Below are 107447 nucleotides of genomic sequence, written 5' to 3'. Positions count from 1 at the left end.
CTCGAGTCAGGGGCACCATCCCGGTCGTCGCCCTCGTCACGAGTCACCCGAAGGCCGCGCTCTTCCATGTCATCAAGCAGGTTCCTTAACTCGGAGCGGACAAAGTCACGGGTTGCCGAGTCACGCATCGCAATCCGCAGCGAGGCCACTTCACGGGTCAGGAACTCTGTCTCAGCCAACGCCCGCTCATCCCGGGAGCGGTCCTGCTCGATCATTACCTTGTCTCGGTCGGCCTGGCGGTTCTGCGCTAACAGGATCAACGGAGCGGCATAGGAGGCCTGCAGGCTCAACATCAAGGTCAAAAAGATGAAGGCATAGGGGTCAAATCGCAGGCCGTTGGGCGCGGCAACGTTCCAGATCAGCCAAATGGCGACGAAGGCCGACATGTAAGCCAAGAACCGAGCGGTGCCCATGAAGCGAGCAAACCCCTCAGCGAACCGGCCGAACGTGTCGGGGTCCATGTTGGGACGCCACAGCCGACGACGCTTTGCATTGCCATCGGCTGATCCAAGCGGCTCTCGCGTGCTGAAGTAGTCGTCTTGGCCGACTTGCTTGACTTGGCTCGGCTGTTGCGGGCGGGGGTCGGCTCAGACATGGGTCACGTCCTCAGGCAAATCGTCGCGCTGGCGCCAGTCGTCGGGCAGCAAGTGGTCGAGCACGTCGTCCACGCTGATGCCGCCCAACAGTCGGCCGTCGGAGTCGGTCACGGGCAGAGCCACCAAGTTGTAGGCGGCGAGTTGGCGGGTCACGAACGCCAAGCTGGCACTGTCGGAGACAGAGTCGATGGCCTTGTCCAAGATGCCGCCGATGGGCTCGTGTGGCGGTTCACGCAGCAGTCGCTGAATATGCACGACACCGAGCAGTTTGCCGGTTGGCGTGTCATGCGGCGGGCGGGTGACAAAGATCAGTGAAGCCAACGCGGGCGACAGTTCTTGGCGGCGCACGACGGCTAGCGCCTCGGCAACGCTCGCATCAGGGCCAAGAATGACTGGCTCGCTGGTCATCAGACCGCCAGCAGTGTTCTCTTCATAGGTCAGCAATCGGCGCAAGGAGCGGCCTCGTCCGGCTCCATTCGCTGCAGCAGCTGCTCGGCCTTGGCTTCGGGCAACTCCGACAACAAGTCGGTCGCGTCATCGGGTTGCATTGCCTCAAGGATGTCTGCGGCCCGGTCCAACGACAGGTTGATCAAGATCTCGACCCGGTCGTCGTCTGGCAACTCCTCCAGCACATCGGCGAGGCGCTCATCGTCGAGGGCATCGGCGACTTCGCCGCGTCGCTTGCTGGAGAGATCGTGAATCGCCTCCGCCAGGTCGGTGGTCTTGAGGTCCTCGTAGGCCTCGAGCAGGGCGTCAACCGCTTGTGCCGGGCCGCTGCGGGCCAGACCGTCGACGGACTCGATGTCGACGAGCAGCGTCTCGCCGGTGCGTCGCCGTAGCCGCAAGCCACGCTGTCGTTGCTCCGGCTCACCCTTGCGGACAAAGACCTTGGTGATGCGCCAATCGCGATTGCGCTCAAGGTCGATGGCGAGGTCTTCGACGGTGGCTGCGAAGGTGTCGCCATCGTTGCGAACCGTCACCCGGCGATCCAAGAGCTCGGCCAGGATGAGGGTTTCGCCCCGACGCTGCTCGAAACGATGCATGTTGGGCTGACTGGTGGTGATGACTTGGCCGGAGTCGATACTTGTCACCGAGTCAGCGGCAGGAAAATGCGCCGCCGCCCGGGGACCTCTACCACGAGGCCAACGGCAAGCGGGGTGTTGCTGCCGCCCCTGGGCGCCAAGGTGGTGACGACGTCACGAACGCGACCCACCTCGTCTCCGAGGGGATCGAAAACACTAAGACCATTGAGACGAGCAACGAAGACGCGGGAACTACTCACGACGTCAGGATACCTACTGGCGCAGGGGTGACTGGGATCACCAGCCGTCAATGGAATGATCAACTACGTCTGGGTGTAGAACTAGATAGACCACAGAAAAACCCCCTTGAACCCCGAAAGGCCGAAGTTCTCCATGGCTATCCCCGCTGGGATTACGTACATCTCCTCCGCTCGCCGCGCATTCATGCCAAATGATGCGTATGACGTCTCGCGTCGCCCCGTGAAGCCTCGCCGTAAGACTCGTCGCGCCTGAGCATTGAACTGAAAACCCCCGCCCACTGGAGTGGTCGGGGGTTTGTCATGCATTTGCCGTGAAAGTGAGAAACTAGGAGAGTGACGACACCGATGCAGCCCTCTGAAGGATCCCGAGGCACTGGCCTTTCGCTGAACTACCCCATGTCTTTGGGCCTCTTTGAGCGATACGAAGACGCCCAGGCAGCCGTGGACTACCTCTCAGATGAAGAGTTCCCGGTGGAAAACTGCCTCATCGTGGGCACTGACCTTCGCCAGGTAGAGCGAGTCACAGGCCGACTGACGACCGGACGAGTCATCTTGGGCGGTGCCCTTTCGGGTGCCTGGATGGGCCTCTTCGTTGGGCTGGTGTTTACTCTCTTCACCACGCCTGGCGACACGCTGACGACCATCGTGGGTGCCATCGGATTCGGCGCCATCTTTGGCCTGGTCTGGGCCATGCTCGGCTACGGGATGACCCGTGGCCGCCGCGACTTCACCTCGGTGTCCAAGGTGGTCGCGACGCGCTACGAGTTGCTCACTGAGCACAAGTCTGCCCAGCAGGCCCGAGACCTGCTGGAGCAAATGCCCGTCAAGCGCAGTTAACGCGCACCGGTCTGCACCCAGCGTTCCACTGCTTCAGCTTCGCGGGGAGCGCGCCAGACAGGTTGCGGTTGCCGTCATCGGTGATGACGAGGTCGTCCTCGATGCGCACGCCAATGCCACGCAGCTGCTCTGGGACCAACTCGTCGTCGCTCTTGAAGTAGAGACCTGGCTCGACCGTGAGGACCATCCCGGGCTTGAGTTCCCCGTCGAGGTAGTCCGCGCGGAGCGCTGGCGCACAGTCGTGAACGTCCAGTCCAAGGTGGTGGCTGGTGCCATGGACCATCCAGCGCCGGTGGAATTGGCCGTCAACCGGGTCGAGCGTGGCCTCGACATCTACCCCGTCCGGGAGCATGCCCCACTCGTGCAGCTTGGTGGCAATGACCCTGATTGAGGCGGAATGAATGTCGCTGAACTTGTTGCCGGGGCGAGCGGCGGCAATGCCGGCATCGGCGGCCTCCAACACCGCGTCGTACACCTGACGCTGGTTGGGGGTGAAGGTGCCATCTACCGGCAAAGTGCGAGTGACATCAGCGGTATACAGCGAATCGGTCTCAACACCTGCGTCAATCAACACGAGATCTCCCGGGGAGACATCGCCGGTGTTGCGGATCCAGTGCAAGGTGTTGGCGTGGTCGCCAGCAGCACAGATCGAGTCATAGCCGACTCCGTTGCCGGTATGGCGAGCGTGCAGGCCAAGGTTCCCTCAATCCATCGCTCGCCACGGCCCTTCTCCACCGCCTGCGGCAATGCCGCAACAACCGCGTCAAACGCAGTCGCGGTTGAGTCGACGGCAAGCTGCATCTGCTCAACTTCCCAGGCGTCCTTCACCGCGCGTACGGTCGACAAGTGGCGGCCCAACTCGGCGTCGGCAGCCGCCGCGTCCTGCAACTGCTGCTCGGTTTGCTCACTTGCTGTGGCACGCACCTCCAGCACGGCATCAGTGACATCCTGATCGGCATCGGCCACGACCCGGACGCTCACCGATCCGACATCCTTGCCCAAAGCAGTGGTGAACTCATCCAGATGAGCCGTCTTCAGGCCAAGTTCTTGCGCGGCGCTCTCCAGCGTCGGGCGGGCACCGACCAAAACTCGCCGACGCGAGAGTCGGCGAAGAACTCATCGGTTTCCCGGCCAGCCAGCGGTCGGAAATACAGCGTCGACTCATGCCCTCCCTCAGACAGCGGCTCCAGCACGAGGACTGCGTCTGGCTCACGGTCTGAGCCGAGGCCAGTGAGGTATGCAAAAGCAGTGTGCGGACGGAAGACGTAATCAGTGTCGTTGCTGCGTACCTTGAAGCCGCCAGCGGGGATAACAAGACGTTCTCCGAGGAATTCTTCACTCAGCGCGGCGCGTCGGTGCGCGGCTGACGCGGCCCCATCGGTCAGATCGGGCAGGTCCGCGGCCCGCGGAGCCCAGCCCTCCTGCATAAAAGTCTTAAAGGCTTCCCCCGTTGGGCGGCTGCGATGGTCTGCTTGCGGCTGCTTCTCACTCATACCCACATCGTGACACGTCGGGCATTGAGGGGAATGTCAGGGTGAATGCCTACCCTGGGAGTGTGCAGGAGCAGAACCTAAGCGAAGAGCCAATTGTGGGTGCCACGGAGATCACCGGACCCCAATTGCGGCCAGCCCCATCCATCGGGAAGGCCTGGCGAGACCGTGCCAGTTGGGCCGTCCGCGGCCTTGGGCCGCCCACGGTCCCGATCGGGGTGCCGAGCACCAGCGATGACATTTCACAGCAGCATGCCCGATTGGTGATTGACCTCGCCTTACGGGTGGGCGAAGCATTGCTCTCGACGGGGGCTTCTGCCGCAGACGTGGTGACGACGGTGCTGCGATTGACGGCTGCGTATGGCATTCATTCCACTCACGTAGACATCACCTTCACCTCGATCTCGGTTTCGATCCAGCGTGGTGCCAACGAAGACCCGCTTTCGGTGATGCGCGTGGTGAAGGTGCGCTCGGCCGACTACTCTCGCCTCGAAGAGTTGTACAACCTCGTCGAAGAGATTGCCTTTGCCCGCGAAAACGGCAACGAGGTCATCGACGTTGAGGACGCCCGGCAGCAGTTGAGCGACATTCTGGTCCGGCCCCACCCACACCGTCGCTGGGTTGCGACGGCTGGCCTATCCTGTATCGCCGTTGGTGTGACCTGGATTTTGGTGCCGGCCCAGTGATGTGGATCGTGGCTGCAATCAGCGCAGCCCTTGTCGATCAAACTCAACGGTTCTGCCAGAAGGTTGGCCTCGCTGGGTTCTTTGCCAATGCCCTCAGCGCTTCGATCCCAACATTTATTGCGGCCGGACTGACCGCGTTGGCTGGCGCCATGGGCGGGATACCTGGGCTCAACTCTCCGTCGGTCGTCGTCGTCTCCGGCATCATCGTCTTGCTCGCTGGGCTCTCGGTATTGGGCGCAGCACAAGACGCGATTGACGGCTACTACCTGACTTCGGCGGCACGTGGCATTGAAGTGCTGATGATGACGCTAGGTATTGGTATTGGAACGGCCCTGGCCCTGCAGATCTCCACAGCGCTGGGCGTCGGGATGTCGATTTCGCCCTATGTCACGCTTGGCGGCTCGCCACTGTTTGGCACGTTGGGAGCCATGCTGGTGGCACCTGGCTTCTGCTTAGCGACCTACACGGGCACTCGAGCCACGATGCTGGGGATCGCCCTGTCTGGCGCGGCGTGGATCATCTTTGAGTTGGTCAGCCTTTTCCAGTTCAGCATCGGTCCAACAGTGGCTATCCCTGCCGTCGTGATCGGCTTCGCTGGCTACTACTTGCACCGCCAACTGCGAGTGCCTGAGCTTGCCATCACCACCGCAGCCATCATCAGCCTCTTGCCCGGTCTAGCCGTCTACAAGGGCCTTTTCCTCTTGATGGAGGACTCTGAGGCCGGTGCCTACGTCACCGCGATCTATGTGCAGTTCAGCGTCGTGATTGGCACCGGTATCGGGCTGGCTGCAGGCCTCTCGATTGGCGCCTACCTCGCCAGGAAGCAGATAGGCACCGACCGCTCGGCTATTCGTGCGCGTCGCCGAGGAGTCGGTGCCTACTAGGCAACCTTGGTTGCTAGGTGCTTGGGCTACTCCCACTTCCAGGAATCGAGGATGTCGGCAAAGTCGGACTCGGCTGCGTCGGCACCCTCAGGAGTTGAAGACAGCACGATGACAAACAGCGAGTCGTCGTGTTCAACCCAGCGTTGCACCTGAACGAGTTCGACATCGCTCTGAGTGCGCTCGACGCGCAGGCCGATCGCTTCCTTGCCATCAACCTCGATGGCGTCCAGCACGTCCGAAGTGCCATCGCTGCCAGCCAGTTCTTCGCCGGTGTCTGCGATGGCCTGCTCCAAGTCATCAAGGGGCTCGTCCTTGACCACGACGACGTTGTTGAAGAAGTCACTGATCGGTTCATCGGAGCGGGTTGCCAGGACGGCCGTTGATCCGGCAGCCTCGCCGGCGTCTGACCAATCGGCTGGCATCTCGATGGTGAAGGTTTCGTCGGATGCGCTCAGGGCTTCGACGTCAACTGTCGGCTCTGCCGTAGCCGCGGCAGTGTCCGCCGCCGCGTCCGGGGTCGCAGTCTCAGAGGTCGCGGTGGCTGCATCCGCGGGCGCGCTCGTAGCCGCGACATCGTCGGAGGCTGTGCTGGTGGCCGCATCATCGACATCACCGGAATCGCTGCTGCAGCCCGAAATGACCAGGGTGGCAGCCAATGCCGAACCGGCCCAGAAATAGCGACGTCGTGTCATTGAACTCTCCTCAATTGGTGACCTAGATCCTGCAGTCAGCATAGGTGCCCCTCCTTCAGTATGCCTGTGAGTGGTTTACCGTGAGCAAATGGCATCAGCTCCCGTGATTGACCTCCATACCCACTCCAACCACAGTGACGGCACGCAGAGCCCGGGCGATGTCGTCAGGTCGGCGTCTCAGGCGGGACTGGATGTCGTGGCACTCACGGACCATGACGTCGCCTCCGGCTGGGCTGAGGCAGATGCGGTGGCTAGCGAGGTCGGACTGCTATTGGTGCCAGGTATCGAGGTCTCTTGCAAGACCACGCTGGGTATTTCGGTCCACATGCTGGCCTATCGACCGGATCCGCTTTCAGCCGCTTTCCTGGGCTCCATGGAGCAAGTCCGAGAGTTTCGCGCAGATCGACTGCGTCGCCAAGTTGACCTGCTGCGCAAAGACGGATTTCGCGTCGAGTTAGGGGAGATGCTGGCGCACGCTCAACCGGGCGCCACGCTGGGGCGGCCACACCTCGCGGACGCGCTGGTGCGAGCGGGGCACTTCGCCAACCGCGACGAGGCCTTTGCTCAGATTCTCGGGGCCGGAAAGCCGTACTATCTGCCAGTGGACGCGCCCGATCCAGTTGATGTGGTCCAGATGATTAGGGCCGCTGGGGAGTGCCCGTGATGGCCCACCCGTTTGCTTCAATGCGCGGTCGGGTAGTCAGTGACGCAGTCATTCACGAACTCACCGAGGCTGGCTTGGCCGGCCTAGAGGTTGACCACCGCGATCACGATGAGGCTGCTCGTGAACACGGCCGCGAGTTGGCTGCCACGCTGGGCTTGATGGTCACCGGATCAAGCGATTATCACGGCACCGGCAAGCTCAATGCGCTTGCTGAGAACACCACCAGCCTTGAGGTGCTCGACGCCCTCATGCAGCAAGGCACCGGCTCCCCTCTCATGGGAACCGGTGCCTTGCCGACACGCGCCTAGACGCCGGGTTGATTAGCTCTCGGCGGCCGTCTTGCCAGAATTCGCTGCTCCACCCCGGCGGCGACGGCGGCGAACCTTGCCATCGGTGGTCGTTGTGCGCTCGGTTCGCGGCTTTGCGGCCCGGGGCGCACCTTCACCCTTGTTGGCCCCACCTGAGGCGGGACGGTTGCCCGTCTTGCGCTGACCACGACCGCCCTGGCCACCCTGAGGGCGACCCGCGGGCTTTCCTTCAATATCCTCGACGTGCTCGGCGCCGAGGCCGGCACGAGTCCGCGAAGACCTTGGCAGAGAGCCGGTCGTGCCCTCGGGGATGTCCAACTGGCTGAACAGGTGCGGTGACGAGGAGTAGGTCTCCTCCGGGTCGGGGATTCCCAGATCGAGTGCCTTGTTGATCTGAACCCAGCGGTGCAGGTCATCCCAGTCCACGAACGTGACGGCGACACCGGTCGCCCCGGCGCGGCCCGTGCGGCCGATGCGGTGCAGGTAGGTCTTTTCGTCTTCGGGGCACTGGAAGTTGACCACGTGGGTCACTGCCTCGACGTCGATCCCTCGGGCAGCGACGTCGGTCGCTACCAGGATGTCGACCTTGCCATTCCGGAATGCGCGAAGAGCCTGCTCGCGAGCGCCCTGTCCGAGGTCCCCGTGAATAGCTGCGGCCGCAAAGCCGCGATCGGCCAGCTCATCGGCCACTTTGGCTGCGGTCCGCTTGGTGCGAGTGAAGACAATGCTCAGTCCACGCCCGCGAGCCTGCATGATGCGGGCCAACATCTCGACTTTGTCCATGGCGTGCGCGCGGAAGACGAACTGCTCCACAGCGGCAACGGTTTGACCCGAGTCGTCTTCGCTAATCGCCCGAATGTGGGTGGGCTGGGTCATGTAGCTGCGGGCGAGCGCCACCACGGCGCCGGGCATGGTCGCGCTGAACAGCATGGTCTGGCGACCGGCAGGGGTCATGTTGAGCAATTTTTCGACATCCGGCAAGAAGCCGAGGTCAAGCATTTCGTCTGCTTCGTCCAAGACCGCGATGCGGCAGTGAGCAAGTGACAGGTGTCCCTTCTCGGCCAGGTCAATCAAGCGGCCGGGGGTGCCGACGACGACTTCGATGCCAGCATTCAAAGCATCGATTTGCGGCTCGTATGCACGACCGCCATAAACCGTCAGAATGCGAATGCCACGGCCAGCGGCCGCACGTGTGAGGTCCTGGGCGACCTGGACAGCCAACTCGCGGGTGGGGGCGACGGCCAGTGCCTGCGGCTTGCCGGCACCCTCAAGGGTTGCGAACCCTTCATCGGTTGGCGAGGTCACGCGCTGCAGGATCGGAATGCCAAAGCCGAGAGTTTTACCCGTTCCGGTCTTGGCTTGTCCGATGATGTCGTGTCCATCCAAAGCGACCGGCAAGGTCATTGCCTGGATCGGGAAAGGATGAGTGATCTTGTGCGCCTCGAGGGCGGCAACGATGTCGGCATGAATGCCGAAATCGGCAAAGGTGCGGGTTTCTTCCATGAATCCTCAAATCGGTGAGCGCATCGCTGGGACGCGCGTAGGTCGGGCCGATCGGGGTTTTTCTGCTTTTGGCTGCACTTAGCAGCCCCTCTGTCGTGCCGACCGGGCACCGTGTCACTACTGAGTGTATGCCGCAGTAGCGTAGAGGTATGAATCACGACCAAGTGGGCGACCCGACATACACCCAGGCAGTTGAGGAATTGCTCGGTGCCTTGGCCTATGCGGAGCTCAGCGGTTACTTGCGGGTGGCGGCAGATGCACAGAGTGCGCCAACGCTTTCGCTACAGATCACACTCGGATCAATTAGTGCTCGAGCGTGGCAAAACTTTGACAACCTAAATGCGCATATTTCGCAGGCCGGTGCTGACATTGATGCGCTGATGCAGCCTTTCGTGAGGGCCGTTGATCAGTTTCACGAGCGCACGCCCAGCAAAGACTGGCTTGAGGGTTTGGTCAAGGCCTATGTGGGAGACGAAATCGCTCGGGACTTCTATCGAGAGGTAGCCAGGCGAGTGGATCCGGCCACGCGAGCCGTCGTAGATGCGGTTTTGGATGACCGTGGTCAAAGCCAGGCCCTGGCTGATTTATTGCGCCGCGCTATAGAGGAAAACCCCACGTCAGCGGGTCGACTGGCCCTGTGGGGTAGGCGCCTTGTGGGCGAGGCGATTGCTCAAACCCAGCACGTCGCAGCCGATCACGACGCCCTTGCTGCCTTGCTGATTGGTGCATGGGAGCAAGAGGATGAGCAGGCTGACCTCGTGGAGTTGGGCCGGATGCTCACGCGTCTCACCGAGGCGCACACTGCTCGGATGCGCAGGGTCGGCCTCGCTAGTTAAGAACTAGACGCTAGGGCGGCCAGAGATCGGCGCGAAGATCGCACAAGCGACAACAGCAGCCGCGGCGCCAGCACCGATAGCTGCGATGTCAAAGCCTGAGCGCTCGGTAGCAAGCGCCAAAGACAGCGTTGCGACGGCTGCGCTGGTCGAGCCCAAAATAATGCTGGAGAACGTGTTGACCTCCCCCTTCGTGGGAATGACCGCCGGGACCAGCCCGCCAATCAAAAGGCCCACGAAGAGGGCGATCAGCACAGTGATCAACATGTCTCTAGCGGCCGAAGCCGACGGTGCCCTTCTCAGGTGCGCCGATTTCGACATAGCCCAAAGCCTGAACAGGCACGACGACGACGCGGCCCTTCTCGTCCTCGAGCTTCAAGGTGGATGACGATGAGGCCAGTGCCTCATCTACCAGAGCAGCAACTTCGTTGGGCGTCTGAGCGGACTCGAAGGAGACCTCGCGGGCGACGTTGCGCACACCGATACGTACTTCCACTGCATACCTCCAGATTGATCCCGACGTTGTCGGGAGGGACGTCCTGTCACTCAAAACCGTGACACAAGTACAACGCCTGGCTAGGTTAATCGCTTCCCAAGGCGTGGACTTCATCGCGGGTGAGTGGCAGCGAGGTCAACCCACGCCAACCGAGGCTAGTCACAAGGGCCGCGGCCCGGTCGCGGGGCACGGCACGGCCCAGAGCAACCCAGCGGGCAGCGCACGCTTGAGCGGACCCGGCCAAGCAGACACCGATCAGGAATGCTTCGTCTTTGTCCAACCCGGTGTCTTCGGAAACAACTTCACCAATTGCGCTCGCGCACAGGTCGGTCACCGACTCGACTCTGTTCTTGACGTCTGGCTCAGCCACGAAGTCAGATTCGAAAACCAGTCGATAGGCGCCCTCTGGCGTGTCGACAAATTCGAAGTAGGCCTCAACTGTTGCGGCAAGGCGCTGCTCATTGTCGTCAGTAGATCGAAGGGCGCTGTGAATCAGCGTCACCAGGGTTTCGACCTGCTGATCCAGCAGGGCCAAGTAAAGTTCAATCTTGCTAGTGAAGTGCTGGTAGAGCACCGGCTTTGATACGCCAGCACGTTCAGCAATGTCGTCCATGGCAGTGGCGTGATAGCCCGCGTGGGCGAAAGTATCGCGGGCTGCGCCCAACAATTGTGCTCGCCGCTCGGCGCGACTAGCCGTTGCCGAGGAGTATTCGGATCTACGGTCACGGTTGAATCTCCCTCTGTGGTCCCATCATCCTAATGGAAGCCATCGAACCAGTTTTTACCACTTACCTTGGGAGAGAGATGAATCGGTCTCACAGTGATTTTGTGGACGCAGTCCTAGCTGCCGTAGAGCATGTTCCCAGCGCAAAAGTCATGACCTATGGAGACGTGGCTGAGTACATTGGGCGGGGGCATCCACGTCTCGTTGGTTGGGTCATGGCGCACTACGGATCGGAAGTCGCCTGGTGGCGAGTCTTGCGTGCTGGTGGGCTGCCACCGCAAGGCCACGAAGACGAAGCGCTTGAACACTATCGAGACGAAGGCACGCCGTTGCGCAAGCAAGGAGATCGCGTTGACCTCGCGCTAGCTCGCTGGTCTGGCCCGAGCTAGGCATGTCGGTGGCCTCTGGTCGAATAGCCCTATGAACCTGGATTCTCTGGCCCAACTGCGCACGCTGCTTTCGGCTGACGGTGCTCCAGTGATCGCGACCGTCGTGGGCGCGCCAGGGACCGGCAAAACCACCGCGGCACTTCGGTTGGTTGATGACCATGCCAGCGCCGGACGCTCCTAGATTCCACGTTGGTGCTTTCGCCAAGCCGGGTTTTGGCAGGTCGGCTACGCACCCGCCTTTCCCAGCAGACTCCCGGCACGCACATTGAGCCGTTGGTGCGCACCCCTCATCCCTCGCCTTCGCGATACTGCGCGCAGCCGCGGCCGAGGTGGGCGAGGCGGAGCCCCGCCTGATGACTGGGCCCGAGCAGGACGGCATTCTGCGCGATCTCTTGGTCGGCCACGCATCGGGAGAGGTCGAGGGTCCGCTGTGGCCGAGCGACGTTGAAGGAGCCTTGGCGACCCAAGGCTTTAGAGACCAGCTGCGTGACCTGTTGATGCGAGCGGTGGAGCTGGGGGTCTCCGGCGATGAGTTGGCGCGCCTGGGGCGCGTGCACAACCGTGAGGTCTGGGTCGCTGCTTCGGAAGTGCTCGATGAGTACGACTCGGTGACGGCACTGGCCTCGCCTGGCTCTTTCGACCCTGCCTGGATCGGGGTAGCGGCTGCCCAGGCGCTGGAGGACAACTCTGAGCTGCACCGCAAGATCGCTGGCTCACTTTCTCTGTTGGTGGTCGATGATGCGCAAGAGTTGACGGCATCGGCTGCGCGCCTGATCCAGGCTCTGCACCACGCCGGTATGAGCGTGGTTTTCCTCGGTGACGGCGATGCTGTCGTGCAGGGGTTTCGAGGAGCCGCACCCGAGAGGTTCCGTGCGCTGGCTGACGATCTCCATCGCGCGTCCGTGCGGTCTGAGCGAGCAGCGCTGGTCATGACCCAAAGTCATCGATACCCCCGCCAAATGACTGATGTTATGTCCCGGGTTTCGGCGCGCATCGGTGTGAGCGGAGAGTCCCGGCAACGCGATGTTGCGCCGGTGGCGGCCGAGCCCAACACCGCAGAGCCCATGGCAATGATTTCGGCCGTCGCGCTGCATACCGCTGCTCAGGAGGCCGCTTACGTGGCCCAAGCTATGCGGCGGGCGCACCTCACCGAGGGCATTCCGTGGTCTCAGATGGCTGTTATTGCTCGCTCCGGTTCGCAGCACGAAGCGATCCGGCGGGCGTTTGCCGGGGCTTCGGTGCCCGTTGCGATGACCCGTCCCGGTGTCCCGCTGCGGCAAGATCCGGCAACTCGACCACTCCTGATGGCATTTCAGGTGGTGCTACGCATCGCGGATGGTCTGGCACCAGCCCTGAGCGTCGATGAAGCGGTGGAGCTTGTGACCTCGCCACTGGGAGGGGCAGACCCGGTGCAACTGCGTCGACTACGGCGCGCTCTACGTGCCAGAGGGGCCGAAGAGATGACTCCGATCGCCTCGGCGTTCGCACGCTCTGAACGTGCAGGAGCAGACGAGGTCGTTCCAGCTGGTGATGAAGTCTTGCCGACCAGTGATGAGCTCATCCGTGCTGCTTTGCTAGAGCCACAGTGGTTGCGTGATCCCGAGGTTGCCGATGACGCAGACCTCGAGCCTGTACGCCGCGTCGCCCACGTCCTCAGTGGCGCCAGCGAAGCCTTAAAGTCACGGCGTTCGGCGCCCAGAAGCGTGGCTTGAACGCTCATCAGTTGCTGTGGGAGATCTGGAGCAGGTCGGGTCTAGCTGCTGGGTGGGAGGCCCAAGCGCTGGCTGGTGGCGCGGCTGGCCTGCGTGCAGATCGCGCTCTCGACGCGGTGCTCGTCCTGTTTGGAGCGGCAGAGGATTTCACTTCACGTTTGCGCCGCACCGAGCCTCGCTCCTTTCTAAATCACATGGCTTCGCAAGACCTAGCCCCGGACACTTTGGTCGCCCGCGAGCAGTCCAGAGATGCCGTTGAGGTGTTGACACCATTTACCGCGGCCGGTCGGGAGTGGGCTTTGTCGCGGTGGTTGGGCTGCAGGAGGGGTCTGGCCCGATCTGCGGCTGCGAGACACTTTGCTGGAGCGCAATCCCTGGTTGAAGTGATGCGCGGTCGCCCTATTGCCGGAGTCGAGGGGGTTCGAGCAGCGCAGAGCCAAGTGCGTTCAGATGAGCTGCGTCAGTTTTACGTCGCGGTGAGTCGAGCGACCTCGCGACTCCTCGTGACCGCCGTGACCAGCACAGACGAGCAGCCCTCGGCGTTCATGAACCTTGTCGTCCCAGAGTTCAACCCCAGCGAAGTGCAGAGTGTGCCCGCGGCCCCGACGCTACGCACTTTGGTCGCCAGCACCCGCCGGGGCTTGTGACGGCCCACCAAGCCGGTCAGATTCAGACCCGCGATCAGCATGCTGATTTGCTGGACTGGCTGGCTCAGCGCGGCGTCGGTGGCGCGGACGTGGATCAATGGTGGGACGCCCGGGTGCCCTCCTCAACCACCCCGCGAATCCCAGAGGGACAAGTAAAGGTCTCGCCGTCAAAAATCGAAGAGTTCAACCAATGCTCATTGCGTTGGTTGCTGAAAGCGCATGGCGGCGATGCCGAAGGCGCTTTGAGTGCGGCTCGCGGCACCTTGGTCCACTCCATCGTGGCCGATAGCCCGCAAGGCTCGATCGCGGAGTTCAACGAGACCCTGTCAAAGCGGTGGAGTGAATTGCGCTTGTTCTTGGGTTTCGGCCAGAGGCTACCGTCAAGCCGAAGACATGCTGAGGCGATATGTCGGCTATCGAGACAGCAATGCCCGCCAACTGGTAGCGGTCGAGATTTCTGGAAGGGCCGATGTCGGCAGGGCTCGCTTGAGCGGGCAAGTCGACCGCATAGAGCGTGATGCTGACGGCGGTTTCGTCGTGATTGACCTCAAAACTGGGGCCTCGGCGCCTTCTAAGGTCGATCTGCTGCGCCACCCGCAATTGGGGGCTTATCAAGTCGCTTTGGAGCATGGAGCGTTTCGCGACGAAACCGGAGCCGAACCAATGTCCGCGGGATCTGCACTCGTGCAAATCGGTGGCACGCGCATCAAAGCGTTATCGCAACCGCAAGTCGCCCTTTCGATGGACGACGAGCCGGACTGGGCAGAGAATCTGGTCCGGGACACTGCCGACGGTATGGCTGGGGATCGCTTTCTGGCCAAAGTCGGCTCTCACTGCAACACCTGCCCAGTGCGGTTAGCCTGCCCAGCCCAACCTGAAGGGGATCGAGAATGAGCCTGGAGACAAGCACAACGGTGCCTCCGACGGTCACATGGTCTGCGCTGGACATCGCGAAGGCCCTAGGGTCGCCTCCGCCGACACCCGAGCAACAAGCCATCATCGAGGGGCCTCTGGAGTCGACCCTTGTGGTCGCTGGGGCGGGTTCGGGCAAGACCGAAACGATGGCATCGCGCGTTCTTTGGTTGGTTGCCAATGGGCTAGTTCGTCCAGATCAGATCCTTGGCCTGACTTTCACCCGGAAAGCCGCCTTGGAGTTGGCAACCCGACTGACGAGCAAACTTCGGGCCCTTGACGGCGTGATTGACCACGAGGACTTGGACATCGTGGGAGTCGCGCCAGTGGTGTCCACCTACCACGCGTATGCGGGTCGGCTGGTGAGTGAGCACGGCCTGCGCAAGGGCATTGAGCCTGGGTCGCGACTGCTGTCCGAGGCGGCCTCGTGGCAACTTGCGCACGAAGTCGTTCACTCATACACGGGTGAAATGTCGCAGGTGACTGGGGCCGACAGCACGATCGTGGAAGCAGTCTTGCGGCTCTCAGGAGAAATGGCCGAGCACCTGCAAGACGCCGAGTCGATCATGGAGTGGTTGAGCAGCGCTGCCGACCAGTTAGCTGCGGTGCCACCTGGCAAGACGGATAAATCCCTCGGCCAAAAAAGAGCGCCGAGATGATCGGCAAGCGGCAAGTTCTGCCGCTGATCCAGGCTTTCGCGCGGCTGAAGCGTGAGCGGGTGTCCCTCGATTTTGCCGATCAGGTGGCCATCGCTGCTGAGTTGGCTCGTGACGTGTCCGCTGTCGGGGAGGCTGAGCGGACCCGCTATCGCGTGGTGTTGCTGGATGAGTTTCAGGACACTTCAGAGGCACAGATGGTCCTCCTAAAGAACTTGTTTGCCGGGCACGACGTGCCGGTAACGGCCGTTGGCGACCCGCACCAATCAATTTATGGGTGGCGAGGTGCCAGTGCCACGACACTGAGTCGCTTCCCTCAGGTCTTTAGCAATGACGGCCGGTATGCCAAGGTGCTTCCGTTGAGCATTTCTTGGCGCAACGACAGTGCCGTGCTGGCCGCTGCAAATCACATTGCAGCGCCATTGGTGGCGCAGAGCCGCATTGAGGTTCCAACTCTACGGGCATCGCCCATGGCCGGTCAGGGACATGTTGCTGTCGCCAAAGTGTCCGATCACCTAGCCGAAGCTGACGCAATTGCCGACTGGATCAGCCAGCGATTCGCGGGACGCGACGCGAACAATCCGGTCAGTGCTGCTGTCTTGTGCCGTAAACGGTCGCAGTTTGATCGCGTTGTTCTCGCTCTGCGGGCCCGAAACTTGCCGGTCGAAGTTGTTGGCCTAGGAGGGCTGCTCAACCGTCCCGAGTTGGTTGATCTTGTCGGCCTCTTGTGGGCCGTGCAAAACCCTGGACGAGGGGACCAGATCATTCGACTCCTGTCAGGACCGGTGACCAGGCTCGGCGCAGCAGACCTCGAGGTCCTGTGGGCGTGGGCCAACCACCTCGTTGACGGACACGACGAGCCAGCGACGTTGGGGAGGCCATCGACGCGCCACCCCCGACCGGCTGGGTCTCGCCGTCAGGTCGAAGCATGACCGACAGTGGACTGACTCGGGTTCGTGAGTTGTCTGCTGTGGTGCGTCGAGTTCGCGCGGCTGTTGGGCTGCCCCTGCCAGACCTCATCATCGAGGCCGAGCGAGCCTTGGGCCTCGACATCGAAGTGGCGGCTGACCCAGGGATTACGGTTGCCGGTGGGGAAACCTGGGCACGCGCGCATCTTGATGCACTCACGGATGTCGCAGCGCAGTTTGCTGGCGCCGCAGAGCGCCCAACTCTCGGCGGATTTCTCGACTGGCTGGAGGCCGCACGCAAGCATGAGCGTGGCCTGGAAGCGGTCGAGATGCCCGAGTTGGCAGAAGTTGCCGTTGCTGCAGGCTCAGTGCAAGTGCTGACGGTGCACGCTGCTAAGGGCTTGGAATGGGATTACGTCGCCATCCCGGGTCTGACTGAGGGTGTTTTCCCCAGTTTGCGTGGCATTGGCAAGTTTGAGGGTGGCGAGTGGGGCTACCTTGCGCACGCCGACAAGGGTTGGCTTTCCGGCTATGCCGCTTTGCCGTTTCGCTGCGCGGCGACCGCGATGGTCTGCCGCAGTTGGACTGGTCCGATGCGCAGGACACGGCCGAATGGGCCAGGCGTTCAAGCAGTTCGGTATCGACGGGCGAGACCACAAACTGGCCGAGGAGCGTCGCCTCGCCTACGTGGCATTTACCCGTGCCAAACACCAGTTGTTCCTCACAACGCCGGTCTGGATGGACGGCAAAGCCCCGCGCAAGCCCGGCCAGTTCATCACTGAGCTAACCGGGGACGATCCGCAGGTAGGTCCGGTGACTCATCCGCCAATAGACATCGTTGGCTGGGCTGAGACTCCGCAAGAAGAAGACGCCCAAAACCCCTTGGACGCTATTGAGAACGAGGCGGAGTGGCCGGTTGAGCCCAGCGCGAGACGGCGAAGCGTGGCTGAGGTGAGCCAAGCGATTCGCGAGGTGCGTGCCTTGCGACCTGATCAGCCATCCATCGGAGTCTTTGCGCCCACTGATCACCCCGACTCCGAGCACGCTCAAATGCTCATTGCTGAACGACAAGCCCTGCGCGAGGCTAATTCTGCTCCAGCGTCTCGGCCGTCCCATCTGTCGACGTCTTCAGTGATTCGGCTGCTGGCTGACCGGGAGCAGTTTGAGCGAGAGCAGCGTCGCCCGATGCCTTCAGCGCCGGCTCCACAAGCTGACCTGGGGACGAGATTTCACGCCTGGGTTGAGCAGCAGTACGCCCGTGCTGCTCTGGTAGACCTCGATGAGCTGCCAGGAAGTGCCGATGAGGTGGATGCCAACGGCATGGAAAAGTTGCAGGCAAACTTCCTCGCAAGCGAGTGGGCAAGCCGGAGCCCAAGGATATTGAAGTGGCCATCGAGACCACGGTTGGAGGCACCCCGATCCGCGGTCGCATTGACGCGGTGTTCCCTCGACCTGAAGGCGGTTTTACCGTTGTGGACTGGAAGACCGGTCGCCCGCCGGTCGATGCTGACGATCTGCAGACCAAAGCGCTCCAACTGGCGATCTATCGGCTGGCTTACGCACGTCTGCAGGGGCTTGACGAAGATCAGGTTGACGCGGCGTTTTTCTACGCCTCTAGTGGGCAGACTGTGCGCCCCGAATTGCCCTCTGCTGCAGAGTTGGAGTCAATGCTGGCCAGCGAAAGGTCGACGGCGGGCTGAACGGGTAGTGGTTGGAGGCTCACCTGGGTGAGTCTTCGACCTCTTCATCGTCCAAAGTCATCCCATACAAGTCTCGGATGCGTTCGGTCTCTTTACTGCATCCCCGCGGGGCTCGAGGCTGGCCTCATCCAGCGGATCGCTGGACTCCTGCGAGTCACTGGCCTCGCGTCCCATCGGCGCCGAGGCGTCGAAGGGAGGCTCTACGGCGCCCGTTTCGTCGGTGTGCTCGGGCGGTGGAATGTTGAGGGCGTTAGCTTCGGAGCGGTAGTCCGGCTCGGGGCGCTCGTCTTCAGCGGGCACATCTTGGTCAGCTATCTCGTCACCCGGCAACTCGTCACCAGGTGTGCCGTCGCCAGCCTCGTCGTCGTCAGCGACCTCGTCATCAGCAGCCACCTCGTGCTCCGTCGAGACCTCGCTTTGGGCGGGCGGTGGCCAGGCCACAGCTTTGATGACGGTGGTTGAGTCTTCGTCATCTGGTGCCGTTGGAGCCGGGGTAGGTGACAGCACCGGGATCTCGGTTGTCACATCTGTATCGGCGTCCGACTCGTCGCTATCGACCGGCTCCTCCCTGTCCAAGTCGTGGGCGTCGATATCCTCGGGTAGGTCGCCCTCATCGACATCGACATCGACATCGACATCGACAGCGACATCGTCGCCGTCATCGTCAACTTCGGCGTCGTTGGCCGAAGCGCCGAACCCATCCGAGCCGACTGCGTTGCTTGCGGGTTCAACGGCGTCGGTTGAGTAATCGGCCTCGGCGTCCACGAAACTGTCCGCCGCATCGTTGACTCGATCCTGGCTCGATGGAGCGCGCTCGGCACTGTCGGCGTCGCCGGAGGGAAGGGCGGCACTGAACGAAGTGCGTGGGCTCCATCAGAGCCCTCAGCCTGGTCGTCGGTCTGCGCAACCTCAGCTGTAGCAGGCGTGGGCAACACGGGGGCTGCGTCTGGGACCAAGGGGTCATCAGCGGAGGTAAGGCGACTCAGTTTGCGCAACTCATCCACGCGGGCGTCCACCAAGTCTTGATCGTCAGCGCTCACGGCGGCCGCCAAGCCCCGCAGCATGCTCATTTCGGACGCGAGACGGGCCCTGATCAACAGGTTGCGATCGGGCCGGTTGGCACGAGCCAGGGTGTAGCTCTCCAGCACACTGTCTACCGCTGCTGGCGTGGCTTGTTTGACCAGCATGGCAAAGTCGTCGGCCGGGTCGCTGACGCAGGCCTGCTCCCATGAGGTCAGGGCAACGACGCGAGCCGTCGCTGCTTCATCGTCGGAGAACGCAACCAAGAACGACCAGCCATTCAATGATCCGTGCACCGGAGTGACAGCAAACCGCCAGAGCGAGGCGGTGTCGAAGGCCAACTCCCAACGACTCAGCAACTCACCCGGGACCAGGCCCGTTTCGGCGGCGCGGTCCAAGTCGGCTAAGCGGCGCTGGCGGTGGCTTTCGGCGTCAAATGTCGGCACGCCAAACTCATCAAAGAAGTCCGACGGCATGTTGTGCACCGCGGCCAAGGCCCGCCCAATGGCGCTGCTGAGCCCCGGTCCCGCTGGGATGCGGTGAAAGTTGATGGCCGAGCCCTCGACATACGGGAAGACCGCAGCTCGCCCGGCAGGCCCCACGCCAGCAAACCCAGTGGCGACCGGCACCTTGAAGGGCAGGTGCTTGCCCAATTGCCGAGTGAGGGCATCGTTACGCTCCAACTCCGCAGCGCCAGCCACAGTCCGGGGCACGATGACAACCCATCGCCGACCAGTGGCGTCCTCAATGAGGGCACGTTGGGCAGGAGCAGGGTCTGTCGCCTCGGGACGCCGCCACTCTTGCACCGAGACCGGTTGCATCCCTGGGACGGCGGCACAGGCGATTCCTGCGAGGGCGAGGTCGCTGTGGGTCACACGATCACCGTATGCCCGAACGGCACGTAATTGAGGTAGGCGAGGCCGCACGTCGTCGCACCGCCGCCTACAGGGAGGTGAGTATTTTGCCGGAGACCCTTCTTGACCTTGCACTCTCCGCGGAGCGCTCGACCGGGGCGGAAACGCCCGACGCGATATTGACGTCATCAAGCGGGCGCTGGGGAAGTCTGAAACCCGCATCTACGACCTCGTCGAATCAAAAATGCGCACCTGCCGAGTCGACGGACAGTTGCGCCTGGTCCCGCGACCAGGCGAAATGGCAGACAGCAAGCGATTGGCGCTCTACATCGGGCGTGACTCGGAGCAGCGCGACTACGTCGTGGTCGTGCGAGCCGAAGGGGATCGCGGTCGGCCCGATTCCAATGCAAAAGGATGGCTTTCCTGCGCGAGGCCGGCGTCGACTTGGGCGACATCGACGCTGGGGTCTTCACCACCGGCGTCGCATTGGCCAACTGGCACGAACGCCATACCTGCTGCCCGCGCTGTGGGTCGGAAACCACGGTCGCCGAAGGCGGCTGGGTCCGTGCCTGCGAGGTGGATGGTTCAGAACACCACCCCGCACCGAGCCTGCCGTCATCATGGCGGTCACCGATGATGAAGATCGGTTGTTGCTAGGGCGTGGCCCGCACTGGCCAGAAGGACGTATGTCAGTGCTGGCTGGTTTTGTTGAAGCAGGAGAGTCACTCGAAAGCGCGGTGGCTCGTGAAGTCTTTGAAGAGGTCGGAGTGGAGGTGACTGACGTTCTGTACCGGGGCAACCAGCCGTGGCCTTTCCCGGCATCCCTGATGGTCGGATTCACCGCCAAGGCCAAAACGAGCGAGCTAACTCTTGACCCTGCGGAGATCGTTGAAGCGGCGTGGTTTAGCAAGGGTGAGTTGGCGTGGGCAGTGCACACAGGCCGAGTGGCTTTGCCGCCCCGAGTCTCGATCGCCCGTCGCCTTGTCGAGCAGTGGTACGGCGGCGAGTTGGAGCAGCAAGTTGAGCACAGCAACTTCCGGGGGCAAGCAGCGCAGTGAACCAAGCCCTTCCCACCAGTGCAGATGACATCCTTGAGGGCCTAGACCCCGAGCAATTAGCTGTTGCGAACAAACCGCTGGGCCCGATGGTGGTCTTGGCCGGTGCCGGAACCGGCAAGACCCGTGCGATCACCCACCGCATTGCGTATGGCGTGTGGTCGGGCTCGCTGAAGGCGCCCCAGGTGCTTGCGGTCACCTTCACTGCCCGTGCAGCGGGTGAAATGCGGACTCGCCTGCGTGGGTTGGGGGTCCCCGGCGTGCAAGCGCGAACGTTCCACGCGGCCGCCTTGAGGCAGTTGCAGTTCTTTTGGCCACAGGCGGTTGGTGGCCCGCCACCAGAGATCTTGCCGCACAAAGTTTCTGCGATTGCGGAGGCCGCAGGGCGACTGCGCCTAGGACTCGACCGCACCGGCTTGCGTGATGTCGCCTCCGAGGTCGAGTGGGCAAAGGTCAGCATGATCACGGCCGAGCGCTATCCCGCGATCGCCAAGCAAGAGTCACGTCAACCAGCAGGCCTAGATGGCACCGCGATGGCGCGGTTGATGGAGGCCTATGAGGAGATCAAGGCCGAGCGCCACGTGATCGACTTTGAGGATGTCTTGCTCACCATGGTGGGGATCCTTGCTGAGCACCCGCAGGTTGCTTCGGCGATCCGCCAGCAATACCGACACTTCGTCGTCGATGAATACCAGGACGTCAACCCGTTGCAGCAGCAACTGCTCGACCTGTGGTTGGGGGATCGCCAGGACATCTGTGTTGTTGGCGACCCAGCCCAGACGATCTACTCCTTCACCGGGGCCTCCGCCACGCATTTGGAGACCTTCGCCAAGCGACATCGTGACGCCTCAGTGGTCCGACTAGTGCGCAACTATCGGTCCACCCCGCAGGTCATCAATGTCGCCAACGCCGTCCTGCCGCAAGGCAGCGTCCAACTGCAGTCACAGCGCGATACCGGCCCCAAACCAGAGCTGCGCACCTTCGACAGCGACGAGGCTGAGGCCCACGGGGTAGCAAACGCCATCAAGGCAGCCATTGATGCTGGCGAGCATCCTCGCTCGATGGCTGTGCTCTTTCGCACGAATGGCCAATCCGAGGCAATCGAGAGCGCGTTGGCCTCAGCGAACGTTCCTTACTTGGTCAGAGGCGGCGAGCGGTTCTTTTCGCGCACCGAGGTCCGCCAGGCGCTCGTCCTCCTACGCGGCCAGATGCGGTCCGACAACGGAAGTCGGACGTTGGGTGACCAAGTCCGCGACGTGCTCAGCGGTAACGGCTGGTCTCGCAAAGCCCCGGAATCTGGTGGAGCCACCCGAGAGCGCTGGGAGTCACTGCAAGCCCTGGTGAACCTGGCCGACGATCTGACGGTCACTCAGCCAGAGGCCCGAATGCGGGAGTTCGTCGGCGAGTTGGACCGACGCGCAAGCGAACAGCACGCGCCAACAGTTGAAGGCGTCACACTGGCCTCCTTGCACTCAGCCAAGGGGCTGGAATGGGATCGCGTCTTCATCATTGGCGTCAGCGAGGGACTCTTGCCGATCTCCATGGCAGACACTGCTGAACGGGTCGCTGAGGAGCGTCGGCTTTGTATGTCGGCGTCACGCGAGCGCAAAGCCACCTGCAACTGAGTTGGGCTGGCTCTCGAAGCTCTGGTGGGCGCGCACATCGTCGGGTTTCCCGGTTTCTCGCTCCAGCGGCCAACCTGCTGGGTCAAGCGGCGATGGGCACCGACTCGACTGGCTCAGGCGCGCCCAAGCGCAAACCCAAGCGAGCAAGCCCCGCACACCCAAGGTCTGCCGAATCTGCGGAAACCTGCTGGGCAGCGCTGCCCAACGCAAAGTTGGCCGATGCGACGACTGCCCTCCCACCTATGACGAAGCAATGTTCGAAAAGTTGCGTTCGTGGCGACTGGCTACCGCGCAGGAAGCCTCACTGCCAGCGTTTGTGGTCTTCACCGATGCCACACTGACGGCGATCGCCGAGCGAGAGCCGAGCACGTTGCAAGAGCTGTCGGGGATCTCTGGGGTCGGCGCTCGCAAGCTCGACATGTATGGGACTCAGGTGCTCGAAGTGCTATCGGGCTCGTGATGGCTGCGCCATCGCTGTAGATGTTGCTCAGCGGTAGTTAGCCGCTCAGCTGCAGCTAGTGCTCAATCGTGCAAAGGGGATGGCGCTCCCACCGACGAGCGGTGACTGTCGGGCTCGGCGGCCGAAGATCCCAGGCGACCCCCACCGGCACCTGGAGCCCCTCCCCGTGCGCGCGCAGCACCATGGTCGTGAGGCCTGCGACGGCACTTGAAACTGCGGCGGGACTGTGGATCGCCGGGCCCGTGCCAAGCGTTCGCGCAGCCATTGACCCTAAGACCCGGGGCCAGGCGGGGTCACGGTCAGTGCGAGCGAGATCAAGGCAATGTAGGCACGGCCCGATACCACTGACGATGAGGGGCCCAATGCAGGCGTAGCCGGAACGCACCACGACGGGAAGGTGGGCGTTCCCAGACCCCGCCCACTCTTGTGCGTCATGCATCGAAATGGCGGGCGAGGCCAAAAGGACCGTTACATCCGGTTCCACAGACCCGCTCTGGTCTGCGGAAACCACTCGAATGCCGCTGCGATGCATTTGAGCTCTGAGTATTCCGGCGAGTCGTCCTCGGCCCAGCAGAGCCACCGAAGGCGCTGACCCAAGTTGTCGCGTGGGACTCGTGGGCGGCTGGGCATCCCCACGGACGAGGTCGAGACCCCGCACCAAGTCGTGAGCCTGAAGGAGAGCAGCCAACTCGTCGGTGCGGTCCAGGGCTCGCGATCCAGGAGGCGATGGCAACGAACGCCGGTGAAGACTGAGCAGCCAGTCACTCTCGGCAGGAGATAGCCCCGCGAGAACGACGCCCCGGTCGGAGTCCAGGCCGAGCTGCACTTCGCCAGGAGCACGTAATGCAGCTGGTGTGTCAGTGACTAGCCGCGGCGCGGGTGGCGGAAACTCCTGGGCAAAAAGTGACATAGCTGCACAATCTCAGGGTTTGGCGAATGACCGCCCGCGCTGTCCACAGACACGAAGAGGGCGTCCTGACCAGTTGGTCATGACGCCCTCTTCGCAGTTGCGTTGTGATTTCAGGCGCTGGTGGCCTTGCCCAAAATGCGGTTCAAGTTGGTGTCGCACACGGGGCACTTGCCCTTCGCCATGCGTCGGCCGTTGGTCTCAACGACCCGGCCGGTTGCGTCGCGCTTTTCCTTGCACTTCACGCAGTAGAAGTCGCCGGTGTAGGTCTCGCCGGTTTCAATAGCCTCAGCCATGGATTACCTCCTGGTCTATGTCGGGCCCACATTATGTTTGCCCGCGGAACGGGTCTGGTGACCCAAGGTTCTGTTACACCCTAGACCGTAACGGTGCTGACCACACACTTTGCGACGGCTCGGCGTGTGCGCAGGTTTGTCAGCGCTGCCCCGTACCGTTGCCATATGGATGCAGGAACGAGGCAGGCGCATGGGGTGCAGGCGCGCGGGCTGCCAGACGAGATTGAGATCCGTCGCAGCAAGCGTCGACGGCGCAGCGTCTCAGCGCGCATCGAGACAGACCGAGTTGTTGTGCTGATGCCTGCCGGGTTGAGCGAAGCAGTCGAGCAGCGCCATGTCGATGACCTCTTGGCCCAGTTGCAGCGCCGTGAGCAGCGCAAACGCCTCGCGCACGATGACCTGCCAGCACGCGCGACAGCCTTGTCAAAGACCTATCTTGAGGGCCGGGCCAAGCCTGCGTCCATCACCTGGGTCACCAACCAGGGGCAACGTTGGGGTTCGTGCACACCGGCCACTGGTGAGATTCGCATTTCCAGCGCGATGGAGGGGATGCCCAGTTGGGTTATCGACGCGGTCGTCGTTCATGAATTGGCCCATCTGTTGGTCTCTGGGCACGGGCCCGACTTTACGCCTGGGTGCGCAATCACCCCAGGTACGACGAAGCCCAGGCCTTCCTGAACGGAGTGACCTGGGCCCGTCGTCACCCTTAGCGGGTGACTTTCCGCCACGATTTCGGGTGGCTTTTCCTCACGCGCTAGCGGGTGGGGCCGTCTTCGTCTGGCTCTGTCGGGGTCTGGCCGTCCTCTGAGGAGTCGTCGGAGGTGGCTCCGTCAGCGCTGCTGAGCAGAGCTTCTAGTTCATCATCGAGCGACTGGCCGTCCGATGATGAGTCGTTGCGCGCTTCGACATAGCCCAGGGGTCATCCAAGTCCTTGGCCGTCGGCGCCAGGTCGGGGTGATCCCACGCGGCGTCTCGAGCGTTTGAGCCATGAGCGGCTTCCAGGGCAGACCACAGGTTGGCAGCGTCGCGCAGTCGGCGAGGGCGCAGTTCCAAGCCCACGAGCGATGCGAATACCTTCTCCGCGGGCCCGCCAGTGGCCCGACGACGCCGGACGGCCTCTGAGAGGGCCGCAGCATGGGGCAGGTGCTTGCTGGCGGCGCGCTCCGAGACGACATCAACCCAGCCCTCAACAAGAGCCAAGTATGTCTCCAGTCGGGTTAAGGCCGCCCGCTGAGCAGCACTTGGCTCCGGGGAGAACATCGAACCACTCAAGGCTTCTTGCATCGCTTGCGGGTTCGTTGTGTCCGCACTGCGGACCGCCTCTTCGATGGCGTCGGTGTCGATGTTGATGTCCCGCGCATAATCCTGCACCGCAGCCAACAGTTGCGGCCCCAGCCAGGGGACTCCGGCGAAGAGTCGGACCCGAGCGGCCTCGCGCACGCCGAGGTAGAGGTGGACTTCGCCGGCATCGATCTCGAGGCCTTCGGCAAACTTGGAGATGTTGGCTGGCAGGATCGCTACCTGCTCGCCGGGTAGCAGAGGCAATCCGACCTCGGTGCCAGTCACGATTTCACCCGCCAGCGTGCCCACGGCCTGGCCCACTTGGGCTCCAAACATGGCAGAGCTCATCTTGCGCATCATGGGCTCCATCTGGCCCATCAGCGCGGCAGGATTCATCCCAGCAGGCATGCCCGGAATGCTCATCGGTGTGTCTGACTCGCCCAATTCCTTCATCTGCTGAGACATCGCGTTGGTGAGCGCAGCACGGACGCCCTCAGCGACGGGAGTGGTCAGCGAGCGCCACAGCGGGAGGGTCTGCTCAACCCACTCGGCACGGCTCAACGCGACGCCGTTGCCTTCGGGCGGCGAGAAGTCCGTGACGGCATCGAGCCAAAGGTTGGCAACATGCACAACCTGGGCCACGTCACGTCGGGTGCTGTCGCCGATGGATGCGTCATCGCCCTGCTGGGTCACTGCTCCGCGAGCGGTGTCGTGAGCCAAGTCCACATTGATCGGGCCATCATCGGTGCCGCTCATCATGGCCTGCACTTGGGCCTGCATCTGGCGGACCATGGCCGGGTCCATCTTGTCTAGTCCCATTGCCTGCAGCGCCTCGCGCATTTCGGGTGGCACATTGCCGCCGAAGAGCGCCGCAAGGGTCCTCGTCTGGGGTGTCATCGGAGTGGTCGTCAGCGTTCGACACGATTTGTCGGTCCTTCCCAAAATGAAGTGGTGCACTTGCCCGGGTGATCCTGCAAGGATGGGCCTCTCACCAGACAACCACAAGGAGCCCGTGTGAGTTCCCAGCCAAACTCGGCTCGGCCGCGCCGCAGCGTCGGTCCGCAGCGCGTCGCCGTCACCAGAGCAACCTCAGCAGTCGGATCAGTCCTGGTCAAAGAGCTCGCGACTGCGGGCGACCGGGTGATTGGTCTGGATGAAAAAGTCGGTCCAGCCGGTGACGTCGAGTATCGATTGACAAGCATCATGTCTCCTTCCGTGGTGAGCGCGATCAGCGACGTCGATGCTTTGGTGCACATCGCCTACGACTCTGACTTGGAGTCTTCGCTCAACGAATCGTCGAGCAGCCGTCGTGACCGACTCATTCGCGAAGTGCAGACGTTAACGACCGCCGCGGCCGCAGCCGGTGTGTCTCATCTCGTGGTCATCACGAGCGCCATGGTCTACGGGGCCAAAGAGGACAACCCGGTGCCTCTCGATGAGGCGAGCCCGCAGTTGGCTGAAGATGCCGAGGGCATCGTTGCCGATCTCGTTGAGGTTGAGCGGGTCCTTGATTTGGCCCGGCAAGTCCACCCAGGGCTGCAGGTGACGTCGGTGCGTCCGGCTGCCTTGGTCGGTGAAGGTCTGGACACGATGATTTCGCGTCACTTTGAAGCTCCAAGGCTGCTGACGCTCAAAGGCCGTGCTCCTGCTTGGCAGTTCTGCCACGTTGAAGACCTAGCGACTGCCGTTTCAGTCGTCATTCGCGATGACATTCCAGGAGTGCTGGGGGTGGGCTCGGTCGGCACGCTGAGTCAAGCCGAAGTGGAAGAAATCGCGAGTATGCGCCCGGTCGAGATGTCTGCTTCGGCAGCCACCGGGGCGGCGGAGCGGCTGCACCGGCTAGGCGTTATCCCTTTGCCAGCCACGGATCTGGCCTACGTGTCATTCCCGTGGGCGGTCGCACCAACCACGCTGAACCAGCATGGGTGGTACCCCGCCTATGACAATGCGACGGCATTGAGCATCCTGCTCGAGACAGTCCGAGGTCATCACGCGGTGATGTCACGACGCGTCGAACGCCGCGATGCCGCCATTGGTGCGGCCGGTGCTGCCAGCGCGGCGGTTGCCGTCGCGGCCACAGCAGCGTTGATGCGGCGAAGGCGCAAGCGAGCCTGAGGCACGTGGGCCCCGATTTTGGGGCCTACGGCAGGGCCGGCAAGGAATTGTTCAGCCTTCTGGGTGATGATGTCTTGGTGACTGAGCAGCAGACCCCTGGTCCCGATCCGACCGCGCAAGCCCCGAATACCTGGGCCGACGTCTTGGACACTCCACTTTCGGTGGACGCCGCCATCGCTGCCGTGCAGCACCAACGCGCTGGCGCAGTGGTGACTTTCATTGGCACCGTGCGCGATCACGATGGTGGCCGCGACGGCGTGACTGAGCTCAGTTATTCGGCTCATCCTGACGCGGTGACCCCGTTGCGGGCGATCGTTGAGCGGATAGCTGCCAACCCAGGGGTATGCGGGGTGGCTGCGGTGCACCGCAAAGGTGCGCTGCAAGTGGGGGATCTGGCCGTGGTCTGCGCCGTGTCGGCTGAACACCGACCAGAGGCCTTTGCCGGTGCACGAGAGCTCATTGAGGAGCTGAAGGCCACCGTGCCAATCTGGAAGAACCAAGAGTTTGACGGCTCAGACCGCGAGTGGGTTGGCCTGTGACCGGCAGCAATCCCCAAGGTGAAACCAGCGCGCCAACGGTGGGCAACAGTCATACCCGAGTGTCGCCCAAGGCACTCACCACGCTGGTTGCCACCGTGGTTGTCCTTGCCGTCATCTCCATTTTGAATCTGGTGACGGTCGACAAGGTGTTGTATCGGCCTGGGCCCGTGTTCAACACGTTGGGCGAACTCAACGGACAGCAGATCATCACCATCGATGGCGTCGAAACGTATGAAACCTCAGGAAGTCTCGACTTCACGACGGTTTCTGTGGATGGCGGACCAGGGTATGACGTCACGGCGATGGAGTTTTTGCTCTCGAAGTTTGATGACGCGATTGCCTCTGAAGACTACGAAGAAGTTTTCGACGACTCGGCCACGCAGCAGCAGGTCAAAGACCAAAACGTTGAGTTGATGCAGGTCTCTCAGGAGGGCGCCGCGGTCGTTGCCCTGCGAGCAGACGGGGTCGAGGTCCCAGAAAACATCGTGGTGGCCCAGATCATCGTTGGCGCACCAGCCGAAGATGCGGTGCAGGTCGATGACGTGATTCTCAGCGTGGGTGGCACTGAGGTCTCGACGCCCGATGACGTGCGCGACGCGCTGCAAGAGTACGAGCCAGGCACCGTCGTGCCGGTCACCGTTTTGCGCGACGACGAAGAGGTCGCGATCGATGTCCCCACCGGGCCGGATGAGGACGACCCAGAACGGACCATCATCGGCGTCTACTTGGCTTCAACGTTTGAGGTGCCATACGACATCACCATTGATGCCGGCAATGTCGGTGGTCCCTCAGCAGGGCTGATGTTTAGCCTTGCCCTTTACGACACGATCACCCCAGGGGAGTTGACCGGGGGTTGGAGATCGCGGGGACCGGCACGATTTCTTCGGCGGGTGAGGTCGGCCCCATCGGCGGTATCCAGCAAAGTTGGTGGGTGCAAGCGAAGCTGGCGCTGACTACTTCCTCGCGCCAGCTGCTAACTGTGATGAGGTCATCGGCCACGTGCCAGATGGTCTGAGCGTTGCTGCAGTGGGGACCTTCGACGAGGCGCAAACCGCCGTCGAGGCGTGGGCCGCAGACTCCGATGCGGATATTGCCACCTGCGAGGACATCACCGCTGGCTGAGCGCCCGGCGTAGGCCGCTACTCGCTGAGCGTTGCCTTGAGCGCATGCACCAAACCCAGGGCGATGTCGTTGCCAATGGCAACGGCGTCGTCGCTGTCGTAGCGGCGCTGGCGCAAGAGGCAGACGGATTCGCCGTCCCGAAGAACAGCGACCAAAAGGCGGACGTCTTGCCGGTTGGGGTGCGCTGCGAGGGCTTCGGTGGCTTTGTCCTTGTCGGCTGGCAAGTCACGCTCCGCTTCGGGAGGCACGACAAGCCGCTCAACGGTGAGGGCAACGCCGTCAACACCCTCAGGCCAGGCCACTCGGCCCAACATGGACTCAAGGTCGGTGGTGCTGGGCAGGCCCTCTTGCTCAATGGCAGAGAATCCGCGCGGGTCTGCATCCTTGAGTTGCCCAGCCATGCTCGGCTCGCTCTTGAGCAACAAGGCGTTGTTGACCAGAGCAAACATACGAGCGGGCTGGTCCCAGCCGGCCTTGCCCACGTGCTTCTCGGTGTCGATGGCAGCGGCCACCAGGGGGTGGGCTGCTTGTCAGCGGGAACAGGGTTTTCAGGGTCATTTCAGGCACGCTCCCATCATGTCACCGGATGGCATCGTGCCCCGAACCGTGGTTGTCAGGTCTGTCGGTTAAGTTGGGCCTCAGCAATGTCCCGATAACCCCGGTTTGGGAGTGTCGGCCCGAGCGCACAGGAGCAGGTCTGTAGTGAGTCAGATGGATGGACCAGAGCCCGACAAGAACGGCGATGAAGGTAAGGACCCCTTCGACCCGGCTTCGTATGAGGACTCGAGCGACTCAGGAGAATCCGCGGCGAAAGACCCGACGGACGCCTTCGGGCCCAGTGGGGTGCCGGGCCCGTCTCAGCCGCAGGGGAGTGGCTCGGGCGGATCGGGTGGGCCTCGACGTCCTCCGACGAAGCCGCGCAGTGGTGGGGGCCGGCTTGGCCCGACGATCGCGATTGTCGTCGCAGCTGCAGCGATCATTACTTGGTTGGCCCAGTTGTGGACCGAGTTCTTGTGGTTCGAATCAGTTGGCTACCGCAGTGTTCTGACGACTCGCCTGTTGACGCAGGTCGGCCTGTTTGCTGCTGCTGCAATCATCACGGCCCTGCTGGTGTGGACGTCTTTGAGTCTCGCCTACCGCAAGCGGCCAATTTATGCGCCGAGCAGCCCTGAACAGGCAAACCTGGACCGCTACCGTGCGGCTTTGGAGCCGGTCCGCAAGTTGGCGTTCATCGCCACGCCGTTGGCCTTGGGCGCGTTCGCTGGCACGGCTGCCTTGGCGCAGTGGGACACCGTCCTGCTGTGGCTAAACCGGCAGCCCTTCGGTGTCACTGATCCCCAGTTTGGCCTTGACGTGGGCTTCTACGTCTTCACCTTGCCGTTGATTGAGTTTGCGGTCAGCTTTGCGACGCTGGTGCTCGGCATCGCATTGATCGCAGCTCTGCTGACTCACTACATCTACGGCGGCATCCAGTTGCAGGGCGAGGGCCCGCGCACCACGCCGGCCGCTCGGGTGCACTTGGCCTTGTTGTTTGCCGCCTTGGTCTTGGTGCGCGCCTTGTCCTTCTGGCTGGAGCGCTATGGACTGACCACTGCCCGGCACGAACGCATCACCGGCATGACCTACACGGATGTCAATGCCGTGCTGCCCACGCGTGGGGTGTTGGCGATTGCAGCGTTGCTGGTGGCGATCTTCTTCATCAGCACGATCTGGACCAAGACCTGGCGACTGCCTATCATCGGCATCGTTGGGCTCGTCGTGATCGCCCTGCTGGTCGGTGGCGCCTACCCAGCATTGGTGCAGTCGCTCAAGGTGCGACCCAGCGAAGCAGTGCTCGAAGAGCCCTACATTCAGCGCAACATCGACGCGACCCTGGCCGCATACGACCTGGACGAAACCGAATTCATCCCGTTCCAAGCCGAGACGGAAGCCTCGCCTGGGCAATTGCGCGATGACGCGGCCACGGTCCCTGGCATCCGCATTGTTGACCCCTCGGTTGTCTCCCCGACGTTCCGGCAGTTGCAGGGTGTTCGTGGTTACTACCAGTTCCCCGAGGCGCTAGACGTGGACCGTTATGACGTTGATGGCGAGCGCGTTGACACCGTTGTGGCTTTGCGTGAGATCGACCTTGACGGTGTCCCGGACGGGCAGCGCAACTGGGTTAACGACCACACGGTCTACACCCACGGATTCGGTGCGGTCGCTGCGTACGGTAACCGTCGCACCGCAGATGGTGAGCCCATCTTCTTTGAGCGCAACATCCCACCAGTGGGTGAATTGGGTGACTACGAGCCGCGGATCTACTTTGGCGAATCCTCGCCCGACTACTCCATCGTCGGAGCGCCCGAAGAGGCAACCCCACGTGAGTTGGACTTCCCGGACAGCCAGAGTGCCAGCGGTGAAACGCGTAACACCTACATCGGTGGCGGCGGCGTTTCGGTTGGCTCGACGGCGCGACAGATGGCGTATGCGCTGAAGTACCGCGAGCTAGAGATCTTGCTTTCTGACGGCGTCAACGAAGAGTCGCGGATCCTTGACCACCGTGAGCCACGTGAGCGTGTTGAGCGTGTGGCCCCGTGGTTGGAGTTGGATGGAAACCCTACCCCGCAGTGGTGGACGGTCGTATTCAGTGGATCGTCGACGGCTACACGACCTCCGCTGACTACCCGTACTCCCAGTTGGAGGGTTTGGATGACGCCACGGCGGACTCCTGGTGGCTTCGGCTGGCAACATCCAGGCCATTGGCTCTGGTGACATCAACTACATCCGCAACTCGGTGAAGGCGACGGTGGATGCCTATGACGGCTCCATCCAGTTGTATGCCTGGGACGAGGAAGACCCGCTGCTAATGGCATGGTCACAGGCCTTCGATGGGACCGTGCGTCCGCTGGATGACATTGACGGTGAGCTCATGTCTCACTTGCGCTACCCAGAAGATCTCTTTAAGGTCCAGCGTCAGGTCATGACTCGATATCACGTCGATTCGGCTGAGGCCTTCTTCGGTGGAACGGACTTCTGGAACATTTCGGAAGACCCCAGCGTTGAGAGCGCAACGCCGCAGGACATGCCCCCGTACTACCTGAGCATCGCCATGCCGGACCAAGACGAGCCGACATTTTCTTTGACGACCAACTTCATCCCTAGCGGTAGTGAACGGCAAAACTTGGTTGGCTACATGGCCGCTGATGCTGATGCCGGAAGTGAAGCGGGGGCGCCTCGAGAGGGTATGGGCAACTGAGAGTGCTTGAGTTGCCGCGTGAGACGACAGTGACCGGTCCGGGCCAGTTCCAGAACGAGATCGAGTCGTCAAACGAAACGTCAGAGGCGTTCACTCAGACGTTGAGCCAGTTCTTGAGCCTGAACCGGCAGGCAGGATCGACAGTTCAGCTGGGTAACTTGCTGACCTTGCCGATCGGTGGCGGATTGCTCTACGTCGAGCCGATTTATGTCCAGGCCAGTAGTGGTTCGTCGTATCCGTTACAACGTTTGGTTGTTGTCGCCTTTGGTAACGACCTTGCGTGGTCTGACACCTTGGACGGCGCGCTCGACGAGTTGTTCGGCGGAGACTCTGGTGCCACGGCGCCAGACTCAGGGACCGGGACAGACACGCCAGTTGATGGCACAGACGTGCCGGTGCCCGATGGCGGCGACAGCACTGCCAGCCCGAGTCCCAGCCCGAGCGAAGCCGATGAGCCGGTGCCGGCAGACCTCGAAGAGGCCCTGGCCGACATTGAGACTGCCTATGCCGACGGTCAGGCAGCGCTGCGTGAGGGCGACTTGGTTGCCTATGGCGAGGCGCAGGAGCGTCTAGAGGCCGCAATCAACCGTGCTGTGGCGATCTCGCCAAGCGGTTCGGTGAGCGTGGCACCTAGCGACGATTCAGAGGCCACGGCTACTCCGTGACCTAGGACCCAATAGACGCTAAGGGCCTTCCAGGATTCTGGGAGGCCCTCAGTGCTCTCTGGGAGGTAGCCAGTCGGCCGATTTGGTGTCGCTCTTAGCCTCACGTAGAGTTGTGTTTACCGACGCGGGGTGGAGCAGTTCGGTAGCTCGCCGGGCTCATAACCCGGAGGTCGCAGGTTCAAATCCTGCCCCCGCTACCAAGCGTCGAAGGCCCCCGATCCTTATGGATCGGGGGCCTTTGCATGCCTGCGCGCACAGAGTCTGCAGAAGGACAGAGCAGCCTCTGCAATGCCGTAGACTGGTCTTACCGACGCGGGGTGGAGCAGTTCGGTAGCTCGCCGGGCTCATAACCCGGAGGTCGCAGGTTCAAATCCTGCCCCCGCTACCAAGCGTCGAAGGCCCCCGATCCTTGTGGATCGGAGGCCTTTGCATACCTGCTAGGTGGCCCTTGATGTGGCGCCTGCGCCGGGTTAGGGTCCACCTGTCAGCTTGTTTCTTCCGAGGTGGGAGCCACAATGCCGAAGTTCAACAGTTTCCACGCTCTCTTTCCCGGCCCGATAGCTTGAACAAGCGGGGGCAGATGCGCAAGGGCGTCCGGTCTTCGCAACAGCGAAAGGCAAGACAGCGACAACTGAAGTACGAACTAGGGATTTGCGGGAGCGGCTCAAATCTCTCGGTCCTGAGGTTCCCGGCGAACCGCGTGCTACCCAGCGTCAGCGTGAGGTAGCCAGGCGCCAAAAGATGCGCGTTCTGATGGAACTAGACAGATTAGAGAACGCGGGCGTCGGCAATCTGAAGAACAAGCCGGGGTCTCCAAGAGGCGTGACCTATGTGGTTCAAGGCGGTTCGCCAGGATCCGGTAAGCGGAGTTGACTGGACCGCGGGCTAAACGCTGACGTGCAGCAAGTGGTCAGGCACATCTTGACCGTGGGACTTCAAGGCGCGGACCATGCGCTGCGCGAGAGGCTTCGTCTCTCAGACGCGATCGCGACGCTCGATGATGTCTTCGCCATCAGCGTTCAGGAAGCGGACAACCTGAAAGTTCCAGGCCGGCTCGCCGTATGCGGCCAAGACCTCGGCGTCCTTGCCCGGCTTGTTGTTGTGGATCAGTAGCGGCACGAAATCGCGCTCAATGCTGGCGACGATCGTGGGATCAGACAACACGTCCGCGCCAAACTGCTTGCAGCCAATGCAGCCGGGGACTTCCTGGAAGAGTGCAAACACAGGCTTGCCGGACTCATCAGAGGCTTGCAGGGCCTCATCAAGGTCCCGGCCCCATTGCACGAGGCCGACTTCCATGGGCTGCTGGAGTGCGTTGAGATTCATCATATCGGTTCAACATTGATACCCCTGTGGGTATTCCGAATAGGCACTGTGCGAGGTTTCACAGGCCCAAAGGCACCCTGGCGGCTCAGGTTAGGTCTACCTACCTCTACGCTTGAAGCATGAGTGCTCCCACCAGTCGACCCCGCGTCCTCATCATCGGATCCGGCTTCGGCGGCTTGTTTGCTGCCAAGAAGTTGAAGAAGGCCGACGTCGACATCACGCTGATCGCTAAGACGAGCCATCACCTCTTTCAGCCGCTGCTCTACCAGGTGGCCACCGGGATTCTTTCTCCTGGCGAGGTAGCCCCGGCAACTCGCGAGATTCTCCAAGCAAGACAACGCCGAGGTCGTATTAGGCGATGTGACTGACATCGACATCGAGGCAAAGCGTGTCACGGCCAACACTCTGGGTGTTGAACTCGAATACGACTACGACTACCTGTTGATGGCCGCCGGCGCCCAACAGTCATACTTTGGCAACGACCATTTCGCCCGTAACGCGCCTGGCATGAAGAGCATTGATGACGCCCTTGAGCTGCGTGGTCGTATCTACGGTGCGTTCGAGCTTGCCGAGGTCGCCGCAGCACGCGGTGACCAGGAGATGTTGGACCGCCTGATGACCTTCGTTGTCGTCGGAGCTGGCCCGACTGGCGTTGAGATGGCCGGGCAGTTGGTGGAGTTGGCCCAGCGGACGTTGAAGCGCGACTTCCGACACTTTGATCCGGGCGACGCCAGAATTATCCTGCTGGACGGTGCGTCAAGCGTCCTCGGGCCCTTCCACGAGGAACTGCGCGAGAAGGCGCACTCCCAACTCTCCAAGCTGGGCGTTGATGTTCGCCTGAATGCAATGGTGGTTGACGTTGATGGCCAGGGCCTTGAGTATCTCGACGAAAACAAGGACCGTCACCGCATCGATTCGGCCACGAAGGTTTGGGCTGCTGGAGTGAGCGCTAGCCCGTTGGGTAAAATCGTCGGAGACCAAGCGGGCGTTCAGGTTGACCGCGCCGGCCGAGTCCCGGTTGAGCCTGACCTCACGGTCAAGGGCCACCCCGAGATCTTCGTTGTTGGCGACATGATGTCGCTCGACAACCTTCCCGGTGTTGCACAGGTGGCGATCCAGGGTGGCAAGCACTCTGCTGACCAGATCATGCGCACGCTGAAGGGCGATGAAGCTCCCAGCAAGCCCTTTAAGTATTTCGACAAGGGCAATATGGCAACGATCTCTCGCTTCCGGGCGATCGCTGAGGTGGGCAAACTGCGGATCACCGGGTTCCTCGCCTGGATGATGTGGCTAGTCGTGCACCTCTTCTACATCATCGGTTTTAAGTCGCAGGTGACCACGCTGGTCGGTTGGGCCGTGACCTGGATCGGCAAGGACCGCTCCGAGCGCACCTTCACCGAGCAACAAGTGTTCGGGCGATTGGCCTTGGAATCCAGTGAAGGCAAGGCGATACGAGAAGTCGCGACCCGCAAGGTTGGCCCCGGCAAGAACGCTAGCCCGTCCACCCGCCGTCAGGCAGAAGAGGCCGCACAAGAGGCCGCGCAGACGAGCGAATAATCGCACCAACGACGAAGGCCACCATCTCCTGACCCGGAGTGGTGGCCTTTCGTATGTGCGGAGGTCTCAGCCGACGGCGCGCTGGCGCAAGGTGCGCAACGTCTCTTCGTGCAGCACGCCATTGGTGGAGACAGCGCTCAAGCCATAGGGGCCATCAATCCCGTCTAGGTCGGTGAATCGGCCACCTGCTTCGGTGACGATCGGCGCTAACGCCGCCATGTCATGCACGGCCAGACTGGGGTCTACCCCGATATCGACGGCGCCTTCAGCAACCAAGACATGGGTCCAAAAGTCTCCATACCCGCGAGTGCGCCAACAACGTTGGGCTAGCGACAAAAACCCGATGTGCTGGGGGTGGTCCCACCACTTGTCTAGCGACGCGTGGGAGAGCGAGGCGTGCTCCATCACGGAGGTGTCTGAGACGTTGATCTGGTTGGCTCCCGACAGCCGCCGTCCAGTCCATGCGCCACTGCCGACGGCCGCCCACCAGCGACGATTCAAGGCTGGTGCGGAAACCAAGCCCAACACTGGCTCGTCATCGACAACCAGCGCAATGAGCGTGGCCCAGACGGGCACCCCGCGAATGTAGTTGGAAGTGCCGTCGATAGGGTCAATGATCCAGCGGCGCTCGCCGTGTCCGGTCGTGGGCAGTTCTTCGCCTTGCACAACGTCCGGGGGCGGGCCCGCAGCAATTGGCGACGCAACAGGTGCTCAGTGTGCTTGTCGGCGTTTGTTACCAGCGATCCATCGTCTTTGAGCGACACTTCCAACTCAGGAGAGTGGAAATTGTCGGTCGTGTACTTCTCGACAGCATCGGCGAGCACGTGAGCAAGTTGCATGTCATCGGCATAGGAGACCACGGCCCCACGCTATCTGGCTGAATGTCCGAACCAGTGGACACGTGGCCGCAACGCAGCCAGCTATTCGCCGGTGCGACTGCCCAACAAACGGCGCAATGAGTCGAGTCGCGCCGGGCCGTTAGGCCCGGCAGCACCGCTGGCGACGTAGGCATCGAGGCCACACTCAGGCTCATCGTGGCTGCAGCCTCGGGGGCAGCCATCTGCGCCAGGGGCTAGGTCATCGAAGTGTTGCAAGAACGTCCCAGGATCGACGTGGCCCAAACCGAAGGAGCGCACGCCAGGCGTATCGACCACCCACCCGCCTTCGGGAAGGGGCAAAGCAAAGAGCTCGTCGAGGTATGCCGTCCGCGGCCAGTTACATCGTTGACGACGCCGGTGGTCCGGCTGGCATCGGGCACGAGGGCGTTGACCAGGGTGGACTTGCCGACGCCGGAGTGCCCCACCAAGACGGAGGTCTTGTCCTTAAGCTCCTCGCGCAGGGCAACTAGCCCGTCGTCATCGGTGCTCTGACCGTCTGGCCCCAGGGCAATCACCACATACGGCAAATCGAGTGCGTCGTATTGAGCCACCAGCTCGCTGGGGTCATGCAGGTCTGCTTTGGTGAGCACCAGGAGCGGATCCAGCCCAGCGTCATACGCCGCGACCAGGCATCGGTCGATCATCCGCGGCCTGGGCGGTGGGTCCGCTAGCGCTGTGACGATCACGAGTTGGTCGGCATTTGCCACAATGACTCGCTCAACACGGTCGGAGTCATCGGCGCTGCGTCGCAACACCGAGTCGCGCTCTTCAATGCGCACAATGCGGGCTAGTGCGTCCGTCTCGCCCGAGGTGTCGCCAACGATGGCCACGCGATCGCCGACCACAACTTTGCCGCGGGCTAACTCGCGGGCTCGCATCGCAATCACGGTGCGGCCCTCGACTTGGTGGTGAATCGGCCACGGTCGACGCCGGTGACCAGGCCAATCTCGGCGTCGTCATGGCTAGGCCGATCCTTGGTGCGTGGCCGAGTCCCACGCCGACTAGGGCGTGATCGCACGGAGTCCTCGTAGTGGTCGTAGCGACCCATCAGCCCACCGCCTGAGCCCAGACATGCTCGAATCCGGGGAAGGTCTTGGCGGTAGTTTCGACGTCTTCGACACGTGTTCCAGGCACGACGGCGCCCAGCACGGCGGCCGCCATGGCCATCCGGTGGTCGTGGTAGGTCTGCAGCAATGCTGGGCCGAGCCAGCGTGGCTCAATAGTCAGACCGTCCGCCGTTTGCTCAATCTCGCTGCCCATGCGGCCCAATTCGGCCTGCAGCGCGGCCAAACGATCAGTCTCGTGGCCGCGCAATGGGCCACTCCACGCAAGGTGGACGGACCGCTGGCGACAGCAGCCATGGCCGCGACCACGGGGGTCAGTTCGCCGACTTCATGCAGGTCTCGATCTAGCCCCTGCAACTCGCCAACGGGTGGACCGGTGACGATGAGACCGTTGTCGCTCAGCGACACCTCGGCACCCATCTCTCGAGCAATCTCGGCGATCTCTGCTCCGGCTTGAGTGGTGTGCTGAGGCCAGCCCTCGACGGTGACAGTGCCACCGGTCACGGCAGCCAGGGCAACGAAGGGGGCCGCCGAAGAGAGGTCAGGCTCTACCTCAACATCGAACGGAAGCACCGCGCCCGGCCAGACTCGCCAGGACTGGTCGTCTGGGCGCGACACCTGCACCCCTGCGGTTCGCAGCGTCTCGAGAGTCATTTCAATATGCGCGTTGCTCGGCACAGAGTCCCCGGTATGACGCAGCGTCAGTCCGTCCTCGAAGCGGGCTCCGGCCAGCAGGAGGGCGGAAATGAACTGCGAGGAAGCGCTGGCGTCAATGGCGACCCGACCGCCCCTGACCGAGCCCGTGGCATGCAAGCTAAACGGCAATCGAGCCTCGCCTTCGTCGTCGATCATGACGCCGAGGTCACGCAACCCGGTGAGCAGCTCACTCATCGGCCGAGTGCGGGCGCTGGCATCTCCATCAAAGCGAACCTGTCCCCGGGCCAGCGCGGCAATGGGGGGCACGAATCGCATAACAGTCCCGGCTAAGCCACATTCGATAGTGATGTCGCCGGTGAACTTTGACGGGGAGTGACGTGCCACGCCGAGTCGTCCTCGGTGCGGTTTACTTCCACCCCCAACTGCTCCAGGGCACCCACCATCAACGTGGTGTCCCGCGAAACGAGTGGGTGTCGGATGACGCTTGGGCCTTTGGCGAGGGCGGCGAGCAGTAGATAGCGATTAGTCAGAGACTTACTGCCTGGCACCCGCACGGTGGCGTTGATCGGGCTCGTCGAAGCGGGCGCATCCCAAATGTTCATGCTCCTACGTTAATGCCTGCACAAACGACCTGGCCGCGTCCAAGACTGCTGGCAGGTCGCGGCTCGGCGAGTGGTTGCCTGGCACGCTCACGACGCGTACCGAATCATGGACTGCTTTGACCTCGGCGGGGGAGCCAAGGGGTCTTTCAACCCCTGCACAACCAAGGTCGGAATGGCAGCGTTAACGGGCAACAGCAACTCAGGTGCCCGTGATTTTTCTGGCTGGCCGGGTGGATGCAATGGAAAGGCCAGGTTCAGGACCCCGGCGACCTCCAGCTCGGCAGCCAGTCGGCAAGCAACCCGCGCTCCTGCGCTGCGGCCCCCGATGACCCACGGCCGGCAAGGGCACCTCGCCCCTTAGCTAGCGATGCGGCGACTTCTCGAGTGGCAGCGTCCAGGGTTGGGGGTGGGGTGGCTACCTTTTTGCCTGCGACGCGCCACGGTTGATCAATGAGAGCAATGGTCCAACCGTCGTCCATCAGCGGCAGGAGGGCCTGAATGTCAGCAGCGTCCGTGCCGCCTCCGGCACCGTGGCCGAGCAGAATCGTGCCAAAAGACTGGTCCTGTGGGCGGTAGATCGACACCCTGGAGGGTCCGTGGACGGTCTGCACCGTGCGTTGGCTGGGCCTCATCCGATGATCTCTCCGGTCGCGGGATTAACGACACCCTTGAACTCAGACTCATCGATGGGTGTCAGTAATGCCTCGCCATTGTTACGGTTGGAGTTCACCGCAGTGCTGATCGCCCACGTCTGGAAGCGGCCCGGGGCGCCCGAGTGCAGCAGGTCACGCACCTCGTCGGGATTGACGAGCAACGGGTCGAGCCAGGCATCCCACGTTGATGGGTCAAGCACCACAGGCTGGCGGTCATGAATCCGCTCTAAACCAGGCTCGGCCGCCGTTGTGATGATGGTGAACGTGGTGAGCCAGGCCCCTGGGTCGCCGTCTGCGGCGCCAGGGTCACGCCAGAACTCGTATAGACCTGCAAAAGCGGTCAGCGCACCATCTGCTCGCGACATGAAAAACGGCTGCTTGCGAGGCTTGCCCTTCGCGTCTGTGGCAACGGGGGAGACCTGCCACCATACCAACCGTCAGCCGGGATGATGGCGCGCCGTGATGTTGCTGCTTTGCGGAAAGCTGGCTTGTCGAAGAGGGTCTCGGAGCGAGCATTCGTCATCCGCACCCCGACCTTCACGTCTTTGGCCCAGGAGGGGACTAAACCCCAGGTCAACGGCCGCAACTGCCGCTGGACCTGCTCGGCTTCGTCATCCCGTCCACGCCGTTCAACCACCACGAGAGCCTGCTTATTGGGCGCCATGTTGAAGTCAGGGCTGCCAACTGGCGGTGACTGCGGGTTGACCAACAACGATCGGCTGGGGTCACCGAGACCGTTGATATCCACTTCGAAGATCTCGATGAGTTCATCGGGATCAGCGCTCGCGGCATACCGCCCGCACACTTAACTTCGCCCTCCGCTCAAGGTCAGCGTCATTGTCGGTATGACGCCAAGAAGTTGCCCATCCGCTCTAACGCAGTGCTCAAATCGCGGGTATGCGGCAGCGTCACGATGCGTAAGTGGTCTGGGGCTGGCCAATTGAAGCCACTGCCATGCACGACCAAGATGTGTTCCTTCTCAAGCAAATCCAGGCAGAGCTTTTCGTCATTGTGAATCTCGTGGACATTCGGGTCTAGCCGTGGGAACACATACAAAGCGCCACGGGGCCGAACCACGCTGACGCCGGGCATTGCATTGAGCATTGTGGTTGCCACGTCAGCCTGCTCGGCGAGTCGGCCACCGGGCTCAATCAACGCATTAATGCTCTGGTGCCCTGAGACTGCTGCTTGTATCGCGTGTTGAGCTGGCACATTCGGGCAGAGCCGAGTGGAAGCGAGTAAGACGATGCCTTCGAGGAATCCTGTTGCGTGGTCTTTCGGTCCGGTGATGACCAACCACCCCGCCCGGTAGCCGGCCACGCGATACGTCTTTGAGAGCCCATTGAAGGTCAAGACCAACAGATCAGGTGCCACCTCAGCGGTGCTGATGTGCTGCGCATCGTCGTACAGGATCCGGTCATAGATCTCGTCCGAGAACAACAGCAGCGAGTGCTCGCGCGCAATTCGGGCGATCTCCTCGAGCACCTCACGCGAGTAAACGGCCCCGGTGGGGTTGTTGGGGTTGATGATCACCAGCGCCTTGGTGCGGTCGGTGATCTTTGCGCGAATATCAGCGACATCAGGGTTCCAATCGGCCGCCTCGTCGCACAAGTAATGCACTGGAGTCCCACCAGCCAGGCTGGTTGCCGCGGTCCACAGAGGGTAGTCCGGGGCTGGAATCAGCACCTCGTCGCCGGCATCGAGCAATGCGGACAAGGTCATCATGATCAGCTCAGAAACGCCGTTGCCCAGGAATACGTCGTCGACATCAAAGCGGGGAAAACTCGGCATCTCCTGGTAGCGACTGACGACGGCGCGGCGTGCAGCAAAAATGCCTCGCGAGTCTGAGTAGCCCTGCGCATCCGGTAGCGCCGCAAGCATGTCGTGCAGGATCGCGTCAGGGGCGTCGAAACCAAAGGGTGCTGGGTTGCCAATGTTGAGCTTCAGAATGCGGTTGCCCTCAGCCTCCAGCGCGGCAGCCCGGGCGGCTACCGGCCCCCGGATTTCGTACAGCACGTTTTGCAACTTGCTGGACTGGCGCAAGGTCTTCAGAGGCTTCGGGTGCGCGTTCACCCCTCCATCGTGCCACCCCATGTCGATATCGGCGGGAATGCGTGCACGCCTGTCCCTGTTGACATCACTACACACGTCAGGAAGGGAGGACACATGAGCATTTCCACGCTGGTCGCGCAAGAGGCAGCAGCACAGCCCGCACTGCGCTTCTCTGGCTCCGCGACGCAACAGGTATCCTTGGCCGCAATGACCACGATGCCGATTGACGACGAAGCCCAGAAGGCAGCCGATGCTGCCGTGGATGTGTCCGTAGAGACGCCGGATGAGCGCGCTGCCCGGTTCCAGCGTGAGGCCATGCCTCTGCTGGATCAGATGTATAGCGCTGCGCTTCGCACAACGCGGAATCCGACCGATGCCGAAGACTTGGTGCAAGAGACTTTGCCAAGGCCTTCGCTGCCTTCCACCAGTACCGTCCCGGCACCAACTTGGCTGCCTGGATGTATCGGATCCTGACGAACACCTACATCAACTCCTACCGCAAGAAGCAGCGGCAGCCCAAGGAGTCTGATGCAGCCGAAGTTGAGGATTACCAACTGGCTCGCGCTGCCCAGCACAGTTCGACGGGGCTACGCTCCGCCGAGACTGAGGCGCTCGATCACCTTCCGGACTCCGATATCAAGCGTGCGCTGAGCTCCATTGGCGAAGACTTCCGCATGGCCGTCTACTTGGCCGATGTTGAAGGCTATGCCTATAAGGAAATTGCCGACATCATGGAGACTCCCATTGGGACCGTGATGTCTCGCTTGCACCGTGGTCGTCGTCAACTTCGTGACTTGCTGACGGACTATGCAGCTGATCGTGGCTTCACTACCGACAAAGAGGGGGCATCGTGAGCACTCACCATGCCGGGGAACACGCTGGTCAAACTGACTGCGCAGCTGTCGTTCTGAGACTTTTCGAGTATGTCGACAACGAGGCGGGCAAGGAAGACGCTGCACAGATCAAGGCTCACCTTGATGACTGCGGCTCTTGTCTGCGCGAGTACGAGCGCGATCTGCTGCTGAAGGCACTGGTTCGTCGTGCCTGCGAAAAGGAATCTGCACCAGCCGCACTACGCACTCGGATTATGACCCGCATCACGACCTCCGTGACCGTCATCCACACCGAGCAACTCTGAGGCACGCCTAACGTGCCCGCGATGAGGCGACAAGAAAGGCCCTAACAACTTCACGTTGTCAGGGCCTTTCGCTGCTTTCGAAGGCAGCCGCACTCAGGCGTTGGGCTTCTTGCCGTGGTTGCTGCCCTTCTTCTTGCCAGCGCGGCGCTTGCGTGCTCGCTTGCTCATAGTGAACTCCTGCTCTGTCGAGGGGTTCGCACGATCGTGCGAACAAACCCCGCTATCTTCTCACAGGTCGAGCAGCGCGCTTCTGCGTGTTGGCTTAGCAGCCCTTGGCCTGCGTTTGGTTAAAGTTCTGTTAAAGACCGGGCGGAAATGCGACTCGGTGTACCGTCTGCGGGCCGATGTGTCAAAATTGAAGGAGTCTCTAGCCAGTCAATTACGTGGCTCGCTCGTGAGACCTACGGAAAGGCTGACATTTATGTTCACGCTCCTTGACTTCTTGAACCTCACGAGCTCGCTTGGTGACGGCGCCCAGACCGGCACCAGCGGCTGGTCCTGGGAAGGAAGTAGGCCCTAGACAGCGCCGGGAGCAGCCCCACGCCGGGGCTGCTCACTTTCCCGTCCTTGCGTGGTTGTACATCACCCTGGCTGCGTCCAGTGCGGCGATTTTTGCGGTCCTCGCGTCGCTGAGATGGCCTCCGGATTGGGGCATCGTTGCTCTCTTGTCGGTCCTGGCCGCCGTCGGTGTTGTTGCCCGTGAGCGTGATGTAGGAACCGGCTACGGAGTCTCGACCGCCATTGTCACGCTGGCGGCTGGTGTAGCGCTGACCGGTCCAGGCGGTGGGGCCATCATTGGCTTCCTGTCGTACGTGGTGGATTTTCGTTCTGTCCGCTGGCGAAATTTGTGGTTTAACGCGGGAATGATGGGCTGGATGGGGGGAGTCGGCGGCCTGATTTACCTCGCCCTCTCGGGGCGTTCAACCGTGCTCGGAGATCCTTCCCCCCTCGCGATCGCGGTCCAGGTCGCTATACCCCTACTTTTTGCGTATGCCGCAATGCTGGCCCTCAATACATTCATGTTGGCCATGATGATCAGCTTGGCGCGGAGGCAGCCCTTGGCGTCTACGATCAGCGCCATCAGCCGGACGGTCGGCTGGGCCTACCTGCTGCACGTCCTCATGGCATGGTTGTTCGTCATTTTGTGGGATCCCGTAGGGGTGGGGCCGTTCAGTGTCGTCCTGATCCTGGGGCCGTTGTGGCTGACCCAGTTCACCTTGAGTCGAGATGCGCGAGCGCGCAGAGCGCACCAAGAAACTGTATCGACGCTGATGGGGGCTCTGGAGCTAGCCAATCCATTTTCAGTGGGTCACTCGTCTCGGGTGGCTGAGCTTTGTGGGCGCATGGCAAGCCGCCTGGAGTTGCGCCGCAACGAGGCTGACGTTCTCCGCTACGCGGCCCTTTACACGACTTGGGTCTCGTTGCTACCGCACCCCGGCTGCCCAGAGGTAGCGGCACAGTGGATCTCACCTATTTGGCGGCCGTGGTCGAACACCCAGAGGTCGGGGTGCGGATGCTGACCGATATCGACTTCCTCAGGCCAGCCTTGCCAGGCATCCTGCATCACCACGAGCGGATGGACGGCAATGGCTACCCTGCCGGCTTGTCGGGAACTGACATACCTCTCAACGCCCGGATTATCGCCGTCGCCGACGCTTTCGACTCCCTCACGACAACTCGCAGCTATCGGCCCGCGCTTGACGCGGGAGCCGCGATGGAGCGCTTGATCGAGTTGACGCCAGATCACTTAGACCCAGGCATTGTGGCAGCCTTGCGCGACTCGTTGAAAAGCTCGCCCTGGGAGTCAACCGTTATCGACGACGTGGTTTTGCAACGCACTGGAGACGTCTACGACCACGACGACCCCGAGGTCAGCCAGCAGTATGCCGAGTGGAACCCCGATGCCGAAGAGGTGGCTTCGTCATGATTGGCCCCACGCCCAAGAGTGCTGACGGCGCGCGGCACATTCGCCAGGGCGTGATGTGGGCCGCCTCCCTGCTGATCACCGCTCTCTTGTTTTGGGAGCCGCCCATGCCACCGGGCGCAGAGGCTGGCATTTGGTTCATCATTCTGCTGACCGTGGTGGCCATCGCCTGGGGTGATAGCCGCGCTGTAGTGCTCGATGGTGGCCGGGTGATGGCCCCGATCTCGTTGACCGCTGCTATCGCCTTGAGCATGATGGCGACCCTGCCCGGCACCGAGATGATCGGAATGTCGGGTGGGTTCATCGTCCTCGTCGTTGGTGTCGGAACGGCGGTGGGTGCCCTCAGTCGCTGGCACGGTGATCAGCGCGCGATCACGATGGCCGAGTTGGCCATGCGCCTCCTGATCACCGCTCTAGTTGCTGGCGCAGTGCGCTTACCGATCGACAGTGGGCCATCTCTGTTGACTCGAGAGTTTGAGTGGGCTGAGCGCGAGTGGTTGTTGGCTGTGAGCCTGATGGGCGTCGCCGGGTTAGCTGTCGCCGTTCAAACGTTGCTGTGGAGTTGGGAGCGCTCAGCTAGGGAGCACGTCCGCTACGGCGTGGCATTGGTGGATGAGTTGCGGGCTATTGGGCCGTTGGTCGGCGGCGTTGTCACCAGCGCTGTGATGGTGGTGCTCGTGGCCAGAGTCATCGGCCCTATCGCGCTGCCGATCTTTTTGGTCCCGCTGATCCTGCTGGCTGAGGCTACTCGGCGCCAGACGGCCGTTGGCGAAGCGAACACCCAAACTGTTCGCGCGCTATCCAAGCTGACCGACCAAGGCGGATTTACCCCCATGGGGCACGCAGGTCGAGTTGCTCTTCTTTCCGTTTCGGTGGGGCGTGAGCTCAACCTAGGAGAGCCACAGTTGCGAGATGTGGAGTATGCGGCGCTGTTGCACGATTTGGGTCAGGTTTCCTTGGCCAGGCCAATCCCCGGTGGTGCGACAATTCACGTCTCGGCTGTCGATCAGCGACGGATGGCCGCGAACGGTGCTCGGGTGCTGGCGCGGACCGCAGAACTGTCGAAACTCTCAAGCATTGTGGCTCAACAGGCCACACCCTATTGGCGGATGGAAGAGCTAGGCACTCTGCCAATCGGCAGTCGCATCGTGCGGGTGGTGAACGGCTATGAAGACTTGACCGGGGAGTTTGCTGGGCGTGCGCAAATAGTGAAGGCGCTGTCGCGGCTGCGGCTCAGCGTGGGCTATGACTACGACCCGGTGGTCTTCGCGGCCATGGTCAAGGTGCTGCGCCGGCGAGGCGCCATCACCCAGGAAGAGCACGAAGAGCTTGATGTCTAGCCTGGTCGACGAGGCTCGGACAAGATGAGGGGCGCCCACCATGTGGTGGCCGCCCCTCATCACTGATCTCGTCTTAGAGAGCGAAGGTCAGGCCTTCTTGGTTTCCCAGAAGATCTCGGAGATGCGCTCAATCTTGGACAGCAACTGCTCAGCGTTCGCGATGTCCCACGAGCCCTTGGTGCCGCCAGCGCCAGCCAACTTGGTGGCTTCGTTGAACAGCACGTGCAACTCCGGATACTTCTCGAAGTGCGGGGGCTTGAAGTAGTCGGTCCACAACACCCAGAGATGGTGCTTGACCAACTCGGAGCGTTCTTCCTTGATCAAGGTGCCGCGCATCTTGAAGTCAGCGTCGTCGCTGTCGTTGACCTTCTGAATAACCATCTTGACGGACTCAGCTTCGATACGTGCCTGTGCTGGGTCATAGACGCCGCACGGCAGATCGCAGTGAGCGGAGACATCGACCTGGTCGACGCCCATGAGTGAAATCAAACGAGAAAGCATAAAAGGTCCTTCCGTGGGTCCGTTGGTATCCCCACGTTAACCTGAGCAAGTGCTTCTTGCGATCGACACCTCTACTTTGACCATCGGCGCGGCGATTTGTGACGCCGATGGCGTGCTCAGTCAAGCCAGTGAGTCGGGCACTCGGGCCCACGCTGAGTTGCTCGCCCCGGCTATCGAAGAAGCTCTGCACGCCGCATCCAGCAGGCCGGCAGACTTGGACGCAGTCGTCGTAGGGGTCGGTCCTGGCCCCTTCACCGGCCTACGGGTGGGCATCGTGACCGCTGCCGTGATGGGCCACACTTTGGACATTCCGGTGCATGGGGTCTGCTCCTTGATGCCATTGCCTTTGAGGTGGCTGCTGGCCACCGAGCCGAGGTTGGCCCCGCTGGCGAGTTCTTGGTCGCCACGGATGCGCGCCGCAAGGAGGTCTACTGGGCGCACTACCGGCTCAGCGACTCAGCCGTTGGGTTCACTAGGGTGAGTGATCCGGCAGTGAACAAAGCAGCGGACCTGAGCGCGGATCTGGCGGCTCTGCCGGGGTTTGGTGCCGGGCCGTCGTTGTATTCAGAATCGCTCAACCCAGCGCGGGGCCCGCAGAATGTCAGCCCGGCACAACTCGGGCTCCTCAGTGTGCTGGCACTCTCCGACCCGAACGGCGTCGGCGCGCTCATCTTGCGCGACGATCAGCCCCTCTACCTGCGTCGACCTGACGCCTCGGCGCCAACGGCCCCACCAACGCGATGACTGGTGCTGGCCAAGCGGTCGCCTTTCGCGACATGCATTGAGCGACATCCCGGGCCTGGCATCCCTTGAGCAGATTCTGCACCCGCACGACCCCTGGAGCCAGGCAACGTGGTGGTCAGAGTTAGCGGGCCGTCCGCGCCGGGACTATCAAGTGCTGACGGGGCCGGATGCCCGCGTCCTGGGGTATGCCGGGCTTGACCTTGCGGGTGATGTCGCAGACGTCATGACGATCTCTGTCGACCCAGCTCAGCAGGGCAAAGGCCTGGGCTCACGATTGTTGGAGCGACTGCATACCCGAGCGTCTTTGCGCGGGGCTGAGACGATGTTGCTTGAGGTGAGAGCGGACAACACCGCTGCTATCCGGCTCTATGAAAACTATGGCTACCGGCGGATCCATACCCGTCGCGGCTACTACCAGGCAGGACAAGTGGACGCATTGGTGATGCAAGCAGTGCTGGCGTCACCAAAAGCAACCACCAACCAGGAGAAGGACGCATGAAGCACGAACCGTTGGTCTTGGGCCTCGAAACCAGTTGCGACGAAACCGGCGTCGGGATTGTGCGCGGGATGACGTTGCTCGCGGATGCCGTGGCCAGCAGCGTGGACGAACACGCGCGCTTCGGCGGTGTCGTCCCAGAAGTGGCCAGCCGAGCCCACTTGCAGGCCATGCTGCCAACCATCGACCGCGCCTGTCACGAGGCTGGCGTCAAGCTCCGGGACCTGGATGCCATCGCCGTGACGGCCGGCCCTGGCCTGGCCGGTGCCCTGCTGGTGGGTGTGGCCGCGGCCAAAGCGCTCTCGCTCTCCCTAGGCATCCCGCTGTATGGCGTCAACCACCTCGGCGCTCACGTCTCGGTCGACGTCCTCGAGCACGGCCCGTTGCCCGAACCGACGATGGCGCTGCTGGTCAGTGGTGGCCACTCCAACCTTCTGTTGGTGCCTGACGTCACGCACGACATCCGGTCGCTGGGATCGACCATTGACGACGCTGCAGGGGAGGCCTTCGACAAGGTGGCCCGCGTGCTGGGGTTGCCCTTCCCGGTGGGCCGCACATTGACCGAGTGGCCAAAGACGGCAACCGCAAGGCCATCACCTTTCCGCGTGGCCTCACGGCGGGCAAAGACATGGAGCGGCACGAGTTCGACTATTCGTTCTCCGGGCTCAAGACTTCGGTCGCGCGTTGGGTGCAAGCTAAGGAAGCCTCGGGGGAGGCTGTTCCAGTGGCAGATGTCGCCGCGAGTTTTCAAGAAGCAGTGGTTGACGTGTTGACTCGCAAGGCCGTGAAGGCCTGTCAGGCCAACGGTGTGGACCACTTGCTGCTCGGCGGTGGGGTGGCGGCCAACTCGCGTCTGCGGGCCCTAGCCCAATCGCGCTGCGACTCTGCGGGCATCACCATGCGTGTGCCGCGCCCGGCCTTGTGCACCGACAACGGAGCCATGGTGGCTGCCTTGGGCGCACTGATGGTCGCTGGTGGCCGGGAGCCTTCGGCTCTCAACCTGCCGGCGGCTTCTTCGCAACCGGTGGAGTTGGTCCAGGTATGAGGGCAGCACGGTTCACATTGGCCCTCGGCTCAGTGTTGGCGCTGGCAGCCTGCACGGGCAGCCAAGGGGGAGCAGATCCAGTCGTGACAACGCCGACATCGGCGGATGCTGAGGGCGCCACCGCCACTGCCTCGGCAACGCCTAACCCCGCGCCAGCCTCTGACTTGGGTGCACCATCGCAAGAGGCGATAGACCTGGCCGCGGCCGATGTGGCCGACCTCACCGATCAGCAACTCGCTGGGCAACTGGTCGTTGCCGCATACCCGGCACGGACCCCATCGGGGCCGCAGATTTAGTGACCGAACATCATTTGGCTGGAGTGATCACGCTGGGCGCGAATGTGCCCGAAGGTGATCCGGTGGAGCCACTCACGCAGATGAGTGCGGCGGTCAATCAGAGCGTGGCCGATGCCGGTCGCGATTGGCCAGCCTTTGTGGGAATCGACCAAGAGGGTGGCCCGATCACTCGGGTAGGGGAGCCGCTCAACCAATGGCCAGCCGCGATGGCCTATGGGGCTGCTGGCGATGATGACCTCACCCAACGGGCGGCTTTTGCCTCCGGTGAGCAGGTCCGGGCGATGGGCTACACAGCCGTCTTTGCGCCGATTGCCGATGTCACGACCGGACCCAACGACCCGACTATCGGCGTCCGCTCGCCAGGCAGTGATCCAGAGTTGGTGGCAGCCACCGCCGCAGCACAGAGCCGGGGATACGCAGAGGCGGGCCTTATTCCGGTGGCCAAGCACTTCCCAGGGCACGGCTCTGTCAGCTCAGACAGTCACTTGGGCCAGGTCACCCAGAGCGCTGATCTCGACACGCTGCAGGAGCGCGACTTCGTGCCCTTCAAATCGCTCATTGAGCAAGGCGCCCCAGCCATCATGACGGCGCACATCGTGGTGGAGGCGATCGATGACTCGCAACCAGCCACGTTGTCCTCAGCAGTCACGACCGACCTGCTCCGCGATGACCTAGGCTTCGACGGACTGGTCATCACCGACGCGCTCAATATGCAAGCAATTACCGATGAGGCGCAGAGCGGACCGGCCAGCGTTCAAGCGCTCGCGGCAGGATCGGATGTCTTGCTGATGCCGGCTGACCCCGGAGCCACGGTGGCAGCGATTGAAGAGGCGCTCGCCGATGGCACCCTGGAGCGCGAGGACCTCGAACGCTCTGCAGCGTTGATCGTCGCTACCTTGCGAAGCAACGACCAGCCGATTCCCAGCAGTGATGTCATTGGCTCCAACGACGACCTGTCGCTTGAAGTTGCGGCCGCTGCCATCACCCAGGTTGGCGTCTGTGGCCCCCTGGCGGCGGATTCGATCCAGATCAGCGGTGGCTCAGAGGCCGAACAGGCTGCACCAGCCCGAGCCGCCGAAGAAGCGGGCCTGAGCATCGGTGAAGGCCTGCGCGTGCAACTGGTTTCGGCTCAGGGCTATCAAGCCGCTGGGGAGGACTCCGGTGGCATCACGGGCATCGTGGCCAGCTCCGACGTGGTCGTCGCGCTCGGCGCGCCTTACCCGCTTGCAGATCTCGGCGATGAACAGGTTGGGCTCGCCACCTTGGGTCTAACTCGGCCTCTATGACGGCGCTCGCAGATGTTTTGAGCGGGCAGGCCCCAGCTCCTGGATCCCTTCCGGTCGCCGTTGGTGATGAATCCGTAGGGGGCGGGTTGTTAATCCTCTGCGCCGGTCGCGTCGGTTAGGCCGAAGAACATCGTCTGGTGCAGAACGGCGACGTGGCGCGCTGCAAGATGGTGGCACTGCGGTCGGTCGCCCGCCCGCATGGCAGCTGCAAGGGCGCGGTGCTCGTCGTTTGAGGTGAACAGATATGACATCGGGTACGGCAAGTAGAACGCGTACAGCGCATCTGTGACCGAGAAATAGTCGTCTAGCGCCGCTGGCGCGTGAGCCATGGAGGCGATCGCGCGGTGGAATCGGACATCGAGGGTGTGAAACTGCGCCCAACCCGACGCTTCGTCCATCTCTCGCACCAAGGCATCGAGGCTCTCCAGCGATTCGTCGTTGAGGTGGTCGAGCGCCAAGTGGATCAGGCCAGTTTCCTGAACGAGGCGCCGGTCAATGAGTTCGCGGGCGCTCGCGTGCAGGGATTGCAATTCCGCGATGGGGGCAATCTGGTCGATGGGTGGCTCATCGGCGACGAAAGTGCCCCTGAACGACCCCGGTGTCTGACCACGATCCCTTGCTTGGTTAGCGCGACCATCGCTCGGCGCACGGTCACTTCGCTTACTTCAAAGCCTCGGCCATTTGGTCAATGGGCGGCAACTCTTCTCCGGGGCTCAGGAGATTCAACTGGATGGCAAGGCCAATGCGAGAGCGCACGCTTTCTAGAGCGCTCATACGGCGAAGAGGCGATAGTCGCTGATCCTCGGGCCGGAAAGGGAGGGTCATGCTGCCCCACTCTAGGTGGGCTACAAAGAAAACGCGGGAAAAATAGATCAACTTGATCTATTTTGATTCTTCATGCGACGCAAACTCCGCTTGGCTATGGTCCAAGCCGCACCTATACCGGGCAATGCCGCAGTCGATGTGCTGGGCGCTCAGATTGATGAGATTCAGGCTGTCCACGGTGATGTAGACCTCGTCGTGTTCCCCGAAGTTCACCTTTACGGTGACGGATTCAAGGCCGACAATCCTGCGGAATGGTTTGCTAGCCAGGCCCAGCCCCTCCAGGGGCCGTTGGTTGTGGTGCTGTCCGAATTGGCCAGGGCCAAGCAGGTGTGGCTCGTGCCCGGCACGATCCCGGAATTGGCCGACGACGGTCGGGTCTTCAACACTGCTCTGGCCTTTGCGCCGGATGGCACCCTCGTGTCGTCATACCGCAAAGTTTTCCCTTGGCGTCCTTTTGAGCATTGGGCACCCGGTGATCACTTTGTCGTCTTCGATATCCCGGACATTGCCCGCATCGGCTTCACCATTTGTTATGACGCCTGGTTCCCCGAAGCCACGCGCTCGGTGGCCTGGATGGGCGCGGAGATCGTACTCAATATCGTGCAAACCACCACGCCAGATCGTCGCCAAGAGCGAGTTCTCGCCCAAGCCAACGCCATCTCCAATCAGGTCTTCATGGTCAGCGTGAACGCTGGTGGGCTGCCGGGTGTTGGGGGCTCCATCATCGTTGATCCCAATGGCGACGTGATCGCCGAGTCGCCCGGACACGAGCCCGAGACCACCGTCATTGACCTTGATCTCGATCGTCTCGAAGAGGTCCGAAAAGTGGGAACCGAGGGGCTGAACCGGCTCTGGGGGCAACTGCGTGCCGACGACCCAACTATTTCCCTACCCGCCTACGACGGCCAACTCAACCCCACCAGCTGGAATCCCAGCGACCGACTTTCTGAAGGAATCCAGCCGTGAGCACAAATAGTCCCACTCTTGAAAAGACGCTAGGACTGAGGGGAGTCGTCCTCTTTGGTCTGGCCTACATGACCCCGATCATTGTGTTGGGCATCTTCGGAGTCATCGCCGTCGCCTCCGATGGAGCCAGCGCAGGCGCATACTCGTTGGCGCTCGGAGCGATGCTCTTCACTGCTTTGTCGTATGGCCTAATGGCCAAGCAGTACCCGGTGGCTGGCTCGGCCTACACCTACGTGCGCCGCGCACTGGACGCGCGAGCCGGATTCGTTGTCGGCTGGACGGTTTTGCTCGACTACCTGTTCTTGCCGTTGGTGATCTGGCTGATTGGTGGGGCCTATCTCAACGGACAGTTCCCCGACGTCCCGATGTGGATGTGGATCGTTGGCTTCGTCGTGATCACAACAGCGCTGAACATCATCGGGCTGCAGGTGGCAGACAAGGCCAACTTTGCGCTGATGACGTTCCAAGTCCTGGTGCTGATTTTCTTCGTCGTGCTCGCGCTCGTCTACCTGATTAATGGCTCTGCCAGCCTGTTCTCAGTCACCCCGTTCGTGGGTGGCAGCGGCCTGTCAGGTGCGGCTGCGGGCGCAGCCATCGCGGCCTACTCCTTCCTGGGCTTTGATGCCGTCAGCACCTTGACCGAAGACACCAAAGACCCTGAGAAGACGATTCCCCGCGCGATCTTCTTGGTTGCGCTCATCGGCGGTCTTGTCTTTGTGGTTGTTTCTTATGTCGTCTCTCTGGTTGCCCCGGGTGCGGTCTTCGACAATGCCGACTCACTGGCCGCAGATCTCGCCGTGACCATCGGCGGGGCGTTCTTTGGCGCGATCTTCCTAGCCGGCTTGATCATTGGCCAGTTCACTTCCGGCCTGGCCGCCCAGGCAAGTGCAGCACGGCTGATGTACGCCATGGGGCGTGACGGTGTCTTGCCGAAGGGCTTTTCGGTCGGCTCTCTGAGCGTTTCCGCACGCCGGTGTTCAACATCGTGCTCTGCGGTGTTATCGGACTCGGCGCGATCTTCCTCGACGTCACCACGTCCACGTCCTTCATCAACTTTGGTGCCTTCACTGCATTTACCCTGGTCAACATTGCAGTGGTGGCTTTCCTTCAAGCACCGCGACAGTTCGCTAAGCAAGGTGCGCTATCTGATCTTTCCGATCATTGGCGCGGTCGTGGATCTCTACCTGCTCACTCAACTTGATGGTCGGGCCCTGACGGTGGGCGCCATCTGGCTCTTGCTGGGGTTGACGTACCTGCTGGTCATCACCCGTGGCTTCTCGCGGCCGACCCCGGACATGAACTCGGCCGCCATGTAGTCAGGCGAAGTTGGCTCAGTCGTGCAGGAATGCGAGGTCGCCATTGAACAACACCCCCGTGAAGAGTTGTGGTGGTGCTGAGTCACTTACCGCGGCTGTGATCATGACGACCTGACCGTCCTGCTCAAAAACCGGGCTGTCCACGATTTCGCTGAAATTTGTGCCCAGCGACGAAGATGTCTTGGTCGTCCAAATCGTTTCGAGTTGAGGTTGCGCAGCGGAGGCAACCTCAGGCGAATCGAACACATAGACAATCACGTGGTTGAGCCCGTCTTCGGTCGCTGTGAGTCCGGTGCCGACGATAGAAAATGGTTCGTCGACTGCTTCTTCGGATAGTTTTTCGAGTGTTTCAGGAGTGCCCTGCATCCCGGCCAAGGTCTCGATACCAAAGGACCTCTGAGCCAGGGTTGCTGAAAACACATCGTGCGAATCGAGCGACTCAGCGGCGGCCTCGAGGCCGGCACTGTCGGCAAATGATTGGTAGGCGCCATCAACCCACTCTTCAAGCGGAGGCGTTCCCCACGAAGCGGCGGCAAGACCATCACGCTCACCAACACGCAGCGGCCGACCAGTGATTCGAAGTCTGCTCGCAGAGTCGGGATTAGACGCGTAGTCGTCACCCTCACCGACCGTTTTGACGCCAGGTGCCACTTCTGGAAGCCCTTCGGGCCAACTGACCTGACCGGCGAGAACGGTGAATCGCTCGCTGCCTACCGCCGCCTCGCTATACCGGTCCACAGCGCCGAAGCTCCAACCAAACTCTTCGGATATTGCCTCGGGGTCGGCAAGAACTGAACTGAGAAACTCAGGCGTTGTCACGCTGATGCCGGCGCCCGACTGACCAGAGCCAACTGCTTCTGCCCATGACCTAATTTCCTCCGGTGTCGAATCCGGCGAAAGAGCCGGTATGTCGGCCGCTGCCGAGGCCTGGTCAAAGTCGACCATGTGGATCAACACGGGATCCTTGGGCTCGGTGTCGACATTGTCCAGTTCAGCGAGCCCTCCATGCACGGAAAACTCGGTTGCGAACGACGCATCTTGTTCACTGGTTGGTTCGCTCGGGGCTCCGCCGTTGTTCGTTGAGGAGCATCCCGAGAGAGCCACGCTGGCGCCGGCGACGGCAAGGACGAAACGGTAGGTCTTCGACACCAAGGCGATGCTACGGCCCGCCCCGCCATCTGGCTAGAGTCCTGGACTCCTGGCCAGCGCTATTGGAACCTGTCAGGTCTGCTTCGATGCTTAGTTGCTCTACCGACCAAAGAAGCGGATGATCGCTATTCGTGCGCTCCCGTTGGGCCCAACCGGCCCGCCTCGTCACCGCGGCCTTCGCAGCCGCGGTGATCATTGGCACCTTGCTGTTGATGTTGCCTGTTTCGCGCACGCCTGGATCGTCGGCGGACCTGATGGTGGCTGCTTTCACCACCGTGTCAGCCGTCTGTGTGACTGGTCTGATCACCGTGGACACCGCGACCTACTGGACCCCCTTGGCCAAGGCGTCATCTTGGCGCTGATTCACGTCGGCGGGATGGGCGTCATGGCGCTCGCAACCCTGCTGACCTTGGCAGTGCGCGGCAAGCTAGGGCTGCGATCAACCTTGGTCGCCCAGGCTGAAACCAAGACCATCGCCCTAGGAGATGTTCGACGAGTCATCCGGCGGGTGATCGCGTTGATCTTGGGGCTAGAAGCCATCGTGGCGGTGCTGCTCACGCTGCGGTTTCGCTTCGGCTACGACGATGTCTGGGGGTCGGCAATCTGGAATGGGGTCTTCCACGCCGGCTCGGCCTTCAACAACGCCGGATTTGCCCTCCGCTCTGACAGTTTGGTCAGTTTCGTTTCTGACCCGTGGATCGTGCTGCCCATCTGCGCTGCAGTGATTCTTGGCGGTTTGGGGTTTCCGGTGTTGCGGAGGTTGGCCGCCGCTGGCGCACCCCGCACAGTTGGTCACTGCATACCCGATTGACGTTGTGGGGCACCGCGATCTTGCTGTTTGTGGGCATCGGGCTGTTCTCCCTCTTTGAGACCGCGACCGGAGGCACTCTCGCCGACCAATCACTGGCCGGCCAGATCTTTGGGTCGATCGGCGGGGAGTTTTCCCACGCACCGCGGGTTTTAACAGCGTTGACTATGGCCTGGTGCGTGATGAAACCGAAGCGATCACGACGGGCCTGATGTTCATCGGCGGTGGCAGTGCCGGGACCGCAGGCGGCATCAAGGTCACCACGTTTTTCATCCTCGGCTATGTCATCTTGGCCGAGATTCGCGGCGAGCCAGACGTCACGATCGGTGGCCGTCAGATCGCTAACTCAGTCCAGCGTCAGGCACTCACCGTGGCGCTGTTGGCGGTTGGGCTCGTGGCGGTCTCGATTGTGTTGACGATGGCCGTGACCGACCTGCCACCGCTGGATGTCAGCTTTGAGGTGGTTTCTGCCTTTGCCACCGTGGGTTTGTCCACGGGCATTACCGCCGATCTGCCGCCCATCGCGCAGGTGATTTTGATGGCTCTGATGTTCATTGGCCGCGTAGGCTCCATCACGGTGGCTTCAGCATTGGCTCTCAAAACCCGCCATCGGCAATACCGACTACCCCAGGAGCGACCCATTGTTGGCTAAACGAGGACGGCGAGGTGGGGCCAGTGCTGTTGCAGTCATCGGGTTGGGCCGGTTCGGATCAGCGGTTGCCGAGTCGCTGGTCCGCCAAGGCATCGATGTCTTGGCGATCGATGAGGATGCCGAACGAGTGCAGCGGTTTGCTGATGAGTTCACCCACACAGTGCAGGCGGACGCCACCGACGGCGAAGCGATGCGGCAGCTGGGCTTGGGGCAGTTGGACAGCGCGGTGGTCGCCATCGGCTCTGACATTGAGGCCAGCGTGCTCAGCGTCATTACCCTCGTGGAGGCCGGGGTGAAAACCATCTATGCCAAGGCCATCACCCGCAAGCACGGCAAGATCCTGCAGAGCATCGGGGCGACCAAGGTGATCTACCCGGAGTACGTCATGGGCACCCGTGTGGCGCACATGGTCAGTGGCGGGCTCTCGGACTATCTGGAGTTCGAAGACGGCTTCGCCATCGCCCGCACCTACGCTCCGACCGAGACTTGGGACAAGGACTTGGCCACTTCTGCAGTGCGGACACACCACCGCATCAGCGTCGTCGGCGTGAAGCGACCTGGGCAGCCGTTTGAATACGCGGTCCCCGAGACGGTCATCGGCCAGGGGGATGAGTTAGTGATCTCCGGCACCACCGAGGACGTTGAACGCTTCAGCGGTCTGAAAGGCACCCGCCACCACGAGGTATGACGGGTGCTGGGTTCGCGGATTATGTGCGCAATTCGAGTGGGAGGGTCCGTCCAGCTCGACCCAGATAGCCACCAACTCGTTGCCAGCGCGGGTCAAAACCAGGGTGGCTTCGGCCTTGCCCTTGAGTTTCAACTGTTTGCGCAAGACCTCTGGATCAGGGCCGTGACCGCGTCGCTTGAGCGTCAGGTTTCCACGTCGTGACTGCGGGCCCAAGCCCGGATGGCCTTGACGTTGAGGGTAGCACTTCATGGATGCGCCAACGCCTGGCCCATCCCGTGTCGATTTGCTCGCGGGCGACGAGATAGCCAGTCGCCGGGCCGATCTCATCGCCGCCGACGACGCTCGCGACCGCGCCCAATAGGTCCGCCGCTAGTGCAGCCTTGTCCGGGTCGTAGAGGAACATCCCGGGCTCGAGATCGGGCCAAACACGGTTGGTCGGCCATGAAGATGCGACGTCAGATTCGCCCAAACGGACCCATTCGCCACCGCCGCCAGCCAGCGAACGCACGACAGAGCGTCCCGGCGACTCGACAGCGGCACCCCACCACAACGAGCATTCCAGAGCGACTCCGGCAAACGAGACCCAGACAGCTTCGGCCTGAGCGGGAATGCTCTGCACAGGAAGCCAGGGCTGTACTTCGCACCAGCGGCACCAGCCCTTGTCGCCAACTCCTGCACCACGCTCCACGGCGGGGCCATCTCTTCTAGGCCACTAATGCGCTGGCTTCGTCCGCTGGCATTCGAGACCCCGGCAACGCGACGAGCCGGGTCGAGCCAGATGCTTGTGTCGGGCCCCAGGCTCAGATCCAGACTTTCAATCGTGCCGGTGATGACGCGGGCCAGATCAAAGGCGGCCAAGTTTGCTGCCGCAATGGCTGCCGTTCCGGGGTCCATTTCGACGGCTGTTACGGGCAGACCCGCGGCCGCCGTCGCCCGCGCATCAGCGCCAATACCGCAGCCCAGGTCCCAGTGGTTTTCAGACCCGCTGCGGCAAACCGGGCGGCGTGCAGGGCCGCGACTTCGACGCGGGTGGCTTGTTCGACCCCGTCGCTGGTGAAGAGAAGGTCAGTGGCTAAGCCGCCAAACTTGGCCTTAGCTCGCTCTTGTAGCTTTGCCTGAGTTAGCACCGCCGAAGTCAGTTCTGGCCGGTGACCTAATTCGCGCATCCTCGTGTGCTGCTTGAGAACGTGGTCCTCGCGGTAGGGCTGCACCAGGCGAATCAGCTCTCGCCCAGGTGGGCTGGCCAACTCGGCGACGATCTGCGGGTCCACTCCTGCATTCTCTCAGGCGGATAACAGCTCCTGTGACGCTCAGGAGCGACTGATCTAATAGACCCCATGGGATCTGATTGGCCTGATTGGCTACGACAACGAGCAAAGTCGCTGCCAGGTGACGCCGCCCAACTTGCGGCGCTCGCGCTAGGTGCCCAGGTCGCGGTGGCAGCCGGTGTTATCGGTGTCGACGCCATTCGTAAGAGCCGGACCACGAAGATGCACCAGGCTCCCGACACCCCTCCCCGTGAGCTAAAAGTCTCAGAAAACCACCTAACGACCTACACGTATGGCGCGCATGTCTATAGCGCGATGCTCCAGGCCATCAACGAGGCTACCGACTACATTTACTTCGCCAGTTATATCTGGAAGGGCGATGAGGTGGGCCAGCAGTTCAAGGACGCCTTTATCGCGGCAGCCAATCGGGGTGTCACGGTCTGTCTCGTCTTCGACGGCTTCGCCAACCTCGTCGTGCCCGGGGAGTTCAAGACCTTCCCGGATAAAGTTGAGGTCTTGCAGTTTCCCACCGTTCGCTATTTCGCCTTCGTCGATGTGCGCCGCACTGGCCGCGACCACCGCAAGATGCTGATTGTTGATGGCGACGTCGGTTTTGTCGGTGGCTACAACATCGGATCCCTGTATGCGACGCAATGGCGAGACACGCATGTGCGATTGCAGGGCGAAGCCGTGGGGAGTTGGAAAACACCTTCGTTGACTTCTGGAATCGGCACAAACGCCGTGGCTTAACGGATCTGCCGGACAGCGGCACGCCCAGTTGGGACCCCGCCATCCGGGCTGCTCGCAACGAGCCCAGCCGCATTGTGTACCCCGTTCGTGGCCTCTACCTCGAGGCGATTGACCGAGCGACCGAGTCGATCTGGATCACCCAGGCCTACTTCATCCCCGACCGTGAGATCCAAGAAGGCCTGATGGCTGCAGCTGCGCGGGGAGTTGATGTGCGGGTCATCCTGCCGCAACGCTCAAATCACGTGATCGCTGACGTGGTCTCGCGCAGCTATTTCGCCACGTTGCTCGCGGGTGGGGTGCGCCTCTTTATGTATCAAGACGCCATGGTGCACGCGAAGACCGCGACAGTGGACGGCAAATGGACCACGGTCGGCACGGCCAACATTGACCGGTTGTCACTCTCGGCAACTACGAAGTCAACCTGCAAATCCTCGACCGGGATCAGGCCAGCGTGATGCAAGATATCTTCCGTAACGACCTCACCAACTGCGAAGAGTTGACGCTCAAAATGTGGGAAGAGCGCACGTTGGTGCACCGCGGAGCAGAGTTCATGCTCAAGCCGTTGCACCCCTTGCTGTAGCCAAAAGGGTGCGCGGCGAGGCCTGCATACCGATGCTTCTGGCACTCGGCTTGACCGAGTGCTAAGTGCAAGCCTAAATTCGTATTAGCACTCGCGGCATGCAAGTGCCAGAAGCGCCTCGGTTGATCCCCGCGACGGCAGCCGAGTCGATTGAGTGAAAACAACGAACCGTCGACCCAAACAGGGCCGACGCTGACGAAAGGGAAGGCCCTACTGTGTCAGTTGCTATCAAGCCGCTCGAAGACCGCATTGTGATCAAGGCAGTCGAAGCAGAGCAGACCACTGCTTCCGGCCTCGTGATCCCCGACACCGCCAAGGAAAAGCCCCAGGAGGGCGAGGTCCTGGCAGTCGGCCCCGGTCGCATTGACGACAACGGCAACCGCGTCCCGATGGATGTCACCATTGGCGACCGCGTGATCTACAGCAAGTACGGCGGCACCGAGGTCAAGTACGCCGGCCAGGAGTACCTCATCCTGTCCGCACGCGACATTCTGGCCGTCGTCGGCGGCTGAACGAGCTGATTGCGCCCCGGAGCCTGACAACAATCCGGCGGCCGGGGCGTAGCCCGTTCAACCCAGATGTTTCCCGCCCACATCAATTGATGGGGCTAACGCGGAAGGAATCGGCTGTATATGGCCAAGGAACTGGAATTTAACGACGACGCACGCAAGTCGTTGGAGCGCGGTGTTGACGCTCTCGCCAACGCCGTCAAGGTGACGTTGGGCCCGAAGGGTCGCAACGTCGTGTTGGACAAGAAGTGGGGCGCACCCACGATCACGAACGATGGTGTGACCATCGCTCGCGAGGTTGAGTTGGAAGACCCGTACGAAAACATGGGTGCCCAGCTGGCCAAGGAGGTCGCCACCAAGACCAACGACGTCGCTGGTGATGGAACCACCACCGCGACCGTTTTGGCTCAGGCCATGGTCAAGGAAGGCCTGCGTAACGTTGCCGCTGGCGCCGCTCCGTCGGCACTCAAGCGCGGCATCGACAAGGCTGTTGTCGCCGTTTCGGACCGTCTGCTGGCTTCGGCCCGTGAGGTCGATGGTCGCGACGAGATCGCTCAGGTCGCGAGCCTGTCGGCTCAGGACGAGACGATCGGTCAGCTCATTGCTGAGGCCTTCGACAAGGTCGGCAAGGACGGCGTCATCACCGTCGAAGAGTCCTCGACCATGCAGATGGACCTGGACTTCACCGAGGGCATGCAGTTCGACAAGGGCTACCTGTCGCCGTACATGGTGACCGACAGCGAGCGCATGGAAGCTGTCATGGAAGACGCCTACGTGCTGCTGCACCAGGGCAAGATCTCCGCTTTGAACGACATCCTGCCCCTGCTGGAAAAGGTCATCGCAGACGGCTCCAAGCCGTTGATGATCATCGCCGAGGATGTCGACGGCGAAGCGCTGTCGTTCCTGGTGGTCAACAAGATCCGTGGCAGCTTCAACGGCGTTGCCGTCAAGGCTCCTGGTTTCGGTGACCGTCGCAAGGCGATGCTGCAGGACATGGCCATCCTCACCGGCGGTCAGGTCATCGCTGAAGAGGTCGGCCTCAAGCTCGACCAGGTTGGCCTGGACGTCTTGGGTAGAGCACGCCGCGTCGTGGCCACCAAGGACGGCACGACCATCGTTGAGGGCGACGGCACCAGCGAGGACGTCGCCGCGCGCGTCGCCCAGTTGCAGGCCGAGATCAACGCCAGCGACTCCGACTGGGACCGCGAAAAGTTGCAGGAGCGCATCGCAAAGCTCTCCGGTGGCGTTTGCGTGATCAAGGTCGGTGCGCACACCGAGGTTGAGCTCAAGGAAAAGAAGCACCGCATTGAGGACGCCGTCTCGGCCACTCGTGCAGCGATCGAAGAGGGCATCATCGCCGGCGGTGGCTCGGCACTGGTTCACGCCAGCGTCGCCATCGACGAACTTGACCTGCCTGACGACGAGCGCGTAGGCGCCAACATCGTGCGCAAGGCTGCTGCTGAGCCGCTGCGTTGGATCGCCGAGAACGCTGGCCTGCAGGGCTACGTGGCAACCGCTAAGGTCGCCGAGTTGCCTGACGGTCAGGGCCTGAACGCCGCTACTGGCGAATACGGCGAGCTGATCTCCGCTGGCGTCATCGACCCAGTAAAGGTCACCCGCTCGGCACTGCGCAACGCAGCATCCATCGCCGCGATGGTCTTGACCACCGACGTTCTCGTCGTGGACAAGCCCGAAGATGCAGACGATGCACCCGCAGGACACGGTCACGGCCACAGCCACTGATCGTTAGTCCCGACTGAGGGCACAAAGGGCCGATTCACCACAGTGGTGAATCAGCCCTTTGCTCTTCCGAAGCGGGGATGGCCTACGCCATCGCGCTCACTGCTTGCTCACGCTCTGCCTCGGTCATAGCTCCCCAGACGCCGTATGGCTCCCGAACGGTGAGAGCATGTTCACGACATTGTTGGAGCACGGGGCACTCCCGACACACTTGTTTTGCTCGTTCGTCACGTCGTCGACGCGCGGGGCCACGCTCACCTTCTGGGTGAAAAAACACCTCCGGGCTCACCGCGCGGCACAAGCCGCGATACTGCCACTCCCATAGTTGCGCAACCGGTCCCGGCTGCCGTGCCATCTCCGCCACGGGTTCCCCTCGATCGACTTCAGGGTGGGTATACGGTGCAGGCCCTGACGAATTTCTTACTCATTAGTATCCTGACTAAACGCCCAGGTCAAGAGTTATTCGGAACCAACCTCCAATCGGATTGAATAACTTACGGGGGACCGGCATACAATTGGAGAATGACCTCTGGCGCCTCCTCACTTGATGCACCATCCGCGATCGCCCAACTCGGCCTGACCTACGACGACGTGCTGTTATTGCCGGGGAGACTGACGTGATCCCCAGCGAAGCAGAGACGACGACCCAGTTGACTCGACGGATAACTCTGCGGATGCCGTTGGTGTCTGCTGCCATGGACACGGTGACCGAGTCTCGGATGGCCATTGCGATGGCTCGCGAGGGCGGCCTGGGCATTTTGCACCGCAATCTGTCGATCGAGGACCAAGCAGCCCACGTGGACCGGGTGAAGCGGTCCGAAAACGGCATGGTGACGGATCCGATCACCATTTCCCCTGATGCGACGCTGGCTGAAATGGATGAGTTGTGCGGCCAGTTCCGTATCTCTGGCCTGCCGGTTGTTGATGACGAGGGTCGCCTGATTGGCATCGTCACCAACCGTGACATTCGTTTCGAAAATGACTACAGCATCCCGGTGCGCGAGATCATGACCTCCGATGGCTTGGTCACGGCGCAGGTGGGGGTCGACAAGGACGAGGCGCTGCGTCTCCTTGGCGCCAACAAGATTGAGAAGTTGCCGATCGTTGACGCCGACAATGTGCTGCGCGGTCTGTTCACTGTCAAAGACTTTACCAAGAGCGAGCAATTCCCGCTGGCGACCAAGGACGATGCCGGCCGACTCCGGGTCGGCGCCGCGATCGGCTTCTTCGGCGACTCTTGGGACCGAGCGATGCGACTCGTGGAGGCTGGCGTCGACGTTCTCGTTGTCGACACTGCTAACGGCCACGCCCGTGGCGTTACCGACATGATTCGTCGGATTAAGGCTGAGCCAAGTGCCAGCCACGTGGACGTGATCGGTGGCAACGTCGCCACCCGCGCTGGTGCCCAGGCGCTCATCGATGCCGGTGCGGACGCGGTAAAGGTCGGGGTCGGCCCCGGCTCGATCTGCACCACACGTGTCGTCGCGGGTGTCGGTGTGCCTCAGGTGACGGCTATCCACGAAGCCGCGCGAGCGGCTCGCCCCGCAGGGGTTCCCGTGATTGGCGATGGTGGCCTTCAGTTCTCTGGTGACATCGCCAAGGCCCTCGTCGCCGGTGCTGACACCGTGATGCTGGGCTCGCTGCTGGCTGGGTGTGAAGAGTCTCCGGGGAGTTGGTCTTCATCAACGGCAAGCAGTACAAGTCCTACCGGGGTATGGGCAGTCTCGCCGCGATGCAGTCGCGGGGCCGCGGCAAGTCGTACTCCAAGGACCGCTACTTCCAGGGCGATGTCGCCGATGACGACAAGGTGGTGCCCGAGGGCATTGAAGGGCAGGTCGCCTACCGTGGCCCGCTGGCAGCAGTTGCCTATCAACTCATCGGTGGATTGCGACAGTCAATGTTCTATGTCGGAGCGCGTAATGTGCGTGAGCTCAAGGAGCGTGGGCAGTTCGTGCAGATTACGGCTGCTGGGCTCAAAGAGTCCCACCCGCACGACATTCAGATGACTGTCGAAGCCCCCAACTACACGACCAGGTAGGTTATCCCGCGTGACTGACTTCGAGATTGGCCGAGCCAAGCGCGCCCGCCGCGCCTACTCCTTTGACGACATTGCGGTGGTGCCCTCGCGTCGTACCCGTGACCCCGAAGACGTGTCACTGTCCTGGCAAATCGACGCGTACCACTTTGATTTGCCGGTCATGGCAGCGCCGATGGACTCGGTGATGTCCCCTGACATGGCGATTGCCCTGGGCAACTTGGGTGCATTGGGCGTGCTCGACCTCGAGGGCCTCTGGACCCGCTATGAGGACCCGCAGGCACACCTGAGCAAGATCGCCGCGTTGCCCGCCGAAGAGTGCACGGCAGCTATGCGTGAGCTTTACTCCGCTCCCATCCAGGCCGAGTTGATCACCGCCCGTTTGCAGCAGGTTCGTGATGGTGGCGTCACGGTCGCTGGCGCTTTGTCTCCGCAGAACACGGCCCAGCACTGGAAAGCCGTGGTTGACGCTGGTGTCGACCTCTTCGTGATTCGCGGCACCACGGTGTCGGCGGAGCACGTCTCCAGCCGATCCGAGCCGCTGAACCTCAAGCGCTTCATCTACGAGTTGGACGTGCCAGTCGTCGTTGGTGGTGCTGGCACCTACACGGCGGCCCTGCACCTGATGCGCACGGGTGCCGCCGGTGTGCTGGTCGGATTTGGCGGTGGCTCAGCCCACCGCACCCGTAAGACGCTGGGCATCCTCACCCCGATGGCTACCGCGATCTCTGACATTGCCGCTGCCCGCCGGGACTACTTGGACGAGTCCGGTGGTCGGTATGTGCACGTGATCGCTGACGGTGGCGTCGGGACCTCCGGTGACATCGTCAAGGCTGTCGCCTGTGGTGCGGACGCCGTGATGCTGGGCGCAGCGTTGGCTCGCGCCGAGGAAGCGCCGGGACGTGGATTCCACTGGGGCTCTGAAGCGCACCACCCTGAACTGCCGCGCGGCGAGCGCGTCGAGGTTGGCACCGCCGGTTCGTTGGAGCAGATCCTGCTCGGTCCGGGCATCGATGCCTGTGGCGAGACGAACCTGATGGGCGCCCTGCGTCGCGCTATGGCGACCACGGGTTACACCGACCTGAAAGAGTTCCAGCGCGTCGAGGTCGTAGTTTCGCCGTAATGCGAACCGGCCTTGATTCGCTGATTTCACGGGTGGATGCTGACCCAAATCAGGCCAATCTGGCTGTTTTCACGACGGCGCTGCGCCAAAACGGGTGCCCTCAGGCCGTGACGGAACAGATTGCTGACCGGCTTCGTTCTTCTGATGAGGTGTCCTGGGCCCACCTGGACCTGGACTTCTCGGACGTCCACTTCGACGGGGTTAGCGTCTTTGAGCGAGTGCACTGCTTAGGGCGCGTTGACTTCACCAACGCCGTCTTTGGTGGGCGTGCCATTTTTGTTGACGCCTTTTTCGCGGCCGCGGTATCTCTGCGCGGTGCGCGTTTTCTGGGGCCAGCCGTGCTGATTGGCGCGCAGTTCCCGGTCGGCGTTGACTTAGAGAATGCCCAATTTCTGGGTCCACGCATCGGTCCGTGGGGAAAAGGCCGTCCACCGCGGGTCTGGGTCTCTCGCAGTGAACAACCGTCTAGTCTGGAGGAGATCCCGTGAAAGGTGCTCACATGCGTGTGCGTAACGATGCGATCTATCGCCGACGTCGGCGGATCACTCTTGGTGCGGTGGCCCTAGTCGCCGCTGGTTCTCTGACTGCGTGTTTTGCCTTCGGCGACGAGTCAGCCGAAGACGCAACTTCAGTCGCTGTCGATGCCAACGCCGATTCTTCTGAAGAGTCGCAGACGGATGGCTCCGAGGGCGAGAGCAGTGAAGACGCCGACACCGAAGAGGCCGCTCAAGAGCCAACCGAGCCGTCTGACCAGACAATGATGGAGCAGATTGACTACATCACGGGCGACATCACACCCAAGTCAGTGGTGGCTAACGGACACGGCCTCGTGATTGCTAACAACATGATGTACAGCCACTCGACGACGGTCTATGACTCGGCCTCACACGAGTTGGTCGCGACGATGAGCGACAACATCGATATGTCCGAATACGGGATTGAGGGCCACCCGGGGTCTCGCAGGGCGCTCCTGTTGAAGCGGCCTGGACCGACGATGGCCAATTCGCCTACGTGTCGCAGTACACGATGTATGGCGAAAACTACGGCACTCAAGGCTTTGACGACTGTTCACCCGCTTCCGGTGTCGGCGCGAGTTTTCTCTATCGCTTCAACGCCGCCGAAATGGAGTGGGATCAGGTCATTGAGGTCGGCGCAGTGCCGAAGTATGTCGACATCACCCTGACCAAACCCGAGTCCTCGTCAGCAACTGGTGTGACTCAACGGTCTCGGTGGTCGACATCGAATCGGCCACCGAAACCGAAGTGATCCCGATCGCGGCGGCTCCTCGTGGCATTGACGTGATGCCGGATAACAACACCGCGTACGTGGCTGCCATGTATGCCGACAAGTTATTCAAGATTGACCTTGAGGCCGGGACCAGTGAAGTTGTCATGGATACCCCGCGTAAACCCCGTCACCTCAACCTGAGCCCGGACGGCGCATACCTCTATATGGCGGTCAGCGGTGGCGACACGATCTACAAGATCGACACTGCCACGGACGAGGTAGTGGATGAAGTCATCACTGATCGCGAGCCCCGCAGTATGTCGATGTCGCCTGATGGCTCTGCGCTCTATGTGGTCAACTACTACGAGCCTTCGGTGTCCAAGATCAGCACGGAAGACATGGAGGTGCTCCAGACGGAGCCCACCGACGCCAACCCCATCGGTATTACTTATGACGCCGCGACCCAACAGGTGTGGGTGGCTTGCTATGGCGGCAGCCTGATTGTCTTCGACGATTCGCAGTTGGCGGTCTAGAACCTCACATGCTCAAGACCGCTCTATCCCCACGATGGCTAGCACTCTTAGCTGTTCTCCTGATCGTGGTGTATTCGTTCTTCCGGCTTGGCTTGTGGCAATGGTCTAACGCCACAAGTCAGGAAAGCGTGGACCTCCTGGCCGAGCAGGCATTGCTCGATCCGGTCGCGATTACCCAGGTCACTGAGCCTCGCAGTGCCTTTCCCGAGGACGGGTCCGGCAAGCCGGTGATCGCAGAGGGCAGTTATGACGCAGAGCGTCAGTTCTATGTGCCTGACCGAGTGCTCAATGGCGACCTCGGCTATTGGGTGATGACGCCCTGGACACATCGCAGGGGGTGCTGCTGGTCCTGCGCGGGTGGGTTGCTGATCCCGTGGACGCTGACCTGCCGCCAGCGACTGGTGTAACCGTGACCGGCACTTTGGCGCCAGGGGAGTCGCCCGCACTCGATGTGGACTTGGCTAACAACTTGATGACCTCGGTGGATCTGGGTGTGCTGATCAATGCCTGGGACGACGACCTATACAACGCCTTTATTTTTGCCACCGACGAGAGCCCGCAAGTGAGTGCGGACTCGGTCGCTGAGGTGCCGCCACCGACCCTGGCCAACCGCGACATCGACTGGGGAAATCTGGGCTATGCCCTGCAATGGTGGGTATTCGCGGCCTTCGCGGTCTACATGTACTTCCGCTTCCTGCATCAAGCAGCGCACGAAGACGACGAGACCAGCGAGAACACAGATACGAAACATAAGGTGCGGGCGTGACTGATCAAAAGAAGCTGAATTTCTTCAAAGTGATGGCTTTCATCGTTGGTGTGGCCTTGCTCGTGCTGACGCTGCACATGGTGCTTCGCTACGGCTTCGACATCCACATCTTGGACTGGTGGGCTCAGCCGCACGGATTCCTCTACATGGTCTATTTGGCTGCGGTTGTGATTTTGGGATTCGACCTGCGGTGGGGCCTTGGGAAGATGGTTGGCGTGATGTTGGCCGGTGTCGTGCCCTTCCTGTCTTTTGTGGTTGAGCGCCGCGTTTCAGCACAGGCTCAAGCACAAATATCGGCTCGGCACGCCGACGCCGGTAGCATGCCAGGGTGACCGAGACACTCGTGGAGCGCCCCGTCCTGGTTGTGGACTTTGGCGCCCAATACGCTCAGCTCATCGCCCGCCGAGTTCGCGAGGCGTCCACCTACAGCGAGATCGTGCCGCACACGATGTCCAGCGCAGAGATGCTGGCTAAGAACCCTGCGGCAGTCATCCTTTCCGGAGGGCCGTCGTCGGTCTATTCCGAGGGTGCACCGTCCCTGGAAACTGACTTGGTGACCGCCGGGGTGCCGGTGTTCGGCATTTGCTACGGCTTCCAGGTCCTGGCCCGCGCGCTAGGCGGCGAGGTCGCTCGGACCGGGCACCGCGAATACGGCCAGACGCCAACGCACATCACCGACACTGACTCGACGTTGTTCAACGGACAACCCGAACAGCAGTCGGTATGGATGTCGCACGGCGACTCGGTCAGCGTTGCCCCGGAAGGCACCCGGGTGACGGCCACAACGCCGGGCACCACAGTGGCAGCCTTTGAGGACGATGAGCGACGCATCTATGGCGTGCAATGGCACCCCGAGGTGCTGCACTCCAAGTACGGCCAGCGGGTCTTGGAAAACTTCCTGCGCCGCGGTGCCGGCCTGGAGCCGACGTGGACCAGTGCCAACGTCGCCCAAGACCTGATCGCCGGGGTAAAGGCCGAAATCGGCCAGTCTCGGGTGATTTGCGGGCTCTCTGGTGGAGTGGATTCCTCGGTGGCGGCGGCATTGGTCAATGAAGCCGTCGGCGACCAACTGACCTGTGTCTTCGTCGACCACGGTCTGCTGCGCCAAGGCGAAGTTGAGCAGGTCGAGTTGGACTTCGTCCAAGCCACCGGCGTCGACTTGGTCATCGTTGATGCCCGCCAGCGCTTCTTGGATGCTCTGGCTGGGGTCAGCGACCCTGAAGAGAAGCGCAAGATCATTGGGCGCGAGTTCATTCGTGTCTTTGAGCAGGCGGCTCGGGACATCGTCGGCAACACTGGCGACGATGACCACCCAGTCGAGTTCCTGGTCCAGGGCACGCTCTATCCCGACGTGGTCGAGTCTGGTGGGGGCAGCGGCACGGCCAACATCAAGAGCCACCACAACGTTGGTGGCCTGCCCGATGACCTGCAGTTCAAGCTGATCGAGCCACTTCGCACCCTGTTTAAGGACGAGGTTCGTCAGGTTGGCCTCGAGTTGGGCGTGCCGGACGAGATCGTCTGGCGCCAGCCCTTCCCCGGGCCGGGTTTGGCTATCCGCATTGTCGGAGCCGTCGACGAGCACCGCCTGTCGATCTTGCGACGCGCAGACGCCATCGCACGACATGAGTTGAGTGCTGCTGGCTTGACCGCGATATCTGGCAGTGCCCGGTCGTGCTGCTGGCTGATGTCCGCTCGGTTGGTGTGCAAGGCGATGGCCGCACCTATGGTCACCCGATTGTGTTGCGTCCAGTCTCCAGCGAGGACGCGATGACGGCCGATTGGACTCGGATGCCCTACGAAGTCTTGGCGCGCATCTCTTCGCGCATCACCAATGAGGTTGATGACGTCAACCGTGTGGTGCTCGACGTGACCAGCAAGCCTCCGGGCACCATCGAGTGGGAGTGATCACCGCGTGGATCTGCTGACACAAGTTCGCACGAGTGCCGCGATTGCGGTGGGCAAGGCTGCTCGAACAGCATCGCGCCTGCGTGGCGGCGGCTCAGCCCTGCCTGGGCTGGTCACTGAAAAGGTTGACCCGCAGATCTTGGCGCACACCCTGGGCGAGCTTGCTCACGGCGTCGTCGTGGTCAGCGGCACCAATGGCAAAACGACCACCACCAAGATGCTGGTCGCGGTGCTTCGCGCGCACGGATTGAGCGTCTTCACCAACCCCACTGGCAGCAACTTCACCCGCGGCGTGATCTCTTCCATGTTGGGCGAGGTCGGCCTTTCTGGGCGGCTAAAGGCTGATGTGGCTGTCGTTGAGTTGGACGAGGCGCACTCACTGAAGTTTGCCCAGGTTGTGAAGCCAACCCACTCGCTGCTGCTCAACGTGGCCCGTGACCAGCTGGACCGATTTGCCGAGATTGACCACACCGCCCAGCTGCTGGCTTCGCTGGCCGAGCAGACGCATGGCTCGGTGGTGTTGAACGCCGATGATGCCTTCATCGCTCGGATTGCTGATGTTGTGCAGCCAGGCGTGGGCATTGAGTGGTTCGCCGTCGACCCGGAGATCGCCGACCAACTGCCGGCCATCCAAGAGGATGATGTGCGGTTCAGCGATCCAGCCGATGCGCCCGCCTTGGGCCCGGCCGCTGGCCTGCTGCACCCGCACGACGCAAAATCCTTCACGATCCGCTATCCCGGCGGCTCGAATGTTGGCCCGTTGGAGCTGCGACAGCGTGGTCTTGCGGCCATGATCAACTCGACGGCGGCCACCACGATGGCCCGGGTCTTGCTGGACGAGCGTTTCGTCCCGGCAACCGCGCAGATGGCGTTGGAGCGAGTTAACCCACCATTTGGTCGTGGTGAAGTCATCGACGCCAACGGCTCGCCGCTGGAGTTGGTGCTGGTCAAAAACCCGGCTGGCTTCACTGTCGCTTTGGGGACGTACGGCAGTGAGCCAGTGGCCTCCATGGTCGCCATCAACGACAACTATGCCGATGGCCGCGACGTGTCGTGGCTTTATGACGTGTCGTTTGAGTCGCTGCGCTCAAGGGGAGTGGCTCTGACCAGCGGAGTCCGCGCATACGACATGGCCTTGCGGTTGCAGTATGACGACGTGCAAGTTGATCGGGTCGAGCCAGACCTGGATGAAGCCCTGGATAGCTTTCTGGCGGCCCATCAGGGAGAGCCCACCCGGATCTTCTGCACCTACACCGCGATGATGCACCTGCGGCGTCGGCTCTCGACCAAGTTTGACCTGGCCCGCTTTGAGAGGACCCAGATAATGAGTGAGTCCACCAACCAAGACCAGGCCAGCAAGGGCGAGGTCCACCTGGTCCACCTGTATCCGCGGCAAATGAGCATCTATGGCGATCTGGGCAACACCCGCGCCATGGCTGCCCGGTTGCGCTGGCATGGGTATACCCCGGTCGTTCATGACCACCACCCAGGCGCTGACTGGCCCGAGCGGGCTCACTTGGTGCTCGGCGGTGGCGGTCAGGACTCCGGGCAGGTCCGGGTCCAAGAAGACCTCGATGTCCAGGCTGACCGGCTGCGCGAGTTGGCCAACGATGGCGTTCCGATGCTGATGATTTGTGGCATGTATCAACTCATGGGCAAGGCATTCATCACGGTCGAAGGCAAGCGTCTGCCGGGTCTAGGCATTTTGGATGTCACCACGCAGGGCAACGCCACCCGGATGATCGGGCCGGTCGTGCTAGAGACTGAGTTTGGCACTGTTGTCGGCTATGAAAACCACTCCGGATCGACGGTGCTGGGCGAGGGCCAGGCCGCCTTTGGCAAGGTGCTGCACGGCAACGGCAACAATCCCGAAGATGGTGACGAAGGTGCCCGCACTAACAACGTCATCGGCTCCTACCTGCACGGGCCGATCCTGCCTGCGAATCCAGCATTGGCCGACAGCCTGCTGGAGATTGCGGCAATCAGAGCCACCGGATCATGGCTGCCGAATGAGATCGACGACAGCATCGCAACCCAAGCGCACCAGCGTCAGGTCACTCGTCTAACGGATCGTTAGCCTGACTCGACTTTTGGCCCGTCGGTCGCCTCATCTGGGGCGGTCGGCGGGTCTTCTGTTGTTGTCGATCTGCCCGGCTGCCGTTTTGTGCCGGGGGCCAAACCACCAGCCTGCCCAGGCGGCAAGGCCCAGTGGCACTTCGAGCAGGTGGGTGAACACGGCATAGAGCAGGGCTGCGGCTGAGGCGGCAGTAGGGTCGCCGCCAAAGGCCACCAGAATGCCGGCGGTGCCTACTTCGGTGACGCCGAGGCCACCGGGGGTGATCGCGACGACGGTCAAAAACTGCCGGAAGGTGTATGCGGCCAGCAACTCAGCGATGGCCAGGTCCAGTCCCACAGAGCGGGACGCCACGACATACAAGATGAAGAAGAAACCGAACATCCCGACTAGGCCCAGGGTCAGCCGCCCCCAGCCTTCGCTGACGACCAAGTGAGTGCGTGCACGTTGGTCGGCAATCAGGGTGTCGACGTTGGTCAGGCTGGGGAAGCGACCAGTCGGTGGTGAAACAGCCCGCTTGAGCACCGATCCGACATCGGCGGCGAAGCGCTCGGAGGAGATCACGGCGACGAAAAAGCCGACCAGCATGATGCCCACACCAGCAGCCACAAAGGCGGCCACAACGAGGGCATTGGGGGCGGCCACGGCGCCGACGACGACCACGAGCGCACCAATGATGGGCAGGATCAGGCGAGCCAGTAGGTTCCAGATGCTGCCGACCACGATCGCGGTCGAAATGTTGCGGCGGCTAAAGCCCCACGAGCGGAACATCATGTAGGTCATCGCGACGCCGACAGCGCCACCACCAGGGAGGATGTTGCTGACCATGGAGCCAGCCGCATTGACCATCAGGGCCCGCAGGTGAGTCAGGCCGGGCAGCGTGGCGATCAGCGTGTAGGTGTAGCAATACAGCCCTGTGATCAACAGGCCAGCCATCAGCAGCGCAGGGCCGACACCGACCATTTTCATCTGCTCGCCGATTTGTGGCCAGGTGGTCCCGGCGATCCAGGGCAGGCCGTAGACCAGCAACACAATCGCGATCGCAAAACCGACGAGTGACTGGGTCACTTCCTTCCAGCCAATCTTGTCCAGCAGTGATCCGCCGGGCTCAGGTTGTGCGGTAGTCATCAGGCAACCATCCAAATGTCTTTAAGCGGCTTGGCCACAGGGGCACCCGCGGGTTCATGAAAATACTCGCGGCCCAGCAGGGCGCTAAAGGCAGGTCGGGGCAGGCGAAGCAGAGTCGCCATGGTGCGATCGGGTGCACCGGCGTCTGCAGAAGCCTGTGAGGCATGCGCCTGGAGAGCGGCACGCTTTGCTCTGATCGCTGTTGCCCGGCTCAGCTTGATCCGGTGGGTGATGTCAGCCGAGGGCGTGAACTTATCGGCCCACTCATCGGGGTCAAAGCCATTGTCGAAGCGGCGAACGACGCCGAGGGCTCGCAGCGCTCGGTGCAGTGGCTCACGGGGCGCGGTGGCTTCGAGCAAGCGGGTGCTCAGCCGCTCAGCGACAGCTCGAGCAACGTGGTGGACAACAACATGGTCGCGGTGGCCATAGCCACCAGCAGCGTCATAGCCGAGGATCAGGTTTGGGGTCTCATCGGCCAACAGGGCGCACACCTGATCGACGATCTGTGGCAGGTCAGCCTGGACCAACCGCTCTCGGCCTGGTGGTGCAGGCTCCGTCTCAGGGCCCATACCGGAGTCTGAATATCCAGCGAACTCAACGCGCGCTGCGCCCAGAGCCTTGGCGCTCGCTTGGAGTTCCCGCAGGCGTTGCTGGCCCAAACCCCCGGCGCGGAACTCCTGCGCGGCAGGCCCGGCGTCCCCGTCGGTCAACGTCACCAGCACAACACGGTGTCCAGCCTGTGCAGCCAGTGCCAGCGTGCCGCCGCTCAATAGGGCCTCATCATCGGGATGCGCGTTGATCGCGACCAGAGTTTGAGGCATTCAATCACTCTAACTGGCGACCTCGTGCGAAAGTGTCTGTGTGCGTGTGGTCCTCGTCTCTGATGTCTTTTCGCCCCGACTTGGTGGCATCGAGACCCAAGTGTCGGGCCTCGCTGCTCAGTTGGCGCAAGCAGGACACCAGGTGGACGTGCTGACGGCCACTCCAAGCGCCGATGGGGATGATCGTGGCCCATCGCTAGCGGGAGTCACTGTGCATCGCTTGACCCCACCCATACCGCTGCCAGCCCCGATTAATCCGTGGGCTGGGGACGACTTGGAGAGCTTGATAGCAGGGGCCGACGTTGTGCATGCGCACTTGGGGGTGATGGCTCCTTTTGCGGCGATGGCGATCAGGCGGGCGTTGGCTGCGGGGTTGCCGACCACGATCACCTGGCACTCGATGGTGGGGGAGTCGGTGTTGCCGCTACGGGCACGGAGTTGGCGAGGCTGGGTCGCCGGTGGTGCCCTGCCCTCGACCGTTTCTGGTCCGGCCGCTGAGCAACTGCAGGCTGTCTTGGGAGCCGAGGTCGATGTCATACCAAACGGGGTTGATGCTGGGCGGTGGACACACGCGGCGAGCCTTGCTGATCCAAGCGGCCAGCCACACCTCGTTAGCGCTCAACGGTTCGCCACCCGCAAGCGGCCTTGGGGGCTGATCCAGGCGGTGCATCACGTGCGTGCTCAACTGCCCCAGGGACGAAAGCCAACGCTGGAGATAGCCGGTGATGGTCACTTGCTGGCGCCGATGCGAGCCTGGGTCGCTGCACGGGATTGGGACTGGGTGAGCTTGCCGGGCCGATTGGATCAACCGACTCTCGCCGATCTCTATGCTCGCAGCGACCTCTATCTGAATAGCTCGCGCAAAGAGTCCTTTGGGATTGCAGCGGCTGAGGCGCTCGCTAGTGGCCTGCCCGTTTTGGGGTATGCCAACACGGGAGTGGCCGACATCGTCGCCGACGGGCACGGCTGGCTTGCTGGAAGCGACGCTGACTTTGTGGCTAGGCTGCGCTGGATTTTGGAACGGCCCGACCGGTTGGAGGCCGCGCGCCCCAAGAGGTCGGGGGAGCGCTTCACGGATTGGCTGGCCGTGGTGGAGCGAACCATTGCGCTTTACCGCCGCGCGGGTGCCGCTCCATGAGGCAAAGTCCGGCCAGTGCACCCTGGAAAACATCCTCGGTTGCCGGAAAAGGCCTCATGGGCGCATTCGCTAGAGTTGCAGCGCCATTGGTGATGGAAATGAGGGAGTGCCGTGAGCAGCAGGCTGGAGATTGAGGCCACTACGCCTGAGGGCGAGGTGTTGCCACGCATCGTTGTTGCGCACGGCGAGCAGCCCGAGGTGTTGCTTTACCGCGCAGGGTGGCAGGCTCGCTGGATCGACGCTATTGCCGAGGGAGAGACCGTTGTCCTGCGCTATCAGGTCAGCACGGTGCAACCACCGCTGCCGTATCGGCGGATTGCCGCGTATGCGCTCGTCATTGAAGAGGTCGACGGCCAAGAATCCGTTCTGTTGACCTCGTTTACGGATAGCAAAGACACCTGGGGTCTGCCTGGGGCGGGGTCCATCCAGGCGAGCAACCCCTAGACGGCGTGGTGCGAGAGGTCTGGGAAGAATCAGGTCAGCGCATTTCGGAAATCGATCCCATCGCCGCAACCAGCGATCACTGGGTCGGGTCATCCCCGGCCGGTCGCTTTGAGGATTTCAACGCCGTCCGATTGCTTTATAGGGCTAGGTGCGCTGACCCGGTTGAGCCGGTCATCCATGATGTCGGCGGATCCACGGATCAAGCACAGTGGGTGCCAATTGCCGAAGCGTTATCGCGCAGGCTCGTGCCGTTCACCCGCAGGCTCATTGAGCGCCGACACGATCGTTAGAGTGAGGCCATGGATATCATCTACGGCCTGATCGTTGGCGTGCACATGGTGGGCTTTGCGGCCATCATGGTCGGCTACTACTTTTCCTGGTCGGCCTCGCGCGGTAACCGGCCGATGTTTCCTGGTCAGGTGATGGTGATCGGCGCTCGCACGCAGATCATCACTGGTCTGATCATCGTGGGCCTCGGCTCGACCTTGGTTGATGAGGACTACAACTACATCAAGATCACCGCGAAGCTTTTGGTTGCGCTCGCGGTGGCCTGGCTCGTTGAGAAGGGTGCAGCCCAGGCGCGGCGCCATGAGTATGTGCAGCCCAAACTCGTTCATGCTGCTGGTCTTTTGGCGATCGCGAATGCGCTGATGGCCTCGCTCTGGTAGTTAGCGGTCAAGTCGGCGCACCTCCTGAAAGGCGAATGTCTACAGGGCATCGCGGAAGATTTCTCTCCCGACTCTTTCCGCCAAATGGTGTGGTCTAGGCGGATCTCCGAAATGCCCCGTGTCTGGGCGAGCGCGCCCACCAGACTGCTTGCTTCCTTAGCGGCAATCTCTCGGTCAAGCGCACTCTTTACATATCTCACGATCATGCGGTCAGCCTTTACGCCGGGAATCTGGCAGAGCATCAAGAAGTACGTCCAAGTCAGTCCACTTCGCTGCCCTGTGATGTCCAACCATTGTTTCTTTACCGGCGAAACTTCTTGCTGATCCTTGCTCGTGAGCGCTTTCTGAACATCAGCAACTGTTTCTAAGTTGTGTGCCGCCAAGATTTCTGCGGCGTTCAGAGCCGCCTCGGCTTTGGTGGGAGCCCCTGCTGCGTGGATGTTTTCCACCTGTTTGTTTTCTCAACTAGCCCCGTAATGCCGCCCCAACGGGCAACCGCGGATATCAGGTCTGAGGCAGTGTCGTTGGTTGGGTCCGCCCCATCCGAACTCCGGGCCTTGCGGTAGCGGTTCAGAGCGTTGGTGACCCTCGAATACCGGTTCCCAGTGGAATAGATCGAATCCAGGATGGCGATAGCGACGCTGTCGTAGCCACGTGGATGGAACCAGCGACTGTCGTCCTTCCCCAGATCCCTGTCGACGGCAGCAGCCAACAGCTCCAAGTCAGTTGACTGCGGTTCGCTCTCGTTCGGCATTGGGTAAGGCTAGGCGGCGGTAGTAAAAGCGCGCCCCGAAATGCGTTTCCTCGTCGTTATTTGCGGGTTGACGCTGGCCGGTTCTTCATCAGCCACCACAGCCCGATGATCGGCAAGATCACCGGGATAAAGAGATAACCCTGCCCATAGTTTGACCAGACCGTGGCATCGGGGAAGGACTCTGGAGCTAAATCGCTCCATGTCCCCACGATCAGCACACCGGCCAACTCGATGCTGATGGTCACGACGCTTACCCACCAGGCGCGAGGCCCAGAAAAGGCCAGTGAAACTGTGGCAACCACATAGATCGCGGCAGCAATCGCGGAGAGCGTGTAGGCCAACGGGGCGACGGAAAACTCGGTGATGATCTGAAAGGTCGCCCGCGACACCGAGCCGATGACAAACACGACGTACATCGCAAAGATGACCCGCCCTGGCCCTTGGTTCTTGACTGCGCCGTGGCCGCCCGTGCTCGTTGCGGCGAACCGGTGCTCACGACATACCAACTCCGGCCCAGATTTGTGCGGCTCGGCCGCACATCACGGCGGCGACAAAGGCAGCAACGGCCAACACGAAACTGCCCCAACGCGTCGGCTCATCCTTGGCCCAAATCAGCCCCAGGGCAGGAAGCATGACGATGGTCACCAGGTAGGCCCATAACTCCCAGACTGGGCCGACCGGACCCTCGCCGCCGATCGAGATAAAAAGGTAGCGGCCGGCATAGGCAAGCAAGACAACTTGCAACAGGCTGGTCGCGCCGATCAGCAGTCGATCAGGCGCGCGGCCACGCAGGCCCCAGATCACGCTGAGCCCGGCGACGGCTAGACCGACGGCCAAGGCGATACCGGTGTAGACATCGAGATAGCTGGAGCTGCTGGCAGTCTGTGCTGCCGTGCTTAGTGCGGCAAGCTCTGTCATACGCGGCTTCCCAAAGCGGTCAGCGAATCGCCCGTCAGCCGCTGTGTTGTCCAGTCATCCATCGCATTGGCGCCCAGGTGCCGATAGACCTCTTGAGCGGAGGTGTTCCAGTCCAAGACTGTCCACTCCATCCGTGGGTAGCCGCGCTCGACGCAGATCGCTGCGAGCTGCGCCATCAACTTGGTGGCCAAGCCCTGGCCGCGATGCTTGGGGCTGACGTAGAGGTCTTCGAGCCACACGCCGTTCTTGCCGGTCCAGGTGGAGAAGGTCAAGAACCAGATGGCAATGCCCACGACCTGGCCATCCACCTCAGCGACGTGACCCCAGACCGTCGGGCTGCCCGTGGGGGAAACATCGCCGCCGTGTAGCTCTCGAGCGTCCCAACGGCGGCGTCAGGCTCTTCCTCAAACTCGGCTAGCTCGCGGACAAGTTGCAAGATCTGCTCGAGGTCATCGGCTGTGGCAGGTCGGATCATGACCTAAGCGTATGACGGCCAGCCGCTGAGCCATGCATGGGATCGACCGTAGAATGGGGGCAACATGAGCAGCCTCTTTGATGACATCCCTCTGCCCTCCTTCACTCCGCCCTCGGTCGAAGTGGATGAACAAGGTGTGCCCACCTGGGCGCGCGGCGATGGCGCGGCTCCATCATTCGTTCAGGACGAACCAGAGGAGGAGGGCGCCCCGGCGAGCAGACCGAGGCTGACCTCACCGAAGGACTGAACCCGCCGCAGGCTCAGGCTGTTGTGCACGCCGGTTCGCCGTTGCTGATTGTTGCGGGTGCAGGCTCCGGCAAGACGCGCGTGCTGACCCATCGGATTGCGCACCTGCTCGGCCATCGGGGGGCCACTCCGGGCCAGGTCCTGGCGATTACCTTCACCAACAAGGCCGCTGGCGAGATGCGTGAGCGTGTCGAATCGCTCGTGGGGCCACGGGCTCGGGCGATGTGGGTGTCGACCTTCCACTCAGCGTGCGTGCGCATCCTGCGCCGTGAGGCAGCGACTGTCGGTTTGAAGGCGTCGTTCTCTATCTATGACTCCGCAGACAGCCAGCGGTTGATGGGCATGGTCGTGCGCGACATGGGCCTAGACCCTAAGCGCTACCCGCCGCGTGGTGTCTTGTCCAAGGTGTCGTCGGCCAAGAACGAGTTGCTCGACCCTGATGATTTCCGCGCCAGCGTGGGGCAAAACCCGTATGAGTTAGAGGTCGCCGAAGCCTACCGGCGCTATCAAGATCGCCTGCGGCAAGCGAATGCCCTCGACTTTGACGACATCATCTCCTCGACGGTTCACATCCTGCAGGCGTTTCCCGGCGTTCGTGAGCACTACCGTCGCCGGTTCCGCCACGTGTTGGTCGACGAATATCAAGACACCAACCACGCGCAATACATGCTGATCAAAGAGTTGGTCGGCAGCGATGATGACGGCACCGGCATCCCGCCAGCCGAGCTCGTAGTGGTGGGTGACGCCGACCAGTCGATCTATGCCTTCCGTGGCGCCACGATCCGCAACATTGTTGAGTTCGAAGAGGACTACCCCGACGCGACCACGATTTTGTTGGAGCAAAACTATCGCTCCACCGAGACAATTTTGGCCGCTGCAAACGCAGTGATTTCGCGTAATGCTGCCCGGCGCGACAAGAACCTGTGGACCGATGTCGGCGAAGGCGCCAAGATTGTTGGCTACGTCGCTGACGACGAGCGTGACGAGGCATCCTTCGTGTCGCAGCGCATCGACAAGTTGGGTGATGAGCACGGGGTCCGCCCCGGCGATGTTGCGGTCTTTATCGCACCAACGCTCAGTCCCGTGCGATTGAAGAAGTCCTGGTCCGCAATGGCCTGCCCTACAAGGTGGTCGGCGGCACCCGGTTCTATGAGCGCAAAGAGATTAAGGATGCGCTGGCCTATTTGCGCGCCATCGCTAACCCTGCTGACGACGTCAATCTGCGCAGGATCCTCAATGTGCCCAAGCGGGGCATTGGTGATCGGGCCGAGGGCTCCATCGTCGCGCTCGCCGAACGTGAGCGAGTCCCATTTGTAGCCGCACTCGGGCGGGCAGAAGACGCACCCGGTTTGGCCACGCGGTCGCTGAAGCAGATCAAGAGTTTCACCGCGCTGATGGAAGACCTCGGGGCCATCGCGGGCGACCCAGACAAGGGCGTTGGCGTCCTCGTTGAGGCCATCCTAGATCGCTCCGGGTATGTCTCGGAGTTGCGCAAGAGCACCGACCCGCAAGACGAAACTCGCCTGGAGAACCTCAGCGAGCTAGTCGCCGTGTCGTATGAGTTTGACGACAACTATCCCGAAGGCTCGCTTGTCGAGTTCCTGGAGCAGGTATCACTCGTCGCTGACGCCGATGAGATCCCCACCGATGGCGAATCTGCTGGCGTCGTCACGCTGATGACCCTGCATACCGCCAAGGGGTTGGAGTTTCCGGTTGTCTTCCTCACCGGGCTGGAAGACGGCACCTTCCCGCACATGCGCTCACTGAACGACCCCAAAGAACTCGAAGAAGAACGGCGCTTGGCGTATGTCGAGTCACCCGAGCCCGGGAACGACTGTTCTTGAGTCGGGCAGGGCAAGGTCTTCGTTTGGCCAGCCGTCGTGGAACCCGCCCTCGCGGTTCTTGGATGAGATCCCGCGTGAACTGATCGACTGGGAGCGCGTTGACGCAGATCGTCGACAGATGATGGGCCGGCCCAGTGCCAGCAGTAGTTCGGTGGTGCGATTGGATCCCCGTGGGTCACGCGCCGCCAATGCTGGCAATCACGAGCCGATCAGCGTGGCATCAGGGGATCGGGTCAATCACGACAGTTTTGGCCTTGGCACGGTCATCCGGGTTGAGGGCAAAGATGCCAACACGATGGCACACGTGGACTTTGGCGAGGCCGGTGTGAAGCGGCTCCTGCTGAGGTATGCGCCGCTCGAGAAGTTGTAGCGCTAGCCCTAGTCAACGGGTGTAGCCGGAACTACAGGAGCGCGTCGCGCTCTTCCAGCCACCCCCGCGGGTTGATCGGGTCTGAGTCGCCCGTGCCGCCGGGGCGCACTTCGAAGTGCAGGTGCGGGCCGGTGCTGTTGCCGGTGTTGCCCAGGTAGCCAACAAGATCGCCAGGCATAACTTGATCGCCAACCTCGACGGTGCTCGAGATCATGTGCCCGTAGACGATCATGGTGCCGTCTTCCAGAACGATCTTGACGTGGTTGCCCAAGCCAGAGTTGTATTCGGCGACCGCAACGGTGCCCTTGCCGACTGACACGAGGTCAGTGCCCTCGGGAGCGCCGTAGTCGATGCCGCTGTGGGCACGGCCCCAACGCTCGCCAAACTCGGAGGTGATCCGCTCGTTGGTCGCGACAGGGGCGACGAAGGTCTCCGCATTGCGGATCTCGTCAAGCACTTCTGTCGTCTCGTTGGCTGTCGTGCCGGCGATGTCGTTGGTGTTGTCGTAAGCCGCGATCGTCTGGCTCATCTCGGCCTGGGTCGTGCTGGAGAGCTCGGTGGTGAGTGCGCTGGCAGCGCCTCGGCTCTGCGAACGAGAAGCGGCCGCGATGTCGCGTGAACTCACATCATTGAGTTGAGCGTTGGTCGCGGCGATCGTGACCTCTGGGACTTCGGTGCTCATCTGCGCGGAGGCAACAACGCTTCCCGCCATCACGACGACGGCTGATGCTGCCATCGACGGGGCGACTCGGGAAAGGGCACGTCGCTCAGATGGGCGGCGGTGTGCTCCTGCCTTGGCTGTGCGGTACGCACTGCGCGACGCGAACTCACAAGCATCCAGACCATCGCCCGTTGGTGCTGCGTCAAAAACTGAAGGTTGCGTGACCGGGGCTTGCGGCATGCTGTGCTGCGGCTGGGTGTTCAGCCACTCGCGAAACTCACGACGGGTCATTCCTTGAGCCTGAGCCTGCTCGCCCGAGAGCACGTCGCTGTGGCGACTCTCGGTCTCAGGTGGCATCAATGAACTCCAAACATTTCGAATGAGGATCGGCCGCTGCGCCTTTGAGCGGACCATGGCAAAGGAATCACGTTGTCCTTTGGCTTGTCACTCGAACTTAGCGCAAGGGCGCGGGGCCGTGTCAATTGCTCCACAGCGATTGAGGCGTACCTCACGTATTTCCTGATTCACACCGAGACAGCCTTGCCGAGGTGAGTGCGCTAGCCTGCAGAGCATGACCAACTCACCGTTGCGCGTGGTCGTAGCAAAGCCGGGCCTCGATGGACACGATCGAGGCGCCAAGGTTGTTGCCCGAGCCCTGCGAGATGCCGGCGTCGAAGTGATTTATACGGGTTTGCACCAAACCCCTCAGCAAATTGTGGCTGCTGCGATCGCTGAGGACGCTGATGCGGTCGGACTCTCGGTCCTTTCAGGGGCCCACATGACTCTTTTCGCCAAGGTGATCGAGTTGCTCGCTGAGCAGGATGCCTCCGACATCGTGGTGTTTGGCGGTGGCATCATCCCCGAAGCCGACATCCCCTTGCTGACCGAGATGGGGGTCGCACAAATCTTCACGCCTGGCGCCACGACAGTGGAAATCGCCGAATGGGTCAACTCTGACCTGCGCAAAGCCGTCAGTTCCTGATCTACTGACCGCACGAATTCTTAAGCACACCACAACGTCCACTCTTTAATCACATGATGGGAATCTGACTCGTGGATCTGTATGAATATCAAGCACGTGACCTTTTTGAGGCACATGGCGTGCCGGTTTTGCCTGCTGCAGTAATGCAGGACGCAAGCGAAGCGGCAGAAGCCGCGACGCGTATCGGTGCCGACAGTGGCGGCGTTGTTGTCGTCAAGGCCCAGGTCAAGGTTGGTGGACGCGGTAAGGCTGGCGGCGTGAAGTTGGCGCGCAGCCCCGAAGAGGCCACCCAGGCTGCCAACGACATCTTGGGTTTGGACATCAAGGGCCACACCGTTGGCACTGTGATGATTGCCCAAGGCGCCAAGATCGCTGAGGAGTACTACTTCTCGATCCTGCTCGACCGCTCAAACCGCACCTTGCTCGCCATGTGCAGCAAGGAAGGCGGCATGGAGATCGAGCAGTTGGCCGTCGAGCGCCCAGACGCGCTTGCTCGCGTGGCAGTCGACCCGCTGGTTGGCATTGACGACGCGAAGGCCGCCGAGATTGTTCAGGAGGCTGGTTTCGACTCGGACCACGACGAAATCGCCAGCGCGCTGAAGAAGCTGTGGAAGGTCTACCAGGAAGAAGACGCCACGCTGGTTGAGGTCAACCCGCTGGTGAAGACCGAAGATGGCCAGATCTTGGCTCTCGACGGCAAGGTCACGCTGGACGAGAACGCTGACTTCCGTCACCCCGAGCACGCAGACTTGGTGGACGAAGCTGCAGCAGACCCGCTGGAGGCCAAGCCAAGTCCAAGGGCCTGAACTACGTGAAGCTTGACGGCAACGTCGGCATCATCGGCAACGGCGCCGGCTTGGTGATGTCCACGCTGGACGTTGTGGCCTATGCCGGTGAAGACCTCGGCGAGACCGATGGCGTGCTGGCCACCCCGGCCAACTTCCTTGACATCGGCGGTGGCGCTTCCGCCCAGGTGATGTCCGATGGTCTCGACGTGATTTTGGGTGACGAGCAAGTTCGCTCGGTATTCGTCAACGTCTTCGGTGGCATCACCTCGTGTGACGCCGTCGCCGAGGGCATCGTCGCTGCGCTTGAGCAGTTGGGCGACTCGGCCACCAAGCCGCTGGTCGTTCGCCTTGATGGCAACAATGTCGACGAGGGCCGAGCCATCCTCGCCAAGGCTGCACACCCATTGGTGACGTTGGCCGAAACGATGGACGGTGGCGCTCGCGCCGCAGCCGAGCTCGCAGTCAACCCGAACAGCTGAGGACGAAGGACTAAATAATGGCGATCTTTCTCGATAACAACTCCAAGGTCATCGTCCAGGGCATGACTGGATCCGAAGGCCGCAAGCACACCCAGCGCATGCTGGCTTCGGGCACCAACATCGTTGGCGGCGTGACCCCAAGAAGGGCGGCCAGAGCGTCGACTTCGCGGACGGTGTGAGCGTGCCGGTATTCAACAGCGTCGGCGAGGCAATGGAGGCCACGGGCGCAAACGTCTCCGTGATCTTTGTGCCAGCCAAGTTCACTAAGGCTGCCGTCGTTGAGTCCGTCGATGCCGGTATCCCGCTGGCTGTCGTGATCACCGAGGGCGTGCCGGTCAAGGACACTGCTGAGTTCTACACCTACGCCACGCAGGCTGGCACGACCCGGTTGGTCGGCCCGAACTGCCCCGGCCTCATCACCCCCGGCCAGTCGAACGCGGGCATCATCCCCTCAAACATCACCTCCTCGGGTCGCATCGGCTTGGTTTCCAAGTCGGGCACGCTGACCTACCAGATGATGTTTGAACTGCGCGACATCGGCTTCACCACCTGCGTCGGCATCGGTGGCGACCCGGTCATCGGCACCACCCACATCGACTGCCTCAAGGCTTTCGAAGAGGACCCGGAAACTGACGCCATTGTGATGATTGGTGAGATTGGTGGCGACGCTGAGGAGCGCGCCGCCGCATACATCAAGGACAACGTCACGAAGCCGGTTGTCGGCTATGTTGCTGGCTTCACCGCTCCCGAGGGCAAGACGATGGGCCACGCTGGCGCCATCGTGTCGGGATCCTCGGGCACGGCTGAGGCAAAGAAGGAAGCACTTGAGGCTGCGGGTGTGAAGGTCGGCAAGACGCCTTCTCAGACCGCAGACCTGATGCGCGAAATCATTGCCGGGATGAACTAACTCGAATCCCCAACGAAAGGGGCCGACGACCTTCGGGTTGTCGGCCCTTCGTTGCCCCAGGTGCCTCTTCACTCGTGATGTGACCAGAAAAACTCGTCACATCACAAATGAAAAGGCACACCGGCGGTGCGCCTCCCGCGGCTGGCCGCACTTCCCGGCGACGATAGTTCGGCTATGACCGTGACTCGTAATGTTTCTCACCGTGAACGGAGCCGGATGGACTCCTCGAGTTCCAGGACTCTGCCAGACCGCATTCGCAGCGGCTGGATGGCCCTGCTCGCTGGTGCCCTGGCCTGTCTGATCGGGTGGCTCGCGGTCGCGGTGCCAATCACCGTGGCCTGGGTCGCTGACTCGCGCAGCACCGTGTCGCTGTGGCAGACCCTCGGCATCTCCATCGACGGGTGGGCGCTGGCTCACCGTGGTGTCGTCCATGCACCTGAGGTGTCGCTATACCTCGCACCCTGTTCCTCACTGCCGTGCCTATACTGCTCTGCCGGTATGCCGTGCGTCAGGTTCTCGCGGACACGGACTCTGAAGAAGCCCCGCGTCGCATTGGTGGCTACCGGGCGGCGCTGGAAGCCCTGCGCGCCGTTGAACTGGTTGCCTTTGTGCTTGCCTACGCCATGATGGGTTGGCTTCTGGCTGTCTTAGCCGGGTTGGGTCAAGCCCCGGTGGGCAAACTGTCGCTGGTGCCCGGTCTTATCTTGATCCCCGCTGTCGGTGTCGTGCTCGCGCTGATTCGCGAAAACCGCGAGCATCGCTACCCGATGATCGACAAGGCCCTGAACTGGTTGACGTTGCGCATCCCGGTCCTCGCCCGACGCGGACTGGCACCTGCGGGAGAGGCGCTGGCCGGTCTTGGCGCTGCTTCGCTTTTGGTGTTGATCTTTCTCGTGGCTATCCGCTTTGACCGAGTGAGTCTGTTGTCAGGTGCCCTCGACACCGGCATCATCGGGATGATTGTGCTCGTTGGTGCCCAACTCTTGTTGCTGCCCAATGTGATGCTTTGGGCTTTGGGTTGGCTGGTCGGATCTGGGTTGTTTATCGGGACCGTGCATGTCGGCTGGACCGAGACCACAGCCGGCGATCTGCCACTCGTGCCGATTTTGGCGGCCTTGCCTGAGCCTGGGCCTCTCCCCGGCGGACTGTGGGCTGTTGTCATCGTGCCCATCCTGGCCGGGGCTTGGCTGGGTTGGCGCAGCGCCCGACTGGCTCCTCGACTGGCGTCCTGGTGGACCAAAGCCCAAGTGTCGCTCTCGGCGTGCTTGTGGGTGAGTGTCGCCGTGCTGGTGCTCACCTGGATGGCTAGCGGTGGCATGCAACCAGGCTTATTGAGAACCATCGGTGTATTACCGCTACAGACCACCGCTGCACTCCTAGGTGAGTTGGCTGCCGGCGCCGCAATCATGGTGACGCTGATGCACTTCACCGGGCGTGGCCTTGGCGGTGCGCGCTCCGACGCGGCGAAGTCGAGTGCCGCTGAGCGGGGCGACGCGACCGCCTAAGGAGGATGAGCCGGAAGTCGGGGTTCACCGCGCGTCGTCGGCGTTAGGCTGGTCTGGTGGATTCACCTGTGCCCGTCGTCGTCCTCGTGTCCGGCAGTGGCACCAATTTGCAAGCACTAATCGACGCTAGCCAGGGCAACGCCACCCCCTGGCAGATCGTCGCTGTCGGTGCTGATCGCCCCGGGATTGCCGGGCTGGAACGGGCCGAATCTGCTGGCATCCCCACCTTTGTGTGCGGTCAAGGACTATCCGCAGCGCAGCGAATGGGACACCGCGCTCGCGGACCATTTGATCAGTGCCTTGCCGGAGGCCAACGACGGTCGACGTTGGGTCGTCAGCGCAGGATTTATGAAAATTCTCGGCACCAAAGTCCTCAACGAGTTCACCGTCCTCAACACTCACCCGGCCCTCTTGCCCTCCTTTCCAGGAGCCCACGGGGTCCGCGACGCCATGGCCTATGGCGCTAAAGTGACTGGGGCAACCCTGCATTTCGTCGACGAGGGAGTCGACACCGGGCCGATCGTGTCCCAACGCGTCGTCGCAATCAACGGTGACGATACCGAAGATTCCCTGCACGAGCGCATCAAAGTCGCTGAGCGCGACATGCTGGTGCGCGGCCTGACTTCACTGCTCAGCACTGGTTTCACCCTCTCCGATCGAAAGGTCACCCTTCTGTGAATGCCCCGCTCCGCCGCCCGATCCGTCGAGCTCTCGTCTCGGTCTATGACAAGGCTGGGCTAGCCGAGTTGGCGCAGGGCCTGCATGCCAACGGCGTCGAGATGGTGTCGACCGGTTCGACGGCAAAGCAGATCGCTGCGGCCGGTGTGCCGGTGACCCCGGTCGAGGATCTCACTGGCTTTCCCGAGTGCCTGGGTGGTCGCGTGAAGACACTTCACCCGCGGGTGCACGCTGGCATTTTGGCTGACACCACCAACCCTGAGCACGTGTCGCAACTCCAAGAGTTGGGCATCGAAGGTTTCGACTTGGTTGTCGTCAACCTCTACCCCTTCGCGGGGACGGTTGCCTCTGGCGCCGCGCCGGCCGAGTGCATCGAGCAGATCGATATCGGCGGCCCCACTATGGTCCGCGCCAGCGCAAAGAACCACGCCAGCGTGGCAGTGGTGGTCGACCCCACCGCATACTCCAGCGTTGTTGAGGCTGTGCAGTCGGGTGGATTTACCCATGAGGAGCGGACCACTCTGGCCGCGCAAGCCTTCGTCCACACCGCGACGTATGACGTTCAGGTCGCCTCGTGGATGGGCAGCGTTGCAACAGACACCTCCAAAGGCACCGGCTTCCCCGCCTGGGCTGGAGCCACCTATGAGCGCGCCAACGTGCTGCGTTATGGCGAGAACCCACACCAGGGCGCCGCGCTCTATCGCAACAGCGTGATGACCGAGCCTGGCCTGGCTCAGGGTGAGCAGTTGCACGGCAAGGAGATGTCCTACAACAACTGGATCGACACCGATGCCGCTCGCCGTGCAGCGCACGACCACGGAGACCAGCCCACGGTTGCCGTGATCAAGCACGCCAATCCGTGTGGCATCGCCGTTGGCAGCGACATTGCCGACGCTCACCGCAAGGCCCATGCCTGCGACCCAGTCTCAGCCTATGGCGGCATCATCGCGACCAATCGCCCCGTCACTGCCGAAATGGCTGAGACGGTTGCTGGCATCTTCACCGAAGTCGTTGTCGCACCAGACTTTGACGCCGATGCGCTGGAGATCTTGACGCGCAAGAAAAACTTGCGCTTGGTCAAGGCTGAGTCGCCATCGCGCGCAGGCGTCGAAATGCGCCCCATCTCCGGTGGACTACTGATGCAGCGGCGCGACGCGATCGACGCCGAAGTTGAGGGCGGTGGCGACGATGTATCTCGGTGGCAGTTGGTAGCCGGCACTGCGGCTGATGAGCAGACCTTGGCTGACTTGGCCTTCGCCTGGAACTCGGTGCGTGCGGTGAAGTCCAACGCCATCCTGCTCGCTTCCGAAGGTGCGAGCGTCGGCATCGGTATGGGGCAGGTCAACCGAGTCGATAGTTGTCACCTGGCTCTGAACCGGGCTGGGGATCGTGCTCAGGGCAGCGTTGCTGCCTCCGACGCGTTCTTCCCCTTCGCTGATGGCCTGCAGGTGCTGCTTGATGGTGGCGTCGCTGCTGTGGTTGCGCCTGGCGGGTCGATTCGTGACGAAGAGGTCATAGCCGCAGCCAATGCAGCCGGCGTCACCATGTACTTCACTGGGACACGACACTTTGCCCACTGAGTCGGGGGCGACAGCGGCTGCAGGTAGCACCCGCACGAGCGCTGTCCTCTCGAACTCTGCGTTGCAGTCGTGGGCATTGGCCGCCGCATTCCTGTGCGGTGCCTTGATTGCGATCCAATCGCGGATGAACGGCCGATTGTCCGAAGCCGTCGGCAGTTTTCCGGCGGCGTGGTTCAGCTTTGGGTCTGGCCTGGTCGTTCTGACGTTGCTGCTGTTCAGCAAGGCTCAGCGAGTTCGTGTTGGTCGTGTCGTTTCGGCCCTGCGCACCCGGGAGCTCGTGTGGTGGCAGATGCTGGGTGGCGTTGCGGGTGGCCTGCTGGTCGGCAGCCAGACGTATGCGGTCCCGATCATCGGTGTCGCGGCCTTCTTGATTGCGACGATCGGCGGGCAGACCGTTTGTGCGCTCTTTGTTGACCGGTACGGTCTAGGCCCGGCTCCCGCCCAGGCGCTGTCCGTGCTGCGGGTGTTGGCTGCCGGGCTCGCAGTTGTTGGCGTGGCCGTTGCGGCCTCCTCGGGGAGTCGGGCGCAAGCGCGGCCCTCTTTCCCGTTCTGTTGGGCTTCCTGGTGGGCATGGGCGTAGCGGTCCAGCAGGCCATCAACGGGCGGGTCAACAAGGTCAGCGGCTCGGCACTAGCCACCACCTGGTTCAACTTCGTTACCGGCAGCACGACCCTGGTCGTTATTGGGATTGTCCCGGTGCTGCGTTCCGGCTGGCCCGACACTTGGAGTCAAGTGCCTTGGTGGGCCTGGTGGGGCGGCCTGATCGGGGTCGTCTTTATTGCATTGGCCGCCTGGGCGGTGCAACACAGCGGCGTCCTACTCTTTGGCCTCACCACCATCACTTCGCAGATGCTGGTGGCGTTGGTCTTGGACTTTGTGAATCCGGCAACGCGGGACCAGGTGGGCCTCAAATGATCATTGGGGTCGCGATTACTGTCGTGGCAGCCATCGCGGCGGCGCTAGCCGCACGTCGCGCTAAGTAGACTGAAAATCATGACGGCAGGGATTCTCGACGGCAAGTCCGCACTCGCAACCATCAAGTCCGACCTCAAGCAGCGTGTCGCTGTCTTGGCAGAAAAGGGCATTACCCCAGGACTAGGCACGGTGTTGGTTGGCAACGACCGGGGAGCACCTGGTATGTCAACGCCAAGCACCGTGACTGCGCCGAGATTGGAATCGCCTCGATCCGTCGTGATCTTCCGGCCGAGTCCACTCAGGAAGACGTCGAGCAGGTCGTCGAAGAGCTCAACAACGACCCGGCCTGCACCGCGTTCTTGGTGCAGCAGCCCACGGGTCTCGACGAATTCGCCATTCTGTCCAAGGTCGACCCAGGCAAAGATGCTGATGGCCTGCACCCGGTGAACCTCGGGTCGCTGGTGCTCGGCGAAGAGGCTCCATTGCCGTGCACGCCGATGGGCGTTATTGACTTGCTGCGGCGCCACGATGTCGAGATCGACGGGGCGCAGGTCGTCGTGATTGGCCGTGGTCTCACGGTGGGCCGCCCACTGGGCCTCATCCTGACTCGTCGCTCTGAAAACGCGACCGTGACTTTGTGCCACACAGGCACCAAAGACCTGGCCAGCCATACTCGCACTGCCGACATTGTGGTGTCAGCGGCTGGTGTGCCGGATCTAGTCACGGCAGACATGATCAAGCCGGGTGCCGCAGTGCTTGATGTGGGCGTTGCGCGCCGAGATGGAAAGATCGCGGGGGACGTCGCAAAAGAGGTTGCTGACGTCGCGGGCTGGGTGTCGCCCAACCCGGGTGGTGTTGGTCCGATGACGCGAGCCATGCTGCTCGAAAACGTTGTGGCGGCGGCTGAGCGAGCGGCCGGTCGTGGCACTGAATAATCCTGGCTCGCGCCAGCCGTTGGGGCTCTGGTGGCTTTTGCCACTGGGGCTAGCGGTTGCTGGCTGGATGTTGCTCAGCGGCGGTTTGCGTGGATTTGGATACACAATGGCCGCCACATTGATGGTGGCGGCCATGGTTCGTCTCATCGTCCCGGTCCGGTGGGCCGGGGGCTTGCGAGTCAGGTCTCGGGTGGCAGATGTGACCATCTTGTTGGTGCTGGCATCTGCCACCACGATCCTGACCGCAAGTTTGGTTATTCGCTAGTTGCTCATCATCCCGAGGTTGGTGACTGCATCGCGCTCTTCAGCCAACTCGGCAACCGAAGCATCGATCTTGCTGCGGGAGAACTCGTCGATCTCTAGCCCCTGAACGATGGAGTAGTTCCCGTTCTCAGTCTTGACGGGGAACGAGGAGATCAAACCCTCGGGCACGCCATACGAACCGTCTGAGACGACGGCCATTGAGGTCCAGTCGCCCTGGGCGGTGCCGCCGAACCAGTCGCGGGTGTGGTCGATGGTGGCCGAAGCAGCCGACGCTGCTGAGGACGAGCCACGGGCCTCGATAATGGCTGCGCCGCGCTTGGCGACGGTGGGGATGAAGGTGTCGGCCAACCAGCTTTGGTCATCGACCAACTCGGCAGCGTTTTTGCCGTCTGCCTCACAGTGGAACAGGTCAGGATACTGAGTTGCTGAGTGGTTGCCCCAGATCGTCATCTTCTTGATCTGCGAAACCGTCAGCCCGGTCTTGTTCGCCAATTGAGCCATAGCGCGGTTGTGGTCCAGGCGGGTCAACGCCGAGAAACGCTCCTGGGGAATATCTGGGGCGTTGTTCATCGCGATCAGTGCGTTGGTGTTGGCTGGGTTGCCGGTCACTGTGATGTGCACGTCGTCAGCGGCGTGGTCGTTCAGGGCCTGGCCCTGGCCGGTGAAGATGTTGCCGTTGGCTTCGAGCAGGTCGCCGCGCTCCATGCCCTTGCTGCGTGGGCGAGCGCCCACCAAGAGAGCAATGTTGACGCCGTCAAAGACCTTGTTTGCGTCGTCACCGATCTGCACGCCGGACAGCAGCGGGAAGGCGCAGTCATCCAACTCCATGACGACACCTTCAAGCGCCTTCAGCGCGGGGGTGATCTCGAGCAACCGCAACTCCACCGGAGTGTCCTTGCCCAGCATTTCGCCCGAGGCAATACGGAAAAGGAGGTTGTAGCAGATCTGGCCGGCGGCGCCGGTGACTGCAACCTTGACGGGGGTGCGCTCCACTGTCTTAGCCCTTCTAAAAGAGGATTAAACGATCTACGCCTGACGTTAGCAGCGTCAGGCGACATCGCCATGGGCAGTGTCACCCCGGCGGGGTAGCCTGAATCCAAAGATGGCACCGATGCCTTCTCAAGACGCAAGGAGATTCAGCGACTATGCCGACCGACTCGTCGAGCAAAACCCCCAGCACATCCACGATGATCTACACGGTCACCGATGAGGCCCCCGCGTTGGCGACACCTCGCTGAAGCCGATTGTTGAGGCGTTCGCCTCCACGGCTGGCATTGAGGTTGAGACACGTGACATCTCGTTGGCTGCTCGGATCATCGCGGCCATGTCGGAGTTGCTCCCCGCAGAGCAGCAGGTCCCAGACTCGCTGGCAGAGTTGGGCGAGTTGACCGGCTCAAGCGACGCCAACATCATCAAACTGCCAAACATCAGCGCTTCGTTGCCGCAACTCAAGGCGGCCATTGCAGAGTTGCAAGAGCAGGGTGTCTCGCTGCCTGACTTCCCCGATGCGCCAAGCACTCCAGAGGAAGAGGACATTCGGGCTCGCTATGACTCGGTGCGCGGAAGCGCCGTGAACCCGGTCTTGCGCCAGGGCAACTCCGATCGTCGCGCGCCTGCTTCGGTGAAAAACTTCGCCAAAGCACACCCCCACTCCATGGGCGCTTGGTCGGCTGACTCTAAGACTGAGGTCGCCACGATGGGCAGCGACGACTTTCGGTCTAACGAAAAGTCTGTGGTCGTGGATGACGCTCAGGACCTTTCCATCGTCTTCACCGACGAGGCTGGCAACGAAGAAGTTTTGAAGGCAGGTGTCCCGGTCAAGGCTGGCGAGGTCGTCGACGCCACCGTGATGCGCGCAGAAGCGCTCAATAGCTTCCTCGCAGAGCAGGTCCAGGCGGCTAAGGACTCCGGCGTCCTCTTCTCCCTGCACCTCAAGGCCACGATGATGAAGGTCTCCGACCCGATCGTCTTCGGCCACGCGGTCCGAGCCTTTTCCCGGCCGTCTTCGCCGAGTATGGCGACCAGCTGGCTGCTGCGGGTCTGTCACCCAACAACGGGTTGGGCTCGATCTTGAAGGGTCTGGACGACATCCCCGGCGGTGCTCAGATCAAGGAAGCCTTTGACGCTGGTCTGGCTGATGGCCCAGCAATGGCCATGGTCGACTCCGACAACGGCATCACCAACCTGCACGTCCCCAGCGATGTCATCGTTGATGCCTCCATGCCCGCCATGATCCGCACCTCCGGCAAGATGGGGGCCCGGACGGCGGTCAGGACGACACTCTGGCGGTCATCCCGGACAGCAGCTATGCCGGCGTCTACCAGGTCGTTATTGATGACTGCAAGGCCAACGGCGCCTATGACCCAACGACGATGGGCTCTGTCGCCAACGTTGGTCTGATGGCCCAGGCCGCAGAAGAATACGGCAGCCACAACAAGACCTTCGAGATTTCTGGCACTGGCACCGTTCAGGTGCGCAACGCCGCGGGCGATGTGTTGCTCGAGCACTCGGTCACCGAGGGTGACTTGTGGCGCGCGTGCCAGACCAAGGACATTGCGATCCAGGACTGGGTGAAGTTGGCTGTCACCCGGGCTCGCGCTGCGGGCACCCCGGCCGTGTTCTGGCTCGACGCAGACCGCGCTCACGATGCCGTGCTGATCGAGAAGGTTAAGACCTACCTCGCTGACCACGAGACCGATGGCCTGGAATTGCCGATCATGGCGCCTACCGAAGCGACCGCGTTCTCACTGGAGCGCATTCGTCGTGGGGAAGACACCATCTCGGTGACCGGCAACGTCCTTCGTGACTACCTCACCGACCTCTTCCCGATTTTGGAGTTGGGCACCAGCGCCAAAATGCTCTCGGTCGTGCCGCTGATCAGTGGTGGTGGCTTGTTTGAGACCGGCGCTGGCGGCTCGGCCCCAAGCACGTCCAGCAGTTGGTGAAGGAAAATCACCTGCGTTGGGACAGCCTGGGTGAGTTCCTCGCGCTCGCAGTGAGCTTTGAGCACTTGGCTGGTGTGACTGGCAATGCCCGCGCACAGATCTTGGCGGACACGCTGGATCGGGCCACTGGTTCGTTCCTTAACGAAAACAAGTCGCCGCAGCGCAAGGTCGGCGAGTTGGACAACCGAGGCAGCCACTTCTACCTAGCCCTCTACTGGGCGCAAGAGTTGGCCTCGCAGACCGAAGATGCTGATCTCGCGGCGGCATTCAAGCAGATTGCCCAAGAGCTTGGCGACAACGAAGAGGTCATCGTCGGTGAACTCGCAGCAGTGCAGGGTCAGCCCGTCGATCTGGGTGGTTACTTCCGGCCCGACGTCGACAAGGCCAGCGCAGCCATGCGCCCGTCGACCACGCTGAACGGTGTGTTGGAGACCTTGGTCAACAGCAAGCCGTAGCGCAACGCCGGTCTGTAGGACCGCAGAACCACCCCGGACCCGCAATGTCCGGGGTGGTTCTGCGTTGTCGGGCCCCCAGTGTTGTCAGGCCACCAGGGCTTTCAGGCCAGCAGGGGTATCAGCACCCCATGGGGCTGGGCTGGGTTTGTGACCACCGCCTAAGCCAGGAGCGATCATGGACGCCGGAGATATTGAAGGTCTTGCGCGCGCACTATCTGTGCGGACCTACCTCGCGACCACCAGTCCTGATCTTGAGCCCCATGTCGTGCCAGTCCATCCAGGATGGGAAGGCAACACGATCTGGATCATGACGGCCCATTCGTCGGTGAAAGTGCGAAACGCCTTGGCCAACCCCAAAGTCGCGATGCACTGGGAGACGAACGACGAAGGAGATGGCCTACTCGTTTGGGGGACGGCCGTGATGTTCAGCGACCTGGACACCAAAGAGCGACTGTGGACTGGGGTCTTCAGTTACGACCTCGAAGATTTTGCCCCGAATGGGCTGAACAATCCCGATGTAGGTTTTCTGGCGATCACACCGCACCGCGCCGTGCACGCAATCGCTTATGGGGCAGGTGGCGTGCAGCGGTGGCAGCAACATTGAGCAGTCCGGCGACGCTGGCAGATCCTTGCGACTCTCGCTGAGGAGGCTGACCCCGCGGCAGTCGTGGCGATGAGTGAGCAATACGGGATCCATGCGGAAAGCTCCTATGGCGTCCCGATGCGTCGGCTGCTGCAGTTAGGTAAAGCAGCCGGCACCGACCATGAGTTAGCTCAACAGTTGTGGGCTGAAGGCTCCTATGAAGCCCGGACCATCGCGGCCCTCGTCGATGACCCGCACCAGGTTGATGCCAAACAGATGCAGCAGTGGTGCCAAGACTTCGACAACTGGGCGATCGTCGACACGGTGTGCTTCCGGCTCTTCGACAAGACGTCAGATGCCTGGTCGAAAGTCGATGAGTGGGTCACTGACGAGCGCCTTTTTGTGAAACGCGCGGGGTTTGCACTGATTTGGGGCTTGGCGTTGCATGTCCGCAATGCCCCAGAGCATCACCTGCATCGGGCCGTTGGCCATGCCAGGGCCCAAGCAGCAGATCCCCGACCGCTCGTCGGCAAGGCGATCACGATGTCACTGCGAGCGATCGCGACCAAACAGCCATACCTCCGCGACGATGTCGTAAGCCCAGCGACCGACCTCAGCAACGGCAGCGATCCGGCGGCGAGACGAGTCGGTCGCCCCATCGTGCGGAGTTTTGCTAGCCGAAGCGCGCTAGTGGAGGAAAGGAGCGAAAGCGGCGCTATGTCGCTCTTTTCCTTCCACTAGGAGACATGCGGGCGGGGAGAGTGCCTCAGCCCGTCACGCGTGCCACAAATGCCGTCAAGTCAGCAGCCTGAGCCTTTCTCGACTCTTCGTGGACATACATCATGTGACCGGCCGGGTAGTAGCGGTGCTCGACCCGAGAAGCAGCCTCCGCCGGGATGTCCAACTGGTGCATGACCTCTTCCGCGGCGTAGAACGGGTCGCGCCGTCGTACCAGCCGTAGGCCACATGAATCTCCAAATGCGGGTTTGCCCGCATCGCCCGAGCCAAGTTGGGCGTCACATCAACGCTGCGGCCCTCAAAGTCTGAATACGACCACGGGTGCACCCGGCGCGAGATCTGCTCGTACGGCAGATCAGGTGGTAGTCCAACTCGGCCCGAACGATGTGGTTGAACGCCGCGGCGTAGGGCCCGAGATGGCGTCATGGCTGGGGTCTGCGGCCATCGTTTCGGCATTGCCCTGGGGCCGGACCGGTGAAACGCGAGTCCAAACGACCCACGACCTTGCCTTCGTCTCGCAACAACTCAGCGAAGAAGCGCAGGTGTTCGACCCGCAAATCCGCCCGATCCACGTATGCAGAGTCAAGGCCAATCAATCCGGCCACCTTGGCGACGTGTTCGGCCCGCTCCTCGCCGACCAGTCGGTGGCCTCGGCTCAGCGCATACGGGTAGTCGCGCTCGACATAGTCACGAGCCTCAGCGATGACCTCTTCCAGGCTTCTGCCCTCATGCTTGCCGTGGCGATGTGCGATCGCTGCATACGTGGGCAGGAAGCCAATGAACGCCCGGTCATTGGTGGGGTCGTTCAACCCGATGGAGGCGCCATCTAGGACTGCGGAGATCAACATGAGTCCGTTGACGAAGAGGCTGTAGCGAGACTGCAAATGCTCAGCCAGGGCTGCTGCTCGCAACGTGCCGTAGGACTCGCCGGCCAAGAACTTCGGCGACATCCACCGCTCATTGCGGGTCACCCACAGCCGGATGACCTCGGCAATCGACTCGATATCGCCCTTATAGCCGTGATAACCCTTCGGCTTGCCACCCTCGACAGCACGCGAAAAGCCCGTTGACACCGGGTCAATGAAGACCAGGTCCGAGGTGGCCAACAGCGTCTCGGCGTTATTGGCCACACCGTAAGGCGGGGCCATCAGGTTATCGACGTCACCCATCAGCACTCGGCGTGGGCCAAGCACACCGAGGTGCAGCCACATGGACGACGAGCCAGGGCCGCCGTTGAACGCAAAGGTGACAGGGCGCTGGCTGGCGTCAGAGTCGAGGCCGGTGGCGACGTAAGAGGTCACGAAAACTTCAGCCTTGGGCTTGTGGCCCACGAAGGTGCCATCTTCATAGACCTCTTCGCGCAGCACCATCCGGCCCGTGGTCGCGGTGTACGCCAGTTCCTGCCCATCTAGCGTGATCGTGTGCTCGGTGCTCACTAGATCATCGGTCGGTGCAGCGGCCTTGGCCTCAATGGCAGCGGTCTCAGTCGCCGCGGCGGAGGTGGATTCTTCGTCAGGAGTCGTGGTCTCACTCATTCCCCGACTGTATGCCGCACGCCTCCATCTGTTTAGATGCACCCCGTGAGAATCGTGTCTGCCAACGTCAACGGAATCCGAGCGGCTCAACGCCGAGGAGGGCTGACCTGGCTATCCCAAAGTGGCGCCGATGTGATCGCCCTTCAGGAAGTCCGGGCGAATGAGGCTCAGGCGACCAAAGCCATGGATGGCGAGCCGATCGCCGAATGGAGCCGAGCCTCAGAGGAGGGCCTTGCCGCCGGCCGGGCTGGGGTCTCGATCCTCACGCCGTGGCCCATCTTGGCCGAACGTGACTCTGAGGTCTTAGGGGATGTCGCCGGAGGACGCTGGATCGAAGCCGACATCGCAGTCGGTGAGGCCAAACCGGTGACGGTGATCTCCGCATACGTGCACACGGGCGAAGCGGGCACCGGCAAGCAGGGCGAAAAGTATGCGTTCTTGCAGGCCATCACCGAGCGTCTCAAAGAGTTGCGAGACCAGGGCGTCGACGTGGTGCTGACGGGTGACTTGAACATTTGCCACACCGACCTTGACCTCAATAACACCAAGGGCAATGTGGGCAAGGCAGGCTATCTGCCGCAAGAGCAGGCCTATTTGAGCCAGTGGGCGGACCTTGGCTACGTGGATGCTGTCCGAGCCATCGCTGGGGAGCGGCCCGGCCCATACTCCTGGTGGTCGTGGCGGGGCCAAGCTTTCGACAACGACACTGGCTGGCGGATCGACTATCAGTGGGCTTCGCCTGCGTTGCGCGCGAAGGACGCAACGATTGGCCGAGCGACAAGCTAGAGAGGGCGCTGGAGCGATCACGCTCCTGTGGTCGTGGACTATGAGCGCTAGGGTTGGCCAGTGAGCACATCACCATCAGCAATGCTGACCGTGGGAGTCGCTTTGCCGATCCCCGAGCCGTGGGGTGAAGAGCTAAAGCAATTCCGACTGGAGCTTGGCGACGATCAGGCGAGGCACATCCCTACCCACATCACGTTGCTGCCCCCGACTCCGATTGCTGGGCATGTGCTACCGGCTCTGCGTGAGCACCTCAGTCAGGTCGGGGCCCACCACCCGTCATTCAAAGTTGTCCTTCGAGGCACAGGGACCTTCCGGCCGCTCTCTGACGTCGTCTTTATCCAGGTGGCGCGGGGGTGGCGTGGTGCGAAAACTCGAGCAGCAGGTGCGGCACGGGCCAGTCAATCGCCAGATGAACTTCCCGTATCACCCGCACGTCACCATCGCCCACAATGTCGACGAGGCCGCTCTAGACCACGCTTTCGACACGTTGGCCTACTTCACAGCTGACTATGTCGCGTCATTTTTCCGGCTGTATGTCCACGACGGTGATGAGGTTTGGCGCTCCGACACTGACTTCGCGCTGCGCGGGCCGGCTAGCGCTCGCGGATTAGGCGACGCGAGCGCGGGCAGCGTGGATGACCCGGCTGTAGTGCTGCACTAGTTGCTCGGTCAGCGCTGGCCAGGACCGTTCGACCACGCGCGCCCGCCCTTGTGCGCCCATGGCTCCCCGCCGACTCGCAGCGTCCTCGCCCACCAGCAATCGGCTGACTGCGGCCGCCAAAGCGCCCGGTTGGTCGGGGTTAAACAAATATCCGGTATGCCCGTGGTCCACCAGGTCGATAGGTCCACCTCGGGCGGGGGCTACTACCGGCAGCCCGGTTGCGGCGGCTTCCTGCAGTGTTTGCCCAAAGGTTTCTCGAGTCCCGGTGTGCACGAAGGCGTCAAACGCGGCGTAAGCCTGTGCCAGTCCGAGCCCTCGCGCCGCCCTAAGAAGGCGGCACCGGGCAAGAGCGCGGCCAGGTCATCTCGGCTTGGGCCCTCACCGACCAGGACCAGCCGAACTCCTGGGGTGTCGTTGAGTTCGACGAGGCGGTGCAGTTCCTTCTCGGGCGCTAACCGACCGACATACCCGAGCAGGACCTCACCGTTGGGAGCGAGATCGCGGCGCAACGCTTGGGTCGCTTCATCCTGGCGACGGTCAGGGTGGAAGAGGTCTGAATCAACACCTCGGCCCCACAGCGCGGTGCGGGGGATGTTGTGGGCTTGCAAGTCTTCGAGAGCAGAAGTTGACGGCGCCAGCGTTAAGTCAGCCTGCGCGTGAATCCGACGAATCCAAGCCCAGGCCGCGCGTGCCGTGAGGTCGCCTGCCGGGCCGGAATGCTGGCGAATATAACTCGGCATGTCGGTCTGATAGATGGCGACGCTGGGCAGGCCTAGCGATCTCGCGGCGGTGAGTCCACGGACGCCCAGGATGAAGGAGAGGCGACATGCACGACGTCAGGCTGGAACCGGTGCAGCACCGTCTCCATCTCGTATGAAGGTAGGCCCACTCGAAATTGTCGGACCGGCAAACTTGTCACTGGGTGGATCGGATATCCGGCATAGCGCTCGGGCGTATGCGTCGGGCTCCAGGGGCTAGTCCCAGGGGCGATGATGAGAGCTTCGTGCCCCTTGGCCGCTAACGAGTCCAGCACCTTGCAGACGCTGGTGGTCACGCCGTTGAGAGCGGGCAAAAACGATTCGGTGATGATCGCAACGCGCACGTTCTCCAGCCTGGGCGCATCAGGTGTGCGCACGGCTGACTGAACATCACTGGCCGGTGATCTTTTCGTGACCAGCGGGTGACCGAGTGCTTCGCGACGACGCCGCCGGCTTGTAGTCGGGGTCGTCGCCTCCTCCGATTTCAGGTCAGATCCTCTCGCCCACCGCGTCGCAGACTCTCTACGATTCCTTTACATCCTGCACCCGTTCGCGCGTGGTGACCAGGATTGCGTCCGGGGTGTCAATGACAACCACGTCGGGGATGCCCAGGGTTACGACGGTGCGACCGCCGTGTGCGGCGATCACCCCAGATGTATCGCGGCTTACCACCATGTCTTGGGCACCAAGAATGCGCAGACCAGGGTGATCGGTCGATTCCTCCAGCACGGCGGCAAGCGAGGCAAAATCGCCCACGTCATCCCACGGAAAATCGGCAGGCACGACTGCGACTTGGCCCTGAGCGGCGGCGGGCTCAGCCACCGCATTGTCGATGGCAATCGCGGGCAGTTCGGCCCACAACTCCTCGAGTCGGGTGGGGTCGGCAGCCAGTTTGCGCAGGGTGGCCACCATCTGGGGGTGCCATTGGGCCAACATCTCGAGCAGGCTGGTGGCCCGCACGACGAACATGCCAGCGTTCCACAGGTAGGAGCCGGAGGAGAGATACCCGTCGGCGATCTCGCGGGCTGGTTTTTCGACGAACTCATCGACGTGGCGGGCAGCGGGAGCGCCGGGCACCGTCCAGGGCTCGCCGACACCGATATAGCCATACCCGGTGGCGGGATAGCTGGGCTTGATGCCGAGCGTGACCAGAGCGCCCTGCTTGGCGACCGAAATTGCTTGGCAGACCGAGTCGCGGAAGGCATCGGGGTCACCGATCACGTGGTCTGCAGCGAAGGAGCCGAGGATGGCGTCGGGGTCTCGAAGCTCAAGGACCGCTGCGGCATACCCAATGGCGGGCATCGAGTCCAGGGGGAGGGCTCGACGAGGATGTTGTCGCTCGACATATCTGGCAGAGATGACGCGACCGCCTCGACGTGTCGCACGCCCGTCACCACCATGACTCGAGTTGAGCACATCGGCGTCAGTCGGTGCACGGTGTCTTGCAGCAGGCTACGTCCACTGCCGGTGAGGTCATGAAGAAACTTGGGGATGACCTGCGGGAGAGCGGCCACAGCCGAGTGCCTGAACCCCCAGCCGGGATGACGGCGTAGAAACCGGGGATATCAGTGGGCGTTTCGGGCATCCGGCGATTCTACGTCGGAGTCCTGGATGTTCGTCCGAGAAGCTAGGCTCGAATGCCGTGACTGACTTTGGCGCACATCTCGCTTCGGTGGCCTATCAACGCTTGGCTAAGCCGGCTCTGTTTCGGTTGGACCCCGAGCGGGCGCACCATGCGACGGTGACCGCTGCTCGCACCCTGGGGCTCCACCCGCTGCTCTCCTCGAGCGCTGCAAGCAGGAATCGCGGGAAGCAAGAGGACCACGCGCAGCATTTCGGTCGGTGGGATTACCGTTCCAAACCGGGTTGGCCTTGCTGCTGGGTTGGACAAGGACGCGGCAGCAGTGCCCGCCTGGCAAGCCCTCGGGTTTGGCCATCTCGAGTTGGGCACGGTCACTGCCATCCCACAACCGGGCAACCCCAAGCCGCGGATGGCCCGACTGCCACACAGTGAAGCCCTGATCAATCGCATGGGCTTCAACAACCAAGGCACCCACGCGCTTGCCCAACGTTTGATGAAGCTGCGCGACCGAGGTGAGATCACCGTGCCCATCGGCGTTTCGCTGGGCAAGAGCAAAGTGACGCCCGTAGACGAAGCCGTCGCGGACTATCTGGTGTCAGCCCGGGCGGTGGCCGGACTGGCTGACTACCTGGCCGTGAACGTTTCCAGCCCCAACACCCCTGACCTTCGGTCGCTGCAAGATGCCAAGCCACTGCGAGAACTGCTGCAGGCAGTTGTGGCAGAGGCCAAGTCCACCCCGGTGTGGCTCAAAGTTGCCCCGGATCTCACTTTTGGCGCCATCGACGACGTCCTTGAGGTTGCCAGCGAAGCCGGAGTTGCCGCCATCATTGCCACCAACACCACGCTCAGCCGCTCAGGGGTTGCAGCTGAGGAGGCGGCCACCGCGCAACAGCCAGGCGGATTGAGCGGTGCACCCTGCATACCCGAAGCGTTGAGGTGGTGCGCTACATCACCGAACACTCTGACTTTCCGACGATCGGTGTCGGCGGGATTAGTGACCGGGATGGGGCTCAGCGGTTCATCGACGCGGGAGCCGCGTTAGTGCAGGTCTACTCGGGGCTTGTCTATCGAGGCCCTGGGCTTGTGGCTGAGTTGGCGGACCTCTAGATTTAGCAAAATCCAACCGAGGGGACGAAACCATGCCGGAAACAGGCACCTGGATCAGTATTTTGCCGCCCGTGATCGCCATTGTCCTGGTGATTACGACCAAGAAGGTTCTCCCGAGCCTCGGCGCAGGCGTGCTCAGCGCCGCCTTGATCGTCGGGGGATACAACCCCATTGAGATGGTGAAGCTCACCTGGGAAGCTTTCGCCGCGATCTTTGGGTGGACGGTGCCATTAATGGTGTCTATGTCCCCATCTTGATCTTCACGATGACCCTAGGCATGATCACCGCCCTCATCCTGATGGCTGGCGGCAGTGCCGCCTTCTCGGATTGGGCGATCCAGCGGATCAAAACCCGCCGTGGCGCCCAGGCCTTGGGAGCGATCCTGGGCATCGTCATCTTTATCGACGACTACTTCAACGCCCTCGCAGTTGGACAAGTGGCTCGTCCAGTGACTGACCGGCAAAATGTGGCCCGAGCCAAGTTGGCCTACTTGATTGACTCCACCTCGGCCCCAGTCGCAGTCCTGGCTCCCTTTTCGTCCTGGGGCGCCAGCATCATCGGCATCATGGCTCCGCTAGTTGCTGCTTCGGCTCTGACTGTGAGCGAGTTCCAAGCCTTCCTCAGCGCCGCCTCGATGAACTACTACGCCGTCGCAGCGATCACCACCGTGCTGCTGGTTGTCACCTTCCAACTCGACTTCGGCCCGATGCGCGCAGAGGAGCGTCGTGCCGTTGAAGAGGGCAAGACCTACGACTCATCGCAAGACATCCCGGGAGAGCTGTCCGAAGACCTGCCGGTGCACGCTCCCGGTGCCATGCGCGCGCTGATCGTGCCCTTCCTCGCGTTGGTGGCCGGTGTGCTCGGCGGCATCATCTACACCGGATACACCGGTGGCGGCAGCTGGGCTGTCCTGGACATCATGGCCAACACCGACGTCAACATGGCCCTCATCTACGGAGCCGTCCTCGGTTTCGCGAGCGCCATGTACTACTACATGCGGTACACGATGAAGGACCCGAAGTTCGGTCAGAGCACCCTTGGCTCCGGCCTCCTTGAGGGTCTGAAGTCGATGCTCCCCGCGGTCTACATCCTGCTTTTGGCCTGGATGCTTGGCTCGCTGATCGACGGTCTGGGCACCGGTGAATACCTCGGTGGCTTGGTGCTGGATGCCAACATGCCGGTGCAGTGGCTGATCCCAGTGATGTTCTTGATGGCTGGCGCGATGGCCTTTTCGACCGGCACCTCGTGGGGTTCATTCGGCATTTTGCTGCCGATTGCAGGCAGCATCATGAACTCGATTGATGCTCCTGAGTTCTTGCTGCCAGCCTTCGGTGCTGTTCTGGCGGGTGCCGTGTTCGGCGACCACTGCTCACCGATTTCTGACACCACGATCTTGTCCGCAACGGGTGCCGGTAGCAATGTGTTGACTCACGTCATCACGCAATTGCCCTACGCCATCACCGGTGGTGTCGCGACGACATTGGGCTACATCGTCTTCGCGATCACTGGCAGTGGTCTCATCGGCTTGGCTTCCGTTGTCGGTGGGCTGATTGCGGCAGCCTTTGTCGCCAAGTCCATGCTGACCAAGGTTGAGGACGAAGTTGCGGCTGAGGATCGCGCCTCGGTCGCCTGAAGAAGCTAGGGGGCTGGGCAGTAGCCTGTGGCTATGAGCGAGCAACAAACCGAATCAGGTCTGGACCTCCAACCGGTGTATGGCCCCGGCGATCGCGCCGGGGCCAACCCCGAGCGAGACCTCGGTGAGCCCGGCCAGTATCCCTACACCCGCGGGGTCTACCCTCGATGTACACCGGTCGGCCGTGGACGATGCGTCAGTATGCGGGCTTCGGCACCGCGGCGGAGTCCAATGCTCGCTATCACGAGTTGGTCAATAACGGCACGGGTGGCCTGTCGGTCGCCTTCGATTTGCCGACCCAAATGGGATACGACTCCGACCATCCATTGGCTTCGGGTGAGGTCGGCAAAGTTGGCGTGGCGATCGACTCGATCGACGATATGAAAACGCTGTTTGGCGGACTGCCGCTCGACAAGGTGTCGACCTCAATGACGATCAACGCCCCCGCCTCCAGCCTGATGCTGATGTATGAGTTGGTCGCGGCGGAGCAGGGGTGGCAGCGAACCAACTGACGGGGACCATCCAAAATGATGTGCTCAAGGAGTACATCGCTCGCGGCACCTATATCTATCCGCCAGCGGAGTCGCTGCGCCTGATCAGCGACACGTTCGCCTATTGCCACGCTGAGATGCCCAAGTGGAACACCATCTCGATTTCGGGCTATCACATGGCCGAAGCCGGAGCGACCCCAGTGCAGGAGATCGCCTTCACCTTGGCCAACGCCAAGGAGTATGTCCGCGCGGCCATCGCTGCAGGCTTGGACGTGGATGACTTCGCACCGCGCTTGTCGTTCTTCTTTGTTGCGCGCACCACGCTGCTGGAAGAGGTCGCTAAGTTCCGAGCAGCACGCCGCATGTGGGCGCGCATCATGAAGGAAGAGTTTGGCGCTAAGAACCCCAAGTCCCTGATGTTGCGCTTCCACACTCAGACCGCTGGAGTGCAACTCACTGCACAGCAGCCTGAAGTCAACATGGTGCGGGTCGCCCTGCAGGGCCTGGGTGCTGTCTTTGGCGGGACGCAATCGCTGCACACCAACTCTTTCGACGAAGCCATTGCGTTGCCGACTACCAAGGCAGCCAGGCTCGCCCTGCGGACCCAGCAGGTCATCGCTTTTGAGAGTGACGTCACCAAAACCGTTGACCCCTTTGCCGGGTCCTATGTGGTCGAGTCCATGACCGATGACGTGGAAGAAGCCGCACTGGCTCTCATCGAGGCAGTCGAAGAACGAGGTGGGGCAGTCGCAGCGATCGAATTGGGCTTCCAGAAGTCTGAGATTGAGCGCACCGCCTACGACACTGCTTTAGGCATTGACTCAGGTGAGCGGGTGGTCGTCGGTCTGAACAAGTTCCGCACCGAGACCGAAGAGCCCTATGAGCCCCTTCGCGTCGACCCGACGATCGAGGCTGCCCAGGCAGAACGACTGGCACGACTGCGCGAAACGCGCGACAACGAGGCCGTGAGTCGTGCGTTGGCGCAAGTGCAGGCCGCTGCCCGTGGCTCGGACAACGTGCTCTATCCGATGAAGGACGCGCTCCAGGCTCGAGCAACGGGCGGTGAGGTCGCCGATGCGCTCCGCGAAGTGTGGGGGCAATACATCCCGACCGAGACCTTTTAGACGAGCGACATCGCGAGTCTTTGCCGCGCAGTAGGCCCACTCAAGTGAACCCTTCATCCGTTGGGCCGAAAGCGCTTTCCGGCGCGGTAAAGTGGAAAGTCCCGTCCTCGATCGAAAATGATGTGCTGAGCCCTGTGTCTGCCGAGCCAATGACCACCGAAGCCAACCTGACAGCGAGCCTGATGGACGCCGTTGACGAGTTGAGCGACTCGTTGCTGCGCTGGCGCCGGGACATTCACCAGCACCCTGAGGTTTCCTGGCAAGAGCACCGTACGACCGGGAAGATCATGGATCGGCTTGAGGGCACTGGCGTTTCGATGCGCACGTTGCCTGGTTCGGGGGTCATTGTTGATTTAGGCTCGACTGAGCCCACCACGCGCGTCGCTTTGCGGGCAGACCTCGACGCACTGCCCCTCGACGAGGGCACTGGCCTGGAGTTTTCATCGGTCAACCCTGGCGCCTGTCACGCCTGCGGTCACGACGTGCATACTGCTGGGGTTTGGGTGCGACCTTGGCGCTGGCCAAGCATCAAGACGAATTGGCTGCGGCAGGCCTGGCCGTCCGTTGCTTGTTTCAGCCGGCCGAAGAATCGATGCCCGGGGAGCGCACACGATGATGGAGGTTGGGGCCCTGGACGGCGTCGACGTCCTCTACGCCGTGCACTGCGACCCATCAATCGACGTCGGCACGGTGGGCCTCAAGGTTGGCCCGATCACGGCAGCCTCCGACTCGGTCCACGTCAGCCTGACCGGTCGCGGCGGGCACACCTCCCGCCCGCACCTGACCCAGGATCTGACGTATGCGTTAGGCAAGGTCATCACGGATGTGCCGTCGGTGCTGTCCCGCCGCCTCGACCCGCGGGCCGGTGCTGCTTTGGTCTGGGGCGCTGTGCGAGCGGGTCAGGCTGCCAACGTCATCCCGACGAGCGGCGAGTGCTGGGGCACGCTGCGCATGCTGGACTCTGAAACGTGGGACACCACGGGCCCGCTGATCGAAGAAATCGTGCACGCCGTCGTCGCCCCGTATGGCGTAGAAGCCACTATCAAGCACATTCAGGGCGTCCCGCCCGTCGACAACGATGCGCTAGCCGTGGCCGCCCTGGAAATGGGCGCTCGGACGGTCATGTCTGACGACGCGGTGCTGCCAACCCAGCAGTCACTGGGTGGCGAGGATCTTGGTTGGTATCTGACGCAGGTGCCGGGCGCCATGGCGCGCCTGGGAACACGCAAGCCGGGCGGGCACACCTACGAGTTGCACCAAGGCGACCTGATCGTGGAAGAAGAGGCCACGATCTATGCGGCCAAGTTGCTGGCAGCCACGGTGCTAGCCACTTCGGCGCGCGACTAGCGACGTATTCGGCGCGCGTTCGATCACGAGAGCAGATTGGATTGTCACACTTTGGTGACATTCGCTCCGGTTTGGTAGCGGATTCAACGTCCGGATACTTACTCGGGGGTACTGTGCCCTGATGGGCCTGCCACCCTGACGGCGCCCAACTTCTGTTCCCTGATCAAAGGAGATCCCCGTGCGACGGGCCTAAAGCTTGCTGCGATCCCCGCAGCCCTCACGCTCACGCTGGCCGCTTGCGGCTCCACCCCTGAAGAAGAGGCAGCAGACGGCGGCGACTCGACCGCAGCCAGCGACGCTGGTGCCGATTTCCAGGCTTGCATGGTCTCTGACGCCGGTGGCTTCGACGACCAGTCCTTCAACCAGTCCGGTGCCGAGGGCATGGAAGCAGCCGCTTCCAACCTGGGCGTGCAGACGACCCTCAACCGAGTCCACCAGCGACGCGGACTACGCCACGAACGTCAACACGCTCGTTGGCCAGGGCTGCAACCTGACCATTGGCGTTGGTTTCCTCCTCGAGGACTCCATCCAGACCGGTGCCGAGGAAAACCCCGACGCCAACTTCGCCTTGATTGACTCCTCGTTCTCGGACGCAGACTTCGCCCCGGTTGAGTTGGACAACGCCAAGCCGCTGTTGTTCAACACCGCTGAGGCCAGTTTCTTGGCTGGTTACCTCGCCGCCGGTATGAGCGAGTCGGGCACCGTTGCCACCTTCGGTGGTATTCAGCTGCCTTCGGTCGCCATCTTCATGGACGGCTTCTCGGACGGCGTTGACATGTACAACGAAGACAACAGCGCCGAGGTTGAGCTGCTGGGTTGGGACAAAGAAGCTCAGAACGGTTCCTTCTCCGGTGACTTCGACAACCAGAGCCAGGGCCAGACCCTGACCGAGCAGTTCATTGCTCAGGGTGCAGACGTCATCATGCCCGTTGCTGGCCCGGTCGGTCTGGGTGCCGCTGCGGCAGCCGAGAGCAGCGATGGCGTCAAGCTCGTGTGGGTTGACTCCGATGGTTACAACACCACCGAATACGGCGACCTGATGCTGACCTCCGTGGTCAAGGAAATCGGCGCTGCAGTCGAGAGCACGATCAGCGAGTCGGTTGACGGTTCCTTCTCCAACGAGCCTTACGTGGGCACGCTGGAGAACGGTGGCGTCGGCATCGCCGAGTTCCACGACTTCGAAGGCGACGTTCCTGCTGAGCTGTCCGAGCAGATCGAAACCTACAAGCAGCAGATCATTGATGGCGAGCTCGTGATTGAGTCGCCGAACGCTCCCTGATTTCAGGGCGTAGTTAACAGCAGCGGCCCGGCCTATGATGGCCGGGCCGCTGCTGTTATCAGTCCCCCTGTCCATCGGTGCGCGGCATTGAGCCCCCGAACGGAAGCGAGCTCAGGCAATGAAGCTTGAACTTCAAGGCATCACAAAGGTCTTCGGATCTTTGGTTGCCAATGACCACATCGATCTCGTCGTTGAACCCGGCGAGATCCATGCCCTCCTTGGTGAGAACGGAGCCGGCAAGAGCACGTTGATGAATGTGCTTTATGGCCTCTATGACCCCAGCGAAGGGCAGATCTTGCTCGACGATGTCCCTCAGCGGTTTAACGGACCTGGTGACGCCGTATCCGCTGGTAT

The 107447-nt window shown here is 62.1% G+C and carries 120 protein-coding genes, 2 tRNA genes and 25 pseudogenes (2 of these 147 only partly in view); 96 read left to right on the top strand and 51 right to left on the bottom strand.

What is annotated here, in order from left to right; genetic code table 11:
* Positions 1 to 461, bottom strand: the 5' portion of a protein-coding gene (locus tag L0A91_RS07800; protein ID WP_235243700.1) for a DUF1003 domain-containing protein. The gene continues 7 nt to the left of window position 1, outside the view; only the first 461 of its 468 coding nucleotides appear in the window; its start codon is at positions 459 to 461; the stop codon falls past the left edge of the window.
* Between the two features lie 126 nt (positions 462 to 587).
* Positions 588 to 1878: pseudogene (locus L0A91_RS07795) on the bottom strand (magnesium transporter MgtE N-terminal domain-containing protein).
* 345 nt (positions 1879 to 2223) lie between these two features.
* Here L0A91_RS07795 and L0A91_RS07790 point away from each other — a divergent pair.
* Positions 2224 to 2715 (top strand): general stress protein, encoded by a 492-nt coding sequence (locus L0A91_RS07790; RefSeq protein ID WP_235243698.1) that lies wholly within the window; start codon positions 2224 to 2226, stop codon positions 2713 to 2715.
* Here L0A91_RS07790 and L0A91_RS19820 read toward each other — a convergent pair.
* The 3 genes from L0A91_RS19820 to L0A91_RS19810 are packed head-to-tail and all read right to left on the bottom strand — an operon-like array spanning position 2702 to position 4208.
* Complete coding sequence (locus L0A91_RS19820; protein WP_397333867.1) at positions 2702 to 3364, bottom strand: M24 family metallopeptidase; 663 nt, start codon at positions 3362 to 3364, stop codon at positions 2702 to 2704. The genes L0A91_RS07790 and L0A91_RS19820 overlap by 14 nt on opposite strands.
* A complete protein-coding gene (locus L0A91_RS19815; RefSeq protein WP_397333681.1) occupies positions 3283 to 3801 on the bottom strand; it encodes a hypothetical protein in 519 nt (172 codons plus the stop codon). Before L0A91_RS19815 ends, L0A91_RS19820 begins: the two co-directional genes overlap by 82 nt.
* The gene (locus tag L0A91_RS19810) at positions 3750 to 4208 is read right to left on the bottom strand and encodes an aminopeptidase P N-terminal domain-containing protein (RefSeq protein WP_397333680.1); all 459 of its coding nucleotides are present in this window, start codon (positions 4206 to 4208) and stop codon (positions 3750 to 3752) included. Before L0A91_RS19810 ends, L0A91_RS19815 begins: the two co-directional genes overlap by 52 nt.
* Before the next feature lie 62 nt (positions 4209 to 4270).
* On the opposite strand from L0A91_RS19810, the gene L0A91_RS17400 reads away from it, so the two are divergent.
* Both L0A91_RS17400 and L0A91_RS17395 read left to right on the top strand, forming a co-directional pair.
* The gene (locus L0A91_RS17400) at positions 4271 to 4891 is read left to right on the top strand and encodes a threonine/serine exporter family protein (RefSeq protein WP_260115162.1); all 621 of its coding nucleotides are present in this window, start codon (positions 4271 to 4273) and stop codon (positions 4889 to 4891) included.
* Between the two features lie 8 nt (positions 4892 to 4899).
* The gene (locus L0A91_RS17395) at positions 4900 to 5775 is read left to right on the top strand and encodes a threonine/serine exporter family protein (protein ID WP_260115161.1); all 876 of its coding nucleotides are present in this window, start codon (positions 4900 to 4902) and stop codon (positions 5773 to 5775) included.
* Between the two features lie 26 nt (positions 5776 to 5801).
* Here the strand turns inward: L0A91_RS17395 and L0A91_RS07770 are convergent, their stop codons facing one another.
* Entirely contained in the window at positions 5802 to 6467 is a 666-nt protein-coding gene (locus L0A91_RS07770; RefSeq protein ID WP_235243696.1) for a DUF1795 domain-containing protein, read from the bottom strand.
* An 88-nt stretch (positions 6468 to 6555) separates the two neighbouring features.
* On the opposite strand from L0A91_RS07770, the gene L0A91_RS07765 reads away from it, so the two are divergent.
* The gene (locus tag L0A91_RS07765) at positions 6556 to 7131 is read left to right on the top strand and encodes a PHP domain-containing protein (RefSeq protein WP_311197725.1); all 576 of its coding nucleotides are present in this window, start codon (positions 6556 to 6558) and stop codon (positions 7129 to 7131) included.
* On the top strand, positions 7131 to 7439 hold the full coding sequence (locus L0A91_RS18850) for a hypothetical protein (RefSeq protein ID WP_311197724.1): 309 nt from the start codon (positions 7131 to 7133) through the stop codon (positions 7437 to 7439). The genes L0A91_RS07765 and L0A91_RS18850 overlap by 1 nt, the downstream gene beginning before the upstream one ends.
* A 12-nt stretch (positions 7440 to 7451) precedes the next feature.
* Here L0A91_RS18850 and L0A91_RS07760 read toward each other — a convergent pair whose 3' ends face one another.
* Complete coding sequence (locus L0A91_RS07760; RefSeq protein ID WP_235243694.1) at positions 7452 to 8942, bottom strand: DEAD/DEAH box helicase; 1491 nt, start codon at positions 8940 to 8942, stop codon at positions 7452 to 7454.
* A gap of 149 nt (positions 8943 to 9091) precedes the next feature.
* On the opposite strand from L0A91_RS07760, the gene L0A91_RS07755 reads away from it, so the two are divergent.
* On the top strand, positions 9092 to 9778 hold the full coding sequence (locus L0A91_RS07755) for a ferritin-like fold-containing protein (protein ID WP_235243692.1): 687 nt from the start codon (positions 9092 to 9094) through the stop codon (positions 9776 to 9778).
* A 3-nt stretch (positions 9779 to 9781) separates the two neighbouring features.
* On the opposite strand, the gene L0A91_RS07750 is transcribed toward L0A91_RS07755, so the two are convergent.
* From L0A91_RS07750 to L0A91_RS07740, 3 genes are all read right to left on the bottom strand, one after another.
* The gene (locus L0A91_RS07750; protein ID WP_235243690.1) at positions 9782 to 10042 is read right to left on the bottom strand and encodes a hypothetical protein; all 261 of its coding nucleotides are present in this window, start codon (positions 10040 to 10042) and stop codon (positions 9782 to 9784) included.
* Between the two features lie 4 nt (positions 10043 to 10046).
* Positions 10047 to 10271, bottom strand: a complete 225-nt coding sequence (locus tag L0A91_RS07745) for a DUF3107 domain-containing protein (RefSeq protein ID WP_235243688.1) — start codon at positions 10269 to 10271, stop codon at positions 10047 to 10049.
* 85 nt (positions 10272 to 10356) lie between these two features.
* A complete protein-coding gene (locus L0A91_RS07740; RefSeq protein ID WP_235246493.1) occupies positions 10357 to 10884 on the bottom strand; it encodes a TetR/AcrR family transcriptional regulator in 528 nt (175 codons plus the stop codon).
* Between the two features lie 146 nt (positions 10885 to 11030).
* Here L0A91_RS07740 and L0A91_RS07735 point away from each other — a divergent pair, with 146 nt between their 5' ends.
* The 9 genes and pseudogenes from L0A91_RS07735 to L0A91_RS18840 all read left to right on the top strand — a co-directional run.
* On the top strand, positions 11031 to 11384 hold the full coding sequence (locus L0A91_RS07735) for an MGMT family protein (RefSeq protein ID WP_311198119.1): 354 nt from the start codon (positions 11031 to 11033) through the stop codon (positions 11382 to 11384).
* 31 nt (positions 11385 to 11415) lie between these two features.
* Positions 11416 to 11565: a hypothetical protein gene (locus tag L0A91_RS07730; protein WP_235246490.1), complete on the top strand. Its 150-nt coding sequence runs from the start codon at positions 11416 to 11418 to the stop codon at positions 11563 to 11565.
* Between the two features lie 172 nt (positions 11566 to 11737).
* Positions 11738 to 13096 carry a UvrD-helicase domain-containing protein gene (locus tag L0A91_RS07725; protein ID WP_235246489.1) on the top strand — a complete coding sequence of 453 codons (1359 nt, stop codon included), beginning with the start codon at positions 11738 to 11740 and terminating at the stop codon, positions 13094 to 13096.
* Complete coding sequence (locus tag L0A91_RS07720; RefSeq protein WP_235246488.1) at positions 13093 to 13743, top strand: hypothetical protein; 651 nt, start codon at positions 13093 to 13095, stop codon at positions 13741 to 13743. The genes L0A91_RS07725 and L0A91_RS07720 overlap by 4 nt, the downstream gene beginning before the upstream one ends.
* Positions 13740 to 14637 (top strand): annotated as a pseudogene (locus tag L0A91_RS19805) (RecB family exonuclease). The gene L0A91_RS07720 and the pseudogene L0A91_RS19805 overlap by 4 nt, the downstream one beginning before the upstream one ends.
* Entirely contained in the window at positions 14634 to 15314 is a 681-nt protein-coding gene (locus tag L0A91_RS07710; protein ID WP_235246485.1) for a UvrD-helicase domain-containing protein, read from the top strand. The pseudogene L0A91_RS19805 and the gene L0A91_RS07710 overlap by 4 nt, the downstream one beginning before the upstream one ends.
* Positions 15311 to 16243 carry a UvrD-helicase domain-containing protein gene (locus tag L0A91_RS07705; protein ID WP_235246483.1) on the top strand — a complete coding sequence of 311 codons (933 nt, stop codon included), beginning with the start codon at positions 15311 to 15313 and terminating at the stop codon, positions 16241 to 16243. The genes L0A91_RS07710 and L0A91_RS07705 overlap by 4 nt, the downstream gene beginning before the upstream one ends.
* A pseudogene (locus L0A91_RS18845) lies at positions 16240 to 16626 on the top strand (ATP-dependent helicase); the annotation flags it as partial. The gene L0A91_RS07705 and the pseudogene L0A91_RS18845, both read left to right, overlap by 4 nt.
* A 124-nt stretch (positions 16627 to 16750) precedes the next feature.
* Positions 16751 to 16912, top strand: a pseudogene (locus L0A91_RS18840) (hypothetical protein); the annotation flags it as partial.
* A gap of 90 nt (positions 16913 to 17002) precedes the next feature.
* On the opposite strand, the gene L0A91_RS07690 reads toward L0A91_RS18840, so the two are convergent.
* A complete protein-coding gene (locus L0A91_RS07690) occupies positions 17003 to 17290 on the bottom strand; it encodes a hypothetical protein (protein ID WP_235246482.1) in 288 nt (95 codons plus the stop codon).
* A 13-nt stretch (positions 17291 to 17303) separates the two neighbouring features.
* A complete protein-coding gene (locus tag L0A91_RS17390; RefSeq protein WP_260115325.1) occupies positions 17304 to 17426 on the bottom strand; it encodes a hypothetical protein in 123 nt (40 codons plus the stop codon).
* A gap of 178 nt (positions 17427 to 17604) precedes the next feature.
* Between L0A91_RS17390 and L0A91_RS07685 the strand changes: the two genes are divergently transcribed.
* Entirely contained in the window at positions 17605 to 17919 is a 315-nt protein-coding gene (locus L0A91_RS07685; RefSeq protein WP_235246481.1) for a PD-(D/E)XK nuclease family protein, read from the top strand.
* Positions 17920 to 17976: 57 nt separating this feature from the next.
* Here L0A91_RS07685 and L0A91_RS07680 read toward each other — a convergent pair whose 3' ends face one another.
* The gene (locus tag L0A91_RS07680) at positions 17977 to 18444 is read right to left on the bottom strand and encodes a hypothetical protein (RefSeq protein WP_235246479.1); all 468 of its coding nucleotides are present in this window, start codon (positions 18442 to 18444) and stop codon (positions 17977 to 17979) included.
* Positions 18441 to 19814, bottom strand: coding sequence for a phosphotransferase (locus tag L0A91_RS07675; RefSeq protein ID WP_235246478.1), 1374 nt, complete (start codon positions 19812 to 19814; stop codon positions 18441 to 18443). Before L0A91_RS07675 ends, L0A91_RS07680 begins: the two co-directional genes overlap by 4 nt.
* Positions 19815 to 20207: 393 nt before the next feature.
* Between L0A91_RS07675 and L0A91_RS07670 the strand changes: the two genes are divergently transcribed.
* From L0A91_RS07670 to L0A91_RS07660, 3 genes and pseudogenes are all read left to right on the top strand, one after another.
* The gene (locus L0A91_RS07670; protein WP_235246475.1) at positions 20208 to 20450 is read left to right on the top strand and encodes an NADH pyrophosphatase zinc ribbon domain-containing protein; all 243 of its coding nucleotides are present in this window, start codon (positions 20208 to 20210) and stop codon (positions 20448 to 20450) included.
* Positions 20414 to 20851, top strand: a complete 438-nt coding sequence (gene nudC / locus L0A91_RS07665) for an NAD(+) diphosphatase (RefSeq protein WP_235246474.1) — start codon at positions 20414 to 20416, stop codon at positions 20849 to 20851. The genes L0A91_RS07670 and nudC overlap by 37 nt, the downstream gene beginning before the upstream one ends.
* A gap of 86 nt (positions 20852 to 20937) precedes the next feature.
* Positions 20938 to 22933: pseudogene (locus L0A91_RS07660) on the top strand (ATP-dependent DNA helicase UvrD2).
* Between the two features lie 1020 nt (positions 22934 to 23953).
* Here the strand turns inward: L0A91_RS07660 and L0A91_RS07655 are convergent.
* Positions 23954 to 24136 carry a DUF5679 domain-containing protein gene (locus L0A91_RS07655; protein ID WP_220122994.1) on the bottom strand — a complete coding sequence of 61 codons (183 nt, stop codon included), beginning with the start codon at positions 24134 to 24136 and terminating at the stop codon, positions 23954 to 23956.
* A 165-nt stretch (positions 24137 to 24301) separates the two neighbouring features.
* Here L0A91_RS07655 and L0A91_RS07650 point away from each other — a divergent pair, with 165 nt between their 5' ends.
* On the top strand, positions 24302 to 24814 hold the full coding sequence (locus L0A91_RS07650) for a M48 family metallopeptidase (protein WP_235246473.1): 513 nt from the start codon (positions 24302 to 24304) through the stop codon (positions 24812 to 24814).
* Between the two features lie 174 nt (positions 24815 to 24988).
* On the opposite strand, the gene L0A91_RS07645 is transcribed toward L0A91_RS07650, so the two are convergent.
* On the bottom strand, positions 24989 to 26314 hold the full coding sequence (locus L0A91_RS07645) for a zinc-dependent metalloprotease (RefSeq protein ID WP_235246472.1): 1326 nt from the start codon (positions 26312 to 26314) through the stop codon (positions 24989 to 24991).
* A gap of 117 nt (positions 26315 to 26431) precedes the next feature.
* On the opposite strand from L0A91_RS07645, the gene L0A91_RS07640 reads away from it, so the two are divergent.
* From L0A91_RS07640 to L0A91_RS07625, 4 genes are read left to right on the top strand one after another with little or no spacing between them, the layout of a single operon-like run.
* Entirely contained in the window at positions 26432 to 27532 is a 1101-nt protein-coding gene (locus L0A91_RS07640; protein WP_235246471.1) for an NAD-dependent epimerase/dehydratase family protein, read from the top strand.
* A 5-nt stretch (positions 27533 to 27537) separates the two neighbouring features.
* The gene (locus L0A91_RS07635; protein WP_235246470.1) at positions 27538 to 28071 is read left to right on the top strand and encodes a molybdenum cofactor biosynthesis protein MoaE; all 534 of its coding nucleotides are present in this window, start codon (positions 27538 to 27540) and stop codon (positions 28069 to 28071) included.
* Complete coding sequence (locus L0A91_RS07630) at positions 28068 to 29024, top strand: PDZ domain-containing protein (RefSeq protein WP_235246469.1); 957 nt, start codon at positions 28068 to 28070, stop codon at positions 29022 to 29024. The genes L0A91_RS07635 and L0A91_RS07630 overlap by 4 nt, the downstream gene beginning before the upstream one ends.
* Entirely contained in the window at positions 28999 to 29193 is a 195-nt protein-coding gene (locus tag L0A91_RS07625) for a hypothetical protein (protein ID WP_235246467.1), read from the top strand. Before L0A91_RS07630 ends, L0A91_RS07625 begins: the two co-directional genes overlap by 26 nt.
* 17 nt (positions 29194 to 29210) lie before the next feature.
* Here L0A91_RS07625 and L0A91_RS07620 read toward each other — a convergent pair whose 3' ends face one another.
* The gene (locus L0A91_RS07620) at positions 29211 to 29705 is read right to left on the bottom strand and encodes a PPA1309 family protein (RefSeq protein ID WP_235246465.1); all 495 of its coding nucleotides are present in this window, start codon (positions 29703 to 29705) and stop codon (positions 29211 to 29213) included.
* Positions 29706 to 29904: 199 nt separating this feature from the next.
* Between L0A91_RS07620 and L0A91_RS18830 the strand changes: the two are divergent.
* From L0A91_RS18830 to L0A91_RS07600, 5 genes and pseudogenes are all read left to right on the top strand, one after another.
* Positions 29905 to 31973: pseudogene (locus tag L0A91_RS18830) on the top strand (UPF0182 family protein).
* A complete protein-coding gene (locus L0A91_RS18825) occupies positions 31907 to 32431 on the top strand; it encodes a UPF0182 family protein (RefSeq protein ID WP_311198115.1) in 525 nt (174 codons plus the stop codon). The pseudogene L0A91_RS18830 and the gene L0A91_RS18825 overlap by 67 nt, the downstream one beginning before the upstream one ends.
* Before the next feature lie 11 nt (positions 32432 to 32442).
* A complete protein-coding gene (locus L0A91_RS18820; RefSeq protein ID WP_235246463.1) occupies positions 32443 to 33096 on the top strand; it encodes a hypothetical protein in 654 nt (217 codons plus the stop codon).
* Positions 33097 to 33219: 123 nt separating this feature from the next.
* Positions 33220 to 33296, top strand: a tRNA-Met gene (locus L0A91_RS07605).
* A 111-nt stretch (positions 33297 to 33407) separates the two neighbouring features.
* Positions 33408 to 33484: transfer RNA gene (locus tag L0A91_RS07600), tRNA-Met, on the top strand.
* Positions 33485 to 34071: 587 nt separating this feature from the next.
* Here the strand turns inward: L0A91_RS07600 and L0A91_RS07595 are convergent.
* Positions 34072 to 34425: a thioredoxin family protein gene (locus tag L0A91_RS07595; RefSeq protein ID WP_235246462.1), complete on the bottom strand. Its 354-nt coding sequence runs from the start codon at positions 34423 to 34425 to the stop codon at positions 34072 to 34074.
* Between the two features lie 116 nt (positions 34426 to 34541).
* Between L0A91_RS07595 and L0A91_RS18815 the strand changes: the two genes are divergently transcribed.
* Positions 34542 to 34790, top strand: a complete 249-nt coding sequence (locus tag L0A91_RS18815) for an FAD-dependent oxidoreductase (RefSeq protein ID WP_311198114.1) — start codon at positions 34542 to 34544, stop codon at positions 34788 to 34790.
* A complete protein-coding gene (locus L0A91_RS07590; RefSeq protein WP_311198113.1) occupies positions 34783 to 35979 on the top strand; it encodes an NAD(P)/FAD-dependent oxidoreductase in 1197 nt (398 codons plus the stop codon). Before L0A91_RS18815 ends, L0A91_RS07590 begins: the two co-directional genes overlap by 8 nt.
* Positions 35980 to 36045: 66 nt before the next feature.
* Here the strand turns inward: L0A91_RS07590 and L0A91_RS07585 are convergent.
* The 9 genes and pseudogenes from L0A91_RS07585 to L0A91_RS07560 form a co-directional block, all read right to left on the bottom strand.
* Positions 36046 to 36818 (bottom strand): annotated as a pseudogene (locus tag L0A91_RS07585) (inositol monophosphatase family protein).
* Between the two features lie 81 nt (positions 36819 to 36899).
* Positions 36900 to 37905, bottom strand: a pseudogene (rsgA, locus tag L0A91_RS07580) (ribosome small subunit-dependent GTPase A).
* Positions 37905 to 38893: pseudogene (aroA, locus tag L0A91_RS07575) on the bottom strand (3-phosphoshikimate 1-carboxyvinyltransferase). The pseudogenes rsgA and aroA overlap by 1 nt, the downstream one beginning before the upstream one ends.
* An 11-nt stretch (positions 38894 to 38904) precedes the next feature.
* A complete protein-coding gene (locus L0A91_RS18810; RefSeq protein WP_311198112.1) occupies positions 38905 to 39180 on the bottom strand; it encodes a hypothetical protein in 276 nt (91 codons plus the stop codon).
* Between the two features lie 87 nt (positions 39181 to 39267).
* Complete coding sequence (locus tag L0A91_RS19800) at positions 39268 to 39468, bottom strand: alpha/beta family hydrolase (RefSeq protein WP_397333866.1); 201 nt, start codon at positions 39466 to 39468, stop codon at positions 39268 to 39270.
* Positions 39435 to 39812: a hypothetical protein gene (locus tag L0A91_RS07570; protein WP_235246461.1), complete on the bottom strand. Its 378-nt coding sequence runs from the start codon at positions 39810 to 39812 to the stop codon at positions 39435 to 39437. Before L0A91_RS07570 ends, L0A91_RS19800 begins: the two co-directional genes overlap by 34 nt.
* Complete coding sequence (locus L0A91_RS18805) at positions 39809 to 40198, bottom strand: SOS response-associated peptidase family protein (protein WP_311198111.1); 390 nt, start codon at positions 40196 to 40198, stop codon at positions 39809 to 39811. The genes L0A91_RS07570 and L0A91_RS18805 overlap by 4 nt, the downstream gene beginning before the upstream one ends.
* On the bottom strand, positions 40174 to 40581 hold the full coding sequence (locus tag L0A91_RS18800; protein WP_311198110.1) for an SOS response-associated peptidase family protein: 408 nt from the start codon (positions 40579 to 40581) through the stop codon (positions 40174 to 40176). The genes L0A91_RS18805 and L0A91_RS18800 overlap by 25 nt, the downstream gene beginning before the upstream one ends.
* Positions 40582 to 40667: 86 nt before the next feature.
* Positions 40668 to 41906: a pyridoxal phosphate-dependent aminotransferase gene (locus L0A91_RS07560; protein ID WP_311198109.1), complete on the bottom strand. Its 1239-nt coding sequence runs from the start codon at positions 41904 to 41906 to the stop codon at positions 40668 to 40670.
* A 186-nt stretch (positions 41907 to 42092) separates the two neighbouring features.
* On the opposite strand from L0A91_RS07560, the pseudogene L0A91_RS07555 reads away from it, so the two are divergent.
* Positions 42093 to 42739, top strand: a pseudogene (locus L0A91_RS07555) (sigma-70 family RNA polymerase sigma factor).
* Positions 42736 to 43023: a mycothiol system anti-sigma-R factor gene (gene rsrA / locus L0A91_RS07550; RefSeq protein ID WP_235246460.1), complete on the top strand. Its 288-nt coding sequence runs from the start codon at positions 42736 to 42738 to the stop codon at positions 43021 to 43023. Before L0A91_RS07555 ends, rsrA begins: the two are co-directional and overlap by 4 nt.
* Before the next feature lie 93 nt (positions 43024 to 43116).
* On the opposite strand, the gene L0A91_RS19795 is transcribed toward rsrA, so the two are convergent.
* Complete coding sequence (locus tag L0A91_RS19795) at positions 43117 to 43191, bottom strand: 50S ribosomal protein bL37 (RefSeq protein WP_397333865.1); 75 nt, start codon at positions 43189 to 43191, stop codon at positions 43117 to 43119.
* A gap of 407 nt (positions 43192 to 43598) precedes the next feature.
* Between L0A91_RS19795 and L0A91_RS07545 the strand changes: the two genes are divergently transcribed.
* From L0A91_RS07545 to L0A91_RS07535, 3 genes are read left to right on the top strand one after another with little or no spacing between them, the layout of a single operon-like run.
* Positions 43599 to 44543, top strand: a complete 945-nt coding sequence (locus L0A91_RS07545; protein ID WP_235246459.1) for a hypothetical protein — start codon at positions 43599 to 43601, stop codon at positions 44541 to 44543.
* The gene (locus L0A91_RS18795) at positions 44435 to 44950 is read left to right on the top strand and encodes an HD-GYP domain-containing protein (protein WP_397333833.1); all 516 of its coding nucleotides are present in this window, start codon (positions 44435 to 44437) and stop codon (positions 44948 to 44950) included. Before L0A91_RS07545 ends, L0A91_RS18795 begins: the two co-directional genes overlap by 109 nt.
* Positions 44947 to 46287, top strand: a complete 1341-nt coding sequence (locus L0A91_RS07535) for an HD-GYP domain-containing protein (RefSeq protein ID WP_235246458.1) — start codon at positions 44947 to 44949, stop codon at positions 46285 to 46287. The genes L0A91_RS18795 and L0A91_RS07535 overlap by 4 nt, the downstream gene beginning before the upstream one ends.
* An 87-nt stretch (positions 46288 to 46374) precedes the next feature.
* Here L0A91_RS07535 and sodN read toward each other — a convergent pair whose 3' ends face one another.
* Positions 46375 to 46788 carry a superoxide dismutase, Ni gene (sodN, locus tag L0A91_RS07530; protein ID WP_235246456.1) on the bottom strand — a complete coding sequence of 138 codons (414 nt, stop codon included), beginning with the start codon at positions 46786 to 46788 and terminating at the stop codon, positions 46375 to 46377.
* 49 nt (positions 46789 to 46837) lie between these two features.
* Between sodN and tsaB the strand changes: the two genes are divergently transcribed.
* From tsaB to L0A91_RS07500, 6 genes and pseudogenes are all read left to right on the top strand, one after another.
* Positions 46838 to 47269 (top strand): tRNA (adenosine(37)-N6)-threonylcarbamoyltransferase complex dimerization subunit type 1 TsaB, encoded by a 432-nt coding sequence (gene tsaB, locus L0A91_RS07525; RefSeq protein WP_235246454.1) that lies wholly within the window; start codon positions 46838 to 46840, stop codon positions 47267 to 47269.
* 11 nt (positions 47270 to 47280) lie between these two features.
* The gene (locus L0A91_RS07520; protein ID WP_235246453.1) at positions 47281 to 47532 is read left to right on the top strand and encodes a hypothetical protein; all 252 of its coding nucleotides are present in this window, start codon (positions 47281 to 47283) and stop codon (positions 47530 to 47532) included.
* A 37-nt stretch (positions 47533 to 47569) separates the two neighbouring features.
* On the top strand, positions 47570 to 48031 hold the full coding sequence (gene rimI, locus L0A91_RS07515) for a ribosomal protein S18-alanine N-acetyltransferase (protein WP_235246452.1): 462 nt from the start codon (positions 47570 to 47572) through the stop codon (positions 48029 to 48031).
* Positions 48028 to 49073, top strand: a pseudogene (tsaD, locus tag L0A91_RS07510) (tRNA (adenosine(37)-N6)-threonylcarbamoyltransferase complex transferase subunit TsaD). The gene rimI and the pseudogene tsaD overlap by 4 nt, the downstream one beginning before the upstream one ends.
* The gene (locus L0A91_RS07505; RefSeq protein ID WP_235246451.1) at positions 49070 to 49369 is read left to right on the top strand and encodes a hypothetical protein; all 300 of its coding nucleotides are present in this window, start codon (positions 49070 to 49072) and stop codon (positions 49367 to 49369) included. The pseudogene tsaD and the gene L0A91_RS07505 overlap by 4 nt, the downstream one beginning before the upstream one ends.
* Positions 49369 to 50655, top strand: a complete 1287-nt coding sequence (locus L0A91_RS07500) for a glycoside hydrolase family 3 protein (protein WP_235246450.1) — start codon at positions 49369 to 49371, stop codon at positions 50653 to 50655. Before L0A91_RS07505 ends, L0A91_RS07500 begins: the two co-directional genes overlap by 1 nt.
* Positions 50656 to 50744: 89 nt before the next feature.
* Here L0A91_RS07500 and L0A91_RS07495 read toward each other — a convergent pair whose 3' ends face one another.
* The 3 genes from L0A91_RS07495 to L0A91_RS07490 are packed head-to-tail and all read right to left on the bottom strand — an operon-like array spanning position 50745 to position 51480.
* On the bottom strand, positions 50745 to 51185 hold the full coding sequence (locus L0A91_RS07495; protein WP_235246449.1) for a FadR/GntR family transcriptional regulator: 441 nt from the start codon (positions 51183 to 51185) through the stop codon (positions 50745 to 50747).
* Complete coding sequence (locus L0A91_RS19790) at positions 51119 to 51292, bottom strand: hypothetical protein (RefSeq protein WP_397333864.1); 174 nt, start codon at positions 51290 to 51292, stop codon at positions 51119 to 51121. The genes L0A91_RS07495 and L0A91_RS19790 overlap by 67 nt, the downstream gene beginning before the upstream one ends.
* Before the next feature lie 23 nt (positions 51293 to 51315).
* Positions 51316 to 51480 carry a hypothetical protein gene (locus L0A91_RS07490; protein ID WP_235246447.1) on the bottom strand — a complete coding sequence of 55 codons (165 nt, stop codon included), beginning with the start codon at positions 51478 to 51480 and terminating at the stop codon, positions 51316 to 51318.
* Between the two features lie 72 nt (positions 51481 to 51552).
* Here L0A91_RS07490 and L0A91_RS07485 point away from each other — a divergent pair, with 72 nt between their 5' ends.
* The gene (locus L0A91_RS07485) at positions 51553 to 52446 is read left to right on the top strand and encodes a carbon-nitrogen hydrolase family protein (protein WP_235246445.1); all 894 of its coding nucleotides are present in this window, start codon (positions 51553 to 51555) and stop codon (positions 52444 to 52446) included.
* The gene (locus L0A91_RS07480) at positions 52443 to 53762 is read left to right on the top strand and encodes an APC family permease (protein WP_235246443.1); all 1320 of its coding nucleotides are present in this window, start codon (positions 52443 to 52445) and stop codon (positions 53760 to 53762) included. The genes L0A91_RS07485 and L0A91_RS07480 overlap by 4 nt, the downstream gene beginning before the upstream one ends.
* A 15-nt stretch (positions 53763 to 53777) precedes the next feature.
* Here the strand turns inward: L0A91_RS07480 and L0A91_RS07475 are convergent, their stop codons facing one another.
* Entirely contained in the window at positions 53778 to 54911 is a 1134-nt protein-coding gene (locus L0A91_RS07475) for a hypothetical protein (RefSeq protein WP_235246441.1), read from the bottom strand.
* A gap of 131 nt (positions 54912 to 55042) precedes the next feature.
* Between L0A91_RS07475 and L0A91_RS18790 the strand changes: the two genes are divergently transcribed.
* The 4 genes from L0A91_RS18790 to L0A91_RS07465 all read left to right on the top strand — a co-directional run bounded on the left by L0A91_RS18790 (position 55043) and on the right by L0A91_RS07465 (position 57059).
* Positions 55043 to 55273, top strand: coding sequence for a hypothetical protein (locus L0A91_RS18790; protein ID WP_311198107.1), 231 nt, complete (start codon positions 55043 to 55045; stop codon positions 55271 to 55273).
* Positions 55264 to 55722, top strand: a complete 459-nt coding sequence (locus tag L0A91_RS18785) for a potassium transporter TrkG (RefSeq protein ID WP_311198106.1) — start codon at positions 55264 to 55266, stop codon at positions 55720 to 55722. Before L0A91_RS18790 ends, L0A91_RS18785 begins: the two co-directional genes overlap by 10 nt.
* Positions 55723 to 55894: 172 nt before the next feature.
* Positions 55895 to 56371, top strand: coding sequence for a potassium transporter TrkG (locus L0A91_RS18780; protein ID WP_311198105.1), 477 nt, complete (start codon positions 55895 to 55897; stop codon positions 56369 to 56371).
* Positions 56361 to 57059, top strand: coding sequence for a TrkA family potassium uptake protein (locus tag L0A91_RS07465; RefSeq protein WP_235246439.1), 699 nt, complete (start codon positions 56361 to 56363; stop codon positions 57057 to 57059). The genes L0A91_RS18780 and L0A91_RS07465 overlap by 11 nt, the downstream gene beginning before the upstream one ends.
* Here L0A91_RS07465 and L0A91_RS19785 read toward each other — a convergent pair.
* The 3 genes from L0A91_RS19785 to L0A91_RS07455 all read right to left on the bottom strand — a co-directional run bounded on the left by L0A91_RS19785 (position 56985) and on the right by L0A91_RS07455 (position 58330).
* Complete coding sequence (locus L0A91_RS19785; RefSeq protein WP_397333832.1) at positions 56985 to 57308, bottom strand: THUMP-like domain-containing protein; 324 nt, start codon at positions 57306 to 57308, stop codon at positions 56985 to 56987. The genes L0A91_RS07465 and L0A91_RS19785 overlap by 75 nt on opposite strands.
* On the bottom strand, positions 57214 to 57747 hold the full coding sequence (locus tag L0A91_RS07460) for a hypothetical protein (RefSeq protein ID WP_235246437.1): 534 nt from the start codon (positions 57745 to 57747) through the stop codon (positions 57214 to 57216). The genes L0A91_RS19785 and L0A91_RS07460 overlap by 95 nt, the downstream gene beginning before the upstream one ends.
* A gap of 217 nt (positions 57748 to 57964) precedes the next feature.
* Positions 57965 to 58330 carry a hypothetical protein gene (locus L0A91_RS07455; protein WP_235246435.1) on the bottom strand — a complete coding sequence of 122 codons (366 nt, stop codon included), beginning with the start codon at positions 58328 to 58330 and terminating at the stop codon, positions 57965 to 57967.
* A 66-nt stretch (positions 58331 to 58396) separates the two neighbouring features.
* Between L0A91_RS07455 and L0A91_RS07450 the strand changes: the two genes are divergently transcribed.
* From L0A91_RS07450 to groL, 5 genes are all read left to right on the top strand, one after another.
* Positions 58397 to 59077, top strand: a complete 681-nt coding sequence (locus L0A91_RS07450) for a phospholipase D-like domain-containing protein (protein WP_235246434.1) — start codon at positions 58397 to 58399, stop codon at positions 59075 to 59077.
* On the top strand, positions 59026 to 59532 hold the full coding sequence (locus L0A91_RS07445; RefSeq protein ID WP_235246433.1) for a phosphatidylserine/phosphatidylglycerophosphate/cardiolipin synthase family protein: 507 nt from the start codon (positions 59026 to 59028) through the stop codon (positions 59530 to 59532). The genes L0A91_RS07450 and L0A91_RS07445 overlap by 52 nt, the downstream gene beginning before the upstream one ends.
* Positions 59529 to 59657, top strand: coding sequence for a hypothetical protein (locus L0A91_RS17385; RefSeq protein WP_260115324.1), 129 nt, complete (start codon positions 59529 to 59531; stop codon positions 59655 to 59657). The genes L0A91_RS07445 and L0A91_RS17385 overlap by 4 nt, the downstream gene beginning before the upstream one ends.
* 215 nt (positions 59658 to 59872) lie before the next feature.
* Positions 59873 to 60169 carry a co-chaperone GroES gene (gene groES / locus L0A91_RS07440; protein ID WP_220122974.1) on the top strand — a complete coding sequence of 99 codons (297 nt, stop codon included), beginning with the start codon at positions 59873 to 59875 and terminating at the stop codon, positions 60167 to 60169.
* Positions 60170 to 60289: 120 nt separating this feature from the next.
* Positions 60290 to 61909, top strand: coding sequence for a chaperonin GroEL (groL, locus tag L0A91_RS07435; RefSeq protein ID WP_235246432.1), 1620 nt, complete (start codon positions 60290 to 60292; stop codon positions 61907 to 61909).
* Between the two features lie 82 nt (positions 61910 to 61991).
* Here groL and L0A91_RS07430 read toward each other — a convergent pair whose 3' ends face one another.
* Positions 61992 to 62270 (bottom strand): WhiB family transcriptional regulator, encoded by a 279-nt coding sequence (locus L0A91_RS07430; RefSeq protein ID WP_235246431.1) that lies wholly within the window; start codon positions 62268 to 62270, stop codon positions 61992 to 61994.
* Between the two features lie 158 nt (positions 62271 to 62428).
* On the opposite strand from L0A91_RS07430, the pseudogene guaB reads away from it, so the two are divergent.
* The 10 genes and pseudogenes from guaB to L0A91_RS18775 all read left to right on the top strand — a co-directional run bounded on the left by guaB (position 62429) and on the right by L0A91_RS18775 (position 71572).
* Positions 62429 to 63944 (top strand): annotated as a pseudogene (gene guaB / locus L0A91_RS07425) (IMP dehydrogenase).
* Positions 63945 to 63954: 10 nt separating this feature from the next.
* Positions 63955 to 65064, top strand: a complete 1110-nt coding sequence (locus tag L0A91_RS07420; protein ID WP_235246430.1) for a GuaB3 family IMP dehydrogenase-related protein — start codon at positions 63955 to 63957, stop codon at positions 65062 to 65064.
* Positions 65064 to 65552: a pentapeptide repeat-containing protein gene (locus L0A91_RS07415; RefSeq protein WP_235246429.1), complete on the top strand. Its 489-nt coding sequence runs from the start codon at positions 65064 to 65066 to the stop codon at positions 65550 to 65552. Before L0A91_RS07420 ends, L0A91_RS07415 begins: the two co-directional genes overlap by 1 nt.
* An 11-nt stretch (positions 65553 to 65563) precedes the next feature.
* A complete protein-coding gene (locus L0A91_RS07410) occupies positions 65564 to 66247 on the top strand; it encodes a hypothetical protein (RefSeq protein WP_235246428.1) in 684 nt (227 codons plus the stop codon).
* 46 nt (positions 66248 to 66293) lie between these two features.
* Positions 66294 to 66824, top strand: a complete 531-nt coding sequence (locus tag L0A91_RS07405; protein WP_235246426.1) for a YncE family protein — start codon at positions 66294 to 66296, stop codon at positions 66822 to 66824.
* A gap of 8 nt (positions 66825 to 66832) precedes the next feature.
* Entirely contained in the window at positions 66833 to 67231 is a 399-nt protein-coding gene (locus L0A91_RS17380) for an SURF1 family protein (protein WP_260115323.1), read from the top strand.
* Positions 67162 to 67590, top strand: a complete 429-nt coding sequence (locus L0A91_RS17375; RefSeq protein WP_311198102.1) for an SURF1 family cytochrome oxidase biogenesis protein — start codon at positions 67162 to 67164, stop codon at positions 67588 to 67590. Before L0A91_RS17380 ends, L0A91_RS17375 begins: the two co-directional genes overlap by 70 nt.
* A complete protein-coding gene (locus L0A91_RS07395) occupies positions 67587 to 67922 on the top strand; it encodes a DUF3817 domain-containing protein (protein ID WP_220122966.1) in 336 nt (111 codons plus the stop codon). The genes L0A91_RS17375 and L0A91_RS07395 overlap by 4 nt, the downstream gene beginning before the upstream one ends.
* Positions 67919 to 69495 (top strand): annotated as a pseudogene (guaA, locus tag L0A91_RS07390) (glutamine-hydrolyzing GMP synthase). The gene L0A91_RS07395 and the pseudogene guaA overlap by 4 nt, the downstream one beginning before the upstream one ends.
* Positions 69496 to 69502: 7 nt before the next feature.
* The gene (locus L0A91_RS18775; protein WP_311198101.1) at positions 69503 to 71572 is read left to right on the top strand and encodes a MurT ligase domain-containing protein; all 2070 of its coding nucleotides are present in this window, start codon (positions 69503 to 69505) and stop codon (positions 71570 to 71572) included.
* A gap of 30 nt (positions 71573 to 71602) precedes the next feature.
* On the opposite strand, the gene L0A91_RS07375 is transcribed toward L0A91_RS18775, so the two are convergent.
* Positions 71603 to 72697 (bottom strand): lysylphosphatidylglycerol synthase transmembrane domain-containing protein, encoded by a 1095-nt coding sequence (locus L0A91_RS07375; RefSeq protein WP_235246425.1) that lies wholly within the window; start codon positions 72695 to 72697, stop codon positions 71603 to 71605.
* Positions 72697 to 73518, bottom strand: coding sequence for a PIG-L deacetylase family protein (locus L0A91_RS07370; RefSeq protein ID WP_235246424.1), 822 nt, complete (start codon positions 73516 to 73518; stop codon positions 72697 to 72699). Before L0A91_RS07370 ends, L0A91_RS07375 begins: the two co-directional genes overlap by 1 nt.
* A 40-nt stretch (positions 73519 to 73558) precedes the next feature.
* Between L0A91_RS07370 and L0A91_RS07365 the strand changes: the two genes are divergently transcribed.
* From L0A91_RS07365 to L0A91_RS07350, 4 genes are all read left to right on the top strand, one after another.
* Positions 73559 to 74656 carry a glycosyltransferase family 4 protein gene (locus tag L0A91_RS07365; protein WP_235246423.1) on the top strand — a complete coding sequence of 366 codons (1098 nt, stop codon included), beginning with the start codon at positions 73559 to 73561 and terminating at the stop codon, positions 74654 to 74656.
* A 111-nt stretch (positions 74657 to 74767) separates the two neighbouring features.
* Positions 74768 to 75100: a hypothetical protein gene (locus L0A91_RS07360; protein ID WP_235246422.1), complete on the top strand. Its 333-nt coding sequence runs from the start codon at positions 74768 to 74770 to the stop codon at positions 75098 to 75100.
* Between the two features lie 5 nt (positions 75101 to 75105).
* Complete coding sequence (locus tag L0A91_RS07355) at positions 75106 to 75390, top strand: NUDIX hydrolase (RefSeq protein WP_235246421.1); 285 nt, start codon at positions 75106 to 75108, stop codon at positions 75388 to 75390.
* A 9-nt stretch (positions 75391 to 75399) separates the two neighbouring features.
* Positions 75400 to 75768 (top strand): hypothetical protein, encoded by a 369-nt coding sequence (locus tag L0A91_RS07350; protein WP_235246420.1) that lies wholly within the window; start codon positions 75400 to 75402, stop codon positions 75766 to 75768.
* An 810-nt stretch (positions 75769 to 76578) separates the two neighbouring features.
* On the opposite strand, the gene L0A91_RS07345 is transcribed toward L0A91_RS07350, so the two are convergent.
* The 4 genes from L0A91_RS07345 to L0A91_RS18765 all read right to left on the bottom strand — a co-directional run bounded on the left by L0A91_RS07345 (position 76579) and on the right by L0A91_RS18765 (position 77915).
* Positions 76579 to 76938, bottom strand: coding sequence for a hypothetical protein (locus L0A91_RS07345; protein WP_235246419.1), 360 nt, complete (start codon positions 76936 to 76938; stop codon positions 76579 to 76581).
* Between the two features lie 76 nt (positions 76939 to 77014).
* Entirely contained in the window at positions 77015 to 77440 is a 426-nt protein-coding gene (locus L0A91_RS07340; protein ID WP_235246418.1) for a hypothetical protein, read from the bottom strand.
* The gene (locus tag L0A91_RS18770) at positions 77437 to 77733 is read right to left on the bottom strand and encodes a GNAT family N-acetyltransferase (protein WP_311198100.1); all 297 of its coding nucleotides are present in this window, start codon (positions 77731 to 77733) and stop codon (positions 77437 to 77439) included. Before L0A91_RS18770 ends, L0A91_RS07340 begins: the two co-directional genes overlap by 4 nt.
* Positions 77709 to 77915, bottom strand: a complete 207-nt coding sequence (locus L0A91_RS18765) for a hypothetical protein (RefSeq protein ID WP_311198099.1) — start codon at positions 77913 to 77915, stop codon at positions 77709 to 77711. Before L0A91_RS18765 ends, L0A91_RS18770 begins: the two co-directional genes overlap by 25 nt.
* A gap of 64 nt (positions 77916 to 77979) precedes the next feature.
* On the opposite strand from L0A91_RS18765, the gene L0A91_RS07330 reads away from it, so the two are divergent.
* The 4 genes and pseudogenes from L0A91_RS07330 to L0A91_RS19770 all read left to right on the top strand — a co-directional run bounded on the left by L0A91_RS07330 (position 77980) and on the right by L0A91_RS19770 (position 80375).
* On the top strand, positions 77980 to 78162 hold the full coding sequence (locus L0A91_RS07330) for a hypothetical protein (RefSeq protein WP_235246417.1): 183 nt from the start codon (positions 77980 to 77982) through the stop codon (positions 78160 to 78162).
* Positions 78163 to 78185: 23 nt separating this feature from the next.
* Positions 78186 to 79381, top strand: a pseudogene (locus tag L0A91_RS19780) (UvrD-helicase domain-containing protein); the annotation flags it as partial.
* A 174-nt stretch (positions 79382 to 79555) separates the two neighbouring features.
* Positions 79556 to 80005, top strand: a complete 450-nt coding sequence (locus L0A91_RS19775; protein WP_397333863.1) for a 3'-5' exonuclease — start codon at positions 79556 to 79558, stop codon at positions 80003 to 80005.
* Positions 79968 to 80375, top strand: a complete 408-nt coding sequence (locus L0A91_RS19770; protein ID WP_397333831.1) for a hypothetical protein — start codon at positions 79968 to 79970, stop codon at positions 80373 to 80375. The genes L0A91_RS19775 and L0A91_RS19770 overlap by 38 nt, the downstream gene beginning before the upstream one ends.
* A gap of 31 nt (positions 80376 to 80406) precedes the next feature.
* Here the strand turns inward: L0A91_RS19770 and L0A91_RS07320 are convergent, their stop codons facing one another.
* Positions 80407 to 81393, bottom strand: coding sequence for a M23 family metallopeptidase (locus L0A91_RS07320; RefSeq protein ID WP_235246416.1), 987 nt, complete (start codon positions 81391 to 81393; stop codon positions 80407 to 80409).
* Between the two features lie 214 nt (positions 81394 to 81607).
* Between L0A91_RS07320 and L0A91_RS07315 the strand changes: the two genes are divergently transcribed.
* The 10 genes and pseudogenes from L0A91_RS07315 to L0A91_RS07270 all read left to right on the top strand — a co-directional run bounded on the left by L0A91_RS07315 (position 81608) and on the right by L0A91_RS07270 (position 90070).
* The gene (locus tag L0A91_RS07315; RefSeq protein ID WP_235246415.1) at positions 81608 to 82018 is read left to right on the top strand and encodes a cobalamin B12-binding domain-containing protein; all 411 of its coding nucleotides are present in this window, start codon (positions 81608 to 81610) and stop codon (positions 82016 to 82018) included.
* Between the two features lie 71 nt (positions 82019 to 82089).
* Positions 82090 to 83285, top strand: a pseudogene (gene sucC / locus L0A91_RS07310) (ADP-forming succinate--CoA ligase subunit beta).
* A gap of 17 nt (positions 83286 to 83302) precedes the next feature.
* Positions 83303 to 84192: pseudogene (gene sucD / locus L0A91_RS07305) on the top strand (succinate--CoA ligase subunit alpha).
* Between the two features lie 476 nt (positions 84193 to 84668).
* Entirely contained in the window at positions 84669 to 85697 is a 1029-nt protein-coding gene (locus L0A91_RS07300; protein WP_235246413.1) for a DUF6350 family protein, read from the top strand.
* A gap of 68 nt (positions 85698 to 85765) precedes the next feature.
* Positions 85766 to 86375: pseudogene (gene purN / locus L0A91_RS07295) on the top strand (phosphoribosylglycinamide formyltransferase).
* The gene (purH, locus tag L0A91_RS07290) at positions 86372 to 87955 is read left to right on the top strand and encodes a bifunctional phosphoribosylaminoimidazolecarboxamide formyltransferase/IMP cyclohydrolase (RefSeq protein ID WP_235246411.1); all 1584 of its coding nucleotides are present in this window, start codon (positions 86372 to 86374) and stop codon (positions 87953 to 87955) included. Before purN ends, purH begins: the two are co-directional and overlap by 4 nt.
* Entirely contained in the window at positions 87945 to 88535 is a 591-nt protein-coding gene (locus tag L0A91_RS07285; RefSeq protein WP_235246410.1) for a DMT family transporter, read from the top strand. The genes purH and L0A91_RS07285 overlap by 11 nt, the downstream gene beginning before the upstream one ends.
* On the top strand, positions 88526 to 88870 hold the full coding sequence (locus tag L0A91_RS07280; protein ID WP_235246409.1) for a DMT family transporter: 345 nt from the start codon (positions 88526 to 88528) through the stop codon (positions 88868 to 88870). Before L0A91_RS07285 ends, L0A91_RS07280 begins: the two co-directional genes overlap by 10 nt.
* A 78-nt stretch (positions 88871 to 88948) precedes the next feature.
* A pseudogene (locus L0A91_RS07275) lies at positions 88949 to 89805 on the top strand (bifunctional methylenetetrahydrofolate dehydrogenase/methenyltetrahydrofolate cyclohydrolase).
* Positions 89792 to 90070: a DUF3017 domain-containing protein gene (locus L0A91_RS07270; protein WP_235246408.1), complete on the top strand. Its 279-nt coding sequence runs from the start codon at positions 89792 to 89794 to the stop codon at positions 90068 to 90070. Before L0A91_RS07275 ends, L0A91_RS07270 begins: the two are co-directional and overlap by 14 nt.
* Here L0A91_RS07270 and L0A91_RS07265 read toward each other — a convergent pair.
* A complete protein-coding gene (locus tag L0A91_RS07265) occupies positions 90067 to 91062 on the bottom strand; it encodes a malate dehydrogenase (protein ID WP_235246407.1) in 996 nt (331 codons plus the stop codon). The genes L0A91_RS07270 and L0A91_RS07265 overlap by 4 nt on opposite strands.
* A 194-nt stretch (positions 91063 to 91256) precedes the next feature.
* On the opposite strand from L0A91_RS07265, the pseudogene L0A91_RS07260 reads away from it, so the two are divergent.
* The 3 genes and pseudogenes from L0A91_RS07260 to L0A91_RS07250 all read left to right on the top strand — a co-directional run bounded on the left by L0A91_RS07260 (position 91257) and on the right by L0A91_RS07250 (position 94793).
* Positions 91257 to 93469, top strand: a pseudogene (locus L0A91_RS07260) (NADP-dependent isocitrate dehydrogenase).
* A gap of 175 nt (positions 93470 to 93644) precedes the next feature.
* On the top strand, positions 93645 to 94073 hold the full coding sequence (locus L0A91_RS07255) for a pyridoxamine 5'-phosphate oxidase family protein (protein ID WP_235246406.1): 429 nt from the start codon (positions 93645 to 93647) through the stop codon (positions 94071 to 94073).
* 69 nt (positions 94074 to 94142) lie between these two features.
* A complete protein-coding gene (locus L0A91_RS07250) occupies positions 94143 to 94793 on the top strand; it encodes a DNA alkylation repair protein (RefSeq protein WP_235246405.1) in 651 nt (216 codons plus the stop codon).
* A 25-nt stretch (positions 94794 to 94818) separates the two neighbouring features.
* Here the strand turns inward: L0A91_RS07250 and L0A91_RS07245 are convergent, their stop codons facing one another.
* Positions 94819 to 94965 (bottom strand): hypothetical protein, encoded by a 147-nt coding sequence (locus L0A91_RS07245; RefSeq protein ID WP_235246404.1) that lies wholly within the window; start codon positions 94963 to 94965, stop codon positions 94819 to 94821.
* A 247-nt stretch (positions 94966 to 95212) separates the two neighbouring features.
* Entirely contained in the window at positions 95213 to 96325 is a 1113-nt protein-coding gene (locus L0A91_RS07240; RefSeq protein WP_235246403.1) for a S10 family peptidase, read from the bottom strand.
* Positions 96326 to 96379: 54 nt separating this feature from the next.
* On the opposite strand from L0A91_RS07240, the gene L0A91_RS07235 reads away from it, so the two are divergent.
* The 3 genes and pseudogenes from L0A91_RS07235 (at position 96380) to L0A91_RS07225 (ending at position 97772) form a co-directional block, all read left to right on the top strand.
* On the top strand, positions 96380 to 97111 hold the full coding sequence (locus L0A91_RS07235; RefSeq protein ID WP_235246401.1) for an exodeoxyribonuclease III: 732 nt from the start codon (positions 96380 to 96382) through the stop codon (positions 97109 to 97111).
* Positions 97112 to 97192: 81 nt separating this feature from the next.
* Positions 97193 to 97408: pseudogene (locus tag L0A91_RS07230) on the top strand (2'-5' RNA ligase family protein); the annotation flags it as partial.
* Positions 97409 to 97472: 64 nt separating this feature from the next.
* Positions 97473 to 97772, top strand: a complete 300-nt coding sequence (locus tag L0A91_RS07225; RefSeq protein ID WP_235246703.1) for a hypothetical protein — start codon at positions 97473 to 97475, stop codon at positions 97770 to 97772.
* Here the strand turns inward: L0A91_RS07225 and L0A91_RS18760 are convergent.
* From L0A91_RS18760 to L0A91_RS18745, 4 genes and pseudogenes are all read right to left on the bottom strand, one after another.
* On the bottom strand, positions 97719 to 98045 hold the full coding sequence (locus L0A91_RS18760) for a glycosyltransferase (RefSeq protein ID WP_311198097.1): 327 nt from the start codon (positions 98043 to 98045) through the stop codon (positions 97719 to 97721). The two genes, L0A91_RS07225 and L0A91_RS18760, sit on opposite strands and share 54 nt — an antisense overlap.
* Positions 97976 to 98805, bottom strand: a pseudogene (locus L0A91_RS18755) (glycosyltransferase). The gene L0A91_RS18760 and the pseudogene L0A91_RS18755 overlap by 70 nt, the downstream one beginning before the upstream one ends.
* Positions 98806 to 99052: 247 nt before the next feature.
* Positions 99053 to 99832 (bottom strand): sugar phosphate nucleotidyltransferase, encoded by a 780-nt coding sequence (locus L0A91_RS07215; RefSeq protein ID WP_311198095.1) that lies wholly within the window; start codon positions 99830 to 99832, stop codon positions 99053 to 99055.
* Between the two features lie 121 nt (positions 99833 to 99953).
* Entirely contained in the window at positions 99954 to 100115 is a 162-nt protein-coding gene (locus L0A91_RS18745) for a sugar phosphate nucleotidyltransferase (protein WP_311198094.1), read from the bottom strand.
* A gap of 298 nt (positions 100116 to 100413) precedes the next feature.
* Between L0A91_RS18745 and L0A91_RS07210 the strand changes: the two are divergent.
* The 9 genes and pseudogenes from L0A91_RS07210 to L0A91_RS07170 form a co-directional block, all read left to right on the top strand.
* Positions 100414 to 101219 (top strand): annotated as a pseudogene (locus tag L0A91_RS07210) (quinone-dependent dihydroorotate dehydrogenase).
* 32 nt (positions 101220 to 101251) lie between these two features.
* Positions 101252 to 101476 (top strand): hypothetical protein, encoded by a 225-nt coding sequence (locus tag L0A91_RS07205; protein WP_235246399.1) that lies wholly within the window; start codon positions 101252 to 101254, stop codon positions 101474 to 101476.
* Positions 101437 to 102852 carry a Na+/H+ antiporter NhaC family protein gene (locus tag L0A91_RS07200; RefSeq protein ID WP_235246398.1) on the top strand — a complete coding sequence of 472 codons (1416 nt, stop codon included), beginning with the start codon at positions 101437 to 101439 and terminating at the stop codon, positions 102850 to 102852. Before L0A91_RS07205 ends, L0A91_RS07200 begins: the two co-directional genes overlap by 40 nt.
* Before the next feature lie 33 nt (positions 102853 to 102885).
* Positions 102886 to 102963 (top strand): annotated as a pseudogene (locus L0A91_RS07195) (hypothetical protein); the annotation flags it as partial.
* 56 nt (positions 102964 to 103019) lie between these two features.
* Positions 103020 to 104467, top strand: a pseudogene (locus tag L0A91_RS07185) (methylmalonyl-CoA mutase).
* A gap of 149 nt (positions 104468 to 104616) precedes the next feature.
* Positions 104617 to 104913, top strand: a pseudogene (locus L0A91_RS19765) (amidohydrolase); the annotation flags it as partial.
* 166 nt (positions 104914 to 105079) lie between these two features.
* Positions 105080 to 105814 (top strand): M20/M25/M40 family metallo-hydrolase, encoded by a 735-nt coding sequence (locus L0A91_RS18740; protein ID WP_311198093.1) that lies wholly within the window; start codon positions 105080 to 105082, stop codon positions 105812 to 105814.
* A gap of 337 nt (positions 105815 to 106151) precedes the next feature.
* A complete protein-coding gene (locus L0A91_RS07175; protein ID WP_311198092.1) occupies positions 106152 to 107093 on the top strand; it encodes a BMP family ABC transporter substrate-binding protein in 942 nt (313 codons plus the stop codon).
* 118 nt (positions 107094 to 107211) lie between these two features.
* Positions 107212 to 107447, top strand: the 5' end (the start) of a protein-coding gene (locus tag L0A91_RS07170; protein WP_235246394.1) for an ABC transporter ATP-binding protein. The gene runs 1354 nt beyond the window's last position; the window shows 236 of its 1590 coding nt (coding positions 1–236); the start codon lies at positions 107212 to 107214; the stop codon falls past the right edge of the window.

It is taken from the genome of Ornithinimicrobium sp. INDO-MA30-4 (assembly GCF_021535045.1).
Taxonomy (GTDB): Bacteria; Actinomycetota; Actinomycetes; order Actinomycetales; family Dermatophilaceae; genus Ornithinicoccus.
The sequence above is the reverse complement of the archived record's forward strand: the minus strand, read 5'-3'. Positions and strand labels throughout refer to the sequence as shown.

What these genes read in the sequence shown, in the direction of transcription:
- L0A91_RS07790 (WP_235243698.1), top strand. Translation starts at nt 2,224, where the DNA reads ATGCAGCCCTCTGAAGGATCCCGAGGCACTGGCCTTTCGCTGAACTAC.
- L0A91_RS19810 (WP_397333680.1), bottom strand. Translation starts at nt 4,208, where the DNA reads ATGAGTGAGAAGCAGCCGCAAGCAGACCATCGCAGCCGCCCAACGGGG.
- L0A91_RS07770 (WP_235243696.1), bottom strand. Translation starts at nt 6,467, where the DNA reads ATGACACGACGTCGCTATTTCTGGGCCGGTTCGGCATTGGCTGCCACC.
- L0A91_RS07765 (WP_311197725.1), top strand. Translation starts at nt 6,556, where the DNA reads ATGGCATCAGCTCCCGTGATTGACCTCCATACCCACTCCAACCACAGT.
- L0A91_RS18850 (WP_311197724.1), top strand. Translation starts at nt 7,131, where the DNA reads ATGGCCCACCCGTTTGCTTCAATGCGCGGTCGGGTAGTCAGTGACGCA.
- L0A91_RS07760 (WP_235243694.1), bottom strand. Translation starts at nt 8,942, where the DNA reads ATGGAAGAAACCCGCACCTTTGCCGATTTCGGCATTCATGCCGACATC.
- L0A91_RS07755 (WP_235243692.1), top strand. Translation starts at nt 9,092, where the DNA reads ATGAATCACGACCAAGTGGGCGACCCGACATACACCCAGGCAGTTGAG.
- L0A91_RS07750 (WP_235243690.1), bottom strand. Translation starts at nt 10,042, where the DNA reads ATGTTGATCACTGTGCTGATCGCCCTCTTCGTGGGCCTTTTGATTGGC.
- L0A91_RS07740 (WP_235246493.1), bottom strand. Translation starts at nt 10,884, where the DNA reads ATGGACGACATTGCTGAACGTGCTGGCGTATCAAAGCCGGTGCTCTAC.
- L0A91_RS07735 (WP_311198119.1), top strand. Translation starts at nt 11,031, where the DNA reads ATGGAAGCCATCGAACCAGTTTTTACCACTTACCTTGGGAGAGAGATG.
- L0A91_RS07730 (WP_235246490.1), top strand. Translation starts at nt 11,416, where the DNA reads ATGAACCTGGATTCTCTGGCCCAACTGCGCACGCTGCTTTCGGCTGAC.
- L0A91_RS07725 (WP_235246489.1), top strand. Translation starts at nt 11,738, where the DNA reads ATGACTGGGCCCGAGCAGGACGGCATTCTGCGCGATCTCTTGGTCGGC.
- L0A91_RS07710 (WP_235246485.1), top strand. Translation starts at nt 14,634, where the DNA reads ATGAGCCTGGAGACAAGCACAACGGTGCCTCCGACGGTCACATGGTCT.
- L0A91_RS07705 (WP_235246483.1), top strand. Translation starts at nt 15,311, where the DNA reads ATGATCGGCAAGCGGCAAGTTCTGCCGCTGATCCAGGCTTTCGCGCGG.
- L0A91_RS07670 (WP_235246475.1), top strand. Translation starts at nt 20,208, where the DNA reads ATGGCTTTCCTGCGCGAGGCCGGCGTCGACTTGGGCGACATCGACGCT.
- nudC (WP_235246474.1), top strand. Translation starts at nt 20,414, where the DNA reads ATGGCGGTCACCGATGATGAAGATCGGTTGTTGCTAGGGCGTGGCCCG.
- L0A91_RS07655 (WP_220122994.1), bottom strand. Translation starts at nt 24,136, where the DNA reads ATGGCTGAGGCTATTGAAACCGGCGAGACCTACACCGGCGACTTCTAC.
- L0A91_RS07650 (WP_235246473.1), top strand. Translation starts at nt 24,302, where the DNA reads ATGGATGCAGGAACGAGGCAGGCGCATGGGGTGCAGGCGCGCGGGCTG.
- L0A91_RS07645 (WP_235246472.1), bottom strand. Translation starts at nt 26,314, where the DNA reads ATGACACCCCAGACGAGGACCCTTGCGGCGCTCTTCGGCGGCAATGTG.
- L0A91_RS07595 (WP_235246462.1), bottom strand. Translation starts at nt 34,425, where the DNA reads ATGATGAATCTCAACGCACTCCAGCAGCCCATGGAAGTCGGCCTCGTG.
- L0A91_RS18815 (WP_311198114.1), top strand. Translation starts at nt 34,542, where the DNA reads ATGAGTGCTCCCACCAGTCGACCCCGCGTCCTCATCATCGGATCCGGC.
- L0A91_RS18810 (WP_311198112.1), bottom strand. Translation starts at nt 39,180, where the DNA reads ATGAACATTTGGGATGCGCCCGCTTCGACGAGCCCGATCAACGCCACC.
- L0A91_RS07570 (WP_235246461.1), bottom strand. Translation starts at nt 39,812, where the DNA reads ATGAGGCCCAGCCAACGCACGGTGCAGACCGTCCACGGACCCTCCAGG.
- L0A91_RS18805 (WP_311198111.1), bottom strand. Translation starts at nt 40,198, where the DNA reads ATGTCGCGAGCAGATGGTGCGCTGACCGCTTTTGCAGGTCTATACGAG.
- L0A91_RS07535 (WP_235246458.1), top strand. Translation starts at nt 44,947, where the DNA reads ATGATTGGCCCCACGCCCAAGAGTGCTGACGGCGCGCGGCACATTCGC.
- sodN (WP_235246456.1), bottom strand. Translation starts at nt 46,788, where the DNA reads ATGCTTTCTCGTTTGATTTCACTCATGGGCGTCGACCAGGTCGATGTC.
- L0A91_RS07505 (WP_235246451.1), top strand. Translation starts at nt 49,070, where the DNA reads ATGAGGGCAGCACGGTTCACATTGGCCCTCGGCTCAGTGTTGGCGCTG.
- L0A91_RS19790 (WP_397333864.1), bottom strand. Translation starts at nt 51,292, where the DNA reads ATGGTCGCGCTAACCAAGCAAGGGATCGTGGTCAGACACCGGGGTCGT.
- L0A91_RS07490 (WP_235246447.1), bottom strand. Translation starts at nt 51,480, where the DNA reads ATGACCCTCCCTTTCCGGCCCGAGGATCAGCGACTATCGCCTCTTCGC.
- L0A91_RS07485 (WP_235246445.1), top strand. Translation starts at nt 51,553, where the DNA reads ATGCGACGCAAACTCCGCTTGGCTATGGTCCAAGCCGCACCTATACCG.
- L0A91_RS19785 (WP_397333832.1), bottom strand. Translation starts at nt 57,308, where the DNA reads ATGAAGTGCTACCCTCAACGTCAAGGCCATCCGGGCTTGGGCCCGCAG.
- L0A91_RS07450 (WP_235246434.1), top strand. Translation starts at nt 58,397, where the DNA reads ATGGGATCTGATTGGCCTGATTGGCTACGACAACGAGCAAAGTCGCTG.
- groL (WP_235246432.1), top strand. Translation starts at nt 60,290, where the DNA reads ATGGCCAAGGAACTGGAATTTAACGACGACGCACGCAAGTCGTTGGAG.
- L0A91_RS07415 (WP_235246429.1), top strand. Translation starts at nt 65,064, where the DNA reads ATGCGAACCGGCCTTGATTCGCTGATTTCACGGGTGGATGCTGACCCA.
- L0A91_RS07410 (WP_235246428.1), top strand. Translation starts at nt 65,564, where the DNA reads ATGCGTGTGCGTAACGATGCGATCTATCGCCGACGTCGGCGGATCACT.
- L0A91_RS17380 (WP_260115323.1), top strand. Translation starts at nt 66,833, where the DNA reads ATGCTCAAGACCGCTCTATCCCCACGATGGCTAGCACTCTTAGCTGTT.
- L0A91_RS07375 (WP_235246425.1), bottom strand. Translation starts at nt 72,697, where the DNA reads ATGACTACCGCACAACCTGAGCCCGGCGGATCACTGCTGGACAAGATT.
- L0A91_RS07370 (WP_235246424.1), bottom strand. Translation starts at nt 73,518, where the DNA reads ATGCCTCAAACTCTGGTCGCGATCAACGCGCATCCCGATGATGAGGCC.
- L0A91_RS07350 (WP_235246420.1), top strand. Translation starts at nt 75,400, where the DNA reads ATGGATATCATCTACGGCCTGATCGTTGGCGTGCACATGGTGGGCTTT.
- L0A91_RS07345 (WP_235246419.1), bottom strand. Translation starts at nt 76,938, where the DNA reads ATGTACGTCGTGTTTGTCATCGGCTCGGTGTCGCGGGCGACCTTTCAG.
- L0A91_RS07340 (WP_235246418.1), bottom strand. Translation starts at nt 77,440, where the DNA reads ATGACAGAGCTTGCCGCACTAAGCACGGCAGCACAGACTGCCAGCAGC.
- L0A91_RS18765 (WP_311198099.1), bottom strand. Translation starts at nt 77,915, where the DNA reads ATGATCCGACCTGCCACAGCCGATGACCTCGAGCAGATCTTGCAACTT.
- L0A91_RS07330 (WP_235246417.1), top strand. Translation starts at nt 77,980, where the DNA reads ATGAGCAGCCTCTTTGATGACATCCCTCTGCCCTCCTTCACTCCGCCC.
- L0A91_RS19775 (WP_397333863.1), top strand. Translation starts at nt 79,556, where the DNA reads ATGGAAGACCTCGGGGCCATCGCGGGCGACCCAGACAAGGGCGTTGGC.
- L0A91_RS19770 (WP_397333831.1), top strand. Translation starts at nt 79,968, where the DNA reads ATGTCGAGTCACCCGAGCCCGGGAACGACTGTTCTTGAGTCGGGCAGG.
- L0A91_RS07320 (WP_235246416.1), bottom strand. Translation starts at nt 81,393, where the DNA reads ATGCCACCTGAGACCGAGAGTCGCCACAGCGACGTGCTCTCGGGCGAG.
- L0A91_RS07315 (WP_235246415.1), top strand. Translation starts at nt 81,608, where the DNA reads ATGACCAACTCACCGTTGCGCGTGGTCGTAGCAAAGCCGGGCCTCGAT.
- L0A91_RS07280 (WP_235246409.1), top strand. Translation starts at nt 88,526, where the DNA reads ATGGGCGTAGCGGTCCAGCAGGCCATCAACGGGCGGGTCAACAAGGTC.
- L0A91_RS07255 (WP_235246406.1), top strand. Translation starts at nt 93,645, where the DNA reads ATGGACGCCGGAGATATTGAAGGTCTTGCGCGCGCACTATCTGTGCGG.
- L0A91_RS07250 (WP_235246405.1), top strand. Translation starts at nt 94,143, where the DNA reads ATGAGTGAGCAATACGGGATCCATGCGGAAAGCTCCTATGGCGTCCCG.
- L0A91_RS07245 (WP_235246404.1), bottom strand. Translation starts at nt 94,965, where the DNA reads ATGCACCAGTTGGACATCCCGGCGGAGGCTGCTTCTCGGGTCGAGCAC.
- L0A91_RS07240 (WP_235246403.1), bottom strand. Translation starts at nt 96,325, where the DNA reads ATGAGTGAGACCACGACTCCTGACGAAGAATCCACCTCCGCCGCGGCG.
- L0A91_RS07215 (WP_311198095.1), bottom strand. Translation starts at nt 99,832, where the DNA reads ATGCCCGCCATTGGGTATGCCGCAGCGGTCCTTGAGCTTCGAGACCCC.
- L0A91_RS18745 (WP_311198094.1), bottom strand. Translation starts at nt 100,115, where the DNA reads ATGCCCGAAACGCCCACTGATATCCCCGGTTTCTACGCCGTCATCCCG.
- L0A91_RS07205 (WP_235246399.1), top strand. Translation starts at nt 101,252, where the DNA reads ATGCCGGAAACAGGCACCTGGATCAGTATTTTGCCGCCCGTGATCGCC.
- L0A91_RS18740 (WP_311198093.1), top strand. Translation starts at nt 105,080, where the DNA reads ATGATGGAGGTTGGGGCCCTGGACGGCGTCGACGTCCTCTACGCCGTG.